The 93,808-nt window shown below is 68.3% G+C and carries 84 protein-coding genes and 1 other annotated feature (1 of these 85 running past the window's edge); of the genes, 51 read left to right on the top strand and 33 right to left on the bottom strand.

Translation table 11 applies throughout. The features are described from left to right. Positions 1-337 precede the first annotated feature (337 nt). Positions 338-390: a sequence feature (sul1 is cis-regulatory element that is thought to sense ions involved in sulfur or methionine metabolism; They are found in Alphaproteobacteria), on the top strand. A gap of 90 nt (positions 391-480) precedes the next feature. From KYC_RS20495 to KYC_RS20485, 5 genes are all read left to right on the top strand, one after another. After that, entirely contained in the window at positions 481-1,947 is a 1,467-nt protein-coding gene (locus tag KYC_RS20495; protein WP_043519012.1) for a SulP family inorganic anion transporter, read from the top strand. Between the two features lie 379 nt (positions 1,948-2,326). Next, a complete protein-coding gene (gene tssD, locus KYC_RS30080) occupies positions 2,327-2,746 on the top strand; it encodes a type VI secretion system tube protein TssD (protein WP_008165918.1) in 420 nt (139 codons plus the stop codon). A gap of 1 nt (position 2,747) precedes the next feature. Continuing rightward, positions 2,748-3,272, top strand: coding sequence for a DUF3304 domain-containing protein (locus KYC_RS29025; RefSeq protein WP_238531974.1), 525 nt, complete (start codon positions 2,748-2,750; stop codon positions 3,270-3,272). Between the two features lie 187 nt (positions 3,273-3,459). After that, positions 3,460-3,981, top strand: a complete 522-nt coding sequence (locus KYC_RS29020; protein ID WP_238531973.1) for a DUF3304 domain-containing protein — start codon at positions 3,460-3,462, stop codon at positions 3,979-3,981. Beyond that, positions 3,978-5,879 (top strand): T6SS phospholipase effector Tle1-like catalytic domain-containing protein, encoded by a 1,902-nt coding sequence (locus tag KYC_RS20485; RefSeq protein ID WP_008165911.1) that lies wholly within the window; start codon positions 3,978-3,980, stop codon positions 5,877-5,879. The genes KYC_RS29020 and KYC_RS20485 overlap by 4 nt, the downstream gene beginning before the upstream one ends. Before the next feature lie 15 nt (positions 5,880-5,894). Here the strand turns inward: KYC_RS20485 and KYC_RS20480 are convergent, their stop codons facing one another. After that, on the bottom strand, positions 5,895-7,532 hold the full coding sequence (locus KYC_RS20480) for an ABC transporter ATP-binding protein (protein ID WP_008165909.1): 1,638 nt from the start codon (positions 7,530-7,532) through the stop codon (positions 5,895-5,897). Between the two features lie 258 nt (positions 7,533-7,790). Between KYC_RS20480 and KYC_RS20475 the strand changes: the two genes are divergently transcribed. The 5 genes from KYC_RS20475 to KYC_RS20455 are packed head-to-tail and all read left to right on the top strand — an operon-like array spanning position 7,791 to position 12,630. Continuing rightward, entirely contained in the window at positions 7,791-8,558 is a 768-nt protein-coding gene (locus KYC_RS20475) for an endonuclease/exonuclease/phosphatase family protein (protein WP_008165907.1), read from the top strand. After that, positions 8,555-9,748 carry a cardiolipin synthase ClsB gene (gene clsB, locus KYC_RS20470; protein WP_008165905.1) on the top strand — a complete coding sequence of 398 codons (1,194 nt, stop codon included), beginning with the start codon at positions 8,555-8,557 and terminating at the stop codon, positions 9,746-9,748. The genes KYC_RS20475 and clsB overlap by 4 nt, the downstream gene beginning before the upstream one ends. Further along, positions 9,745-10,746, top strand: coding sequence for a lysylphosphatidylglycerol synthase domain-containing protein (locus tag KYC_RS20465; RefSeq protein WP_008165904.1), 1,002 nt, complete (start codon positions 9,745-9,747; stop codon positions 10,744-10,746). Before clsB ends, KYC_RS20465 begins: the two co-directional genes overlap by 4 nt. A gap of 8 nt (positions 10,747-10,754) precedes the next feature. Then, complete coding sequence (locus tag KYC_RS20460) at positions 10,755-11,885, top strand: DUF3182 family protein (RefSeq protein WP_008165901.1); 1,131 nt, start codon at positions 10,755-10,757, stop codon at positions 11,883-11,885. Further along, positions 11,872-12,630 carry an alpha/beta hydrolase family protein gene (locus tag KYC_RS20455; RefSeq protein WP_008165899.1) on the top strand — a complete coding sequence of 253 codons (759 nt, stop codon included), beginning with the start codon at positions 11,872-11,874 and terminating at the stop codon, positions 12,628-12,630. The genes KYC_RS20460 and KYC_RS20455 overlap by 14 nt, the downstream gene beginning before the upstream one ends. Before the next feature lie 27 nt (positions 12,631-12,657). Here the strand turns inward: KYC_RS20455 and KYC_RS20450 are convergent, their stop codons facing one another. From KYC_RS20450 to KYC_RS20430, 6 genes are all read right to left on the bottom strand, one after another. Beyond that, positions 12,658-13,770, bottom strand: coding sequence for a DUF748 domain-containing protein (locus KYC_RS20450; protein WP_008165898.1), 1,113 nt, complete (start codon positions 13,768-13,770; stop codon positions 12,658-12,660). 176 nt (positions 13,771-13,946) lie between these two features. Continuing rightward, positions 13,947-14,639, bottom strand: a complete 693-nt coding sequence (locus KYC_RS20445; RefSeq protein WP_008165897.1) for a hypothetical protein — start codon at positions 14,637-14,639, stop codon at positions 13,947-13,949. Positions 14,640-14,657: 18 nt separating this feature from the next. Then, on the bottom strand, positions 14,658-15,086 hold the full coding sequence (locus tag KYC_RS20440) for a PRC-barrel domain-containing protein (RefSeq protein WP_008165896.1): 429 nt from the start codon (positions 15,084-15,086) through the stop codon (positions 14,658-14,660). A 139-nt stretch (positions 15,087-15,225) separates the two neighbouring features. Then, positions 15,226-15,567, bottom strand: a complete 342-nt coding sequence (locus KYC_RS20435; protein WP_008165895.1) for an ElaB/YgaM/YqjD family protein — start codon at positions 15,565-15,567, stop codon at positions 15,226-15,228. Further along, on the bottom strand, positions 15,551-15,847 hold the full coding sequence (locus KYC_RS29015; RefSeq protein WP_238531972.1) for a hypothetical protein: 297 nt from the start codon (positions 15,845-15,847) through the stop codon (positions 15,551-15,553). Before KYC_RS29015 ends, KYC_RS20435 begins: the two co-directional genes overlap by 17 nt. Before the next feature lie 39 nt (positions 15,848-15,886). After that, on the bottom strand, positions 15,887-17,659 hold the full coding sequence (locus tag KYC_RS20430) for a thiamine pyrophosphate-requiring protein (protein ID WP_008165894.1): 1,773 nt from the start codon (positions 17,657-17,659) through the stop codon (positions 15,887-15,889). 302 nt (positions 17,660-17,961) lie between these two features. Here KYC_RS20430 and glgA point away from each other — a divergent pair, with 302 nt between their 5' ends. From glgA to treY, 8 genes are read left to right on the top strand one after another with little or no spacing between them, the layout of a single operon-like run. Then, positions 17,962-19,527 carry a glycogen synthase GlgA gene (gene glgA, locus KYC_RS20425; protein ID WP_008165892.1) on the top strand — a complete coding sequence of 522 codons (1,566 nt, stop codon included), beginning with the start codon at positions 17,962-17,964 and terminating at the stop codon, positions 19,525-19,527. Between the two features lie 12 nt (positions 19,528-19,539). After that, on the top strand, positions 19,540-22,734 hold the full coding sequence (locus tag KYC_RS20420) for an alpha-1,4-glucan--maltose-1-phosphate maltosyltransferase (RefSeq protein WP_008165891.1): 3,195 nt from the start codon (positions 19,540-19,542) through the stop codon (positions 22,732-22,734). A gap of 20 nt (positions 22,735-22,754) precedes the next feature. Continuing rightward, positions 22,755-26,111 (top strand): maltose alpha-D-glucosyltransferase, encoded by a 3,357-nt coding sequence (treS, locus tag KYC_RS20415; RefSeq protein WP_008165890.1) that lies wholly within the window; start codon positions 22,755-22,757, stop codon positions 26,109-26,111. Further along, the gene (glgB, locus tag KYC_RS20410) at positions 26,108-28,312 is read left to right on the top strand and encodes a 1,4-alpha-glucan branching protein GlgB (RefSeq protein ID WP_008165889.1); all 2,205 of its coding nucleotides are present in this window, start codon (positions 26,108-26,110) and stop codon (positions 28,310-28,312) included. Before treS ends, glgB begins: the two co-directional genes overlap by 4 nt. 4 nt (positions 28,313-28,316) lie before the next feature. After that, entirely contained in the window at positions 28,317-30,428 is a 2,112-nt protein-coding gene (gene glgX / locus KYC_RS20405) for a glycogen debranching protein GlgX (protein WP_008165887.1), read from the top strand. Next, entirely contained in the window at positions 30,425-32,215 is a 1,791-nt protein-coding gene (gene treZ / locus KYC_RS20400; protein ID WP_008165883.1) for a malto-oligosyltrehalose trehalohydrolase, read from the top strand. Before glgX ends, treZ begins: the two co-directional genes overlap by 4 nt. After that, positions 32,212-34,332 (top strand): 4-alpha-glucanotransferase, encoded by a 2,121-nt coding sequence (gene malQ / locus KYC_RS20395; RefSeq protein ID WP_008165879.1) that lies wholly within the window; start codon positions 32,212-32,214, stop codon positions 34,330-34,332. The genes treZ and malQ overlap by 4 nt, the downstream gene beginning before the upstream one ends. Then, entirely contained in the window at positions 34,329-36,962 is a 2,634-nt protein-coding gene (gene treY / locus KYC_RS20390; RefSeq protein WP_008165878.1) for a malto-oligosyltrehalose synthase, read from the top strand. The genes malQ and treY overlap by 4 nt, the downstream gene beginning before the upstream one ends. A gap of 136 nt (positions 36,963-37,098) precedes the next feature. Here treY and KYC_RS20385 read toward each other — a convergent pair whose 3' ends face one another. Both KYC_RS20385 and KYC_RS20380 read right to left on the bottom strand, forming a co-directional pair. Beyond that, positions 37,099-37,278 carry a hypothetical protein gene (locus KYC_RS20385; protein ID WP_008165876.1) on the bottom strand — a complete coding sequence of 60 codons (180 nt, stop codon included), beginning with the start codon at positions 37,276-37,278 and terminating at the stop codon, positions 37,099-37,101. Between the two features lie 159 nt (positions 37,279-37,437). Beyond that, positions 37,438-38,352 (bottom strand): EAL domain-containing protein, encoded by a 915-nt coding sequence (locus KYC_RS20380; protein WP_008165874.1) that lies wholly within the window; start codon positions 38,350-38,352, stop codon positions 37,438-37,440. A gap of 253 nt (positions 38,353-38,605) precedes the next feature. On the opposite strand from KYC_RS20380, the gene KYC_RS20375 reads away from it, so the two are divergent. Then, the gene (locus KYC_RS20375; protein WP_043519011.1) at positions 38,606-40,732 is read left to right on the top strand and encodes an FUSC family protein; all 2,127 of its coding nucleotides are present in this window, start codon (positions 38,606-38,608) and stop codon (positions 40,730-40,732) included. Positions 40,733-40,845: 113 nt separating this feature from the next. After that, entirely contained in the window at positions 40,846-41,682 is an 837-nt protein-coding gene (locus KYC_RS20370; RefSeq protein ID WP_008165869.1) for a universal stress protein, read from the top strand. Between the two features lie 55 nt (positions 41,683-41,737). Here the strand turns inward: KYC_RS20370 and KYC_RS20365 are convergent, their stop codons facing one another. The 3 genes from KYC_RS20365 to KYC_RS29715 all read right to left on the bottom strand — a co-directional run bounded on the left by KYC_RS20365 (position 41,738) and on the right by KYC_RS29715 (position 43,213). After that, positions 41,738-42,694 (bottom strand): 2-hydroxyacid dehydrogenase, encoded by a 957-nt coding sequence (locus KYC_RS20365; protein WP_008165867.1) that lies wholly within the window; start codon positions 42,692-42,694, stop codon positions 41,738-41,740. 152 nt (positions 42,695-42,846) lie between these two features. Further along, positions 42,847-42,999: a DUF3309 family protein gene (locus KYC_RS29010; protein WP_008165865.1), complete on the bottom strand. Its 153-nt coding sequence runs from the start codon at positions 42,997-42,999 to the stop codon at positions 42,847-42,849. Between the two features lie 49 nt (positions 43,000-43,048). Further along, a complete protein-coding gene (locus KYC_RS29715; protein ID WP_008165864.1) occupies positions 43,049-43,213 on the bottom strand; it encodes a hypothetical protein in 165 nt (54 codons plus the stop codon). A 195-nt stretch (positions 43,214-43,408) separates the two neighbouring features. Between KYC_RS29715 and KYC_RS20355 the strand changes: the two genes are divergently transcribed. Continuing rightward, the gene (locus tag KYC_RS20355) at positions 43,409-44,464 is read left to right on the top strand and encodes a DNA topoisomerase IB (RefSeq protein WP_008165863.1); all 1,056 of its coding nucleotides are present in this window, start codon (positions 43,409-43,411) and stop codon (positions 44,462-44,464) included. On the opposite strand, the gene KYC_RS20350 is transcribed toward KYC_RS20355, so the two are convergent. Continuing rightward, complete coding sequence (locus KYC_RS20350) at positions 44,450-44,704, bottom strand: hypothetical protein (RefSeq protein WP_008165862.1); 255 nt, start codon at positions 44,702-44,704, stop codon at positions 44,450-44,452. The genes KYC_RS20355 and KYC_RS20350 overlap by 15 nt on opposite strands. 149 nt (positions 44,705-44,853) lie before the next feature. Between KYC_RS20350 and KYC_RS20345 the strand changes: the two genes are divergently transcribed. From KYC_RS20345 to KYC_RS20335, 3 genes are all read left to right on the top strand, one after another. Beyond that, entirely contained in the window at positions 44,854-45,183 is a 330-nt protein-coding gene (locus KYC_RS20345) for a four-helix bundle copper-binding protein (RefSeq protein WP_043519010.1), read from the top strand. Positions 45,184-45,258: 75 nt separating this feature from the next. After that, on the top strand, positions 45,259-45,600 hold the full coding sequence (locus KYC_RS20340) for an ElaB/YgaM/YqjD family protein (protein ID WP_008165860.1): 342 nt from the start codon (positions 45,259-45,261) through the stop codon (positions 45,598-45,600). A gap of 81 nt (positions 45,601-45,681) precedes the next feature. Further along, positions 45,682-46,569: an SDR family oxidoreductase gene (locus tag KYC_RS20335; protein WP_008165858.1), complete on the top strand. Its 888-nt coding sequence runs from the start codon at positions 45,682-45,684 to the stop codon at positions 46,567-46,569. A gap of 28 nt (positions 46,570-46,597) precedes the next feature. On the opposite strand, the gene KYC_RS20330 is transcribed toward KYC_RS20335, so the two are convergent. Further along, positions 46,598-47,221, bottom strand: coding sequence for a DUF4142 domain-containing protein (locus KYC_RS20330; RefSeq protein ID WP_100148352.1), 624 nt, complete (start codon positions 47,219-47,221; stop codon positions 46,598-46,600). 32 nt (positions 47,222-47,253) lie between these two features. Further along, positions 47,254-47,847, bottom strand: coding sequence for a hypothetical protein (locus KYC_RS20325; RefSeq protein ID WP_008165855.1), 594 nt, complete (start codon positions 47,845-47,847; stop codon positions 47,254-47,256). A 141-nt stretch (positions 47,848-47,988) separates the two neighbouring features. Between KYC_RS20325 and KYC_RS20320 the strand changes: the two genes are divergently transcribed. Together KYC_RS20320 and KYC_RS20315 are read left to right on the top strand one after the other, a co-directional pair. Next, on the top strand, positions 47,989-48,255 hold the full coding sequence (locus tag KYC_RS20320) for a hypothetical protein (protein ID WP_043519021.1): 267 nt from the start codon (positions 47,989-47,991) through the stop codon (positions 48,253-48,255). Then, entirely contained in the window at positions 48,252-48,620 is a 369-nt protein-coding gene (locus KYC_RS20315; RefSeq protein ID WP_238531971.1) for a DUF378 domain-containing protein, read from the top strand. The genes KYC_RS20320 and KYC_RS20315 overlap by 4 nt, the downstream gene beginning before the upstream one ends. An 8-nt stretch (positions 48,621-48,628) precedes the next feature. Here the strand turns inward: KYC_RS20315 and KYC_RS20310 are convergent, their stop codons facing one another. Then, the gene (locus KYC_RS20310) at positions 48,629-48,844 is read right to left on the bottom strand and encodes a hypothetical protein (protein WP_008165852.1); all 216 of its coding nucleotides are present in this window, start codon (positions 48,842-48,844) and stop codon (positions 48,629-48,631) included. A 149-nt stretch (positions 48,845-48,993) separates the two neighbouring features. On the opposite strand from KYC_RS20310, the gene KYC_RS20305 reads away from it, so the two are divergent. Next, positions 48,994-49,368: a hypothetical protein gene (locus tag KYC_RS20305; protein WP_008165851.1), complete on the top strand. Its 375-nt coding sequence runs from the start codon at positions 48,994-48,996 to the stop codon at positions 49,366-49,368. 12 nt (positions 49,369-49,380) lie between these two features. Here the strand turns inward: KYC_RS20305 and KYC_RS20300 are convergent, their stop codons facing one another. Further along, positions 49,381-50,766, bottom strand: coding sequence for a sigma-54-dependent transcriptional regulator (locus tag KYC_RS20300; protein ID WP_008165850.1), 1,386 nt, complete (start codon positions 50,764-50,766; stop codon positions 49,381-49,383). A 258-nt stretch (positions 50,767-51,024) separates the two neighbouring features. Between KYC_RS20300 and KYC_RS20295 the strand changes: the two genes are divergently transcribed. Together KYC_RS20295 and KYC_RS20290 are read left to right on the top strand one after the other, a co-directional pair. After that, the gene (locus KYC_RS20295) at positions 51,025-51,945 is read left to right on the top strand and encodes a sigma-54 interaction domain-containing protein (protein WP_043519020.1); all 921 of its coding nucleotides are present in this window, start codon (positions 51,025-51,027) and stop codon (positions 51,943-51,945) included. 152 nt (positions 51,946-52,097) lie between these two features. Next, positions 52,098-53,537 carry an RNA polymerase factor sigma-54 gene (locus tag KYC_RS20290; RefSeq protein ID WP_008165848.1) on the top strand — a complete coding sequence of 480 codons (1,440 nt, stop codon included), beginning with the start codon at positions 52,098-52,100 and terminating at the stop codon, positions 53,535-53,537. A gap of 69 nt (positions 53,538-53,606) precedes the next feature. Here the strand turns inward: KYC_RS20290 and KYC_RS20285 are convergent, their stop codons facing one another. The 4 genes from KYC_RS20285 to KYC_RS20270 form a co-directional block, all read right to left on the bottom strand. Further along, on the bottom strand, positions 53,607-53,972 hold the full coding sequence (locus KYC_RS20285; RefSeq protein ID WP_008165847.1) for a hypothetical protein: 366 nt from the start codon (positions 53,970-53,972) through the stop codon (positions 53,607-53,609). A gap of 130 nt (positions 53,973-54,102) precedes the next feature. After that, positions 54,103-57,096: a PAS domain-containing protein gene (locus KYC_RS20280; protein ID WP_043519009.1), complete on the bottom strand. Its 2,994-nt coding sequence runs from the start codon at positions 57,094-57,096 to the stop codon at positions 54,103-54,105. A gap of 97 nt (positions 57,097-57,193) precedes the next feature. Continuing rightward, positions 57,194-57,907 (bottom strand): DUF2325 domain-containing protein, encoded by a 714-nt coding sequence (locus KYC_RS20275; protein ID WP_008165845.1) that lies wholly within the window; start codon positions 57,905-57,907, stop codon positions 57,194-57,196. A gap of 140 nt (positions 57,908-58,047) precedes the next feature. Beyond that, entirely contained in the window at positions 58,048-59,349 is a 1,302-nt protein-coding gene (locus KYC_RS20270) for an MFS transporter (protein ID WP_008165844.1), read from the bottom strand. Between the two features lie 105 nt (positions 59,350-59,454). Between KYC_RS20270 and KYC_RS20265 the strand changes: the two genes are divergently transcribed. Both KYC_RS20265 and KYC_RS20260 read left to right on the top strand, forming a co-directional pair. Beyond that, positions 59,455-60,354: a LysR family transcriptional regulator gene (locus KYC_RS20265; RefSeq protein ID WP_008165843.1), complete on the top strand. Its 900-nt coding sequence runs from the start codon at positions 59,455-59,457 to the stop codon at positions 60,352-60,354. A 154-nt stretch (positions 60,355-60,508) separates the two neighbouring features. Further along, positions 60,509-62,164, top strand: coding sequence for a mucoidy inhibitor MuiA family protein (locus tag KYC_RS20260; protein WP_043519008.1), 1,656 nt, complete (start codon positions 60,509-60,511; stop codon positions 62,162-62,164). Positions 62,165-62,181: 17 nt separating this feature from the next. On the opposite strand, the gene KYC_RS20255 is transcribed toward KYC_RS20260, so the two are convergent. Next, positions 62,182-63,492, bottom strand: coding sequence for a ferredoxin reductase family protein (locus tag KYC_RS20255; RefSeq protein ID WP_008165839.1), 1,311 nt, complete (start codon positions 63,490-63,492; stop codon positions 62,182-62,184). Between the two features lie 155 nt (positions 63,493-63,647). Beyond that, positions 63,648-64,874 (bottom strand): EAL domain-containing response regulator, encoded by a 1,227-nt coding sequence (locus tag KYC_RS20250; protein ID WP_008165837.1) that lies wholly within the window; start codon positions 64,872-64,874, stop codon positions 63,648-63,650. A 317-nt stretch (positions 64,875-65,191) separates the two neighbouring features. Here KYC_RS20250 and KYC_RS20245 point away from each other — a divergent pair, with 317 nt between their 5' ends. Then, entirely contained in the window at positions 65,192-66,325 is a 1,134-nt protein-coding gene (locus KYC_RS20245; protein WP_008165835.1) for a 3-deoxy-7-phosphoheptulonate synthase, read from the top strand. 26 nt (positions 66,326-66,351) lie between these two features. On the opposite strand, the gene KYC_RS20240 is transcribed toward KYC_RS20245, so the two are convergent. Then, complete coding sequence (locus KYC_RS20240; protein ID WP_008165834.1) at positions 66,352-67,587, bottom strand: NAD(P)/FAD-dependent oxidoreductase; 1,236 nt, start codon at positions 67,585-67,587, stop codon at positions 66,352-66,354. 84 nt (positions 67,588-67,671) lie between these two features. Between KYC_RS20240 and KYC_RS20235 the strand changes: the two genes are divergently transcribed. Together KYC_RS20235 and KYC_RS20230 are read left to right on the top strand one after the other, a co-directional pair. After that, positions 67,672-68,271, top strand: coding sequence for a GNAT family N-acetyltransferase (locus KYC_RS20235; RefSeq protein WP_008165832.1), 600 nt, complete (start codon positions 67,672-67,674; stop codon positions 68,269-68,271). Between the two features lie 69 nt (positions 68,272-68,340). Next, complete coding sequence (locus tag KYC_RS20230) at positions 68,341-68,835, top strand: hypothetical protein (RefSeq protein ID WP_008165830.1); 495 nt, start codon at positions 68,341-68,343, stop codon at positions 68,833-68,835. Here KYC_RS20230 and KYC_RS29530 read toward each other — a convergent pair. After that, a complete protein-coding gene (locus KYC_RS29530) occupies positions 68,832-69,194 on the bottom strand; it encodes a hypothetical protein (RefSeq protein ID WP_139026533.1) in 363 nt (120 codons plus the stop codon). The genes KYC_RS20230 and KYC_RS29530 overlap by 4 nt on opposite strands. On the opposite strand from KYC_RS29530, the gene KYC_RS20225 reads away from it, so the two are divergent. The 6 genes from KYC_RS20225 (at position 69,168) to KYC_RS20200 (ending at position 76,257) form a co-directional block, all read left to right on the top strand. After that, on the top strand, positions 69,168-69,890 hold the full coding sequence (locus tag KYC_RS20225) for a response regulator transcription factor (protein WP_008165828.1): 723 nt from the start codon (positions 69,168-69,170) through the stop codon (positions 69,888-69,890). The genes KYC_RS29530 and KYC_RS20225 overlap by 27 nt on opposite strands. A 9-nt stretch (positions 69,891-69,899) precedes the next feature. Further along, a complete protein-coding gene (locus KYC_RS20220; RefSeq protein ID WP_008165827.1) occupies positions 69,900-70,769 on the top strand; it encodes an HpcH/HpaI aldolase/citrate lyase family protein in 870 nt (289 codons plus the stop codon). 223 nt (positions 70,770-70,992) lie between these two features. Continuing rightward, the gene (locus tag KYC_RS20215) at positions 70,993-72,624 is read left to right on the top strand and encodes an ATP-binding cassette domain-containing protein (protein WP_043519007.1); all 1,632 of its coding nucleotides are present in this window, start codon (positions 70,993-70,995) and stop codon (positions 72,622-72,624) included. A gap of 135 nt (positions 72,625-72,759) precedes the next feature. Then, a complete protein-coding gene (gene asd, locus KYC_RS20210) occupies positions 72,760-73,629 on the top strand; it encodes an archaetidylserine decarboxylase (protein WP_008165822.1) in 870 nt (289 codons plus the stop codon). Positions 73,630-73,764: 135 nt separating this feature from the next. Beyond that, entirely contained in the window at positions 73,765-74,985 is a 1,221-nt protein-coding gene (locus KYC_RS20205; RefSeq protein WP_008165820.1) for an alpha-hydroxy acid oxidase, read from the top strand. Between the two features lie 102 nt (positions 74,986-75,087). Further along, on the top strand, positions 75,088-76,257 hold the full coding sequence (locus KYC_RS20200) for a metallophosphoesterase (RefSeq protein ID WP_008165818.1): 1,170 nt from the start codon (positions 75,088-75,090) through the stop codon (positions 76,255-76,257). A gap of 12 nt (positions 76,258-76,269) precedes the next feature. Here KYC_RS20200 and KYC_RS20195 read toward each other — a convergent pair whose 3' ends face one another. Then, positions 76,270-76,725, bottom strand: a complete 456-nt coding sequence (locus tag KYC_RS20195; RefSeq protein ID WP_008165816.1) for an Lrp/AsnC family transcriptional regulator — start codon at positions 76,723-76,725, stop codon at positions 76,270-76,272. Between the two features lie 91 nt (positions 76,726-76,816). Between KYC_RS20195 and KYC_RS20190 the strand changes: the two genes are divergently transcribed. After that, positions 76,817-78,004, top strand: a complete 1,188-nt coding sequence (locus KYC_RS20190; RefSeq protein WP_043519006.1) for an MFS transporter — start codon at positions 76,817-76,819, stop codon at positions 78,002-78,004. Positions 78,005-78,015: 11 nt separating this feature from the next. Here the strand turns inward: KYC_RS20190 and KYC_RS20185 are convergent, their stop codons facing one another. Then, positions 78,016-78,837: a MetQ/NlpA family ABC transporter substrate-binding protein gene (locus KYC_RS20185; RefSeq protein ID WP_008165814.1), complete on the bottom strand. Its 822-nt coding sequence runs from the start codon at positions 78,835-78,837 to the stop codon at positions 78,016-78,018. A 161-nt stretch (positions 78,838-78,998) separates the two neighbouring features. On the opposite strand from KYC_RS20185, the gene rocD reads away from it, so the two are divergent. Together rocD and rocF are read left to right on the top strand one after the other, a co-directional pair. Next, on the top strand, positions 78,999-80,234 hold the full coding sequence (rocD, locus tag KYC_RS20180) for an ornithine--oxo-acid transaminase (protein WP_008165813.1): 1,236 nt from the start codon (positions 78,999-79,001) through the stop codon (positions 80,232-80,234). A 59-nt stretch (positions 80,235-80,293) separates the two neighbouring features. Continuing rightward, positions 80,294-81,232, top strand: coding sequence for an arginase (gene rocF, locus KYC_RS20175; protein WP_008165812.1), 939 nt, complete (start codon positions 80,294-80,296; stop codon positions 81,230-81,232). Positions 81,233-81,256: 24 nt separating this feature from the next. On the opposite strand, the gene KYC_RS20170 is transcribed toward rocF, so the two are convergent. Further along, positions 81,257-81,997 (bottom strand): IclR family transcriptional regulator, encoded by a 741-nt coding sequence (locus KYC_RS20170; protein ID WP_008165811.1) that lies wholly within the window; start codon positions 81,995-81,997, stop codon positions 81,257-81,259. Between the two features lie 231 nt (positions 81,998-82,228). Here KYC_RS20170 and KYC_RS20165 point away from each other — a divergent pair, with 231 nt between their 5' ends. After that, complete coding sequence (locus tag KYC_RS20165; RefSeq protein ID WP_008165810.1) at positions 82,229-83,437, top strand: ABC transporter substrate-binding protein; 1,209 nt, start codon at positions 82,229-82,231, stop codon at positions 83,435-83,437. A 64-nt stretch (positions 83,438-83,501) separates the two neighbouring features. Continuing rightward, positions 83,502-84,563 (top strand): alcohol dehydrogenase, encoded by a 1,062-nt coding sequence (locus KYC_RS20160; protein WP_008165809.1) that lies wholly within the window; start codon positions 83,502-83,504, stop codon positions 84,561-84,563. Positions 84,564-84,589: 26 nt separating this feature from the next. Here KYC_RS20160 and KYC_RS20155 read toward each other — a convergent pair whose 3' ends face one another. Together KYC_RS20155 and parS are read right to left on the bottom strand one after the other, a co-directional pair. Continuing rightward, positions 84,590-85,102 carry an RES family NAD+ phosphorylase gene (locus KYC_RS20155; RefSeq protein WP_008165808.1) on the bottom strand — a complete coding sequence of 171 codons (513 nt, stop codon included), beginning with the start codon at positions 85,100-85,102 and terminating at the stop codon, positions 84,590-84,592. Then, positions 85,099-85,584 carry a type II RES/Xre toxin-antitoxin system antitoxin gene (parS, locus tag KYC_RS20150; protein ID WP_008165807.1) on the bottom strand — a complete coding sequence of 162 codons (486 nt, stop codon included), beginning with the start codon at positions 85,582-85,584 and terminating at the stop codon, positions 85,099-85,101. The genes KYC_RS20155 and parS overlap by 4 nt, the downstream gene beginning before the upstream one ends. A gap of 197 nt (positions 85,585-85,781) precedes the next feature. Between parS and KYC_RS20145 the strand changes: the two genes are divergently transcribed. Further along, the gene (locus KYC_RS20145) at positions 85,782-86,159 is read left to right on the top strand and encodes a DUF423 domain-containing protein (RefSeq protein ID WP_008165805.1); all 378 of its coding nucleotides are present in this window, start codon (positions 85,782-85,784) and stop codon (positions 86,157-86,159) included. A 53-nt stretch (positions 86,160-86,212) separates the two neighbouring features. Continuing rightward, positions 86,213-87,121 carry a DMT family transporter gene (locus tag KYC_RS20140; RefSeq protein ID WP_008165803.1) on the top strand — a complete coding sequence of 303 codons (909 nt, stop codon included), beginning with the start codon at positions 86,213-86,215 and terminating at the stop codon, positions 87,119-87,121. Positions 87,122-87,175: 54 nt separating this feature from the next. Here KYC_RS20140 and KYC_RS20135 read toward each other — a convergent pair whose 3' ends face one another. Both KYC_RS20135 and KYC_RS20130 read right to left on the bottom strand, forming a co-directional pair. After that, a complete protein-coding gene (locus tag KYC_RS20135) occupies positions 87,176-87,814 on the bottom strand; it encodes a glutathione S-transferase family protein (protein WP_008165802.1) in 639 nt (212 codons plus the stop codon). Between the two features lie 5 nt (positions 87,815-87,819). Then, the gene (locus tag KYC_RS20130) at positions 87,820-88,983 is read right to left on the bottom strand and encodes a PQQ-dependent sugar dehydrogenase (RefSeq protein WP_008165799.1); all 1,164 of its coding nucleotides are present in this window, start codon (positions 88,981-88,983) and stop codon (positions 87,820-87,822) included. 150 nt (positions 88,984-89,133) lie between these two features. On the opposite strand from KYC_RS20130, the gene KYC_RS20125 reads away from it, so the two are divergent. Next, the gene (locus tag KYC_RS20125) at positions 89,134-89,745 is read left to right on the top strand and encodes a glutathione S-transferase family protein (RefSeq protein WP_008165797.1); all 612 of its coding nucleotides are present in this window, start codon (positions 89,134-89,136) and stop codon (positions 89,743-89,745) included. A gap of 39 nt (positions 89,746-89,784) precedes the next feature. Here KYC_RS20125 and KYC_RS20120 read toward each other — a convergent pair whose 3' ends face one another. Then, positions 89,785-90,753, bottom strand: coding sequence for a LysR family transcriptional regulator (locus tag KYC_RS20120; RefSeq protein WP_008165795.1), 969 nt, complete (start codon positions 90,751-90,753; stop codon positions 89,785-89,787). A 119-nt stretch (positions 90,754-90,872) separates the two neighbouring features. Between KYC_RS20120 and KYC_RS20115 the strand changes: the two genes are divergently transcribed. The 3 genes in view from KYC_RS20115 to cuyB are tightly spaced (at most 16 nt apart) and all read left to right on the top strand, a layout consistent with a single transcriptional unit that may run on beyond the window. Then, positions 90,873-91,850, top strand: coding sequence for a Bug family tripartite tricarboxylate transporter substrate binding protein (locus KYC_RS20115; protein WP_008165793.1), 978 nt, complete (start codon positions 90,873-90,875; stop codon positions 91,848-91,850). Between the two features lie 9 nt (positions 91,851-91,859). Continuing rightward, positions 91,860-93,311: an N-acyl-D-amino-acid deacylase family protein gene (locus KYC_RS20110; RefSeq protein ID WP_008165791.1), complete on the top strand. Its 1,452-nt coding sequence runs from the start codon at positions 91,860-91,862 to the stop codon at positions 93,309-93,311. A 16-nt stretch (positions 93,312-93,327) separates the two neighbouring features. After that, positions 93,328-93,808, top strand: the 5' portion of a protein-coding gene (cuyB, locus tag KYC_RS20105; protein ID WP_043519004.1) for a cysteate racemase. The gene runs 263 nt beyond the window's last position; the window shows 481 of its 744 coding nt (coding positions 1-481); it begins with the start codon at positions 93,328-93,330; the stop codon falls past the right edge of the window.

Raw genomic sequence — 93,808 nt, 5'->3', positions numbered from 1 at the left:
CGATGGCGCTGAGGGTGGCGGCGCGCAGCAGGACTGCCGGCGTCGCTGAGAGACTGGGAGGGGGCATCGGGCGCCGGCGCATGCGCGGCGCCCTGCTAGGAGGAGGGTCTTCGGTCATAGATGGCGGATGGCTCGCGGGGCTGCCGGGGCAGCGAGGGGCCGGAAAATCCGCCGGGCTCTCTTTCTTACAGGATCCTGAATAATACCTGAAACGCGCGGGCGCGCGATTGGGGCTGACCCGCAGTCGGCGCAGGCACCGCGCGTGCAAGCGGGTACAATTCGGTCCGCCGCGCCTGCAAGGGGCGCGCATGTTCGTCGCGACGCTGTCGCGATCCCAGATGGACCCGGCTTGCCGGGTGGCTCGGCCGGGCGCCTATCCCTCGGACAACCTCAAGCGAATCGGGCGCTCGCCCATCTCTGCCGCTTCTTTGCTGGCAGCGCGAACCGTCCACGCTTGCTCAAATCAAGCTTAGCCAATCAATGTCAGTTCTTTCCCAGCTTCGCCGCAACTGGATGGCCAATCCACGCGCGGACATTCTTGCGGGCGTGCTCGTCGCGCTTGCGCTCATCCCGGAGGCCATTGGTTTTTCCATCATCGCCGGCGTGGACCCCAGCGTGGGCTTGTACGCGTCGTTCTCCATTGCGCTGATCATCGCGTTCACGGGCGGGCGCCCCGGCATGATCTCGGCGGCGACCGCCGCCGTGGCCGTGCTGGTGGCGCCGCTGGTGCGCGACCACGGCATCGGCTATCTGTTTGCCGCGTCCATCCTGATGGGCGTCATCCAGGTCATCGCCGGCTTCCTGCGGCTGGACCTGCTGATGCAGTACGTGTCCCGCTCGGTGGTCACGGGCTTCGTCAATGCGTTGGCCATCCTGATTTTCATGGCGCAGCTGCCGCAACTGATCGGGGTGACCTGGGTGGCCTACGCCATGATCGCGGCGTCGCTGGCCATCATCTACCTGCTGCCGCGCGTGACCACCGTGGTGCCTTCGCCGCTGGTCGCCATCATCGCGATGACTGCCGTGTCGATCTACGGCGGGCTGCAAGTCAACACGGTGGGCGACATGGGCGCGCTGCCGTCCGCCCTGCCCTCGTTCATGATTCCCGACGTGCCCTTCACGCTGGAGACGCTGCGCATCATCCTGCCCTACTCGGCGACGATGGCGGCGGTGGGCCTGCTGGAATCCATGATGACGGCGCAGATCGTGGACGACATGACCGACACGCCCAGCGACAAGCGCCGCGAATGCAAGGGCCAGGGCATCGCCAACATCGTGACGGGGTTCCTGGGCGGCATGGGCGGATGCGCCATGATCGGCCAGTCGGTGATCAACGTACGTTCCGGCGGCCGCACCCGCCTGTCCACGCTCGTCGCCGGCACGTTCCTGCTGTTCCTGATCGTCGTCCTGGGGCCGCTGGTGGCCCGGATTCCCATGCCCGCGCTGGTGGCCGTCATGATCATGGTGTCGATCGGCACGTTCAGCTGGCGCTCATTGCGGAATCTGGGTTCGCACCCGTGGCAATCCTCGGTGGTCATGTTGTCCACGGTGGTGGTGGTGGTCTGGACGCATGACCTTGCCAGGGGTGTGCTCGTGGGCGTGGTGCTCAGCGGCCTGTTCTTCGCCGGCAAGGTGAAGGGGCTGCTGAATGTGGAGTCGGCGCTGTTCGAGGACGGACGCACGCGGATCTACCGCTATAGCGGCCAGATCTTCTTCGCATCCTCTTCGCGGTTTTCCGCCGCGATAGACTTTCACGAGCCCGTCGAGCGCGTCGTGATCGACCTGTCGGCCGCGCACTTCTGGGATATTTCGGCGGTCGGGGAACTGGACAAGGCCACGTTCAGGTTGCGCCGTGCCGGACGGCAGGTAGAGGTTGTGGGGCTGAACGAGGCCAGCGCCACGCTGATCGGCCGCTATGCGCAGCGCGACGCGCCGGCGGGGCACTAGCGGCCTGCCCCGTAAATTCACCAATAGGATTGCAGCGCTCACTGTAGGACCAAGCGGGCCAATATTGGCCCGATCGGGCCATTTTTGGCCCGTTTTTTATCCCGCGTTTTCAAAGGCTTATAAAAAATCGAGCCAACATTGGCCCGAAAACCCCGGAAAAAAATCACTTTTCGCCGTTTCGCAAAACGCGGGGCGTGCACGGCACACCCGGATGCGCACCCAAGCAACTGATAAATAAAGAGAAACCGGCGGCACGACAAGAGTTGGCACGGCTTTTGCATTTAGGCCCATGTCATCCCCGATGGCATCGCGGCCCAAGCGGCCATTTCGTCAACGACCCAAAGGAAGCTGCCAATGCCGACTCCCCGCCACGCCGCTGATGTACCAGGCGCTGGCCTCCGGCGAGATGCTGCCGGAAGTGGAAGTGAAGTGGCACCGCACCTCCATCGAGGGCAAGCAAGAGCACTTCTTCACCACCAAGCTCGAAGACGCCACCATCGTCAACATCAACACCGTTCTGCCGCACGCGCAGGACCCGAGCAAGGCCGAATACACCCAGCTGGTCAAGGTCGCCATGGCCTACCGCAAGATCACCTGGACCCATGCCATCGCCGGCACCGAGGCCTCGGAGCCTGCCATGCCCAAACAATTCTATTTGCGCTTCCCCTTCGACCTCATCGGCAGTGGGGCGCGCGGCGTATTCGAGGTCATCGAGTCCGAAACTGCACGAAGCGCTGGTTTGGCGCAAACCATAGGTCGTCTCGACATTGCACCATGTCACACGACGACGAGGATTTGAAATGATGCGCCTCCTGAAACTAGGCATCCCTTTGCTATTCGCTCTACTGACGGCTTGCGATAGCGGATCTGCCAAGGAAGATATGGTGCCCGTATCACTTACGGGCATTGACCATTTGGCCGACCACCTGAGCGTGCAGGATTTTGGGGTGAACGGCACGGGCGGATTTCAGGCCGGCAAAGGCGGACGCATCGTTTGCTGCGTCAGCCTGCCTAGGAAATGGCGTCCGGACCTGTCTGTCGTGGTGCGCTGGCACATAACCAATTGGCAAGGGTGCGACTGGGAAAGCTATGAGCGCCGAGTACCGGTGGACCGCTATGACAAAGTTGGCAGCCTATATATCCACTTCATGGCAGACGGAAGCGTACGTGCGGTCTCATCCAATATCAATCCAGCCTACGCGAATCCCGACTACCCAGGGCCTCATGATCGGATTCCGCAGAAGAAACCATGGGCGGTCTACGAACCACAACCCGGCCGATGCCCTCCCCAGGACAGTCCGACAGTGATGGAGCGGGCCAAATGAGTGAACTCCCTAAAACGCATCCCGTCGGTCCGATCCCTGGCATTCATCCTGTCTTTCCTCCATGCATACCCGCCTCGGAAGCGTGCGAAGTCGATGTCCAGATCGGCATCTTCTTTGATGGCACAGGAAACAACCAAGACCGGGATGCGTATTCAACCACTTAGCACACCAACGAGGACTTGAATTGATGCGCCTCCTGAAACTAGGCATCCCTTTGCTATTCGCTCTACTGACGGCTTGCGATAGCAGATCTGCCAAGGAAGATATGGTGCCTGCATCACTTACGGGCATCGACCATTTGGCCGACCACTTGAGCGTGCAGGACTTTTGGGTAAACCGAACGAGCGGATTCCAGGCGGGTAAAGGCGGACGCATCGTTTGCTGCGTCAGCCTGCCTAGGAAATGGCGTCCGGACCTGACTGTCGTGGTCGGATGGAGCATCACCAATTGGCGGGACTGCGGCTGGGAAGATTATGAGCGCCGGGTTCCGGTGGATCGCTATGACAAGGTTGGCAGTCTATATGTCCACTTCATGGCTGACGGGAGCGTACGTGCAGTCTCATCCGATATCAATCCAGCCTACGCGAATCCCGACTATCCGGGGCCCCAGGATCGGATTCCGCAGAAACAACCCTGGGATGTCTACGGCAAACGACACCGGCAGTGCCCCCCGCAGGATGGTCCCGTCATCATGGAGCGAGCAGAGTGAGCGAGATCTTTCAAACCCATCCCATCGGCCCCACTCCTGACATCCTTCCGGTCCTTCCGCAGTGCTTCCTCGCTACGGAAAAGTGCGAAATAGATTTGCAGATCGGCATCTTCTTTGATGGCACAGGAAACAATCAGGACTGGGACGAGGCGGACGGCTGTAACGTCGGACTCGGAAAGACGCAACGTGAGGCACGCAAGGACAGCAATGTAGCCAGGCTGTTCAGGGCGTATCCGGAACAGCCAGAATGGGGCATATCGGGGATATACGTCCCTGGCGTCGGAACGCCATTTCCAGAAATCGGCGAAAACGCCTATGCGACCTTTGGCCCGTCGATGGGCCGGGGAGGAGATGCGCGCATTAATTTCGCACTCCTCAAGCTTTTGGATTTTATTCACAAGGCCGTTGGGCGAAGTATCTCCCCATTGGTAAACGAGGTGATTCTGGCCTTGTGCCGCAATGCCAAGCGAAGACTGATCGCGCGTACCGGCACCTACTCCCCCGTTGCCGGAGGCACTCAGGATATTCAGGCCCTGGATGCGGTCGGGATGCGCACGGAAGGCGGACTGCTGTGTGATTTCTTCGGTGCGCGTCCACAGGCCGAAGCATTCTACCGGCGCCAAACCCAGGCGCTGGCCGAGAAGATCGCGAACACGTCCAAGCCCAAGCTGGTGGACATCACCATTGATGTCTTCGGCTTTTCCCGCGGAGCAACCCAGGCGCGCGTCTTCTGCAACTGGCTCAAGGCCATGATGGACGGAAATCGCCTGTGCGGCGTGCCTGCAAGGATCCGCTTTCTGGGAATCTTCGATACCGTGGCGTCGGTGGGGTTGCCCAGCAGCGCCGGAGGAGACGGTCATTTCTCATGGGCGACGCCCGACGCGCTGCGTGTCCCGCCAAGTATCCAGTGCGTTCACTACGTCGCCATGCACGAGAACCGCACGTCCTTTCCGCTCGATAGCCTGCGTGGTCCCGATGGCGCGCTGCCAGAGAACCACAAGCAGTTCGCCCTGCCCGGCATGCACTCCGATGTGGGCGGCGGCTACCTGCCTGGCAGCCAGGGCCGCAGCCCCAGCGGGCAACACGACGACATGCTCTCGCAAATACCGTTGGAACTCATGTATCAGGCGGCGCGGACTGCACAGGTGCCCTTGAATCGCGACTTGGCGATTATCGGTAAATACGACCCCTTTGCCGTTCATCCCGACTTGCGTCAGGCCCATGCGGCCTTCATGCAGGCCGAGCGCCCTCAAGCCACCACCGCGCGATGGTTGCTTAGCTACCTAGCCTGGCGCTACCAAGTCCGCGACGTTTATGCGACCGAGCTTTCTTGGGTCACGCGAGCTCGCGCGAGCACCCTCAACGATTTCAACGACTTGGCTGGCGCAAATCAAACGCTAATGGCGGACATTGCTGTGCTGGAAGGCGAATCCGATAAAGCGATGAAATTTTTGCGTGCAGCCATTCGTCTCAACCCCTCCGCGCTGGCGGGGCTCGAAGCGGCAAGCACCGTCCGGCGCGCTGCGCTGGCAAGCGAAGCCCAGGACGTGCTGACGCATATCAAGACCCATCCGATTCTTGGCACACCTGAGAATCCCGAGCACCTGACCCCTCAGGCTTACCTGTTTGCAAACTATATGCACGACTCGTATGCGGGCTTTCGGCCATTCGACCAACCCCTGTACTGGGCTGCGTGCATAGATCCGGTGCCCACCAGTTGGGAGAGCCAGGGGTATCTGCGTTTTCGCCGGGTATACCAGGGTACGGGCAAGCCCGTGACCCATGCGCCACCGACCGAGCAGCAGTTGCTAGAGGCTGAACAGCGCGAGCGCGAGGCTCAACTGCAAACGATTCAGAGCACCATCGACATGGGGAAGTTCATCAATGGTCCTTGGTGAGTAATCTATGAGCCCTCAGGCCGCAAGCCGGGTCGCGACGGCCGCGGGATCCCAGCGCCGGCCGGGCACCGCGGCCAGCAAGGCCCGCGTATAGGGATGGACCGGATTGCCGAAGACCTCGGCGCACGCGCCCTCTTCCACCACGCGGCCTTGCTTCATGACGGCGATGTGGTCGCAGACCTGCGCCGCGACGCGCAGGTCGTGCGTGATGAACACGATGGACAGGCCGAGCTGTTCGCGCAGTCGGCCAAGCAGCGCCAGCACCTGGGCCTGCACCGACACATCCAGCGCCGAAACCGGCTCGTCCGCGATCAGGACCTGCGGATTCATCGCCAGCGCCCGCGCCAGGCCGACGCGCTGGCGCTGCCCGCCGGAGAATTCGTGCGGATATCGGCGCACGGCGTCGGGCGACAGGCCCACCAGTTCGAACAGTTCCTGCGCGCGCGCCCAGGCGGCGCGGCGCGGCGTGCCATGCACGATGGGCCCCTGGGCCACGATCTCGCCCACGCGCTGGCGGGGGTTTAGCGATCCGTACGGATCCTGGAACACCATCTGCACGCGGCGCGCATGCGTGCGCCGGGCCGCCGCGCCCTTGAAGGCTAGCGGCGCGCCGGCCAGCGTGATGCTGCCGTTGTCGGGCGGCAGCAGGCCCAGCAGCGTGCGCGCCAGGGTGGATTTGCCCGAGCCGCTTTCGCCCACGATGCCCAGCGTGCCGCCCTGCGGCAGCGCCAGCGTCACGCCGTCCACGGCGTGCGTGACCCGTCCGGGCCGGCCGAGCCAGCCGCGTTTTCGGTAGGTCTTGGACAGGCCCTGCGTCGTCAGGATGGCCGGCGCGGCCGCATCCAGGGACGCGCGCGCTGCGGCGGGCGCCAGCGGCGGCACGGCCGCGATCAGGGCGCGCGTATAGGGATGGCGAGGGTGTTCCAGCACCTGGCCGGCCGTTCCGCTTTCGACCAACTCGCCGCGCTGCATGACGGCCACGCGATCGGCGATCTCGGCCACGACGCCGAAGTCGTGCGTGATGAAAAGCACGGCCGTACCCTTGCGCCGCTGCAGGTCATGAATCAGGTGCAGGATCTGCGCCTGCGTCGTCACGTCCAACGCCGTCGTGGGCTCGTCGGCGATCAGCAGCGCGGGCTCCAGCGCCAGCGCCATCGCGATCATCGCGCGCTGGCGCTGTCCGCCTGATAGTTCGTGCGGATAGGCCTCCACCGCCTGCGCGGGATCCGGTATCCGCACCGATTCCAGCAAGTCCAGCGTGCGGCGCCGGATCTCGGCGCGCGACAGGCGCGTGTGGGTGCGGAACACTTCCGCGATCTGGTCGCCGATGGTGCGCAAGGGGTTCAGCGCGGTCATCGGTTCCTGGAAGATCATGCCGATGCGCTGCCCGCGCAGGCGCCGCAGCGCCTCGGGCGCGAGCGTGAGCAGGTCCTGCCCTTCCCACAGCACCCGGCCGCCGCTCGCGCGCACGCCCTGCGGCAGCAGGCCCAGTATCGTGCCCGCGGTCAGCGACTTGCCCGAGCCGCTCTCGCCGACGACGCAGACGATCTCGCCCGCGTGCACTGCCAGCGACACGTCCTTCAGGGCGTGCGGCCGGTCGGCGCCGGGCGGCAGGTCGACGGTAAGGTTTTCGATGCGGAGCAGTTCGGTCATGAGCGTTCGGGCCTGGGTTGGGTCAGCGTCGTCCAGCACGCCGCCGTGGCGCGGCGCCCTGCGCGTACGGCATCTGGCAAGTAGCGGATCTTAGGCTGCCCCTTGCGGGCTGAGAAATGCCGATTGCTCATTTGCTCATGCGTCCCCCGGTTCGCCGCCCTGCTCTGGGCGGGCGGTTTTCCCCGGCCGGCTGACGTTCCGTTACGCGGCGGGAACGGCGCTTGCTCCGAGCGGCAGATCGCACCCGCGGGAGATTTCATGCCTGGCTCGCATTACATCGACGCGACAACGCTTACCGTCCTGACGGTGAACACGCACAAGGGCTTTACCAGCTTCAACCGCCGGTTCATGCTGCACGACCTGCGCGAGGCGCTGCGCACTGCGGCGCCGGACGTGGTGTTCCTGCAGGAGGTGCTGGGCGAGCATCAGGTGCACGCCGGGCGTCACGATGCGTGGCCGGCGCAGTCGCAATACGAATTCCTTGCGGACACCCTGTGGACGGACTACGCGTATGGGCGCAATGCCGTCTATCCGGAGGGCCACCACGGCAACGCGATCCTGTCGCGCTATCCGATCGAGCGCCACGACAACCACGACGTCAGCGTGGACGGCCATGAAGGCCGCGGCCTGCTGCACTGCGTGCTGCGACCGCCGTCGCTGCGTGCCCCCGTACACGCGATCTGTGTGCATCTGGGCTTGCTGGAGCATCACCGCGGCCAGCAGTTGCGCCGGCTGTGCGAACTGGTGACGCACGCGGTCCCGGCCAACGAGCCGCTGCTCATCGCGGGCGACTTCAACGATTGGCGGCTGCGCGCCGACAGGCTGATGGGCGGCTGCGGGACGCGCGAAGTGTTCACGTCCCGGCTTGGGCGGCCTGCAAGGACCTTCCCCGCCCGCTGGCCGCTCCTGCGCCTGGATCGGATTTACGTGCGCAGCGTGCGCGATTGGCAGCCGGTGCCGCTGGCGTCGCGGGTCTGGTCGCGCCTGTCCGACCACGTGCCGATCTGCGCGGAGATCGCGCTATGAACCCGGGATGGCGCGAGCACAACCGCTACACCTTGCTTGAGAACGGCACGGAGTATTTCCCCGCCGTGATCGAGGCGATCGGCGCGGCCCGCAGCGAGGTGCTGGTGGAGACATTCATCCTGTTCGACGACGCGGTGGGCCGGGATATCCAGCGCGCGCTGATCGACGCCGCCCGGCGCGGCGTCAGCGTGGACCTGACGGTCGACGGCTACGGGTCCGACGAACTGAGCGATGAATTCGTGGGCGCGATGACCGAAAGCGGGATCCGCTTTCATGTGTTCGACCCCCGGCCGCGCTTTTTAGGGGTGCGCACGAACGTGTTCCGGCGCATGCACCGCAAGATTGTTGCCGTGGACCGCGAGCGCGCCTTCATCGGCGGCATCAATTTTTCCGCGGACCACCTGCCGGACTTCGGGCCCGAGGCCAAGCAGGACTACGCGGCGCTGGTGGAGGGGCCGCTGGCGGCCGATATCGCGGACTATGCGCGCGCCGCCCTGGGCAATGGCCGGCCGCGCCGCCAGCGCCGCCGCCCGGCGCGCCTGGACCCCCTGCCCGACGGCGATGGCGGCGGCCGGCTGGTGGTGCGCGACAACATCAGCCACCAGAGCGACATCGAACGCTATTACCGGGCCGGCGTGCGGTCGGCTCGCACGGACGTGCTGATCGCCAACGCCTATTTCTTTCCCGGCTACCACCTGCTGCGCGACCTGGCCAACGCGGCCCGGCGCGGCGTGCGCGTCCGCCTGCTGCTGCAGGGCGAGCCGGACGTGCTGGTCGCCCGGCTGGCGGCGACGATGCTTTACGACTACCTGATCGACGCGGGCGTGCAGATCTACGAATATTGCAAGCGCCCGCTGCACGGCAAGGTGGCCTGCGTGGACGCGGACTGGTCGACGATCGGCTCCAGCAATCTGGATCCCCTGAGCCTGGCTCTGAACCTGGAGGCCAACGTGGTCGCGCGCGACTCGTCGCTGAACGCCGCGCTGCGCCAGAGCCTGGACCGGCTCATCGAGCAGGACTGCCGCCCGGTGGAAATGGCCAAAAATTCCCGGCGCCGGCTTCGGCGCCTGTGGATCGGGGTGATCGTGTTCCACTTCCTGCGGCGCTTCCCGGCCTGGGCCGGCAGCCTCCCCGCCCACAAGCCGCGCCTGCATTCCGTCACGCCCGACACCCGCAGGGAAACGGCATGAAGTTCCTGCACACGTCGCCGATGCGGGCGTTGCGCCACCGCTGGCCCCGGGTCAAGCGCGTGCTGCCCGTGCTCATCCTGCTGGTGGTGGCCGGGCTGCTGTACTACTTCGGCCGCTCGGTGGACTGGCCGCAGGTCTGGGCCAGCATGCGCAAGATCCCGCCGCAGACGATAGGCATTGCCGCGAGCCTCGTCGTGGCGGGGTATCTGGCCTATGGCTGCCTGGATCTGCTGGGCAAAAGATACGCGCGCCATACCCTGCCCGCGCCTAAGGCGCTGGGCGTGGCGATGGTGAGCTACGCCCTGAACCTGAACCTGGGCGTGCTGGTGGGCGGACTGGGCGCGCGGCTGCGCCTCTACACGCGGCTGGGTTGCCGCAAATCCGTCGCGACCCGCGTGGCTTTGTTCTCCGCCTTATCGAACTGGATCGGCTACGCCTGGCTCGCGGGCGCGCTGTTCGCGTGGGGCGTGGTGCCCGTGCCCGCCGGCTGGGAAATCGGCGCGGGAATGCTGCGCCTGCTGGGCGTGGCGCTGCTGGCGCTGGGCGCCGCCTACGTGGCGGCCTGCGCCACGTCGACGCGGCGCAGCGCGACCTGGATGGGCCACCACATCACCCTGCCCGGCGTGGGCATGGCGGCGGCCCAATGCGCCGTCGCCGCGCTGTCGTGGGCCATCATGGGCGGCATCATCTATGTGCTGCTGCAGGGCAAGGCGGCTTATCCGGCGGTTCTCGGCATTCTGCTGTGCACCAGCTTCGCGGCCGTCATCACCCGCGTCCCGGGCGGCCTGGGCACCACCGAGGCCATCTTCGTGGCCGCGCTGGCGCCTGAGATTCCCGCCACGCAAGTCCTGGGCGCAGCCCTGGCCTACCGCGCCCTGTACGCGCTTGCGCCGCTCTGCCTAGCGCTGGCCGCCTATCCTCTGATTGAGCTGCGGCTGGGGCTGCGGCGGCGCAAGACGCAGGCGCCGCCCGCGGGCCCGGCACGGCGCTTGCTGTGAGGCCCGCCATGAACCGTCCCCTACCCCCTGCATCCGGCACGGTCGCCGCCTATCCCAGGCGCGCCGGCGCGTCCGAACATGAGATCGCATCGCAGGAGGCGCTGGCCCTGCGCCTGGCCGCCCTGTTGGGCCGGCGCTTCGTGCCGGACTTCCGGCCCACCCGGCATCGCGGCGAACCTGCCCCCTACTACGTGCCGGACCGCAGCATCACCAGTCTGGCGCGGGCCGCGAAGCTGGGCATCACGCGCGCCGCCGACTTGTACGGCGGCGTGACGCCTCACGCTTTCGTGGCGACCAAATCAATCACTCACGGCGTGCTGGACGCCCAGTCCCGGACGCCGCAGGGCTGGGTGCGCCGGCTGGCGGGCGATCTGCGCGAGGTCGTGCTGCGCGGCTTTTCCGCCTTTGCGCTGGACGACGCGCAGCGGGCCGGCGAGCTCATGCTCAAAGACGGGCCGCTGCGCCTCAAGCCGGCCGACGCCAATGCCGGCCGCGGCCAGATCGTGGCGCGCACGCCCCAGGAACTGCGCGCGGCGCTTGCCAGCCAGGATCCCGCCCTGGTGCGCCGCCTGGGCCTGGTGCTGGAAGAAGATCTGACGGAAATCGCCACCTACAGCGTCGGCTGGGTGCGGGTGGGCAAGCTCGAAGCCTCCTACGTCGGCACGCAAGGGCTCACCCCCGACAACGACGGCGTCTCTGTCTACGGCGGCTCTACCCTGCGGTTCGCCCGTGGGGGCTTTGACCATTTGCGCGCGCTGGAGCTGTCGGACGACGAACGGCGGGCCGTCGACCTGGCGTGCCGCTACGACACGGCCGTGTCTACCGCCTATCCGGATTTTTTTGCGTCGCGCCGCAATTACGATGTCGCGATAGGCCGCAACGACCGGGGCGATGCCAGGTCGGGCGTGCTGGAGCAGTCCTGGCGCGCTGGCGGCGCCAGCATCGCGGAACTGTCGGCGCTGCAGGCGTTCATGCTGTCTCCCTCGCTCAAGACGGTAACGGCGGCCACCCGCGAGCGCTATGGCAAGGACGAGCCCGTGCCCACCCCGCAGCGCTATGTGTATCGCGGCGAAGACTCCGCCGTGGGCATGATCACGAAGTCCGGCGGCGTGCTGGAGGAAAGCAATGGCCGCATATAGCGATCCGATCCATATCGAAGTGGCGGACCAGCGCCTTGCAGGCACCTTTCTCACTCCCGAAAGCAAGGTGCCGGGCGTGCTGTTCATCCACGGCTGGGGCGGCGATCAGGCGTTCGACCTGTCGCGCGCCAAGGGCATCGCCGCGCTGGGCTGCGTCTGCCTGACGTTCGATCTGCGCGGCCACGCCGCGACGCAGGCGCAGCAGAAGGAGGTATCACGCGACGACAACCTGCGCGACGTGATGGCGGCCTATGACCGGCTGGCTTCCCATCCGTCGCTGGACAGCGGATCGGTCGCCGTGGTGGGCAGCAGTTATGGCGGATACCTGGCCGCGCTTCTGAGCGGGCTGCGGCGCGTGCGCTGGCTGGCGCTGCACGTGCCTGCGCTGTACCGCGACGACGAGTGGATGCTGCCCAAGAACCAGCTCAACCGCGAGACGCTACGGGCCTATCGCAACAGCCACGTCGAACCCGAGGCCAACCGCGCTCTGTCGGCCTGCGCCGCGTTCGCGGGCGACGTGCTGATCGTCGAGGCCGAGCACGACCTCTACATTCCGCATTCCACGATCATGAGCTACCGGTCGGCGTTCCGCCGCTCGCACTCCCTGACGCACCGCATCCTGGACGGGGCGGACCATGCGCTGACCGACAAGGCCTCGCAGCAGGCCTATACGTCCATTCTGGTGAACTGGGTGACCGAAATGGTCATGGGCGCCCGGGTGGGCCGGGCCAGGCCCACGCCCTGAAGCGGATTCGCAAGCGGGCGGCGCTGTTCAAGGCTTGGCGGGGCTAAGCAGGTCCGACAGCGCATTCCCCAGCTCTTTGACCGCGCCCGTGACGCCTTCGGCCGCGCCCTCGGCGCCCACCCCGATCGCGTGCCCGAAGCCTTGCGCCACCTGGGCCGAAAAGCCGCGCGTGACCGAGAACTTCGGATTGTCCAGCCTGCCGGACAGCGCGAATTCAAACCGCACGACGCCGCGCTTATCTTCAAGCGCCGCCAGCACCGCCTTGCGCGGCAGCGAGAACAGGCTCCCCTCCCCGCCGAATTTCAGGCCGCGCAGCGCCACCGTCCCGGAGGCGCGCAAGGCGTGCTTTTCGATGACGGTCTTCATGTCCAGGTCCATCGCGCCGCCTGTCAGGGATCCAGCGCCGTTTTCCGCAAGATACGGGGCGGCATAGCGAATGTCCATGTTGCGCACGGCGACCGTCATGTCGGCGTCGGTGCCGCCCACCACAACCTTGCCCTGGGCCCGCACCGTTGACTCGCCATTGCGGTTGTCCTCGACCTTGCCGCTGAACTCCATGTCGCTGGCGGCGCCGTCATTGGGCAGCGTCATGGGCCGCAGATGCGCCTGCACGTCCGTGAACGGGATGCGGTGCGGCGGCTTCGCGATCTGGCCGTCAAGGTAGTCCAGGCGGCCATCGCGCAGGATCAGGTCGGCGACGCGAATGGGACCCGTGCGGCGCGACTTGCCTTCCCCGCCGTCGCCGGCCCGCAGCGCGGCCTGCACGGCCGGCGCGATCTGCATGCCGCCGTCCGGGCCGCGCACCACGGCGAAGTCGAAGCCTTCTACCGTGACCTGCTTGAAGACGGCCTCGTGCCGCAGGAAAGAGGACCACTCGGGCTCAAGTTCGATGTGCTTGGCCCGCGCGCCCGCCTGGCCCGAGGCCCCGGGCACGACTACGTCGGTCAGCACCACCCGCCGGAACCCGACCTGCACGTCGCCCACCTGGCTGCGCGGGCCCAGCATGCTTGCGATGCGCTGTTCCGCGATGCGCGTCGCGGCCAGCGCCAGCACCGCCAGCAGCGCTGCGATCAGAAGCAGGATGGCCAGGGCGCTGCCCCAGCGGGACCGGCCGCGCGCGGCGGCTGCGTTCGAACTCATTGTCGTTCCCGAATTAAGCATTGCGGCGGCGCCAAGCGCCGGGTGCGTTCACCATAGCGATGCCCGGCGCGCTGCGCAACCCACGCATCGTCCGGGAAGCGCGGCCTTTCATCAATGGTCGAAAAGGATGAGGGCGCAGGGCTGTTGTGCTTGAACACCAGGCTTCCACGTCCGGCTCACGCGATCTTGTCCCGCTTCCACGACAGGCGCCAGTAGCGTTCGGGGTGGCGCCCCGGCGCGGTCGCGCTGGCGGATACGTTCTGATCCGCCAGGCTGGCCCTTGCGGCGATGGCGCGCTGCCTGGCGCCTCCGGCGTCCCCTTCCGGCGCCAGGCCTGCGGGCGTGGCTGTGATGCGGCGGTCCAGCAGAAGCGCCAGCCTTTCCTGCACCGCGCCCGGCGGCGTGCCGTCTGACGCTTCTTCATAAGCGAACCAGACCACATGCGGGAATAAGGCGCGGATCGTCAAACCCGCGTCGCAGACCCGGATATGGCCCGGGCGGAACAGACCGAGCGGAATGAGGATGACGCGCGGCCGCAGAGCGGTCAGCGCGACCGCCAGCGCGCCCGTCAGGCGGCCGCCCTCGCCGTTCTCCAGATATTGTTCGTCCAGCAGGTCCATCTGAGCGCCTTGCACGCCCAGCAGCGATAGCGCGCGGTCGCTCTGGGCATGGCGCGCAAGCAATGCTTCGCGTGCGTCCTTGAACCCGCTGCGGCGGTCTGTGTCGGCCAAGCTGGCGGCGCCCAGCGGCATGCCCGAGAACACGGTAAGGACGGCGCTGCCCGCGCGCGCGGCGAGCAGGCCGGCGCAGCTGACGACCGCGTCGTTGAAATAGGAAGACACCGCGACCAGTCTGCCGTCTTCGAGCATGCCGTCCTTGCCTCCTCTTTACCAATACGGAGGTTGGTTGTAGTACTGATGGATGCCGCGCGCCCAGGTTTCGTCCGCCATGCTCGGCCAATTGTCCTTGTCGAAGCCTTCGGCGTTCTTGAGGACTTCCTTGTCCACATTCAGCACAAAGCACTTGCGGTCGGTATCCAGGGTCAGCGCGCTCCACGGAATGGCGTACAGCTTGTCGCCGATGCCCAGGATGCCGCCGCGCGACAGCACTGCGTAAGCGACGCGGCCGCGAGGCACGTCCAGCATGATGTCCTGGATGCTGCCCAGCGATTCGCCGGCAGGGTTGTAGACGTCATTGCCTTCCAGCGTGCCGGCGGCCATGACCTGGGGTCCCGGGCCGCCGGGACTGCTCTTGGGGCCGCCAACAATGTTGGTCTGGCCCTGCGCCTCTGGGGCGCTTGTGTAGGGTTGGTTCATCGTTTGTCTCCAGGAAGGTACAGGCGCTTCTGGCAAGGTGCCGCCCGCGCCATCAGCCCTACGCAAGCGGTGTGCCAGGCGGAGCCGGCCTCGCGCGATGCGCGAACCGGCTCCGTCGGCATGCCTTCGTGATGGCGGATCAGCGCCGACGGCTGTGATCCGACATCATGCACATGCCCGCCAGCACCCCGACCAGCGCCGCCGCGGCGACGCTCTTCCAGGCGTTCTCGTGCACATATTCGTCGGTAGCGTGGGACACCTCGCGGGCGCGATCCCAGGCGGCGCGTTCCCACCCCCTGGCCTGTTCGCGGGCGGCGTCAAGCTGCTGCTTGAGCTTGTCGCGCGCGGCTTCGATCTCGGACCCGCCGTAGCTGGCGGTGCTGCGCAGCAAATCCTCGGTGCCTGAAATCAGGTCCCGCATGGTGCGCGTGGACGAGTCCGACGGATGAAACATGTCGTGCAGCCTACCTTGCTTCTTCATATTTGCTCCTTGAGTAAACGGGAACCATGCCCCGCGGCATGGCGAACGCGCGGCCTGCGCCGCAAGCGCCATGCCGGCCGCTCAGCCGGTCGATCCCCGGCGTCTGCTGCGGGTCCACGCCCGGCATGGGATTGGGAATGCTGTCGGGCGGCCACCGTCCCTTCTCGTCCTTCTGCGGGGAGGACGGATCCGGCCTGGGTTGTTCGGCGGGCGACTGTTCGGGCGCGGGACGCCCGCCCTGCCCGGGCTGGGGGGAATTCGTTGCGCCGGCATTTGCCATGATGAACTCCTGAAGTGAAAAAACCGGAGGACGCGCGGCTCAGCCCGCCCACCATTGCTTGATGGTCGCGCGCAGGGCCGCGCCGCCGGCCGCGGCTTCTTCCTTGCGCAGCGATTTGAAATAGGCGGCGATCTGTTTGGCCGGGATGTGCGGCGGCAGGGGCGGCATCTCCGGGTCGGTCACCATCTCCAGCACCACGGGGCGCGTCGCCGACAGCGCCCGGTCCCATGCGGGACCGACCTCGTCCGGGCTGTCGACGCGTATGCCTTCCAGGCCCAGCAGACGGCCATAGTCCGCATACGAAAACTTGGGCAGCCACTGCGAGTCCGCAAAGCGGGGATCGCCGCCCATCACGCGTTGCTCCCAGGTGACCAGGTTCAGGTCGCCATTGTTCAGCACCAGCACGACCAGGGTCGGATTGCGCCAGTCCTTCCAGCGGTGAGCAATGGTGATCAGTTCATTGATGCCCAGCATCTGCATGGCGCCGTCGCCCACCAGCGCGATCACCGGGCGGTCCGGATACGCCAGCTTGGCCGCGACGGCATAGGGGACGCCGCAGCCCATCGTGGCCAGTCCGCCGGACACCGACCCCATCATCCCCTCCCGCAGGTCGATGTCGCGCGCATACCAGTTCGCGGCGGACCCGGAATCGCAGGTCACGATCGCATGAGACGGCAGGCGCTTGGAGAGTTCCAGGAATGGCCGCTGCGGATTCAGGGGCGCGGCGTCCACCATGGCGCGCGCATGCACGGTTTCGCGCCAGCCCGCCACCTGCTTTTCGATCCGCTCTCGCCAGCGGCGCGACTTCTTGGGTTCCAGCAGCGGGATCAGCGCCTGCAGCGTCAGCCGGCTGTCGCCGACCAGCCCGACCTCGACCGGGTAGCGCAGGCTGAGCTTGCGTCCGTCGCGGTCGATCTGCACCGCGCGCGCCTGCCCTTCCTGCGGCAGGAATTCCGCGTAGGGGAACGATGTGCCCACCATCAGCAGCGTGTCGCATTCGTTCATCATGTCCCAGCTTGGCTGGGTGCCCAGCAGGCCGATCGCGCCAGTGACGTACGGCAGGCTGTCGGGCAAGACCGCCTTGCCGAGCAAGGCCTTGGCCACGCCCGCTCCCAGCAATCCGGCGACCTCCGCTAGCGGCTGGCCCGCATCGAGCGCGCCCGCGCCCGCAAGGATCGAAACCCGCTCGCCGGCATTGAGGATGTCGGCCGCGTTGCGCAGCGCGGCCGGCTCCGGCACGGCCGCGTGCGAGGTAACGCCGATGCCCGTGTGCACGGTGCCATGCGCCCGCGGCGGCGCGTCGACCGCGGGCAGGTCCTGCACGTCGTTCGGAAATATCACGCATGTGACGCTGCGCCGCTCCATGGCGATGCGCATCGCGCGGTCCACCATATGGCGCGCCTGTTCCGCGGTCGTGACCATCTGCACGAAATCGTGCGCCACATCTTTGAACAGGCTGACCAGATCGACCTCCTGCTGATAGTCGCCGCCCAGGGCGCTGCGGGCCTGCTGGCCCACCAGGGCGACCACGGGCTGATGATCCAGCTTGGCGTCGTACAGGCCATTGAGCAGATGGATCGCCCCTGGGCCGGAGGTGGCAAGGCACACCCCCACCTGTCCGGTGAATTTGGCGTGCGCGCAAGCCATGAACGCAGCGCTCTCTTCGTGGCGGGCCTGGATGAATTCCAGCGGTTCCCGCGTGCGGCCGAAGGCCCCGATCAGCCCGTTGATACCGTCGCCCGGATAACCGAACACGCGTTGCACGCCCCATTGCGACAGCCGCTTCAACACGAAGTCCGACACTGTTTCCATGCTTTTCTCCCGCCGATGGTCGTCGAAGGCGACACAGGGCAGCAACCGCCGTGCCCGCTGTCCACGGCAGTTCAGGCATCGCCGGCGGCTAGAAATTACAAAGCGGACCGGCAAGGCGGGCATACGCCTTCCGGCTGCGCCGTCCTTTTGGGCGACCCGAACATGGCAGGTTTCTGCTGCGGCGCCGCATTTTTTCCCCCGGCGGTTGCGGTTTGGGCACACGGCTTGCTTCTCCGAAGGTCTCGGCGCGATTGCGATCGACCTTTGCGCGTTTCGCGATCGGCCTGTCACCTGGAGCAAGCATGGCGAAGACTAGAACCCTGATCGTGGCGGGAGAGGCCTTTCCCCTGGCCAAAACGGGCGGCCTCGGCGACGCTATAACGGGCATGGCGCGCGCGCTGACCGAGGCGCACATGCCGCTGAATGTGCTGCTCCCCGCATATCGCGGCGTGCGGGGCAAATTGAACCGGGTCCGAACCGTGGCGGCGCTGCCCGGCCTTCCCGGCGGCGACGCCGCGCTGCTGGAAGGCAGGTGTCCGCAATCCGGACTGGATTACCTGCTGCTGGAAAATGACGCGCTGTACGACCGGGCCGGCCTCTATGCCGACGAAAATGGCAAGGAACATCCGGACAACGGCGTGCGCTACGCCGCGCTGGCCCATGCGGCCGTGCGCGTCGCGGCTGGACTGCCTGGCCTGGTCCGCCCCACCCTGGTGCATGCGCATGACTGGCACGCGGGCCTCACGCCATTGCTGCTGCGCGCGGCGGGCCTGGACGATGTCAAAAGCGTCATGACCATTCACAATCTGGCGTTCCAGGGACTCTTCCCGATGGAATGCGCCGACGCATTCGGGATACCGGAATGGGCGCGCGGCGATGACGGAGCCCAGTCCTGGGGCCGCCTGAATTTTCTGAAGGCAGGCATCCGCTACGCGGACCGCGTAACGACCGTCAGCCGCACGTACGCACGGGAAATCATGACCCCGGCGTTTGGCTGCGGCCTTGATGACCTGCTGCGGGAGCGCGCCGGCGATCTGCTGCCGATACCGAACGGCATCGACGACGTGCTGTGGAATCCCGCGCGCGACCCCTATCTGCGCAGCCACCGCTATGGCCCGCGCGACCTGTCGAACAAGATCCACTGCAAGGCGGCTTTGCAGCGCGAATTCGGCCTGCGGCCCGACCCCGGCGCCACGCTGATAGGCATGGGCAACCGCCTCACTGAACAGAAAATGGCGGACGTCGCCATCCAGTCGCTGCCTGATGCGCTGGACCGGCACCCCGGGTTGCAGGTGGTGATTCTGGGCCAGGGCGAGCAACGGTTCGAGCAGGCGCTGAAGGATATCGCCGCCCGGTATCCGGGACGGTGCGCCGTCCATATCGGTTATGACGAAGGCATCGCCCACCGGCTGCACGCGGGGTCCGACATCCTGCTGCACGCCAGCCGCTTCGAACCCTTCGGCCTGACGCCGCTCTATGCGATGCGCTACGGCTCGCTGCCGATCGGGTCGCGCGTGGGCGGCATGGCCGACACCATCGAGGATCCCGGGCCGCGCGCCCCGCTATCCATGATGGCCTCGGCGAACGGCCTGCTGTTCGAAGGCGACAGCCCCGCCGCCATGACCGCGGCGATCGACCGCGCCCTGAACCTGCGCGGCCACGGAATCCTGTGGCGACTCATGCAGCGCAATGCCATGACGGCCGACTTCGGCTGGCGCTCCGCCGTCAGCCTGTACGCCAGCCTGTACCGCTCGCTGGTCGAGCCCGACTACCGCGACGCCGAGCCCGCGCCCGCCGAGCACCCGGCAAGCGTGGCGGCGATGGGCAGGCGCACGCGTTCGGGCGGCGCCATGCCGGCGGCCATCTAAGGAGGAAGCCCGGTGCCCACCCCCAGCGCCCCGCCCCACTCCCGCGCCCCGTTGCGCATCTACCATGCCCGCGCCGGCCTGGACGGCTCCGCGGCCGCACCGGCCCTGTACGCCCGGCTGGCGCAACGGGGCTTCAATAGCGTTCTGATTCCGGCCCCTTGGCTGCTGGCTTCCCCATCCGACAGCCGCGCGGCGCTGGACGCCGACACGGCGCTGCTGGACGGACTGCAGGTGCCCATCGCCCACTGGTACGCGCAGGCCGCCGCGCCGCTGTCCGCGCACCGCCTGGGACTGTACGTGGATGTGATCCTGGACCGGTGCGCGCGGGACGCCGTGCCGAGCACCGCGGCCCCGGGCTGGTATCAGTCGCGCCATGAAGACCCTGCGCGCGACCCGCGCCTGTCGGCCGAGGCGCGCAGTGTCCTGCACCTGCACGACGGTCCCTTGCCGCCCGGATTCCTGGCCGCCTGGACCGAACGCCTGCTGCGCTGGACCGCCAACGGCGTGGACGGCCTGGTGTTCCAGGCGCCGCAGCGCCTGCCCGCGGCCGCCTGGCGTGAACTGGGGGCCGCCCTGCGCGCGCAGCGGCCCGATGTGCAATTGCTGGCTTGGACGCCCGGCCTGTCGCCGGCGGAACTGGCGGCCCTGCGCGATGCGGGCTTCGATGCGGCGTTCTCGTCCCTGCCGTGGTGGGATTTCAAATCGTCCTGGCTGGCCGAGGAAGACGCCAGGCTGCGCGCGATCGGCAGCGTGATCGCCGCGCCGCCCCGATCGGGAACCGCGCGGCCCGAGACCGACGGCCTGCGAGCACTTTGGAGCGCCGCGATGAGCGGCGACGGGATCATGCTGGACGACGAGGCGGAACGCCGCCTGCCGGGCGTGGAGTCCGCGCTGCGCTGGCTTGCCGAATCGCGCCCGCACGGCCCGCTACGGATGCTGGGCGGCCGCGACGGCGGCGGCACGGCGCTGCTGCGCGACACCGGCCAGGGCGCGACCGCCGCGCTGGCGATCAACCCGTCGGATACGCGTGCAGCCGCGCTGGACTGGGACGCGCTGGCGCCGCTGCTGCCCGCGGCGGATCTCGTGCCGTACACCCCGCCCGACGGCCTGCTGGCCCAGGGGCACGACCTGCCGCCCGGCGGCTGCGCCATGCTGATGCTTGAGCCCACGCAGCCGGTGCGCGACGCGGCGAGCCGGCACCGGACGCGCGCGGACGACGCGGCGAACCAGCGCATCGCGCTGGAAAACGTCAGCCCGGCGGTCGATGGCGGCGCTTTTCCCGTCAAGAGCATCCCGCATGCGCGCATCGTGGTGCAGGCGGACATCTTCATGGACGGCCACGACCAGATCGCCGCCGAACTGCGCTGGCGCGCCAAGGACGAATCGCGCTGGCGCACGACGCCGATGACGCGCGGCATGAATGACCGCTGGGAGGCGGCCTTCCGGCCGCGCCGCGTCGGCGCGCACGAGTTCGTGGTCGCCGCGTGGTTCGACGCGTGGCATACCTTCAGCCACGACATCGAACTGAAGCATCAGGCCGGCCGCGATCTGACGCTGGAAGTGCACGAAGGCCTGGCGCTGTTGCGCGAGGCCCTGGCGCGCGCGCAGACGGGCACGCCCGCCGGCGCGGATGCGGAGCCGGTGCAGCAGGCGCTGGCAGCCTTCGCCGACGCCGATCTGGCCGCGCCCGTGCCGCCCACGCTGGAACAGGTGGCCGCCCTGCTGGACCCCGCCCTTGCGAAAGCCATGCGCGACCTGGACGACCGACCGTTCGAAGCGGTCAGTCCCGCCGCCTACCCCGTGTGGGTGGACAGAAGCGAGGCTTGCCATTCAAGCTGGTACGAACTGTTCCCGCGGTCGCAGGCGGCCGAGCCCGGCCGCCACGGCACGTTCGACGATGTGATCGACCGGCTGCCGGACGTGCGCGAGATGGGCTTCGACGTGCTCTACCTGCCGCCCATCCATCCCATCGGACAACGCAATCGCAAGGGCCGCAACAACAGCCTGCGCGCCGAGCCGGGCGACGTCGGCAGCCCCTACGCCATCGGTGCGGCGAGCGGCGGGCACGACGCCATCGAGCCCCAGCTAGGCACGCTGCCGGATTTCCTGAAGCTGGTGGACGCGGCCGCCCGCCACGGCATGGAGATCGCCCTGGATTTCGCCATCCAGTGTTCCCCCGACCACCCGTGGCTGGCGCGGCATCCCGAATGGTTCTCGTGGCGCCCGGACGGATCGCTGCGCTATGCCGAGAATCCGCCGAAGAAGTACGAGGACATCGTCAACGTCGCCTTCTATGGCGCGCAGGCGCGGCGCGGGCGCAAGCTCGGCCTGTGGCGCGCACTGCGGGATGTGGTGCTGTTCTGGGTCAGCCACGGGGTGCGCATCTTCCGCGTGGACAATCCACACACCAAGCCGCTGCCCTTCTGGCAATGGCTGATCGGCGAGGTCCACGCGCAGCACCCGGACGTCATCTTCCTGTCCGAAGCCTTCACGCGGCCGAAGATGATGTACCGGCTGGCGAAGATCGGCTTCACGCAGTCCTACACCTACTTCACCTGGCGCAACGAAAAGGCGGAGCTGCAGGCCTACCTGGAAGAGATCTCGTCGCCGCCGGCGGCCGATTTCTTCCGCCCGCACTTCTTTGTGAACACGCCGGACATCAACCCCTTCTTCCTGCAGACCTCGGGACGGCCGGGCTTCCTGATACGGGCGGCGCTGGCCGCCCTGGGTTCCGGGCTGTGGGGCATGTACAGCGGCTTCGAGCTGTGCGAGGGCGCGCCCCTGCCCGGCAAAGAGGAGTACCTGGACTCCGAAAAGTACGAACTGCGCCAGCGCGACTGGCATGCTCCCGGCAACATACGCGCCGAGATCACCCGCCTGAACCAGATCCGACGCGCCAATCCCGCGCTGCAGACGCATCGCGGCCTGACCCTGGCCGACAGCGGCAACGACCGCGTGCTGGCCTTCTACAAATCGACGCCCGGGCACGGCAACGTGGTGCTCGCGGCCATCAGCCTGGACCCGTTCCAGCCCCAGCCCGCCCGCATCGAGGCGCCCTTCTGGCTGTTCGGCCAGGCCGACGCCGGCGAGCTGGCCGCCGAAGATCTCCTGACCGAAAGCCGCGAGACCTGGCATGAGAAGACCCGCGCGCTGACGCTGTCGCCCGATCAACCCTATCGCGTGTGGCGCCTGTCGCTGCATGGATGAAGCCCCGCGCGCCCCTTGCCATGATCAGTGAAACCCAACCCCTGCAGGACGATGCGCTCTGGTACAAGGATGCCGTCATCTACCAGTTGCATGTAAAGTCCTTCTTCGACTCGAACGGCGACGGCGTGGGCGACCTGCCCGGGCTCATTTCCAAGCTGGACTACATCGCCAGCCTGGGGGTCAACACGATCTGGCTGCTGCCGTTCTATCCTTCGCCCCGTCGCGATGACGGCTACGACATCGCGGACTACCGGGGCGTGCATGCCGACTACGGCTCCATCGCCGACGTGCGCAAGCTGATCCGGGCTGCGCACGCCCGCGGCCTGCGCATCATCACAGAGCTGGTGGTGAACCACACGTCGGACCAGCACCCGTGGTTCCAGCGGGCCCGCGCCGCCAAGCCCGGCTCCGCCGCCCGCAATTTCTATGTCTGGTCCGACAACGACAAGGCCTACGCCGGCACGCGCATCATCTTCTGCGACACCGAAAAATCGAACTGGACCTGGGATCCGGTGGCCAATGCCTACTTCTGGCACCGCTTCTATTCGCACCAGCCCGACCTGAATTACGACAATCCGCAGGTGCTCAAGGAAGTGCTGTCCGTGATGCGCTACTGGCTGGACATGGGCGTGGACGGCCTGCGGCTGGACGCCGTGCCCTACCTGGTGGAACGCGAGGGCACCAACAACGAGAACCTGCCCGAAACCCACCAGGTGCTCAAGCAGATCCGCGCCGTGATCGAATCGGAGTATCCGGGCCGCCTGCTGCTGGCCGAGGCCAACCAGTGGCCCGAGGACGCCCAGGAATACTTCGGCGCCGGCGACGAATGCCACATGTCGTTCCACTTCCCGCTGATGCCCCGCATGTACATGGCGATCGCGCAGGAGGACCGCTTTCCCATCACGGACATCATCCGGCAGACCCCGGACATTCCCGCCACCTGCCAATGGGCGATCTTCCTGCGCAACCACGATGAGCTGACGCTGGAAATGGTGACCAGCCGCGAACGCGACTACCTGTGGAACGTCTATGCGGCCGAGCCGCGCGCCCGCATCAACCTGGGCATCCGGCGCCGCCTGGCGCCACTACTGGAGCGGGACCGGCGTCGCGTCGAACTCATGAACAGCCTGTTGCTGTCGATGCCGGGCACGCCGGTGCTGTACTACGGCGACGAACTGGGCATGGGCGACAACGTCCACCTGGGCGACCGCGACGGCGTGCGCACGCCGATGCAGTGGTCGCCGGACCGCAATGGCGGCTTCTCGCGGGCGGACCCCGAACGCCTGCCGCTGCCGGTGCTGATGGGGCCGCTGTACGGCTACGAGGCGGTCAACGTCGAAGCGCAGCAGCGCGACCCGCATTCGCTGTTGAACTGGACCCGCCGCCTGCTGGCCCAGCGGCGCCAGAGCCACGCCTTCGGACGCGGCGCGCTGCGCTTCATCCTGGCCGGCAACCGCAAAATCCTGGCCTACCTGCGCCAATGGCAGGACACGACGATCCTGTGCGTGGCCAACCTGTCGAACGCCGCGCAGCCGGTCGAACTGCAAATGCAGGAATTCGCTGGCCGCGTACCGGTGGAAATGCTGGGCGGCACGCCGTTTCCCGCCATCGGCGAACTGCCGTATCTGCTGACGCTGCCGCCTTACGCGTTTTACTGGATGGACCTGAGCCAGGATGCCGCCCCGCCCGGGTGGCATGCCACCGCGCCCGTCCAGATGCCGGAACTGATTACGCTGGTGCTCAAGTCGCGCGGCGGCGCCGCGTTGACGGACGCCTCGCGCAACACCCTGGAAAGCGAAATCCTGCCGCAATACCTGGCGCGCCAGCGCTGGTATCCGGGCTCGGAGCCGCCGTCGCGCGCGCGGCTGGCCTACGCCACGCCGTTCGCGTCGGCCGACGGCGAATACTACTGGGCCGAGATCGAACCGCAGGACGGCGTGAGCGGCATGCGCGCCCAGGCGCCGTTCGTGCTGGTCTGGGACGAAACCGCCACCATCCAGTACGCCATCGCCCGCGTGCGGCGAGGCGCGGAGGTCGGCGTCCTGGCGGACGCCTTCCTGCAGCCGGGGTTCGTGCGCAGCATACTGAACGCCCTGCAGGCCGGCGCCGAACTGGACGGCCGCAGCGCCGGCAAGCCCGGCGACAAGCCTGGCGTCATCCGCTTCCTGCCCGAAGCCGGGATGCGCGAACTCGCGCTCGACGCTGATCCGGCCTTGCAGTGGCTCACGGGCGAACAGTCGAACAGTTCCGTCATCGTGGGCGGCCAGCTCATCCTGAAGCTCATTCGCAGCGTGCAGCCGGGCGTATCGCCCGAAGCCGAGATGACCCGTTACCTGACCCGCGCCGGCTACGGCAACATCCCCGCCCTGCTGGGCGAGGTGCAGCGCGTGGACGCGGACGGCGTGGTCCACACGCTGGCCATCGCGCACCGCTACGTGCCCAACGAAGGCGATGCCTGGAGCTGGACGCTGGACTACCTGAAGCGCACGTTGGCCAACGCGCTGCTGGTGGGCAGCAGCCCCGAGGAATTCGAGGAAAGCCTGCAGGGCTACGCGGTGATGGCCGCCACCATCGGCGAGCGCCTGGGCCAGATGCACGCCGTGCTGGCCGCGTCCACGGACGACGCGGACTTCCAGCCGCATCCCGCCAGCCAGGCCGATTCGGACGCGCGGGCCGAGCATGTGCGCGGCCTGCTGGATCGCGCCGAAAAGGACCTGCGCGCGCAGCTGGACAGGCTTGAGGAGCCGTCGCGGGCCTGCGCCGAATGGTTCTTCGACCATCATGCCCGCCTGGCCGAGCGCGTGGGCGCCATGGCGCAGGCCGAAACGGGCTTGCCTAACCTGCGCGCGCATGGCGACTTCCACCTGGGCCAGGTGCTGGTTGCGCAGACCGACGCCTATCTGATTGATTTCGAAGGCGAACCCATCAGCAGCCTGCAGGCGCGGCGCTCGCTCGCCTCGCCCTACAAGGACGTGGCCGGCATGCTGCGCTCGTTCGACTACGCGGCGGCAGCGATCGCCCGCAGCGACCTGATCGGCGGCGCGCACATGGACGCCAATGCCGGCGCGGACGAAACCCCGGCGCCGCCCGTGGCGCCCGCGGAACAGCGCGACGCGCTGCTGGCGCGCTTCCGGCGGCAGGCGTCGGAGGCCTTCCTGCAGGGCTATCGGGCGACGCGCGGCGATGCGCTGACGCCGGCGGCGGACCAGGAAGGCACGCTGCTGGCGCTGGCGCAGCTGGAAAAGGCCGCCTACGAAGTCAGCTACGAAGCCGCGCACCGGCCCGACTGGATCTCGATTCCGCTGTGCGCGCTAACCGAGCTGGCCCGCAACGTCCTGCTGTCCGCGGCCATCGACGCCGAAGGGAAAACGCCATGAGCGATGCGCTTGCCTCCCCCGCAACCGGCGCCGCGCCCGAGGGCCGGATCGACGCCTTGGAACTGACCGCCCTGGCCTGCGGCCTGCACGATGATCCCTTCGCGGTGCTGGGTCCGCACGACGGCTGGCTGCGCGTCTACGTGCCGGGCGCGCAGGCCGTGGACGTGCTGGACCCGGACGGCGCCCGCACGTCGCTGCACGAACAGGGACAAGGGCTTTACGTGGGCCGGGCGCCCTACGCCCAGCCGGGCGACGGCGCATCGTACCGCCTGGCCATCCGCTGGCCCGCCGCCGAACAGGTTACGGCGGACCCGTACGCCTTCGGCGCCCTGCTGGACGAAGCCACGCTGCAGCGCCTGGCCCAAGGATCCTGGCGTGAAGCTGGCGAGGCGCTGGGCGCGCACCTGACCGAGGTGGACGGCGTGGCGGGCCTGCGCTGTGCGGTCTGGGCGCCGAACGCGCGCCGCGTCGCCGTGGCCGGCGACTTCAACGGCTGGGACGCCCGGCGCCATGGCATGCGGCTGCGCCATGCCGCCGGCGTGTGGGAGATCTTCATCCCCGGCCTGCAGCCCGGCGACCGCTACAAGTTCGCCATCACCGACCGCGCGGGACGCCAGTTCATGAAGGCGGACCCCATGGCGCGCCGCTGCGAAGAGGCGCCCGCCACGGCGTCGGTGGTGGACGACCCCGCGCCCTATGCCTGGAACGACGCGGCCTGGATGCGCGAGCGCGGCGCGCGGCAGTCGCCCGCCGCCCCGCTGTCCATCTACGAACTCCATGCGGGGTCCTGGGCCGTGCGCGATCCGGCGCGCTGCCTCTGGGACCAGCTGGCCGACAAGCTGCCGCCCTACGTGCGCGCCCTGGGCTTCACGCATATCGAGCTGATGCCCATCATGGAGCATCCTTTCGGCGGCTCCTGGGGCTACCAGCCCCTGGGCATGTTCGCGCCCACCGCGCGGCATGGCCCGCCGGAGGCGTTCGCCCGCTTCATAGACCGCTGCCACGCGGCCGGTATCGGCGTGATCCTGGACTGGGTGCCGGCCCACTTTCCGGACGACCCGCACGGCCTGGCGGCCTTTGACGGCACCTCGCTGTACGAATACGAGGATCCGCGCGAGGGCTATCACCCCGACTGGCACACCATGGTCTACAACCTGGGCCGCAACGAGGTGAAGGCCTTCATGATCGCCAGCGCGATCCATTGGCTGCGCCGCTTCCACATCGACGGCCTGCGCGTGGACGCCGTGGCCTCGATGCTGTACCGGGACTACAGCCGCCAGCCGGGCGAATGGATCCCCAACCGCTACGGCGGCCGCGAGAACCTGGAGGCCGTGCAGTTCCTGCAGGAGCTCAACGGCACGGTGCGCGCGGAGTGCCCCGACGCCATCATGGTGGCCGAGGAATCGACCGCGTGGCCCGGCGTGACGGCCCCCGTGCAGGAAGGCGGCCTGGGCTTCCACTACAAGTGGAACATGGGCTGGATGCACGACACGCTGCGCTATCTGGCGCAGGATCCCATCCACCGGCGCTACCACCATCACGACATCACCTTCGGCATGGTGTATGCGTACAGCGAACGCTTCATCCTGCCGCTGTCGCACGACGAAGTGGTGCACGGCAAGGGATCGCTGCTGGGCAAGATGCCGGGCGACGCGCCGGCCAGGCTGGCGAACCTGCGCGCCTACCTGGGTTTCATGTGGGCGCATCCCGGCAAGAAGCTGCTGTTCATGGGCGGAGAACTTGCCCAGCCCGCAGAATGGAACCACGACGCGACGCTGGACTGGAATCTGCTGGACCACCCGGGCCACCTGGGCATGCAGCGGCTGGTTGCCGACCTGAACCGCCTGTACGCCCGGGAGCCGGCGCTGCACGCGCTGGACGCCGACCCCGCCGGCTTCGCCTGGACGATCCTGGACGACTCGCAGAACAGCGTGGTGGCGTTCGTGCGCACCGACGGCCAAAGGCATATGCTGGCGGTATCCAATTTCACGCCCGTCGCCCGCCACGACTACCGCATCGGCGTGCCGCTAGCCGGTCGCTGGACCGAACTGCTGAACACCGACGCCTCGCATTACGGCGGCTCCGGCCAAGGCAACCAGGGCGGCGCCGCCACTGGCGACATGGCCGCCCACGGCCAGCCCCAGGCCCTGTCCCTGACCCTGCCGCCCCTGTCCACCCTTTATCTGATGCATGAAGGCTGAATCCATGGACCCGTCCCAACTGACCCGCATCACCGGCGGCCAGCCCCATCCGATGGGCGCCACCAGCGACGGCCTGGGCGTGAACTTCGCCGTGTTTTCCGCGAACGCCACGCGCATCGAACTGTGCCTGTTCGACGCCAAGGGCCGCAAGGAGCTGCGCCGCTTCGATCTGCCCGAATGCACCGACGAGATCTGGCACGGCTATCTGCCGGACGCCCAGCCCGGCCTGGTATACGGCTACCGCGCCCATGGCCCGTACGATCCCCAGAATGGCCACCGGTTCAACCCGCACAAGCTGCTGCTGGACCCCTACGCCCGCCAGTTGAACGGCCAGGTGCACTGGAGCAATGCCCTCTTTGGCTACCGCATGAACCACTCGCGGCTGGACCTGAGCTTCGACCGCCGCGACAGCGCGCCGGCGATGCCCAAGGCCATCGTCGCCGACGAAACCCCGTTCAACTGGGGCAACAGCAAGCCGCCGGCCACATCCTGGAACGACACCACGATCTACGAGGTTCATGTCCGCGGCGTATCCATGCAGCGCGAGGACCTGCGCCAGCCCCTGCGCGGCACCTGCGCCGCGCTGGCCGACCCGCGCTTCATCGAGCACCTGCAGCGGCTGGGCGTCACCGCGGTCGAACTGCTGCCGGTCTACGCCTTCCTGCAGGATCACTTCCTGACCGAGCGCGGACTGCGCAACTACTGGGGCTACAGCACGCTGTCCTACTTCGCGCCGGAACCGGCCTACCTGATGCAGCATCCCAACGAACTGCGCCAGGCCATCCGGCGCCTGCACGCCGCGGGCATCGAGGTCATCCTGGACGTGGTCTACAACCACACCTGCGAAGGCAATGAAATGGGGCCGACGCTGTCCTGGCGCGGCCTGGACAACGCCAGCTACTACCGCCTGATTCCGGGCGACGAACGCTACTACATCAACGATACGGGCTGCGGCAACACGGTGAACATGTCGCATCCGCGCGTGCTGCAGATGGTGACCGATTCCCTGCGCTATTGGGCCGCGTCGTACGGCGTGGACGGCTTCCGCTTCGACCTGGGCGTAACGCTGGGCCGCGAGGGCAACGGCTACGATCCGGGCGCGGGATTCTTCGACGTCATCCTGCAGGATCCGGTGCTGTCGCGGCTCAAGCTCATCTCCGAGCCCTGGGACATTGGCCCCGACGGCTACCAGCTTGGCAATCATCCGCCCGGGTTTTCGGAATGGAACGACAAGTTCCGCGACACCACGCGGCGCTACTGGCGCGGCGACGAAGGCATGCGCGGCGACATGGCGGCGCGCCTGTGCGGGTCGCGCGACATCTTCGACCGGCGCCATCGCCGCCCCTGGTCCAGCGTCAACTACGTGGCCTCGCATGATGGCTTTACGCTGGCGGACATCGTCAGCTATGACGGCAGCCACAACGAGGCCAACGGCGAAGGCGGCAACGACGGCCATTCCGAAAACTACAGCCATAACTGGGGCGAGGAAGGCCCGACACAGGACGCGCAAGTGCTGGAAACACGCGGCCGCGTCCAGCGCGCCCTGCTGGCGAGCGCGCTGCTGTCCGACGGCACGCCGATGCTGCTGGCAGGCGATGAATTCGGCAACAGCCAGGATGGCAACAACAACGCCTATTGCCAGGACAATCCCCTGTCCTGGCTGGACTGGACGCAGGCCCAGAGCGACCAGGGGCGCGCCCTGAGCCGCTACGTCGGACGGCTGATCGCGCTGCGCCGCGCCCACGCCAGCGTGCGCAGCGCCCGCTATGGCGACGCCGGCAAAGAGCTGGCGCCGGGTATCGCGGCCATCGCGTGGTTCGACGCCGCCGGCGCGCATCTGGACGCCCCAGCCTGGGAGTCGGCGCAAGAACGCGTCATGGGCCTGCGCCGCGCCGCCCAGCGGCCCGACGGCGAAGTCGACGTCACCCTGCTGCTGATGAACCCCACCCATGAACCCGTCGCGTTCGACCTGCCCGAGCCCGCGCTGTCCTGGAGCGTTGAACTGGACTCCGCCACCCTGGCCCCCGCCGCGCCGCTGCAGGAGGGCCCGATCGAGGTCGCCGCCCACAGCCTGGTTCTGCTGGCCCGGTCCGAGCCGACCGGAGACGCGCCATGACGACGTCCTGGTCCTTCGGCGCGACGCCGCTGGACAGCGGCGTGACGCGATTCCGCATCTGGGCGCCCAGCGCCCCGCCCGGGCTGGCGCTGGAGGTCCAGGGCCACCCGCCGATCCCGCTGCATCCCGACCCCGACGGCTACGCGCAGGCCGATGTGGACTGCCCGCCTGGCGCCCGTTACCACTACCGGCTCGATGCGGATACCGTGATCCCCGATCCGGCCTCGCGCCTGCAGGACGGCGACGTCCACGGCGACAGCATCGTACCCGCGCCGCCCGGCGCGTACCGCTGGCGCCATCCGGAATGGGCCGGCCGGCCCTGGGAAGATACCGTGCTGTACGAAGTCCATGCCGGCCTGGCCGGCGGCTTCAAGGGCCTGCTGGCGCGCCTGCCTGCGCTTGCGGCCATGGGCGTCACCATGGTCGAACTCATGCCCATCGCCGACTTTCCGGGTGAGCGCAACTGGGGCTACGACGGCGTCCTGCCGTACGCGCCCGACACCGCCTACGGCACGCCCGATGACCTGAAGCGCCTGATCGACGGCGCGCACGCGCTGGGCATGGGCGTCATGCTGGACGTGGTCTACAACCATTTCGGTCCGGACGGCAATTATCTTGCGCGCTACGCCGCCCCGTTTTTCCGGTCCGACGTGGACACGCCGTGGGGCGACGCCATCGACTTCCGCCTGCCCGCCGTCAGCGCGTTCTTCAAGGAAAACGCCCTGTACTGGCTGACCGAGTACCGCTTCGACGGCCTGCGGCTGGACGCGGTGCACGCGATCGCCGGGCACGAATGGCTGCACGAGCTGGCGCGCTACGTGCGCGACCGCGTGTCGGCCGAACGCCACGTGCATCTGGTGGTCGAGAACGACGACAACCGCGCCAGCCTGCTCCAGGGGGATTTCGATGCGCAGTGGAACGACGACGCGCACCACGTGCTGCATCACCTGCTGACGGGCGAGACGCGCGGGTACTACGCCGACTATTGCACGGAGCCCGCGCAGGCGCTCGCGCGCTGTCTGGCCGAAGGCTGGCTGTACCAGGGCCAGCCCTCACCCTATCGCGGCGGCCAACCGCGTGGCGAACCCAGCGCGGCATTGCCCCCCACCGCCTTCGTGCTGTTCCTGCAGAATCACGACCAGACCGGCAACCGCGCCCGGGGCGAACGGCTGACCAGCCTGGTCGACAGCGGTCCGCGGCTGCGGGCTGCCGTGGCGCTGCAACTGCTGGCGCCGCAGATTCCCCTGATCTTCATGGGCGAAGAACTGGGCGCCCATTCGCCGTTCCTGTACTTCACCAGCCACACGGATCCCGCGCTGGCGCAGGCCGTGCGCGACGGCCGGCAGCGAGAATTCGCGGCGTTTCCGGAGTTTTCGGGCGATACGCCGGCCGCGCCGCTGCCCGACCCGAACGATCCCGCCACCTATCTCGCCAGCGCCCCCTGGGACGAACACGCCGAGAGCGCGGACTGGCTGCGCGATTACACCGCGTTGCTGCAACTGCGCGCGCGCCTGATCGCGCCGCGCCTGGCGGGCGCCGCCAGCCTCGGCGCCGCGGCGGTGGGCGATCGCGCCGTCTATGCCCGATGGGAACTGGCCGATGGCGCGCGCCTGACGCTCTACGCCAATCTGGGACCCGAGCCGCAGCCCGTGCCCGCAGCCCTGATGCCCGGGCCGGATGTTTACGCCACCTTGCTGTTCGAGTCCCTGGCCGGCGGCCGCGACGCCCTGGCGCGGGGTGAACTGTGTCCCGACTGCACCGTCTGGCTGCTTGAGGAGCCCGCATGAATGGCGCCAGCGCCGAGGACGCCGCCCTGTCGGCGCTGGCCCTGGAGGCGGGCATCGCCGAGCATTGGACGGATGCCCGCCAGCAGCCGCGGCGGGTGGCGCCCGACACGCTGCGCGCGCTGTTGACCGCGCTGGGCCTGCCGGCGGCCGGCGCGCAAGACATCCGCGACAGCCGCCAGCGCCTGGCCGCGCAGGCGGCCGACGCGCTGCCGCCCCTGCTGATCGCCCGCGTCAACGGCAAGGCCGCGCTGCCGCGCGAGGCCGGCGGCCCCTACCGCATCGCCTGCGAATCCGGGGATGTCATCGACGGCGACATCCGCGCCGGCGCGGATGGCCAGCCCTACCTGGTCGCGCCGGACGAACCCGGCTATCACCGCCTGTCCCTGGCGTCGGGCGACACGCTGCTGGCGGTCGCCCCCCAGCGCGCGCCCAGTCTCGCGGAACTGACCGGCGCGGGCGACCCGCGTTGCTGGGGCATCGGCGCCCAGGTGTACAGCCTGCGGCAGGACGCCAACGGGGCGCTGCCGCGCACGCACGGATTCGGCGACTTCGCCGCGCTGCGCGAACTGGCGGTGGCCGCGGCCGGGCAAGGCGCGGACATGTTGGCCATCAGTCCGGTGCACGCCATGTTCGCCGCCCAGCCCGGGCGCTGCAGTCCCTACTCGCCGTCCAGCCGCCTGTTCCTCAATATCCTTTACGCCGCGCCGGCCGCGGTGCTGGGCCATGACGCGATGACGCGGGCGCTGGCGGACGCCGATCCGGATACGCTGAATGCGCTGGACAGCCGGGACCTGATCGACTGGCCGGCAGCCGCCGAGATACGCCTGCGGCTGTTGCGCGCCCTGCACCGGCAGTTCGCCGGCGGCGCGCCGCCCGCGCTGCGCCAGCGCTACGCGCGCTTCTGCGCGGCGCAGGGGCAGGCGCTGCGCGACCACGCGGTGTTCGAAGCCCTGCACGCGGCGCACCAGGCGCCCGGCGGCGCGGTGCAACCCTGGCCGCAGTGGCCCGCAAGCCTGCGCGACCCGGCGTCGGCCGACGTCAAGCGCTACGCCCAGGCGCACGCCCAGGAGGTCGACTTCCACCAGTTCGCCCAATGGCTGGCCGCCGAAAGCCTGGCGGCGGCCCATGCCGCGGGGCGCGAGGCCGGCATGCGGCTGGGGCTGCTTGCGGACCTGGCTGTCGGCGACAGCCCGGACGGCAGCCATGCCTGGAGCCGGCAGGCTGACCTGATGCCGCGCATGTCGGTCGGTGCGCCGCCCGACATCTACAACCCGCAGGGCCAGAACTGGGGCCTGACGGCGTTTTCGCCGCGCGCGCTGCAGTTGAACGGCTACCGCGCTTTCATCGACATGCTGCGCGCCAGCCTTGCGCACACCGGCGGCGTGCGCATTGATCACATCCTGGGCATGGCCCGGCTCTGGCTGGTGCCGGACCGCGCATCGTCTGCCGACGGCGCCTACCTGCGCTATCCGCTAGACGCGCTGCTGGCCCTTGCCGCACTGGAATCCTGGCGGCACCGCGCCTGCGCCATCGGCGAGAACCTGGGCACGGTGCCCGAGGGCTTCGACCAGCGCCTGAAGGACAACGGCGTGCTGGGCATGAACGTGCTGTGGTTCATGCGCCAGGCGCCCGACGCCAGGCCCGGGCCGGACGCGCCCGCCGGATTCACGGACCCGGCCCGCTGGCCGCCCGATGCGGCCGCCATGACCACCACGCACGATCTGCCGACGCTGCGCGGCTGGTGGGAAGCGCGCGACATCGACTGGCGCGTCAAACTGGGCCTGCTGGGCGCGGACGAAGACGAGCAGACCCTGCGGCGCGGCCGGGACCTCGACCGGACGCTGCTGGCACGGGCGCTGGACCCCGACGCGGCCGCCCCGCCCCGCCAGGCGCCCCTGCCGGCGCTGCTGCGTTTCGTGTCGTCCAGTCCCTGCCCGCTGCTGCTCGTGCCCATGGAGGACGTAGCCGGCGTGCTGGACCAGCCCAATCTGCCGGGCACGATCGACACCCATCCCAACTGGCGCCAGCGCCTGCCGCGCAGCATACGCGCCACCTTCGCGGACCCCGCGGCCCAGGCGCGCCTGGACGCCGCGCGCACCGGCAGGAGACGGCCTTGAGCACTCTGCGCGCCACCGCCCGGCTGCAGCTGCATGCGGGCTACACGCTGGACGACGCATGCGCCCAGGTCGACTACTACGCGGACCTGGGCGTCAGCCACCTGTACCTGTCGCCAGTGACGCGCGCGCGCGCCGGATCCACGCACGGCTATGACGTGATCGACCATGCCGTCGTCAATCCCGAACTGGGGGGCGAGCCCGCCCTGCTGCGCCTGGCGGCCGCAGGCCGCGCGCGCGGCCTGGGACTGATCGCCGATATCGTGCCCAACCACATGGCGGCGCACCCGTCCAACGCCTGGTGGCGCGACGTACTTGCCCAGGGCCAGGCCAGCGCGTGGTCGCGGCATTTCGACATCGACTGGGAACCGCCCGCCCCCACGCTGCAGGGCAAGGTGCTGCTGCCGGTGCTGGCCGATCCCTATGGCGCGGCGCTGGAACACGGCGTCATCAGGCCGTGCTGGGATGCCGGCGCGGCGCAGCCGGAACTGGACGTCGGCGGGCAGCGCTACCCGCTGGCCGCCTCGTCCGCGCCGCGCGGCGCCGACCCGCGGGCCTGGCTGCGCGAGCACGATCCCGCCGACCCGGACGCACGCCAGCGCCTGCATGCGCTGCTAGAGCGCCAGCACTACCGCCTGGCCTGGTGGCGGACGGCGCCGGACCTGATCAACTGGCGGCGCTTCTTCGAGATCAGCGAACTTGTGGGGGTAAGGGTCGAAGACGAAGCCGTGTTCGACGATGCGCATGCGCTCGTCCTGCGCCTGTACGCGCAGGGCATTCTGGACGGCGTGCGCATCGACCACATCGACGGGCTGGTCTCGCCCGGCGCTTACCTGCGGCGGCTGTCGACCCGCCTGGGCGAAGCCGGCGCAAGCCGTCCCGCGCCGTTCCGCCAAGACAGGCCGTATCTGGTGGTCGAAAAAATCCTGGCCTACGACGAAACGCTGGACCCGCGCTGGTCCACGGACGGCACGACCGGCTACGACTTCATGGACCAGGCCGGAGCTCTGCTGCATGACCCCGATGCGCAAGCGCCCCTGCGCGCGTTCTGGGCAACCCTGGCGGACGACCCGCGCGAACCCGGCGAACAACTGCGCGCCGCCCGGATGCGGATGCTGGCCCGGCACTTTCCTGCGGAACGCCAGGCCCTGGTCCGCAGCCTGACGCGCATTGCTGCGCAAGACCTGCGCACCCGGGACTGGACCGCCACCGCCATCGACCGCGCGCTGACGGCGTGGCTCGCGGCCTTTCCGGTCTACCGGACCTACGCCGAAGACAGCGGCGGCAGCCCCGCCGACGCGCACTGGCGCGCCGCCGCGACGCGCGGAGCGGCTGCCGCGCTGGCCGCGCGTGAAGGCAATGCGGATGCCACGCTGCTGGCCCAGCTGAACGAATGGCTGGGCGGCGCCTGCCCCGCGGCCGCGCATGAGGCGCTGCGCCGCTTTCAGCAGCTGACCCCGCCGCTGGCCGCCAAGGCGCTTGAAGACACGCTCTTCTACCGATACGGCCCTCTGCTCTCGCGCAACGAGGTGGGCGCGTCGCCCGACGTTTTCTCTCTGTCCGCCGACGACTTTCATGACTGCTGCGCCAGCCGCGCGCGCGCACATCCCCGAGCCATGCTGGCCACGGCCACGCACGACCACAAGCGCGGCGAGGACACGCGGGCCCGCCTGGCCGCGCTGACCGAAATGCCCGCGCGCTGGATGCGGCTTGCGCAGGACTGGATCGACGCGCTGCCGCCTGGCCTGACCCGCGCCGACCGCTACATGCTGATTCAGACGTTTGTCGGGGCCTGGCCCGCGGAATGGGACGCGGATCGACTCGCGCGGGATCCGGCCCTCACCCTGACCTGGCTGGAACGCATCGGCCAGTGGCAGCTCAAGGCCTTGCGCGAGGCAAAGCTGCATACGAGCTGGACGGATCCAGACCCCACCTACGAAGCGGCCGCGCAAGCGTGCCTGGATTTCCTGGCGCAGGCCCCTGACGGCCGCGAGCTGCTGGCCGCGATCGCGGGCTTTGCCATGGAGCTGGCCCCTGCGGGCATGGTCAACAGTTTCACCCAGACCCTGCTGCGCAACACGCTGCCGGGCGTACCCGACCTGTACCAGGGCGCCGACTTGTGGGACCTGAGCCTGGTCGATCCGGACAACCGCCGTCCCGTCGACTACACACTGCGCGCCGCCCTGCTGGCCGAGTCCGCGCGCGACCCGGCGATGCCCCTGTCCGCGGCCGCCTGGCGCGACGGCGCCGTGAAGCAGGCGCTCATCCACCGGCTGCTGATGGCGCGCCAGCGTCTGCCCGGACCATTCATGGGCGGGGATTTCCTGCGCGTACAGGCCGAGGGCAGCCATGCGCGCCATGTCTTGGCTTTCCTGCGCCGGCAGGACGGCCAGAATGCGCTGATCGTGGCGTGCCGGCATTGCGCGCTGCAGGTGGCGGACTATGCCCGTGGAGACGCCGCCGCCGCCCGCGGCTTCTGGAACGATACGGCCTTGCGGTTGCCCGGCGGAATTTCCGGACTGTCGCTGCATGACGCCCTGACCGGCCGGCGCGTGCGCGCCAGCGCCGGCGGGCTGCTGCCGCTGGTCGAGATTCTGCGCGACGGCCCAGCCGCGCTCTGCCTGTCGGCATAGCAGGCCGCACCGCCGCACAAGACGATCCTGGACGCAAAAACGGCCCCGGTCGCGCCGCCAAGCGGACGCGGCCGGGGCCGCCAAGGATTGCGCACGGGACACGCGCTCGGGGCGCGCATCCCTTGCCGTCAGCGCATCAGCGCTGGGTCTTGTTTTGCTGGCCAGGCGTCTGGCCCGGCTGATTGCGGTCCTTCTCCATTTGCTGCCCGGACTGGCCAGGCTGCTGGCCCGGCGACTGCCCGCGGTCCTTCGGGTTTTCCTGGGACTGTTGTTTTTGCGGCTGCTTTTGTTGGTCGGGTTGGTTTTGATTGGCCATTGCAAGTCTCCTAAATGGCGGAATGATTCCGCCCGGACAGGAGAGCAACTGGCGTGCCCGCCAGCGTGGCCGGGGCGCACGGGCCGGGTCAATTTCCGGGGACGGGCCAGGGCGCGGCAATGCCCGCGCCATCGGTAAAAACTGCGCTCGTTCGCGCCGCTACAGGATCGCCGTATGGCGCAATGAACGCCCCGGTTCGGCGCCATCCTGCGATCCGCCATCGAAGGCGTCCAGCCAGGACGAAGCGTAGGCGGCCGGCGCCGCCAGGGGTTCGCCGCCATCGCGTTGCGTGCGCAGGCGGATCATGATCTCGTCCAGCGGCATCGGGCGGCCCAGCGAAAAGCCCTGGCCATACCGGCAGCCCGCGGCGCGCAGCGCCGGAATGTCCGCCACGTTCTCCACCCCTTCGGCCACGACGCGCCAGCCCAGCCGCGTGGCCAGCTCCGCGGCCGAACGCAGGACCTCGAAGGCCACCGCGCTGCGCCGCATGCGCGCGACGAAGTACTGGTCGATCTTTACTTCAGACAGGGGGATGGCGGACAGCAGCTTCAAGGACGCATGGCCGGTGCCAAAATCGTCCAGGCTGACTTCGCAGCCGGCGTCTTCAAGCCGCAGCAGCGACGCCCGCAGCACGTCCAGATCGCGGATCGGCTGGTCCTCGGTCAGTTCCACCCGCACCAGCGACGGCGGCAGTTCGGCCGCACGGACGCGCTCAAGCAGGAAGTCGACCGACTTGGCTTCCGATAGCGTGGTGGCGGGCGCGTTGATCGCCAGGGGCACCGCGACGCCCGCGCGACGCAGCGTGAGCAGCGCGTCGATGACACGCACGCAGACGCGTTCGAAGAGGATGCCGTCCAGGCCCAGGCGGTTCACCGCCGGAACGAATTCGGACGGCATGACGATTCCCAGGCGCGGATGCTGCCACCGGGCCAGCGCTTCGGCGGAAACGATCCTGCCCGTAAGCAGGTCCACCTGAGGCTGCAAGAGCACCCGCAGGCCATCGCGCCCGGTGACCATTGCGGCGATTTCCGCGTCGCTCACGACGGGATTGCGGCAAGTCTCTGAAGTGGTCATGGCTTGCTCCTGGAGCGCCTCGAAGTCGTGTCCGCGCTGCCGGGGTGCGGTTCGAGGGGCAATTAATTCGTGCATTCTGCGCCCTCCCCGCCGTAAAGTCACACACATGTAACCATAGGTATTAAGGTGCGCGAATTCATAATAGGCGGGCGTTTCCGCGCCCTGCGCACAACCCCGCCTTGACGTCTTGTCGACATGGTAGGGTTTGCGTCTTTCGCCCCTGCCCGATCCACCCGCTGCTTTTTCCATCCGCGTGACAAATCTGCTCTCCCGTTGGCGCGCATCCCTGCGCAATGTGCTGTGGCTCGACGCCCTGCAAGCCGCCGCCATCAGCGCGGCGCCCGTGATCCTGGCCGTGCTGGCGCACGAACCCCGCCTGGGCTGGACCGCCATCGCGGCGTTCTGGGCCTGCTTCGGCGATCCCGGCGGTCCGCTGCGCCAGCGGGCGGGCTCCATGCTGGCGCTGGGCCTGATCGGCGCGCTGTTCTGCTTCCTGGCCAGCGCCAGCGCCACGCATCTCTGGCTGCTGCTGCCGCTGACGTTCGTCTGCTGCACCTTCGGCGGACTGCTGCGCGTGCTAGGTCCGGCTGCCGCCATTGTCGGCACGCTGCTGTCGGCGGGCTTCGTCGTCGCCGCCGAACTGCCGGCCCCGACCCTGACCGACAGCCTCTCCTACACCCTGTTCTTCCTGGCCGGCGCAGTGTGGGCGATCCTGATGACCGCCCTGGTCTGGCGCCGCCGCCCCTGGAAGGACGCAACCCACGCCGTGGCCCACTGCTACCGCGGGCTCGCCGACTTTGCCGACGCGCTGGCCCGCATGTACTCGGGCCTGGCGCCCGCGGGCGGGCCACAGGCCTGGACCGCCGTCACCCGGGCCCAGCGCGGCGCGCAGCGCGCGGCCCTGGAAGCGGCCCGCGTCCGCATCCGCGAGGTCCAGGACGCGCGCCCCTCGCGCCGGGCCCGCGCCCATCAACTGCTCTATCTGCTGGACAGCGCCGAGGACAGCTTCATCGCCCTGGTGGCCGCCGCCGACCTGCTGGAATCGAACGCGCCGCGCTGGCTCGGCCGCAGCGCCGGCGCGCACCTGTCGCACGCCATGCACCGCTACGCAAGCGTCTGCAACGCCATCGCCAGCACTTCCGACGTCGGCGACCCCAAACAGGCGGAATGCCTGCGCGACCGGCTGGCGCACTACAGCGCGGGCCTGCACGACCTGCGCGGCGGCGCCCTGGCGTACGCGCCGGACCTGGCGACCGTGATCCCGGTGCTGGACCGCCTGCTGCATACCGCCCAGGCGGTCATGCAAGCCCTGTTCGACCAAGGCGCCGCGCCCGCCGCGCCCGCCCGCAACGCCGGCGAACCCAGCGGCGCGCGGCAGGCCTGGCGCACGCTGCGCCAGAATCTGCGCTTCGAATCCGACGCCTTTCGCCACGCCCTGCGCGTGGGCGTAGGCGCCACCATCGCGGTCGCGCTGTCCAAGACCTTTGCCGTCAACCACGGCTACTGGATGTCGCTGACCCTGGTCTTCATCCTGCAGCCCTATTTCGCCACGACCTGGCAGCGCACCTTCGAGCGTGTCATCGGCAGCGTGGCGGGCGCCATCGGCGCGTCCCTGCTGGGCCTGCTGCTGAGCACGCCGCTGTCCGTGGCGCTGGCCGTGCTGCCCATCGCGCTGGGCACTTTCGCCGCCCGCACCATCCATTACGCGCTGTTCACCTTTTTCCTGACGTCCCAGTTCGTGCTGGTCAGCCACATCCAGCAGCCCGAGATCTACGAACCCATGCTGGCCGCGCTGCGCGCCTTCAACAGCGTGCTGGGCGGCATCCTGGCGCTGCTGGTGGGCTTTCTGGTCTGGCCGGAAAAAGAGCCCCGGCAACTGGCTGGCGCCCTGGCGCGCGCGCTGTCCCGCCACGCCGACTATGCGCTGGCGCTGACCCGGGAAAAGAGCGGCGGCGGCGACGCGCCGCAGGACATCGTCGCATTGCGCCGGCTGGCCTGCCTGTCGGCGGACAATGCCGAGGCTTCGCTGCAGCGGCTACAGCAGAACCCCGTGCACCGCGACCGCAACGTCGATACGGCGGTCAACCTGCTCAATGCCATGCGCCGCATCACCGCGGCGGGCACCGTGCTGGAAATCCAGCCGGTCCTGCCGGCGGCGTCGCCGGCCGCGTCCGCGCTGCGCGACTACGGCGCGGTGCTGGCGCATGCGCTGCATCCGCAGGACGAAGCGCCCGCCGCCGACGCGCGGGCGCTGGGCGTTCCCGCCGCGATCAGCGCGGCCGAGCCGGCGCTGGCCGCGCCACTGGAACGCATTGCGCAGCAGACGCGCAATATCCGGCAACTGCGCGAACGCGTGCAAAAGGACGGTTCGGCGACCTAGCGCCGCTTTGCGCCGCGTCGGCGGAACTGGGGCCGGCTTGACGCGCGTCAAGAGGCCTGGCCGGGTAAACGGCAACCATACGGCCATGGAACGCTTTTACCAAGGAGGCCACTATGTACCGCCGCATTTCCGTCCACCTGGACCACGGATTCGACTGCAAGCGCCGCACTGAACTGGCGCTGGGACTGGCCAGGCGCCACCACGCCGAACTGGTGGGCATCTACGCCAGCTCCGCGCCGCCGCAGCACTACTATGGCGAATCGGTGATGATGTCCCGCTCGCTCAACGTCTTGAAAGAAATCCAGGCGCAGAACCGCGGCGCCGTGCAGAACGCGTTCCTGGAAGCGGCCGCCGCCGCCGATGTGCCTGCGGTCGTGCGGGCGGGCGCATCCTCGCCCAGCGCCAGCGTCGCCCTGTACGGCCGCGCCAGCGACATGATCATCGTCAGCCAGCGCAACCGCGACGACGTCGAGGCTGCCCACGAAAACGAATTCGTCGAACAGACCCTGCTGTCCGCGGGCCGCCCCGTCATGGTGCTGCCTTCCAGCGGCAACTTCCCGGTCGTGGGCGAACGCGTGCTGCTGTGCTGGGACGGAAGCCGCGAGGCCGCCCGCGCGCTGACGGACGCCGCCCCGCTATTGCGTGGCGCGTCGCAACTGGTGGTGCTGACCATGGATGAAGGCGCCGCCACGCGCAGTATCGAATCCATTCCGTTCGAGGACCTGGCCGCCTACTGCGCGGCGTTGGGCACGCCGGCGCCCGAGCACGTGCACCGCGACATCAAGGGCGTGGGGGTCGGCAGCACCATCCTCAACGCCGCGGCCGACTACAGCGCGGACCTGATCGTCATGGGCGCCTACGGCCACAGCAAGTTCCGCGAATGGGCGATGGGCGGCGCCACCGCCTCCATCCTGAAGAGCATGACCGTGCCGATCATGTTCTCGCACTAACGCAGACGCACCAGGCGCGCATCGCCGCCACGGCATGCGCGCCGCGCCAGCAGACTCAGGCGGCTTCGGGCTGAGCGTCGCGCACCGGCGTCAGCACCGGCTTGCCGTCGAAATGCGCGGTGGCGTTATCCAGGAACAACGCCACCGTCGCGGCCACCGCCTCGGGCGACCTGCCCGCGCTGTGCGGCGTCAACACCACGTTGTCCAGTGCCTTCAGCGCATCCGGAATGACCGGCTCGCCATCCACCACATCCAGTCCCGCCCCGGCAATCTTCCGCTCCGCCAGCGCCGCGATCAGGGCCTGCGTGTCGACAACACTGCCGCGCGCGATGTTGATCAGGTACCCCTGCGGCCCCAGCGCCTCCAGCACGGCGGCATCCACCAAATGCCGCGTACCCGCGCCGCCCGGCGTGGCGATCACCAGGAAATCGGACTCGGCCGCCAGCGCGCGCGGGCTGTCGAAATAGGCGTATCCGGATTCCGGACGGGCGCGCCGGTTGTAATAGCCCACGCGCATGCCAAAGCCCAGCGCGCCGCGCCGGGCGATTTCCAGTCCGATGGTGCCCAGGCCCAGGATGCCCAGCCGCTTGCCGCTGACCTGCGGCCCCATGAAACCGCTCCAGTGGCCCTGCCGCACCCAGGCGTCGGCCTGCGGCAACTGGCGGGCCGCCCCCAGCAGCAAAGCCATGGCATGGTCGGCCACCGACACCGCATTCGCGCCGGGGCCGTTGGTGACCACGATGCCGCGCGCCTGCGCCGCGGCCAGATCAATGTTTTCATACCCCACACCCAGCGAGCAGATGATGCTCAGCTTCGGCAACGCGGCCATTTCATCGGCCTGGAAGCCCGTCGCGCCGCGCGTCAGCACCGCGCGTATCTCGTGGCCGTGGTCTTGGATGGCAAGCGCGCGCGCCTGCGCGGTGGGTGCATAGATGGGACGAAAACCGCGGGCTTCGATTGCGAGCAGATATTCATGCACGCTGTCGATCAGAATCAGTAAGGGGATGCTCATGTCGGGGCTGCGGGTGTGAAGGCTGCAAAAAACCCGCAGATCTTACGCCTGACCGCCGGCACGCACCATGGCCCCGGCCATGGCGCGATCACCCGGGGCGCGGCGCGGCCGCCCGGACGCCGCTCGGCGTTCAGGCGGCCGTCAGACGGGCGCTACAGGCGTCCCATCAGCAGCAACACGATAAGCACGATCACGACAATGCCCAGAAGGCCGCTGGGGTAGTAGCCCCAGCCCTTGCTGTGCGGCCAGGCAGGCACGGCGCCGATAAGCAGCAGGATCAGGATGATCAGCAGGATGGTCGACATGGTGACTCCTCGTCTTTATTCGTTCGAGTTATTCGGCGGCAAACATCCATCAATGGTCTTTGGGCGGCACGATTTCCTTGACCGGCGGAGACAGCGGAGGCAGGTCCACGTCGGGTTCGTCCGTGTCCGGATCGACCGGCAGGTCTCCGGGCGGCGAGCCAGGCGGTATCGGATCCGGTTTGGGCGGCACATGTAATTGCAGGACGGTTTGCATTGCACTCTCCTTCGAAGATTCTCGCCAGGGCGGCGAAGCCGGCCCGCGAGGACCGTTCCGACGGCGTTGCCGCCTCCAGCATGCTCAGCAAGCCGCGTTCCCGCCATTGCAGCGCCCCCGCATTCCGGCCGGCGGGAACGCCGCGTGCTGACTGCCGCGGCGCCGCGCGCGCATGGCTGAAGAGACGGAAACCGAATGGACACCCGCACGCACACGGCGCCGGAGCCGACCGCAAAACTGGAGGCCGCACTGGTCTACGTGGACGACACGCAGGCCGGCTACCGGCGGGTGCGCGTCAATGGCAGCGGCTTCCATTACCTGGACGCGCGTGGCAAACGCATCCGCGACGAAGCCGAAATCCAGCGCATCAACGCGCTGGCGATTCCCCCCGCCTATCAGGACGTGTGGATCTGCCCGTCGCCGCTGGGGCACCTGCAGGCCACCGGACGCGATGCGCGCGGACGCAAGCAGTATCGCTATCACGCGGCCTGGACGGCGGTGCGCGACGCCTCCAAATACCAGAACCTGCTGGCCTTCGGCCTGGCCCTGCCCCGCATCCGCAGGCAGGCCGAACGGCACATGGCCGCGCCTGGCCTGGCGCAGGAAAAAGTGATCGCCGTACTGGTGCGCCTGCTGGAGACCACGCTGATCCGCATTGGCGCGCGCGAATATGCCCGCGCCAACAAGTCCTACGGGCTGACCACGCTCAAGCGCCGGCACACCACGCTGGCGGGCAGCCGCCTGCGCTTCCGGTTCCTGGGCAAGAGCGGCGTCCCCCACGACGTCACCGTGAACGATCGCCGCGTGGCGCGCATCATCCGGCGTTGCCTGGACATCCCGGGCCAGCAGCTTTTCCAGTACCTGGATGAGGACGGCGAGAAGCACCCCGTGGACTCCGGCGCGGTCAACGCCTACCTGCGCGCGGCTGGCGGCGGCGAGTTCACCGCCAAGCACTACCGCACCTGGGCCGGCTCCGTCCTGGCCTACGCCGCGCTGCAGGCGCATCCCGCCGCGGATGAGCGCCAGGCCAGGCAGACAGCGGCCGACGTCATCAAGCAGGTGGCGCAGCGCCTGGCAAACACGCCCGCGGTCTGCCGCGCGTGCTACGTGCATCCCGCCATCCTCGACGCCTATCTGGCAGGCACGCTGCCCGCCCGGACGGCGGCGCCGGCCAGCCCCAGGGGCCTGAGCGCCGACGAGCGCCGGCTACTGGCGTTCCTTAAATGCCAGGAGCAATCAGAGGATGGATGAGCGCGCGTTCTTTGCGCGCGGTTGCGGGGCGGAGCCGTCCGCCCAGTTGGATTCGGTCTTGTTGTCGACCACCGCGCGCTTGTCCCGGCGCGCTTCGTCGGGCGTGCCGGCATCGGGTTTATCCGGTTGCGCGGGAACATCGACGGGACCGCGCGGCGGCAGTATCTTAGCGTTGTCCGGCGCCTGTTCTCCGCCGCCTTTTGACGACGCGCCTGCCTTGGATGCGGATGACGGTTTCATGGGTATCTCCTGCCCGGTGTGAACCTTCATCCTACGGGGGCTTGCCGCCCGATAAAAGAAGCCAACTCTTCAAGTTGCAAGCGGATGTGCCCGCGATGCGCGCCCCAGCCCGGCGGGCCGGCGGCATCGGCCGCTCACAAGGAGATGCAATGCGAGACCCAAACTTCGAGCAATGTGTGCAAGCCTGCTACGAATGCGCCGTGGCTTGCGACCAGTGCGCTGCCGCCTGCCTGCAGGAAAACGCATCGCGCATGAAGCACTGCATCGCCTTGTGTACCGACTGCGCCGCTGTGTGCCGCCTGTGCGCCGCCCTGCTGGCCCGCGACGGCGAATTCGCAAACGCGCTATGTACGTTGTGCGCTCAGGTCTGCGACGCCTGCGCGCGTCTTTGCTCTACGCACGACGCTGAACATTGCCAGGTCTGCGCGGGCGCCTGCCTGGGCTGCACGCTGGCATGCCGCGATATGGTCGAGGCCTGAAGGCCCGGCCCGCCAGGCGGCCGACCGGGCCGGCCCGCCCTGGCGCTCTTTCCGCCCGATAGTCAGGAGCTTTCGATGGCCACGACGAATACCCCTCTGCCTTCCGATTTCCCCGAGAACGGCCCCGACAATCGTGGCGCCTACCGGCGCTCGCGTCATCCGGAAAGCTGGATCGACGAACTGGAAGCCACCCTGCGGGACACGTCGGCGACGGACCTGGACGCCTTGAAGGCGCGCCTGTCCGACCAGCTGCACGCCACGCGCCAGAGCCTGCGCGAGGCCTCAGACAACGCCAGCGATCTGATGCGCGAAACCCTGGACTGCACCGAGGAATACATCCACGCGCGTCCGTGGCAGGCGGTGGGCCTGGTCGCGGGCGCCGCCTTCCTGCTGGGCGTCATCGTCGGACGCCAGTAGGCGCTGCCGGTGCCGGGAACGGCGATTGCGTGCTCCTGCTGCACAAGGCGCATCCCGCGCCTGCGTCAACCGGAGACACGCATGAGCAACCCCAAGAGCGCCCAGACCGGCGACCGTCCGCACCCGACTCCGCCCATGCCGGCGCAACACCTGGAAAAGCCGGGCAACGAAGCCGACATGGTGCTCAAGCCTCAGTACCAGGCGCCCGGGTACAACGGCAGCGGCAAACTGGAGGGCATGACCGCCATCGTCACGGGCGGGGACTCCGGCATCGGCCGGGCGGTCGCCGTCCTGTTCGCCCGCGAGGGCGCCGACGTCGCGGTCATTTACCTGGACGAACATGAGGACGCCAAAGAGACCAGCCGCGCGGTGCAGGCCGAGGGCCGCCAGTGCCTGCTGATACCGGGCGACGTACAGGACGCCGCCTTCTGCAACGAGGCCGTCGAACAGACGGTCAAGCACTTCGGCCGGCTCGATATCCTGGTCAACAACGCCGCCTACCAGCAGCACACGGATACGCTGCCCGAGATCAGCGACGACAAGTGGGACAAGACCCTGCGCACCAACATCACCGCCTATTTCTACATGGCGCGGGCGGCGCTTGCGCACTTGAAGGCCGGTTCGTCCATCATCAATACGGGATCGGTGACGGGCCTGCGGGGCAGCGCCAAGCTGCTGGACTATTCCTCCACCAAGGGCGCGATCCACGCCTTCACGCGGTCGCTCGCAGCCAATCTGGCCGAGCAAGGCATACGCGTCAACGCGGTCGCGCCGGGGCCCGTATGGACGCCGCTGAACCCGGCGGACCGGAGCGCCCAGGCCATCCAGTCCTTCGGCGAAAAGACCGATCTGGGCCGCCCGGCCCAACCCGAGGAAATATCGCCCGCCTACGTGTTCCTGGCCTCGCCGGCCTCCGCCAGCTACATCACGGGGATCGTGCTACCGATCACGGGCAGCGCGGGGGACTGAGCGCCCTGCCCGCCTGCTTCCGGGCCGATCATTGTTTCGGGGGAACCACGGACGCCGGCGCCTCGCGCGACGCGGGCGACACGGCGGGCGCCTCGCCCTTCGGCGCCGGCTGGATCCTGTCGCCATTCGCGGGCGGCTGGCCCATGAGCGTGCGGCTCATCGAATAATGCTCCGCCAGCATGGGCAAAGTGCGCGAAGCGAATTCACGGACCTGCGGGTCGGCCGACTCCTTGGCTGCGGTCTGAAACAGCCTGTTGGCGATCGCGTGGGCGTCCACCGCCGCCTTTTCCACATAAAGCTCGTCGAACGCCGTGCCGGTTTTGGCGCGAAGCTGCTCGAGGGTCGCACGATCGGGCTCGCCCGGCTCTCCGGGTAGCCGCAGCTGTTTGGCCGCCGCCAACGCCTTCAACTCGTCATTCACCTTGCGGTGCTGCGCCAGCATTTTCGCGGCGTAGGCGCGGACCTGCGCATCCTGGGCGCGCTTGCCCGCCAGTTCGGCGGCTTGCACCTCGAACAGGCCGGCCCCCGCAGCCGCCTGCAGGAACCGCGCGTCGGACGCGGCCAGGTCCGCCGCATGGATCGCCGGCGGCGCACCCGCGAACAGGGCCATCGCGGCCAGCGCGGCCGCCATCAGTCTTGGCGTCTTTTTCATTGTTCTGTCTCCTTGCGAGCCCGCGGCGGGCCTCAATTGAGCGACGTGCGCGCCTCCACGGGACGGGGCGGCGTCAGGGGGTCGAAATCCTGCCATTTGCCGTCCTGCCAGCGCCCACTGGCGCGCTCGATGTCGGTGCCGCCCGCCTGCCGCAAGATCTGCCTTGCCTGCGGCTCCCTGCCCGCTTCCACGTGCAAGGCCAGCAGTACCCCGGCCTGGCGCACGGGCGGATGCGTCTGGACCGGCTCGCCTGGCGCGGTGCGCACGGCGCGCTTCTTGCGGCCGATGACCCACAGCGCGCCCGCCAGCGCGCCGACATACGCGCCGACACCCGCCGCGGCGATCGTGATGAGCACCGAGGCCGACAGGCGCGCGGCAATCAGCCCGCCCAGCATAGCGAACAGGAATCCCAGCAGCGACGCGCCGGCCACGGCGCCAAAATGCCCGCCCCTGGCGTCCGGATCGGCCAGACGATCTCCGCCCAGCGGATAGCGCCCGTGCTCTCCCGCCGGACTGACATAGAACGTATGGATGTCGTCCTCGGTGTAACCCTCGGCAGCCAGCATGCGCGCCGCCACGGAGGCCTCGTCAAATGTCTGGAACCGTGCAGCGACAATCAAGGACATGGCAGTCTCCCGGTTGAGAATCGCCGTTCGGACAGCAACTTCCATACCTGGCGGCGGCCGGCATGGCGCTTGCTGCATATCGGATCGCTGCGGGTCCGGCGCCGTTTCGCGCCGCCCGGCCAGCCACGCCCGGAGATCGCCATGACCCGCATTCCCGACCCCGACCTGCCCATCGACGACGGCGGCCGCCCTGACCTTGGTCCGAGCGACTCGTCGGATTCCGCCAGCGACCTGCCGCCCGGACGGGTGCACACCGACAGCGATTCCCAGGCCACTGGCGAACGCGAAAGCGTGGACCCGGACGAGCGCGACGACGATGGCGCGGACATCGCGCCCGACCGGATTACCGACGCAGACGAAGCTGGCCTGTCCCGCGACGATCCCGATCCCGTTCGCAACGGCGCATGAGCCCGATCCGCGTGAGCGCCGATCGGGACGTCGCCCGCAACGGCTCGCCTGCCGGTCAAGGAGGCACGAATATGGATATCTCCGGCAACCAGGACGAACTGTCCGACGCCTCCGAGGACGGGGCTGCGTCGGCCGCCGACCCGGACATGCCACGGCGCGGCCTGTCCGCACTGGATTGGACCGCCTTGATCGCGGTGGTGGCCGGCGGCTTGAACACCGGCCTCATCGCGGCGGTCAATCTGGATGTCTTTGCAAGAATTCTTCCGCACGCGGCCGCGGCCCGGGCCCTCTATGGCCTGATCGGGCTGGCCTCGCTGTACTGCGTGGTCCTGCTCTTCCGGCTGGGCCAAGAGCAGGACGATTGACGGCCCGACTACTTTCCTCCCGGCCGCTTGCCCGGGTACTGGCCGCCTTCCTCGTATTCAGGCCCCTTGCTATTCGGTTTCTTGTCCGATGCGCGTTCGGCCGCCGGTTCCTTGGCGTCCGGCTTGTCCGCGCCAAATTGTCCGCTCTGGCGAGCCGCTGCCGCATCGTCCTTGGGCGTATTCGCCTTCGACGTTGCCGTGTCCTGTCCGCGTCCGGTGCTCATGTGCGTCTCCTTGTTCCCTGTCGGCCGCACCCGCTGGCGCGCCGACCGCCTGCTGCGCAAGCGCCGTTCCCGGCCCGCGCAGGAACAGCGCTTGCTTGGGTATCCGCGGGTCTGCTCAAAGCCGGACCATCATCCCAAAGGAGTCAGTCATGAAGCTGTCCAAAACGATTTGCCCCGCGTTCGCCCTTTGCCTGTCCGTCCTGGCCTTTCAGGCCTATGCGCAATCCGGCGCCATGAGCGTGCGCAGCGATGAACAGATCGACAATCAGTACAAGATGGACAAGAAGCAATGTGACGGCATGAAGGGCAACGCCAAGGACGTATGCCAGCAACAGGCCGAAGCCAACCGCGACAAGGCCAAGGCGGACGCCAAGGCAGGCAAGGAAAAAGCCGAAGCCAACCGCGACGCGACCAAGGCGCGCAATGACGCCGACTACAAGGTCGGCAAGGAAAAATGCGACGCCATGTCCGGCAACGCCAAGGACGCCTGCATAGCGGACCTGAAGACGCGCTACGGCAAGTAAGCCGCGCCGCCGCTAGGCGGATCCCCGGGACGGGTTGCCCGCCTGGGGATCTTCCCCCGGCAGCACATACCCTGCCGCCGCATACTCTTCAAGCCGGTTGTAGAGGGTCTTCGGGCTGATGCCCAGCACGGCGGCGGTTTGCTTCTTGACGCCGTTGCAGCGTTCAAGCGTAGCCAGGATCAAGCGGCGGTCCGCTTCGGCCAGGGTTTCGCCGACCGGCACGCTGACCTGCCCGGCCGCCGGCGCGCCCGCGGGCGACAGGCGAGGCGCCAGCATTTCCAGGTCGAGCACGTCGCCGTCCGCCATGATGAACGCACGGCGCACGAAATTCTTGAGCTCCCGCACGTTGCCGGGCCAATCGTACTGTTCCAGCGCCACCTGCGCCTGCGGCGCAAATGCCTTGTTCCGGCCCGCTTCCTGGTTCAGCGTCTGCAGAAACCGCTGCGCCAGGAACAGGATGTCGTTGCCCCGCTCGCGCAAAGGCGGCAATTCGATGGGAAAAACGCTGAGCCGGTAAAACAGGTCTTCGCGCAGCTTTCCTTCCTGGACGGCCTGTTCAGGATTGCGGTTGGTGGCCGCGACGATCCGAATGTCGCACGCGACCTCGCGGTTGGTGCCAACCCGCATGAAGCGGCCGGTCTCCAGCACCCGCAGCAGCTTGACCTGCAGGTCCAGCGGCATCTCCGTGACTTCGTCCAGGAACAGCGTGCCGCCATCCGCGCGCTCGAAGTAGCCCTTGTGCTGACGATCGGCGCCAGTGAAGCTGCCTCGTTCGTGGCCGAACATCTCGCTTTCGATCAGATTCGGTGAAATCGCGCCGCAATTGACCGCGATGAAGGGACGCTGCCGCCGCGGGCTGAGTTCGTGGACGGCATGCGCGGCCAGTTCTTTGCCTGTGCCGCTTTCGCCGATCAGCAAGGTGGTGACGTTGGTTGGCGCCACGCGCCCGATCTGCCGGTAAAGTTCCAGCATGCGTTCGGACTGGCCATACAGCTTGCCGAAGCGTCCGGGTTCTTCGAAGGGCGTGCCGGGCGCGTCGCCGCCGGCGTTCGTGACGATGCGCGCCAGGATTTCGGCCAGCCGTTCCATGCAGATGGGCTTGACCAGGTAATCGGTCGCGCCCAGGCGCAAGGCCTGCACCGCGTTGTCGACCGAACCGTGGCCGGTCATCACCACGACCTCGGCGCTGCTGATGGCGACGTTCTTGAAAATATCCATGCCGCTGCCGCCCGGCAGGCGCACGTCGGTCAGCACCAGGTCGGGCGCCTGGCGTTCCAGCTGTATGAACGCGTCCTTGACGCTGGCGGCCACCGCCACCGTAAACCCGCTCTCACGGCCGATCTCGGCCAGCGTCTCGCGTATCGCGTCGTCGTCGTCAACGATAAGCAGATGAGGCATGCTAGCTCCGTGTCCTTTTTTCATCCTCAGAATAGCCACTATGGGGGCGGCCCGCGCAAATATTCGACAGATTCGATGAAGGTTTTCCATTGCTTGCAACTGGTCGCAATCGGATAGCCAGCGCCCATCTACGATGGCTTCATCACAGGCTAGATCCAGGGATCAAGACTTCGTATGGCCACTCGCAATTCCGCCGCGCGCGACAGCGCGCCCGCGACGCCCGCCGCCTTCGCCGACATCGACGCCCTGTCCCCGCAAATGCGCAAACTGGGCGCCCAGATTTCCCTGGCCGCCGCGACCGACGCCAGCGTGTTCATCATCGGGGAAAGCGGCGCAGGCAAGGAAATCGTGGCGCGGGCCATCCACGACGCCAGCGATCGCCGCAACCAGCCCTTCGTGGCCGTCAACTGCGGGGCCATCAGCGGCACGCTGGCGCACGCCGAACTGTTCGGCCACGAGAAAGGCAGCTTCACAGGCGCCGTGGCCCAGAACGCCGGCTACTTCGAATACGCCAGCGGCGGCACGCTGTTCCTGGACGAAGTGACGGAAATGCCGCCCGACATGCAGGTGCACTTCCTGCGCGTACTAGAGGCCGGCACCTACCAGCGCGTCGGCGGCACGGATCTGCTGCGCGCCAACGCCCGCATCATCTGCGCAAGCAACCGCGATCCGGCCGCGTCGGTGGCCGATGGCCGGCTGCGGCAGGATTTCCTGCATCGCCTGCTGGTGATACCGCTGCGGGTTCCGCCCCTGCGGGAACGCGGCGACGACGCCCTGGTGCTGGCGCACCAGTTCCTGGACACGCTCAACGCGCAGCACGGCACGAAAAAGACCTTCGCGCCGCGCATGCTTGAAGCCATCGGACGCTATGACTGGCCGGGCAACGTGCGCGAATTGCGCAACGTCGTGCAGCGCGCGTACATCCTGGCCGACGCCCTGCTCGATGCCGAGCTGCATGTCCGTGCGCGCGGCCCGCAGCAGGCCGAATTGCGCGACGGGTCCCTGAGCTTTCCCGTTGGCATGCCCCTGGACCGCGCGCAGCGCGAGTTCATCCTGGCCACGCTTGCCCATCATGGCGGCGACAAGCGGCTGGCGGCCGAGACCCTGGGCGTCAGTCTGAAGACGCTGTACAACCGCCTGGATCTCTACGAAAAGGCCGAATCCGGCCCGGCGTCTTGAGCAGTTCTTACCGTCTCTTGTAATACTCGGCGCGCACGCCGCGCGCCCGGCGCCATTCCTCCTCCTGGCCGAACCTGGCACGATCTTTGCATTCACTGAAAGAAGAGCCGCCTGCCGGCGGCCCCCTTCAGGAGACTCGATTGGGCCACCCGATGCAAGAACTGCGAATGCGCCAGCAAATGACCCTGGCGCCTCGACTGCAGCAATCCGTCAAGCTGCTTCAGATGTCCGCGCTGGAGTTCACCACTGCGGTGCAGCAGGCGCTTGCCTCCAATCCTTTTCTTGAAGACCCGGACGAGCAGGAGCCCGAAGCGCCGCTGGCGGCGCCGGGCGCCCGCAGCGAAGGGGAAAGCGAAATCGGCGAACCCGCGCCCGAAGCGCCTTCATCGGAATCGCCGGATGCCGATGATCCGCCGCCTGACGCCCCGGCCTATTCTGGCGACTACCCCATCCACGGCGGCGGCGACGGCGACAGCGACCTGGGCCAATGGGCCTGCGCCAGTGTATCCATGCGCGAACGCCTGTCCGCCGAACTGGGCAACTACCATCTGGCGCAGCGCGATCGCCTGCTGGCCGAATTCATCATTGACGCGCTCGACGACGACGGCTATCTGCGGGTGCCCCTGGAAGGCTTGTGCAGCGCCGCCAGCAGCGATTTCAGTCCCACTCCGGACGAAGGCGAGTGGATGACCGCGCTGCGCCTGGTCCAGCAACTGGACGCGCCCGGCCTGGCCGCGCGCGACCTGCGCGAATGCCTGTCGCTGCAGTTGGCGGCCGGCCAGGATGCCGACGACGATACCCACGCGCTGGCCCTGCGCATCGTGCACGAACATCTGGACCGCCTGGCCAAGAACGACTACCTGGGACTGCGGCGCGTGCTGGGTTGTTCGGACGATGCGCTGCGCGATGCCTGCGCGCTGATCCGCGGCCTGGATCCCAAGCCGGGCAGCCGGTACAGCGGCGACGCGCCGGTGTATGTGGTGCCGGACGTCTTCGTGGATAAATGGCGCGGCCGCTGGCGCGTGCTGCCCAACCGCAGCGCCATGCCCCGGGCGCGGTTGCACAGCGCGTACGCGGATCTGTTCCGCCGCGCGCGGCTGGACGACCGCAGTCCGATGGCGCAGGAACTGCAGGAAGCCCGTTGGCTGGTGCGCAACGTCGAGCAGCGCTATACGACCATCCAGCGCGTAGCCGAAGCCATCGTCAAGCGCCAGCAGACCTTTTTCGAGTACGGCGAGGTGGCGTTGCGTCCGCTGATGCTGCGCGAAGTCGCGGACGATTTGAACATGCACGAATCCACGGTGTCGCGCGCAACGGTCAGCAAATACATGACCACGCCGCGGGGCGTGTTCGAGTTCCGGCATTTCTTTTCGCGCGAATTGGCCACCGAATCCGGCGGGTCCTGCTCTGCCGCGGCCGTGCGCGCGCTCATCAAGGAAATGGTCGACGCCGAAGATCCCGCCATGCCGCTCTCCGATGTCGCCCTGACCCAGCAGCTGGCCTCCAGCGGCATCTTGCTGGCGCGCCGCACGGTGTCGAAGTACCGGGGCCAATTGCGGGTTCCGCCGGCGGAGCTGCGGCGGCAGCACTAGGCCGCCGGACCTGTCCGACGGCCTTATATCGCGCAAGAGGCTTCCCGGCGGAAGCCTCTTTCATTTGCATTACTTGCTGCCGCCGGAGTTCGGATAGCCCGGCGCCGGCGTGGCGCCGCCGGCCGGCGTGCGCGGCACATTGTCATTGGCCTCGCGCTGGCGCTTCGGCATGTCGGACTCATGCTTGCCCGACTTCATGTGATTGCTCTTGTCCAGATTGGGCGGCGTGGTCTGCGTATTCGGCGCCGCGTTGGGCGCGGGCGGCATCGTGCCGGCGGGCACCGGCGTATTCGGCGGCACGGCAGTCGAGTCGTTCGGCGTGGTGGAGGGAGAGGTGGAGGGCGTGGAGCGGCCCGACGACTGGGCCATCGCCCCGCCGGCGGTCGCCATCCCGGCGATCAGTACAAGCGCACAAGTCATGGCACGATTCTTCATAGCGTAGCTCCTAGGTTGAAGTGCCCCAACCTACCCGCAAGCTGCGTGCCCGGATCCGGCCCCAAAGCCCGCCGCCCCCAGTGCTGTGTGAGGGGCATTTTTTACCTGCCTTTGCAACACTTGAACCTCGCTACGTCCGCAGCGGTCCCACGCTGGACTCCAGCATGCGCTGCACCCGCGTCTCCAGCGCGTCAAGCGAAAACGGCTTGACGATCAGCTCCATGCCCTCTTCCAGAAAGCCCCCCGACTTGGCGGCGCTTTCGGCATAACCCGTCATCAGCAGCACGCGCAGTCCGGGATGCGCAGCGCGCGCGGCATCGGCCAATTGGCGGCCGTTCAGCCCGGGCAGACCCACGTCCGTAATCAGCAGGCTCATGCTCGGCGTCGCGGTGACGAGCTCCAGTCCGGCCTGGCCGTCCGCCGCCGTCAGCACCTGCATTCCCATTTCAAGCAGGCTTTCGCGCACCATCTCGCGCACGTTGGTGTCGTCTTCGACCACAATGACCACCGACTGGCTGGCTGCGGCCGCCTGCGGTTCGGCCGCCGGCTTGAGCTCCTGGGAAAGCGCATCCTCGCCTTCGTAGCGCGGCAGATAGAGCTTGACTGCGGTGCCGACGCCGGCCGCGCTTTCAATCGCCGCGGCGCCGCCCGCCTGCCTGGCGAAGCCGTAGGTCATCGACAGCCCCAGGCCTGTGCCCTCGCCCAGCGGCTTCGTGGTGAAGAACGGATCGAAGGCGTGCGCCAGCACGTCGGGCGTCATGCCCACGCCTACGTCCGCCACCGTCACTTCGACGAATGCGCCCGGCCCGACGCCGGGAATCTGGCGCTGCAGGGATCCGTCCAGTGCGGCGTTGGCGGCGGCGACCGTCAACACCCCGCCGTTCGGCATCGCGTCGCACGCATTGATGACCAGATTGAGCATGGCGTTCTCGAACTGGTTCTTGTCGCACTTGACCGGCCACAGCTCCGGTTCGATATCCATCACCAGCACGACCCGCTCTCCCGTGTACCGGTGGAACAGGTCGGTCATGGATTGCAGCACGGCCTGGATGCTGAACGGCTTGGGGTCGATGGGCTGGCGCCGGGAAAAGGTCAGCAGCCGCTGCGTCAGGTGCGCCGCGCGGTTGGCTGATTCCATCGCCACGTTGATGAAGCGCTGGGCCTGGTCGGCCTTTCCGCTATCCAGCTTGCGCTGGATCAGGTACAGCGCGCCGGTGATTCCCTGGAGCATGTTGTTGAAATCGTGCGCAATACCGCCGGTCAAGCGCCCCACGGCCTCCATCTTCTGCGATTGCCGCAACGCGTTCTCGGTGTCGAGCAGCGCCTCGGCCTGCGCTTTCAGATCCGTGTCGTCGCGGCCCGCGACGTACAGGCGGTCCTGCGACCACGACATGCTCCACGTGATCCAGCTGTAGCCGCCCTCGCGCCTGAGCACGCGGTTCTCCAGATGCCGCACGGACTGCGCGGCGCCGGACTGCGTGCCGGCCGACCAAGCGGCGCGGGTCTTATCCAGATCTTCGGGATGGATCAGCTCGGCCAGCCGCAACGACAGGAACTGGTCCGGACTCCATCCCAGAATCGACCGCACCGCGGGATTCACGCTGACGAAGCGCCCTTGCGCGTCGAGGACGGCAAGCAGCTCCGGAGACAGGCGCCAGATCCGGTCCCGCTCGGCGATGGCGTTCTCGACGCGCTGCTCCAGCATGCGCGAATACTGCGAGCGCTCGACGGCGTCGCACATCCGCTCGGCGACTTCTTCGATAAAGGCAAGGTCGGCGGCCCTCAGCCGGCTGGTCGCCAAGGGCCGGACGACCATCGCGCTAGCCTGCCGCGCCCAGCGCCGCAAGGGCACCACGATCGCCGACGGGCGGATTTCGCCGCCCTCCTGCGCCAGCAGCGGTTGCAGATAGGCGGTGCGCCCGTCGCGCAACGCGGTATAGAACTCGTCGCCGAACTGGTCTGCGGACAAGGCTTGCTGCCGGGCAAGGTCGGCCTCGGACCGCCAGCAAGTCGACACCGTCGGCGTCGCGCCGTCCCCCGCCCAATCCAGCACGGCGACCAGCCCCAGGGACAACTGCTGCCCGAGCCCTTCGCAGGCGGTCTGTTCAATGGCGGACTGCAGGTGCAGCTCGCGCATGCGGTCGCCCAGCGCAAGCAGGAAATTCTTGCGGTGCTGGCCTTCCCACAGCTCAGTTTCGGCCGCCTTGCGCGCCGTGACGTCCAGGAACAGCGCCATAAGGCGGTCGCCGCTGTCCTTGCGCGCGCGCGCCTCGAACCACGCGTCCTTGGGCGCGGGCACGGCGAACTCGAACTGCGCGGCCTCGCCCGTCTCGACGACCTGGGCGAAGGTGTCCAGGATCTGGCCCGGCACGCCCGGAATCATTTCGCGCAGCGTGTGGCCCAGGGTGTCGCCCTGCTTCATGCCGCTTTGGCGCTCGAACGCCGGGTTCACCTCTAGAAAGCGGAAATCGACGATACGGCCGTCTTCGCCGCGCAGCGCCTCGGCCAGGAAGAACGCCTCCTGCATGCCGTCGAACATGGCGCGCCAGCGCTCGCCGCTGCGCCTCAGCTCGGCATCCAGAAAGTGCCGCTCGATCGCGAGCGCGGCGCTGCGCGTCACCAGCGCGATGGCGTCGATGTCATGGCCTGACGGCAGGCGGCTCGTGCCGTAGTAGTTCGAAAACACGCCCAGCAGCTTGCCGTCCGGCCGCTTGATGGGCGTAGACCAGCACGCGCGCAGGCCATGGGCCAGCGCCAGGTCGCGCCAGGGCGCCCAGCGGGAATCCTCGGCGATGTCCTCGACATAAACGGGCTTGCCCGCATGCGCCGCAGCCCCCCACGACGCCGACGCGGGGCCGATGAGCGCACGGTCGACGGCCGCGTTGAAGGCGTCTGGCAGGCTGGGCGCCGCGCCATGCCGCAGCACGGTGCCCGTGTCGTCCACCAGCGCGATCGACGTGCGCAGTTCCACGCTGGACTGGGCCTCGATTGCGTACAGCACGTGTTCAAGCGCTTGCTGGAGCGGCACACCCGCCGCGATCCGCTCCAACATGATGCGTTCATCCTCCAGCCGGGCCAACGTGTCGGTCCATGGCAGGGACACTCGGTCTCGCTTCTTGAGCATGATTTCCCCTCTTCCAGTACGGGACTGTATTGCGGGGGAATCGCGCAAGCCGAAACCCTAGGTAACGCGACGCTACGCTTGATCCCTTCGGGCGGCCTCAGTCCGCGCTGTCCGCCGTGTGCCGCTCCAGCCGCAGGGCGGCCAGCGCCTCGGGCTTGTCCACCAGCACGCACTGCTTGCCCGTGCGGGTGCAGTGGTCCTTCACGCGCCAATAGGCGCCGTGGCTGACGCAGCCGGTCTGGCAGATCACCAGGTCCGCGGCGACCAGGCTGGCCTCCAGCGCGTCGCCATTGGCCTCTTCCGCGCCGCTGTGGCCCAGATAGCGGCCGCCCGCCATCTCCACCATCTTGCGCGTCAGCATCAGCGCCATGGCGTCCTCGCCCACGCACAGCACTGATTTTTCGCGCAGCGCGATCGCCGCAACGGCGGGCCGCAGGGCCGGCGCCTCCGACACGCGCTCCACGGGGCGCTCGCGCGCCGATGCCGCCCTGTCCTGCCAGGCCAGCCGCTCGCGCATCAGCACCTGCACGCGCTCCATCAACTGCGTGACTCGCCGCGCCAGCGCGACCCGCCGGGGCAGGCCAGGAATGGCGCCTTCCAGCGCTTTGCGGTCATCGCGTTCCCAGGCCAGCGCCGTATCGCGCTGGATCACCGCCGCCCGCAGCCGCATGGCCTCGCCTTCCAGGTGAGCGATGCGCAGCGCCTGCGCGCTGAGCAGCCTGCTGCAGTGGGATTGGGCCTGCCCATAGGCGGCCAGCAGCGCCGCATGTTCGCGCTGCAGCGATTGGCGGTCAGGGGACTCTGGATTCATCGCGGACCTCGGCATCAAGTGGGACGGGCCGGCACAAGCCGGCGCCGCGGAGGATCCGACGAAGTATAAATGAGAATCTTTATCTTTTAAGTAAAACAAAAGGGGGAGCGCTTGCTCCCCCCATCGCCACGCCGGCGCCCTTACCCGCCGCGCACCGCCGTGCCGCCCGGCGCTGCCTCGGCCGCTGTCCGATGGCGGCGGCCCGTGCGCCAGGCCAGGCCCGCGCTGATGGACAGCGCGCCGAGCAGCAGTCCGCCCGCCATGGCCGCGACGCCATGCCACGCGCCCACCGTCCAGAAGTGCCCGCCCAGGGAGCCAAGCACGCTGGAGCCGACGTAGTAGACCAGCAGGTACAGCGACGCCGCCAGGGCCTTGTAGCCGCGCGCCATCTGACCCACCCAGCCGCTCGCCACGGCGTGGGCGGCGAAAAAGCCGAAGGTGAACACGACGATGCCCGCAATCAGGATAGGCAGCGAGTCCGACAGGGTCAGCAGCAGGCCGGCCAGCGCCAGGCCCGTGGCCGCGGACAGCATCGCGCCGCGCCCGTGGCGATCGGCCAGGCGCCCGAAGAAGGTCGACGCGAAGATGCCAACCAGATAGACGACGAAGATGAAGCCGATGAAGGTCTGGCTGAGCGAAAACGGCGGCAGCAGCAAGCGGAATCCCACATAGTTGTAGACGGCCACGAACGCGCCCATGAGCAGGCCGCCCATCGCGAACAGGCCGCACAGCGGGCCGTTCTTCAGGTGGGCGCCCACGCCCGCCCGCACGTCGCCCCACACGCCGGCCCATCCCTGCCCGCGCCGGGGCGCGAAGCGGCGTGAGGCCGGCAGCAGCCACACGAACAGCAAGGCGGCCACGATGCCCAGCAGCCCCAGCGTGCCCATCGCCGCCCGCCATCCGAAATGGTCGGACACCAGGCCGGTGATGACCCGGCCGGACAGGCCGCCGAACGCGCTGCCGCTGATGTACAGCCCCATGGCGAACCCCAGCGTGCCCGGCTCGACTTCTTCGGCCAGGTAGGCCATGGCGACGGCCGGCACGCCGCCCATCGCCACGCCTTGCAGCGCGCGCAGCGCCAGCAGGCTGTGCCAGTCGGGCGCCACGGCAGCGATCGTGCCCAGCACGGCGGACGCGAACAGCGAGAACGCCATGACGCGCTTGCGCGGCAAGGCCTGCGAAAACAGGCCCACGAAGAAGATAGCGATCGCCAGCAGGCCCGTGCACAAGGACAGCACCAGGCTGCTCTGCGCGGGCGACACGTTGAATGCGTGCGTGAACAGCGGCATCAGCGGCTGCACGCAATACAGGAGGGAAAAGGTGGAAAAGCCGGCGGCGAACAGGGCCCATTGGGCGCGGCGCAGCCCGGGCGTGCCGCGCGTCAGGTACTCGGACGGCGCGGCGCCGGAAGCTGGGGCGGGACTTGCAGTGGGGGTAGACATCAGGATTCTCGAAAAGCAACGGGCATTCAGCCCGTCCATGCACGGTAGACTTTTCCCCTGCATATGTCCAATATATGAAACTACACACCTCCATATTTAATAACAATGGAACTGCGCCACCTGCGATATTTCACGGCCGTCGCTGAAGAACTCCACTTCACCCGGGCGGCCGCCCGCCTGGGCATCGGCCAGCCGCCCCTCAGCCAGCAGATCCAGCAGCTGGAACGGGAAATCGGCACGCCGCTGTTCCTGCGCCTGCCGCGCGGCATCGCGCTGACCGAGGCCGGGGCCCAGTTTCTTGAAGATGCGCGCGCCATCCTGGCCAGCGCCGACCGCGCCATCGACCTGGCGCGGCGCCTGGGACGCGGAGAACGCGGCGCGGTCACCGTGGGCTTCACCGCGTCGGCCGTGTTCCATCCCTATCTGCCGCGCGCCATCCGCGCTTTCCGCGACCGCTACCCCGACGTGCGCGTCACCCTGACCGAAAGCAACACCGTGTCCCTGCTGCGCGGACTGCGCGTTGGCGAGGTCGACGTGGCCTTTGTGCGCCCGCCGTACGTACTGGACCCCGAATTCGAATCCGAACGCGTGCTGGACGAACCCATGCTGGTCGCCCTGCCCCCCGACCATCCGCTCAGCCGCAAGCGCGGCGTGCCCATCGCGGCCCTGGCCGACGAGGACTTCGTGCTATACCCCCGGCCCATCGGCGCAGGCCTGTACGACGCGATCCAGTCCGCCTGCCAGCGGGCGGGCTTTGCGCCGCGCGTCATCCAGGAAGCGCCGCAGATGGCGTCGATCGTCAGCCTGGTCGCCGCGGGCGTCGGCATTTCCATCGTCCCCGCCGCGATGCGCCACATGGGGGCGCAAGGCATCGAGTACCGTCCCATCAAGGGCGACGCCCCGCACGCCCTGCTGGACATGGCCTACCGGCGGCACGACCGCTCGGTCGCGGCGGAAAACGCCGTCGACATGCTGCGCCGCCTGGCCCACCCGGAGCGCGCCTGAACGCCGCCCGCGCATGGTCCGGTAGCTCCCTGTCGCGTTTGTCATCTTCTGTAAACCCGGTGCCGCAGCCAGGGAATAGACTCTCGCGCTGCCGGCGATGCGTCCCCATCCCCCACGCGACCCCGGCAGCCATCAATCATCCAGAGGTGCCCCCGTGAGACGTACTCTCCTGGCCTTGGCCATCGCAGTAATCCCCGGTTTCGGCGCCGCCGCCGGACTTCCCTCGTCCATCGGCGCCGTCACCGTCTACCAGGACCGCGCCGTTGTGACCCGCGCAGCCAGCAGCGAACTCGCCGCCGGCGAACATGAACTCGTCCTGGACAAGCTGCCCGCCACGCTGCAGGAAAACTCGCTGCAGGTATCGGCCAAGAGCACCGGCCAGGCCACCCTGTTGGACGTGAAGGTCCGGGACGCCTACCAGGCCGACACCCCCAACGACCGGCTGCGCCAGCTTGAAGAACAGATGCGCAAGCTCGAAGCGCGGCAGGCGGCGCTGGACGACGAGGCCGCGGTGCTGGACAACCAGCGCGAACTGGTGTTGATGATGCAGCGCGGCGCCACCGAGCCGTCCAAGGACGGCGCGCGCCTCACGCTGGACGAACTCAAGGCGATCCAGGCGCTCAGCGCGGATTCGCTCGCCGGGGCGCTGGCCGGCCTGCGCAAGGTCGCTGAACAGAAGGCGGCGCTGGAGCGCGAAGTGCTGGCCCTGCAAATGCAGCTCGGTCAGGTCCGCGGCGAACTCGGCCGGCGCACCAAGACGGTCACGCTGCGCGTGAACATGGCCCGGCCCGGCAAGCTGGACCTGGCCGTGTCCTACGCGGTAGCGGGCGCCCGCTGGACGCCGTCGTACGACGCGCGGCTGCGCCCCGCCGACCGCAATGTCTACCTGGGCTACTTCGGTGTCATCCGCCAGAACACGGGCGAAGACTGGAACAACGTCAAGCTCACGCTATCCACCGCCCGGCCTTCGCAGGGCGGCGGCGCGCCGCAGCTGCGCCCCTGGTTCATCGACGTGGCCGCGCCGCCGGCCCCGCCTCCGGCGCTGGCCGCCCCCGCGCCTGCGCCGATCGCCGCGGCGGCCGAAATGCAGGCCAAGCGCGCGCCGCGCGCCCGCGCCATGGAAGATGCAGGTGCGCCGGTGCCTGAGCCGGTAGCCGAAGCCATCGACGTCTCCACCGCCCAGATCCAGAACGCCGCCACCAGCGCGTCGTTCCAGATCCAGAATCCGGCCACCCTGCTGTCCGACAACACCAGCCAGCGCGTCGCCATCGCCACCGCCAGGCTGCCCGCCACGCTGCAGTACCAGTCCACGCCGGGCCTGCGCGAAGCGGCGTACCTGACTGCGCAAGCCAGCAACAACACCGACTTCCCGTTCCTGGCCGGCCCGCTGAACACCTTCCTGGACGACGCGTTCGTGGCGTCCAGCGCGATGAAGGCGGTGATGCCCGGCGAAAAGCTTGAACTGGCGCTGGGCGCGGACGACGCCATTTCCATCAAGCGCCAGCTCGTCAACCGCTACACCGAAAGCACTGGTTTTTCGGGCAGCGGCAAGCGCGTGACCTACGAGTACAAGATCACCGTCAAGAACAACAAGGCCACCAAGGAACAGCTGTCGTTCAAGGAACGCCTGCCCATTTCCCGCAACGAGAAAATCGTGGTCAAGCTGATCTCGCCCGCCGACCGCGACATCAAGCGCGAAGAAGACGGCAAGCTGGTTTGGGACTGGGAGCTGGAGCCCGGCAAGTCGCGCGAGACCGTGCTGAAATTCTCGGTCGACTATCCCGGCGATATCGACGTCGCCGGGCTCTGAGGTTTTTTCCAGGCGCCCTAGCGCATCTGGAACGCCTCCTGGTGGAACAGCTGGCGCACCGGCATGCCCCGCCGGTGCAGCCCGTCCTTCAGCGCATCGGCAAAGCCCGTGGGTCCGCAGAACCACACGCTGGGCCAGGGCGCGCCCGCCGGGCGGTCCTGGGCGAGTTCGGCGGCCGTCAGCGGCCGCTCCCGGTCGCTGTAGCGCACATGCAGCGTCACGTTGGGGATGCGTTCGCACAGTTCGCGCAGGCGCTGCGCGAACGGCGCATCGGCCGCGTTGCGGGCGCAGTAGTACAACTCGGCCTTGGGCGCGTCCGCCGGCCGGGCCTGCAGGGATTCCAGCCACGAGATAAAGGGCGTGACGCCTATCCCCGCGCCCACCCAGATCTGCGCGCGCCCGTCGTCGCGCTGGAAGTCGAAACAGCCGTAAGGCCCCTCCACCGTCACCGCTTGTCCCACGACAAGGCTGCCCTGCAGGCGCCGCGTGTAATCGCCCAGCGCCTTGATGGAAAACTGCACTCGGCCCGTGCCGTCATCGGCGCCCGACACCGTGAACGGATGGGCGCCCTCGCGCCGGTCGGCGGTCAGGAACGCGAACTGGCCGGCGCGATGGTGCCAGTCGCCCTCCACTTTGCACGTCACGGTAAGAATGTCGTCCGACAGGTGCTGGACATCCAGCACCTTCCCCTTGTAGCGCCGCGCCCGGCCGATGTTGCCGGTCAGCGCCAGCACGGCGCAGACGGTGCCGACCGCGGTCGCCGCGCCCACCAGCCAGCCGGCCGGCAGCCACCACCATGCCGCCGGCGTCAGGACCACGCCGTGGAACGCCGCCACCAGGAAGATGACCGCGGCAATGCGGTGCACCTGCCGCCAGACGTGATAGGGAAAGCGCCGCCACAGCGTCAGCGCCACCATCGCCAGCAATATCCACAGCGCCCATTCGCCGATGTCCTTGGCCGAACCGCGGAAGACGTCGAGCCAGGCCGCCTCGCGCGGCGTCTTGGCGACCGGATCGAACACCGCCAACAGCAGCGGCTTGGCCAGCTTGATGAGGTAGTGCGCCGCGACCAGCGCCGTGGCCGCGATGCCGCTCCACTTGTGCAGCCGGTAGAGCTTGTCCAGGCCGCCCAGCCTGCGCTCCAGCCACATGGGCCGCACCGCCAGCAGCATGATCAGCGCCATCAGCATGTAGGCTGACAGCCCCGTCAGCAGGATGAGCTGGTCGCGCGCGGTCCAGACGTTGATCTGGGCCGGCGGGTGCAGCCAACAGGCGCCGGCCCAGGCCAGCAGGGAAATGAGCAGGACGGCGGGAAGAACACGGCGCATCGGCATCACTCCATCGGATATCAGCAGCCGCGCCACGCGTGAGCGGCTCGCTTGAATCAATGGTAGTTTCGCCGCGCGCCGCATTTTCCGCCACGCCGGCGTGTTCTTGACCCGTGTCAAACCCGCCCGGCAGAAAAACGGGCTGGCCCGCAGCCTCAGCGCGAGCGGCAGAACGCGATGAAGGCCGCGGGATCGAGCGGCACCGAGATGCCGTAACCCTGAGCCACGTCGCAGCCGAGTTCGCGCAGCAGTTGCACGTCGCGTTCCTGTTCAACGCCTTCGGCGACCACGCGCCGGCCCAGCACCCGTCCCATTTCGATCGCAGCCGCCACGACCGCGCGCGAGGCCGCTTCGCGATGCATGTGCAGGATGAAATCGCGGTCGATCTTCAGTTCGGTGAACGGCATCGCCGAAAACAGCCGCATCGACGCGATGCCCGCGCCAAAATCGTCCATCGCCAACTCAAAGCCGCGCACGCGCAGCAGGTTCAGGGTGGACGACAGCGCCAGCCAATCCGTCACGGGCTCATCCTCGGTCAACTCAACCTTGAGCAGCCGGGCCGGCAGGCCCGCCTGTCCCACGCGCTGTTCCAGCATGCCGGGCAGGTCCCGCGAGCACAGGGTTGACGCGGACGCATTGATGGCGATGGGCACCGCGATGTCCTCGGACTGCATCTGGCTCAGCACGTCGAGGACGCTGTCGGTGACGCGGCTAAAGAGCATCCGGTCCAGCCCCAGCCGGTGCGCCGCCGGCACGAAGTCGGCCGGAGGCACCGCGCCCCAGTCCTGATGCGTCCAGCGCGACAGGGCCTCCGCCGCCACCACGCGCCCGGTCGACAGGCTGATCTGCGGCTGCAACACCACGGACAGGCCCTTGCCCGAGACCAGGGCCTGCCCCAGCGCGGCCTCCATCAGGTCGCGCCGCACCGCCTTGGGCTGGTGCGGCGACGCCGTATCGCCATCCATGCTGTGCAGCGCGACTTTGATGGCCTGCTGCATGGCCCCGCGCGAAACCGGCTTGGCCAGCGCCTGGGCCGACGGGCAGCCCGCCTGCAGGGCCAGCCTTACGTGCGATTGCAGCAGTTCTTCGCTAAGGCTGCTGATCCAGATGATGGGGGGCATGCTCTTGAGCCGCCCCGCATCCACCAGCCGGCGCAGATCATTGGGCAGCCGCGTGCCGTCGCCTTCGCCCATGACGATGTCGCTGATCAGCACGTCATAGTATTGGCGCGTCAGCGCGCCGACCGCCTCGATACTGCTGCCCAGGCCCGCCACGCGGCGGTAGCCCAACGCCAGAAGCATGTTCTGCAGGTAGGCGCGTTCGACCGGGTGGTCTTCCACCAGAAGGATCCGTCGGGTCGCGCCGGCTTCGGATTTAGGCATCGCTGACCGTCCTGGGGCCTGTTCACACTGAATGGATCCTCGCACAGGCCCTACTCAGCATAGGGCGGGCCTTTTCAGGCGGCCGCTTGGATAACTTGGATCAATGCTACGGCATCCGTTGCGTACGTGTCTTTATCGCTAACGGGTTAATTCACCCCCTATCGCCGATAGTCGTAGGCGCAGGGGAATCCGCCTTGCGAACGCAATCCCCGGATGTTGCAGGCGCGGGTCGGGGCCTTGTCCGGCCCTGCCTGCGCCGGGTCCGCCGCGAATGCGATAATGATGGTCTTTCCCGCATCTATGGCACGGAGCTTCCCTTGACCCGCATTGACGACCCCCTGCACGACCGCGAGGTCGGCGCGGCCGACGCCACCCAGGACAACACGCGCACTGACGACACCCGCATCAGCGCGGTGCGTCCGCTGATTTCCCCAGCCCTCCTGCAGGACGAATTGCCGGTTTCCGCCGCCATCCAGACGCTGGTCGAGCGCAGCCGCGCCGACATCGCCGACGTGCTGCACGGCCGCGACGACCGCCTGCTGCTGGTGGTGGGCCCCTGCTCCATCCACGATCACGGGCAGGCCATGGAATATGCGCACAAGCTGCGCGACGCCGCCGAACAGCACAAGCAAGACCTGCTGATCATCATGCGCGTGTACTTCGAAAAGCCCCGCACCACCGTCGGCTGGAAGGGCTACATCAATGACCCGCGCCTGGACGGCAGCTTCCGCATCAACGAAGGCCTGCGCCGCGCCCGCGAACTGCTGCTGGACATCAGCGGCCTGGGCCTGCCCATCGCCACCGAGTTCCTGGACCTGCTCAGCCCGCAATACATCGCGGACCTCATCGCCTGGGGCGCCATCGGCGCACGCACCACTGAAAGCCCCAGCCACCGCCAGCTGAGCTCCGGCCTGAGCTGCCCGCTGGGCTTCAAGAACGGCACCGACGGCGGCGTGCAGATCGCGGCCGACGCCATGGTCGCCGCCAGCGCCAAGCATGCCTTCATGGGCATGACCAAGATGGGCATGGCCGCCATCTTCGAAACCCGCGGCAACCAGGACACCCACGTCATCCTGCGCGGCGGCAAGCAAGGCCCCAACTACGACGCCGCCAGCGTGGACGCCTGTTGCGCCGCGCTGCGCGCCGCCGGCCAGCGCGAACAGGTCATGATCGACTGCTCGCACGCCAATTCCAACAAGTCGCACCTGCGCCAGGTCGACGTGGCCAACGACATCGCCGCCCAGCTCGCCCAGGGCGACGCCCGCATTACGGGCGTCATGATCGAAAGCCATCTGGAAGAAGGCCGCCAGGACCTCAAGCCCGGCCAGCCGCTGCGCCGCGGCGTGTCCATCACCGACGCCTGCCTGGGCTGGACCCAGACCGAGCCCGTGCTCGACGCATTGGCCCTGGCCGTGCGCCAGCGCCGCGAAAAGCTCGCCGCCCGAGGCTAAGGCGCATCAAGACGCCGGGCCACGCCTCAACGCGTCAAGCCATAAGGCGCCGGATCGAACTCCGGCGCCTGCCGAGTGATCAGGCTGGCCAGCAGCTTGCCGGTCACCGGCCCCAGCGTAAAGCCGTGGTGGGCGTGGCCGAACGCCATCCACAGCCCCGGATGGCGCGGCGCGGGGCCAATGACCGGCCGCATGTCCGGCATGCAGGGCCGGCATCCCATCCACGGCTCGCGTTCCACCGCTGCTCCCAGCGGCAGCAGCTCGCCCGCCAGTGCGCGGGTCCGCTGTATCTGCACGGGCGACGGCGCCGCATCGCGCGGCGCGAACTCGGCTCCCGTCGTCAGCCGTACGCCCAGCGTCATGGGCGTCACCAGGAAACCGCTTTCGATGTCCGCCACCGGATGCGACAGGCTCGCGCCCTGGTCCAGCGCAAAGTGCTGGTGATAGCCGCGCTTGACCGCCATCGGAATGCGGTACCCCAGCGGGCGCAGAACGTCCAGGGACCACGGCCCCAGCGCCACCACCACGTCGCGGGCCTCGATGGGGCCTTGCTCGCCCTGGACGCGCCAGCCATCGCCCGCCGCCTGCAGGCTGCGCGCATCGCCCCGCGCCATCTTGCCGCCCCGCCGTTCGAACAGGGCGGCGTAGCCCCGCGTGACCGCCCCCGGGTCCGACACATTGACCGGGTCCAGCCAATGCACCGCGCCCGACATGCGCGCCGATAGCGAAGGCTCCAGCGCCGCCAGGGCCGCGCGGTCCAGCACGCGGTAGCTCAGACCATAAGGCGCCAGCGCCTCGGCCTCGGCGGCGGCGCGGGCAAGTCCCGCCTCGGAGCGCACGCCGTCGATCCAGCCGTTGCGGCGGAACAGGTGCGAAATGCCCGCGTCGTGCATCAAGGCGTCATGCTCCGCGACGCTGCGCTCGATCAGCGGCAGCATCGCCTGCGCCGCCCGCGCCAGCCGCTGGGGCGACGAATGCCACCAATAGCGCAGCAGCCACGGCGCGATGCGCGGCAGGAACGCCGGGTGGTAGCGCACGTCGGGCGTGTTGTTGCGCGCATAGCGCCACAGGCTGCGCCAGTCCCGCGGGAAGGCGTAAGGGATGACGCTTGCGCGCTCGATCAGGCCGGCGTTGCCGTAGCTGGTTTCCTCGCCGGGCCCGCGCCGGTCCAGCAGCACCACTGAACGGCCAGCCGCCAGCAGATGCAGGGCCGCGCTAACGCCCACGATGCCCGCGCCAAGAACCACGACGTCTGTTTTCATGCGCCGCATTCTGCGCTCGCGCGGGATATTCGGCAAGAATGCCGCGGCGTAGAATCCAAGCCTCGCGCCGACCGAGGATCCGCCATGGCACCGCCCGACCTGCAGCCCGTCACACTCAGCGGCGACATCGTGCGCCTCGAACCGATGGCCGCCGCCCACGCCGAAGAACTGGCCCGGATCGGCCTGCATCCGGAACTCTGGCGCCTGCAGCCCGAACCGGTGGCCACGCCCGACGACATGCGGCGCTATGTCGAGCGCGCGCTTGCGGGCCAGCGCGCCGGCGCCTGCCTGCCCTTTGTCATCGTGCAGCAAGGCACCGGCCGCATCATCGGCGCCACGCGTTATATGGATATCGCCCTGGCCCACAAGCGGCTTGAGATCGGCGGCACCTGGCTCACCCCCGCCAGCCAGCGGTCCGGCGCCAATACCGAAGCCAAATTCCTGCTGCTACAGCACGCTTTTGAAACAATTGGTATCATGCGGGTCGTGTTCAAGACGGAGTTGAGCAATACGCAGTCGCGGCAAGCCATACTCCGCATCGGCGGCGTTGAAGAAGGTGTCTTTCGCAAGCACCTGATCGCGCAGTCGGGACGCGCGCGCGACATGGTCTATTTCGCCATCCTCGACGAGGACTGGCCGTCGGTGAAAGCCCGCCTGCTGGCGCGCTTGCGCCATCCCCGGTAGGCCTTCGCTTCTCGTTCTTTGCATCAGTCCCCCGGGCCTCGCGCCCTTCCCGCACTTTTCCAGTCAGGTATGGAACGTTCTCGCCTCGTCCCGGCCAATCCGGCCCCCGCGCCCCGCGCACGCTACACCGTTTTCATCTACACCGAAGAACAACGCGGCAACCAGATGGTCGAATCGCGGGTGCTGGGCATGATGTCCGATATATCGGGGTCGGAAAAGCTGATCGTCGTACAGGACCCGTTCAACGGCTTCAAGTTCATCTACCGCGTCGACCACGAAAGCAACAACCTCGATGCGGCCGCCATCACCGAGCAGGACGAGTCGAACTTCAACGGCAAGACGTCCCTGGAAATCAACGCCATGACGTACCGGCTGGGCACGCCCGAGAACGCCATGAAGCTGCTGCGGGGCAAGACCCACTGGATTCAGGACAAGGGCTCGGTGCTGTCCGTGCTGCTGCAAAATGCTGCTGCGCGCAAAACGCGCTTCGCGCCGCCCCGCATCGAACGCGACCGGATGCGCAAGGTGCCCGAGGGCGTGCCCGTCGAGCTGCTGCCTTCCTAAAACGGACGGTATCCGGCAGCGTTTTTCTTATCCACAGAATTTGTGGATAAAAAAAAGGCAAACGCCCGGCTGATGGCCTTTCGGGCGATGCGGACCGGGCTGCTCACTTTTTGACCACCCATCCGCTCATCAATCCTCTGGATGGCATCCTGGATCCATGCCGCGCCGCCGCATTGGCGATGATGATATTCTGCGCTGACGCCTGCCATGCAACCCGTATCGGCCACGGCCGTCCGCGTGTCCGCGCGGACGAAGTTTCCTCCTAAAAGAACCCGTAGCATGACAAGAGCGGAACGCATGTTTTCCCACGGAGCGCCGGAGCGCGCGGCGCCGTGACGATCATCGTCGTCGATGACCACGGGGACTGGCGCGACACCATCGCGGAGTACATCCACAGCCTGGGCCTGGACAAAGCCATCCTCACCGCGGGTTCGCTGGCCGAACTGGATCAACTGCTGCTGACGGTGACGCCGGGCATCCTCGTCCTGGACGCCATGCTTCCCGACGGCGACGGCCTCGCGCGCGTCTCGCACCTGCGCACCACCTATCCCTCCATGGGCATCATCATGCTCACGGGGCGCCTGCTGAGCGAAGACAAAGTCTCGGGCCTGAGCCTGGGCGCGGACCATTACCTCACCAAGCCGGTCAACCTGGCGGAACTGGGCGCCACCCTGGTCGCGCTGTCGCGCCGCCTGCGCGTGGTGCCCGCGGCCGACGCCGACGACGCCGACTCCGGCGCATGGCGCTTCGACCCGGCGCGGCGAACGCTGACGTCGCCCGCGCAGGTGTGCGTGGACATCACCGACACCGAAAGCCGCCTCATCGGCGCACTGATCCAGGCCGCGCCACTGCCGCTGTCGCGCAACCGCCTCGTCGAAGCGCTGGGCGCCAGCGCCGAAGCCTACGATACGCACCGGCTGGACGCGCACATGCACAGGCTGCGCCGCAAGCTGCGCGCGCAGGCTGGCGGCGACATGGGCATACGCACCGTGTACGGTGTGGGCTATGTGTGCACCACGCCCGTCGCCATCGTTGGCAAAATCACCAATCGCTGAGCCCTCGCCATGACCACTGCCATCCGCCCCCGCCGCTCCGTCCTCTACATGCCCGGCGCCAACGCCCGCGCGCTGGAAAAGGCGCGCCATCTCGACGCGGACGCCCTGATCCTGGACCTGGAAGACGCGGTGGCGCCCGACGCCAAGCCCCAGGCCCGCGAGCAGGTCGCCGCCGCCCTGCGCGAAGGCGGATACGGTCACCGCGAGTGCATCGTGCGCATCAATGCGCTGGACACCGCCTGGGGCGCGCAGGACGTGCGCGCCATTGCGCGCGCCGGCGCGCACGCAGTGCTGCTGCCCAAAGTGGAGTCGCCCGCCCAGCTTGCCGCGCTGGCGCACGCGCTGGACGAGGCCGGCGCTCCGGCCGACCTGCCGCTCTGGGCCATGGCCGAAACGCCCTTGGGGTTCCTGCGCCTGGACGCGATCGCGGGCGGGCATCCCCGCCTGGCCGCCATCGTCGTCGGCACCTCGGACCTGGTGAAGGATCTGCACGCGCGCCACACGCCCTCGCGCAATGAAACGCTGCTGGCCCGTTCGCTGGCTGTCATGGCGGCGCGCGCGCACGGCCTGGCCGCGCTGGACGGCGTGCACCTGGACCTGAACGACGACACGGGTCTTGCCGACGCATGCCGCCAGGGCCGCGACCAGGGCTTCGACGGCAAGACGCTCATCCACCCGCGACAGATCGCCGCCGCCAACGCCGCCTTTGCGCCCGCGCCCGAAGAACTGGACGCCGCGCGCAAGCGCCTGGACGCCTGGCGCGCCGCCCAGGCCGCGGGCCAGGGCGTAGCCGTGGTCGACGGCGCGCTGGTGGAAAACCTGCATGCCCAAGAGGCGGAACGCGTGCTGGCGCTGGCTGCCGCCATCGCCGCGCGATAGCGCGGCGCTCCCCTGCGCCGCAGCCTGCTGGCCGGCCGCGCCGCACAAGCCCCCGTAGCCCGGTACAATACGGCCCGCAACCCGGCGGCATGGCCGCCGGACCCGTCTTTCGCGCCAGCCGTCCCATCACGCACGCGCGATCCCGCCCCGGTTCCCTTTTTTGCGCCGCACCCTGTGGCGGGAGCCCAGCCGCGCGCATGCCGCGCCACCCTGCCCTACATTCATGATCCGCTTCCAACAAGTTTCACTCATGCGCGGCGTCAAGCCCTTGTTCGACAAGGTCGACCTGCTCCTGAACCCCGGCGACAAGATCGGCCTGATCGGCGCCAACGGCGCCGGCAAGTCCAGCCTGTTCGGCCTCCTGCGCGGCACGCTGCACGCGGACCAGGGCGACCTTGACTATCCGGCAAGCTGGCGCATGGCCTACGTGGCGCAAGAGACCCCCGCGCTGGACCGCCCCGCCATCGAATACGCCATCGACGGCGATGTCACGCTGCGCAAGCTGGAAGCGGAACTCGCAGCGCTGGAAGCCGAGCCCGAAAGCGCCGAGAACGGCCTGCGCATGGGCGACATCTACGCCGCGCTGGCCGACGCCGACGCCTACACCGTGCATTCCCGCGCCGAACAGCTGCTGACCGGCCTGGGCTTCACGCAGGAACAGATGCGCCTGCCGCTCACCAGCTTTTCCGGCGGCTGGCGCATGCGCCTGAACCTGGCGCAGGCGCTGATGTGCCCGTCCGACCTGCTGCTGCTGGACGAGCCCACCAACCACCTGGACCTGGACGCGATCATCTGGCTGGAGGATTGGCTCAAGCGCTATCCGGGCACGCTCATCGTCATCTCGCACGACCGCGACTTCCTGGACGGCGTGGTCAACGTCATCGTCCACATCGACGAACGCAAGCTCAAGCGCTACTCGGGCAATTACTCGTCCTTCGAGCGCCAGCGCTCGGCGCAGCTCGAACTGGCGCAGGGCATGATCGAAAAGCAGATGCGCCAGCGCTCGCACCTGCAGTCGTTCATCGACCGCTTCAAGGCGCAGGCCAGCAAGGCCCGCCAGGCCCAGAGCCGCATCAAGGCGCTGGCCCGCATGGAAGAAGTGGCCCCGCTGCGCGCCGCCGCCGAGTTCTCATTCGAATTCCGCGAGCCGCTGCGCGCGCCCAATCCGCTGCTGACGATGGACAAGGTCAGCGCCGGCTACCGCATCGAGGACGAAGCCACGGAAGCCGTGTCCGACAAGATCATTGTGTCCGGCATCAACTTTTCGCTGCAGGCGGGCCAGCGCATCGGCCTGTTGGGCATTAACGGCGCGGGCAAGTCCACGTTCATCAAGACCATCGCCGGCGAACTGGACACGCTGGCCGGCGAGACCCAATTCAACAAGGGCCTGTCGATCGGGTACTTTGCCCAGCACCAGGTCGAGATGCTGCGCCACGACGAATCGCCGCTGTGGCACATGACGAAGATCGCGCCCACGGTGCGCGAGCAGGAGCTGCGCAACTTCCTGGGCAGCTTCAACTTCAACGGCAACATGGCGACGAGCTCCATCGCCCCGTTCTCCGGCGGCGAAAAGGCGCGGCTGGCGCTGGCGCTCATCGTCTGGCAGCGCCCCAATCTGCTGCTGCTGGACGAACCCACCAACCACCTGGATCTGGAAACGCGCGAAGCCCTGACCACGGCGCTGGCGCAGTTCGACGGCACGCTCGTGCTGGTGTCGCACGACCGCCACCTGCTGCGCGCCACCACCGACCAGTTCATCATCGTGGCCGACGGCAGCGTAAGCCCGTTCGACGGCGACCTGGACGACTACAAGGACTGGCTCTACAAGACCAAGCTGGCGGCCAAGGCGGCCTGAGCGTTTTTACGCGCCAGTTCCAGACAGGACGCGTTACAATCCCGCGAATTGCACGCAGCCGGGGTCATCCGGGCCTGCGCGGCAACCTCCAACCACGTCCCGCTGCACGCGGGACGCGTTTTTTAGCGCTCGTAGATGCCGATCAAAGACCAACTATTTCTTGCCAGCCAGTATCTTGCGCCCCACCACCTGGTGTCGCGGTTCTTCGGATACGCATCCGACTGCCGCGAACCCGCGGTCAAGAACTGGATGATCTCGCGCTTCGTGCGCAAGTACGGCGTCGACATGAGCGAGGCCCTGCAGGAAGATCCGCTGGCCTACGACTGTTTCAATGACTTCTTCACCCGCGCGCTGAAAGACGGCGCGCGTCCGCTGGACGACGAGCCCAGCTCGGTCCTGTGCCCCGCCGACGGCGCCATCAGCCAGATGGGCGCGATCGAACAGGGCCGCATCTTCCAGGCCAAGGGCCACAGCTATGGCCTGGTCGACCTGCTGGGCGGCGACACCGAACGCGCCGCGCCCTTCCAGAACGGCCAGTTCGCCACTGTCTACCTGTCGCCCAAGGACTATCACCGCGTCCACATGCCCGCCGCCGGCACGCTGCGCGAAATGATCCACGTGCCCGGCCGCCTGTTCTCGGTCAACCCCCTGACCGCGCGCAACGTGCCGCGCCTGTTCGCCCGCAACGAACGCGTGGTCTGCATCTTCGACACCGAACACGGCCCCATGGCCGTCGTGCTGGTCGGCGCCATGATCGTGGCCTCGATCGAAACCATCTGGGCCGGCCTGGTAACGCCGTACAAGCGCCGCGTGAAATCGGTCCGCTACGACACGGCCGCGCGCGCGCCCATCCATCTGGAAAAAGGCGCGGAAATGGGCCGCTTCAAGCTGGGTTCCACCGCCATCGTGCTGTTCGGCCCGGACAGCATCCGCTGGGCCGACACGCCGTCCGTGCGCGGCCCGGTGCGCATGGGCGAGCTGCTGGCGCTGCCCGTCCAGCGCTGAAAGCTCGGCGGGGCGGGCGGCTGAGATTTCAAGACCGTCTGCCCTCCTTCGCCAAAAGCGAAGAACCCATTCTCCATTTATTCGCTTTATGCGTTAAATCGGCGTTGCTAGATTACGGGCTTTTTCCGGCCCGCCATGACATCCACCGCCCTGCCCGCCGCCAGCGCCCGCGCCGCCGCTTGCCCCACGCCGCGCTCGCTCGCGCGCATGCTGTCCCTGGACGACTTCGAAGCCGCGGCGCAGCGGCGCCTGCCGCGTCCGATCTTCGGCTACATCGCCGGCGCGGCGGAGGACAACCAGTCCTTGCGCGGCAACCGCGAAGCCTTTGCCCAGTACGCATTCACGCCGCGGGTGCTGGTGGACGTCTCCGGCCGCACGCAGCAGACCGAAATCTTCGGCCGCGCCTACGCGTCGCCCTTTGGCATCGCGCCGATGGGCATCAGCGCGCTGTCGGCCTACCGCGGCGATATCGTGCAGGCCCGCGCCGCGCGCGCGCAGAACATTCCCGCCATCCTCAGCGGCACCTCGCTGATCCCGCTTGAAGAGGTCATCGCCGAGGCGCCCGGCACCTGGTTCCAGGCCTACCTGCCCGGCGACCCCGCCAAGATCGACGCCCTGGTCGAGCGCGCCCGCCGCGCCGGCTACGAGACCCTGGTGCTGACCGTCGACATCCCCGTGTCCGCCAACCGCGAGAACAACGTGCGCACCGGCTTTTCCACGCCGCTCAAGCCCAGCCTGCGCCTGGCCCTGGACGGACTGGCGCGCCCGCGCTGGCTGGCCGGCACGTTCCTGCGCACGCTGCTGGCCCACGGCATGCCGCACTTCGAGAACTCCTTCGCCACGCGCGGCGCGCCCATCGTGTCGGCCTCCGTGCTGCGCGACTTCACGGCCCGCGACCACCTGAGCTGGGAACACGTGGCGCGGATCCGCCGTCAATGGCCCGGCAACCTGGTGATCAAGGGCATCCTGCATCCGCGCGACGCGGCGCTGGCGCGCCAGCACGGCGCCGACGGCGTCATCGTCTCCAACCACGGCGCGCGCCAGCTCGACGGCGCCATCTCGCCGCTGCGCGCATTGCCTGGCGTCGTCGCGCAGGCCGGCGACATGACGGTGATGATGGACAGCGGCGTGCGGCGCGGCGGCGACGTGCTCAAGGCCCTGGCGCTGGGCGCGCGCTGCGTCTTCGTGGGACGCCCGTTCAACTATGCGGCGGCGGTAGGCGGCCAGGCCGGCGTCGAACACGCCATTGGCCTCTTGCGCGCCGAAGTGGACCGCAACATGGCGATGCTGGGCATCAACCGGCTGCGCGAGATGGACGCCAGCCTGATCTGCCGCGCGGGCGATCTGCCGGCCTGACCCGGCGTCCTGCGCGCCGCGCGGGCCGAGGGCCGCATAGAATGGCGGTTCCCTTGCTACCCGCGCGCCTGGCCTCGCGGCCACGCGCGTCCCCGCCCGACCGTGTCCCTACGCCAATCTTCTTTCTTCCTGCGCTTCCTGACCCTGGGCGCTCTGGCCCACGTCTATGTGGGCGCCCGCCTGATTCCCGACCTGCTGCTTGGCGGCGAAGGCACGGCCGCCGCCATTCTTGCGCTGGTGCTGTCCTGCGTGCTGATTCCGCTGGGCATGCTGGCGCGCTCGTCCGTCCACCCGCCGTGGGGCGACCGCATCGCCTGGGTCGGCCTGCTGGCGATGGGGCTGTTCTCTTCCCTGTTCGTGCTGACCGCGCTGCGCGACGCGCTGCTGCTCGCGGTGTGGCTGGCCAATCTCGCCATCGGCGCGGCGCTGCCATGGACCATGCTGCGCAACGTCAGCGCATGGGCTGTCGCGGGCTTGTCCCTGGCGGGATCGCTGGCCGGGTTCTACAACGCCAGGCGCCTTGCGCGGGTGGTGGATGTGGACGTGCCGATCGCCGGGCTGCCGAAGGATCTGGATGGCTTCACCATCGTGCAGATCAGCGACATCCACGTCGGCCCGACAATCAAGAAACGGTATGTGCAGGCCATCGTGGACGCCGTGAATGAACAGCTTCCCGACATGGTGGCCATCACCGGCGATGTGGTGGACGGCAGCGTCGAGCAGCTTGCCGCGCAGGCCAGCCCGCTGGGCCAGTTGCGCGCGCCCTACGGCGTGTACCTCGTCACCGGCAACCATGAATATTATTCGGGCGCCGCGCCCTGGGTGGCCGAGTTCCGGCGCATGGGGCTGCGCGTGCTGATGAACGAGCATGCGCTCATCCACCCCTCGGGCCTGCCCATGGTCGTGGCGGGCGTCACCGACTACAGCGCCGGATCGTTCGATCCGCAGCAGCGCAGCAACCCCAAGGCCGCACTGTCCGGCGCCCCTGCCGATGCATTCCCCCGCATCCTGCTGGCCCACCAGCCGCGCAGCGCGGCCGCTGCGGAGCCGCTGGGCTACACCCTGCAGCTGTCCGGCCATACGCACGGCGGGCAGTTCTTCCCGTGGGGCTTCTTCGTGCGCTTCCAGCAGCCCTTCACTGCCGGGCTGCATCGGCTGGGCAGGATGTGGGTCTACACCAGCCGCGGCACCGGCTACTGGGGGCCGCCCAAGCGCCTGTGGGCGCCATCCGAGATCACGCGCCTGCGGCTGCGCGCCGCCCCCGCGCGCTGAACCCTCAGGGGTTCAGGCGTCCTCGGGCAGCGGCCCGCGCTCAAGGTAGCTGGTCAGGGCGATGTCGCTGGTGGTGTTGGTGATGCCTTCGATCTGATGGATGCGGGCCAGCAGCAGTTCCAGCGCCTGCGTGTCGCGCACGCGCACCTTGAGCAGCATCGCGCTCTTGCCCGTGATGGTGTGGATTTCTTCGACTTCGGTCAGTTCGGCCAGCCCGAGCACCTGCTGCGTGATGGTCCAGTTGTTGGTGTCCACGTGCACGAAGGCCAGCAGCGGCCGGCCGATCTTTGCGCCGTCCAGCTTGGCCGCGATGCCCTTGATCAGGCCGTCGCGCTTGAGGCGTTTGACCCGTTCATGCACTGCGGGGGCCGACAGGTTCAGCAGCTTGCCCAGTTCCGCATAGCTGGGCGATGCATCGTCGGCCAGCAGCGTTAATAATTTTCGGTCGCGGTCGTCCAGGTCTGACATTGGAATCATGTTCTGCCTAATGGCATTCGAACTTTTATGGAATAAGGAATTATCGGCGTAAACCCTTATTTTATTCCAATAAAATTCGCGGATGTCGCACCGCAGCACCCCAAAATCCTCGCCAGTCCCCGCCCTGATGTTCGCCGTGAGCGTCGTCGGCTCGAACGGGCTGGCCCTCAGCCCCATCCTGAGCGACGTCGCCCATTCGTTTTCGACGTCGCCCCTGACCATCAGCACCGCCATCTCGGCCTACGGCGCCGCCACGGCCGCCAGCGCGTTCTTCCTGGCGGCGCGGATCGACCGCATCGGCATCCGCCGTTCTTTGCTGGGCGCGATGGCCGCTCTGATCGCCGCGCTGATCCTGTCGGCCTGCGCACCGCACTGGATCGTGCTGACGCTGGCGCAAGGCCTGGCCGGCGCCGCCGCCGGCGTCATCCTGCCGGCCGCCTACGGTTCCGCCTCGCTCATCGCCGCCCCCGGCCAGGAGGCCCGCACGCTGGGCCGCGTCATCGCCGGCTGGTCCGTGTCGCTGGTCGCCGGCGTGCCGCTGTCGGCACTGATCTCCGATGCCGTGGGCTGGCGCGCCACCTATGGCGCGCTGGCGCTGTGCGCGCTGATCGCCGTGCTGGGCCTGCGCAAACTGCCTGAACGCCGCGCCGCCAATCCCCAGCCGCTGCGCCTGTCGCGCCTGCTGGCGCCGCTGTCGTATCGCGACGTGCCCGCGCTGCTGCTGGGCTGCCTGGCCTTCTCATCGGCCTTCTACGGCGTCTACGCATTCCTGGCCGACCATGTCCGCACCCTGCTGGCGCTGTCGGCCGGCAAGGTGGGCTTCATCGCATTCGCCTATGGCGCGGGCTTTCTGCTGGCGGGATTGCTGGGCGCGCCGCTGGTCGAACGGCTGGGTCCGCGCCGCGCGCTGCCGCTGGCGCTGGGCGTGATCGCGCTGGTCTATCTGGGATTGCTGCCGGCCGCGCATGCGCTGGCGGCGGTGCTGGGTATTGCGGTCGTCTGGGGCGCAGCGTCGCAGTTAAGCCTGAACCTGCTCGTCCTGCTGCTGTCGCGCGCGCGTCCCGAGGAACGCGGCGCCGTGCTGGGCCTGAACACCTGCACCACCTACCTGGGCGCCAGCCTGGGCACCGCAATCGCCGGCACGCTGTACACGCACGCAGGCTTCGAGGCGCTGGGACTGTGCGCCGCGGCGCTGCTTGCCGCGGCCGCGCTGGGGCTGCAATGGCGCCTGAACGGCGCCCGCAAGGCGGCCGCGCGCGCAACCGCCTGATCAAGCCCGATCTACCAGGGGAAGGAGATCAGGTCGCCGTAGAGCCGCTTGAGCGTGCTCTTCACTTCCGGCGAGTTCTGGTAGATGGAAATGAACTTCAACAGGCGCGGATCCTGCGCGTTCTCGGGCTTGGCCACCCAGCGGATGGCGTAGCGGCGGATGCTGTCCGGATCGGTATTGTCGAACGCCAGCCCGTCCTTTTCGTTCAAGCCCGCCTGCTTGGCGAAGGTCGTATACGTCACCGACGCCGTCACGTCGTCGAACGTGCGCGCCGACTGCGAGCCTTCGATCTGCACGAACTTCAGATTCTTGGGATTGGCCACCACGTCCTGCAGGGTCGCCTGGTGCGCCACGCCCGGCTTGAGCTTGATCAGCCCCATGGACTCCAGCAACAGCAGGGCCCGGCCGGTGTTCACCGGATCATTCGGCACGGCGATGGTGGCGCCGTCCGGCACCGCATCGCCCTTCTTCAGTTTCTTCGAGAACAAGCCGATGGTCGTGGAATAGCCATAGGCAATGGGCTTGAGGTTGGCCCCGCGGCGCTGGTTGAACAGCTCCAGAAAGGGTTCGTGCTGGAAGAAGTTGGCGTCCACCGAACCGTCGGCCACGGCGATGTTGGGCAGCACCCAATCGTTGAACTCCACCAGTTTGACGTCCAGCCCTTCTTTCTTCGCCTGGGCGATTGCCAGTTCGGTGGCCTCGTTGGCGACGCTGGGAATCACGCCGATCCGCAGCGGCTTGTCCTGCGCAACCGCATTGGCGCTGGCGGCCAGCCCCAGCGCGACCACGGCCGCGCCGCGCGTCAGTTTCAAAAGCAATTGGTGCAAAAGCATGAGGCCATCCAGAAGGTCGGGACGCCGGGCGACCGCCCGGCACAGGCGCTATTGTGCCGCAGCCCGGCAGGCCGGCCCCGAAAGGCCTTTGTCACGCAATGGCAATGCCAATGCCCGCCGGCGGCGCTAAGATGGCTGCAATACGCCCTAGGGAGACGCTCATGAGCGCGGTTCCGACCCTCCAGCCCGACGCGCAGTCCGCCGCCAGCCACCGCGACCAGGTCGAAGACCAGCTGGGCGCGCACAACTATCACCCGCTGGACGTGGTGATCGCCCGCGGCAGCGGCGCGTGGCTGTACGACGTGGACGGCCGCAAATACCTGGACTGCCTGTCGGCCTATTCCGCGGTCAACCAGGGACACTGCCATCCGCGCATCCTGGCCGCCATGACCGAACAGGCGCAAAAGCTCACGCTGACTTCACGCGCATTCCGCCATGACCAGATGGCGGGCTTCTATGAAGACCTGGCCCGCCTGACCGGGGCGCACAAGATCCTGCCCATGAACAGCGGCGCCGAAGCGGTGGAAACCGCCATCAAGGCGGTGCGCAAATGGGGCTACGAGGTGCGCGGCGTGCCTGTGAACCAGGCCGAAATCATCGTCTGCGCCAACAACTTCCACGGGCGCACGCTGGGCATTGTCGGCTTTTCCACCGACCCCGACGCCTACGGCCATTACGGCCCGTTCGCGCCCGGATTCAAGATTGTGCCCTTTGGCGACTACGATGCCTTCGACGCTGCCATCACCGACCGCACCGTCGCCTTCCTGGTCGAGCCCATCCAGGGCGAGGCCGGCGTGGTGCTGCCGCCGCCCGGCTATTTCACCCGGGTCCGCCAGCGCTGCACCGAGCGCGGCATTACCCTGATCCTGGACGAGATCCAGACCGGGCTGGGCCGCACGGGCAAGCTGCTGGCCGAAGAACACGAAGGCATCGAGGCGGACGTCACGCTTATCGGCAAGGCGCTCTCGGGCGGCTTCTATCCCGTGTCCGCCGTGCTGTCCAACGCGGACGTGCTTGGCGTGTTCCAGCCGGGGCAGCACGGCAGCACCTTCGGCGGCAATCCGCTGGCCTGCGCGGTCGCCCGCGCCGCGCTGCGCGTGCTGACCGAGGAAGGCATGATCGACAACGCGGCAACGCTGGGCGCCTACTTCCTGGAGCGCCTGCGCGCGCTGCCCGGTCCGGTGCGCGAGGCGCGCGGGCGCGGCCTGATGCTGGCGATCGAGCTTGAACCGGACGCGGGCGGCGCCCGTCTCTGGTGCGAACGCCTGCAGGCGCGCGGCTTGCTGGCCAAGGATACGCATGGCCACACAGTGCGTCTGTCTCCGCCGCTGGTCGTCACTCGCGACGAGGTGGACTGGGCCTGCGACCAACTGGCCGCGGTACTATCGGCCGCCTGAACCCGTCTGGCGCGGCCGGCGCCGCGCAGACCCTGTACCTGCACTCGGGAGCACGCCACTTGCAGAACAACGCCACCCTGCCCATCCACGTCACCCTGATCGGCGCCCCCACCGACATCGGCGCCGGCGCGCGCGGCGCGTCCATGGGTCCGGAAGCGCTGCGCGTCGCCGACCTGGGTCCCGTCATCGAAGCCCAGGGCTTCCAGGTGACGGACCGCGGCAACCTGTACGGCCCCGCCAATCCCTGGCTGCCGCCGGTGGACGGCTATCGCCATCTCGACGAAGTGGCCGCCTGGAACCAGGCGGTGCACGACGCCGTGTTCGAAGAACTCTCGCAGGACCGCCTGCCCGTCTTGCTGGGCGGCGACCACTGCCTGGGCATCGGGTCGATCAGCGCCGTGGCGCGCCATTGCCGCGCCGCCGGCAAGAAGCTGCGGGTGCTTTGGCTGGACGCGCACGCCGACTTCAACACCAACACGCTCACGCCCACCGGCAATATCCATGGCATGCCCGTGGCCTGCCTGTGCGGCAACGGACCCGCGCCGCTCATCGGCATGTCGGGCCAGACGCCGGACATTGATCCGGCCTGCATCCGCCAGATCGGCATCCGCAGCGTGGACCCCGGCGAGAAGCGCCTGGTCCACGAGGCCGGGCTGGAAGTCTTCGACATGCGCTATCTGGACGAGATGGGCATGCGCGCAACGATGCAGGCCGCGCTGGCCGGGCTGGACGCCGGCACCCACCTGCACGTGAGCTTCGACGTGGACTTCCTGGACCCGGAGATCGCCCCCGGCGTGGGCACAACCGTGCTCGGCGGCCCCACGTACCGCGAGGCGCAGCTCTGCATGGAAATGATCGCCGACACCGGCCTCATGCGCTCGCTGGACGTGGTGGAACTGAACCCCGCCTTCGATGTGCGCAACAAGACAGCCGAACTGGCCGTGGACCTGATCGAAAGCCTGTTCGGTAAGTCCACGCTGGTGCGCCGCGGCCCCTGAACGCCTGGTTGCGCCGCGGCTCGTCTACCCCTCGCGGTCCCGCCGGATAGCCTCGGCGGCTTCGCGCAGGCGGGCCAGGTTGGATTCGCGCTGTTCCCACACGCGATGCGTCGGGCCCGCCATGCATAGCGCGTACCATTCGCCGCCCAGGTCCAGCGCCACCGCCAGCCCCGTCAGGTCCGCCACGCTCTCTCCCACGTTCGACGCCCAACCCTGCGCGGCGACCCGTTCCACATCGGCCAGCAGCGCCTCACGCGTGGTCAGCGTGCGGTCCGTGTAGCGCGTGTACTGCGCATCGGCCAGCATGTGGTCGCGATCGGCGGCCGCCAGGCGCGCCAGGATCGCCTTGGCGACCGAACTCGTGTGCAGCGGCCGGCGCTCGCCCGGCCGCGCCGCGTAATGCACCGGCTGGTTGGCCTGGACCACGTCCAGGAACAGCACGCCGCCGTCCTGGATCTTGCCGAGCATCACGGTTTCATTGACCGCATCGCGCAGCGCTGCCAGCCGCGGCCGCACCAGGTCCAGCCAGGGATCGCCCGCCAGGATCAGCGCGGCAAGACTGTGCAGCCTGGCCGTGGGGTAATACCCGGCGCGGCGCCGCACCTCGTACAGGTAGCCCCTGGCCACCAGCGTGCGCACCAGCGCCAGGCAACTGGACATGGGCGCGCCCAGGCCCTGGGCCAGCTCGGTCAGCGGCATCGGCCGGCGCGTCTGCGCAAACAGTTCGATCAGATCCAGTGTGCGTGCGACTAGCTTCACTTCCACGGCGTCGGCCCTCCTTGCGTGGCGTATCCCCGCCCCGTTTCCCGCAATCGAAGTAGGTATTCCACCCTGTTGACTTTTCATGTGGCGGTACATAAATTCTTGCACAGGAATTTACATTCACCAATAAGAAATAAATTTCAGCCGGCTGGAGAACCGGCGCCCCCGGCAAGTGGTATCGCGTCATCAATAACGTTCAATAATCGGCCCGCAAACGGGCTGGGAGAGAGACAGATGCGTATCAAACCCGTGTTGGCGGCCCTGGCCGCCGCCCTGGCCGCCTGCGCGGCCCAAGCCCAGTCCGATGTCGTGCGCCTGGGCGTTTCCAACGACCGCTCGGGCATCTATTCCGACCTGGGCGGGCTGGGCTCCGAGATGGCCGTGCGCATGGCCGTGGAAGATTTCGGCGGCAAGGTGGCCGGCAAGACCGTCGAAGTCGTCGGCGCCGACAACCAGAACAAGGCCGACGTCGCCTCGGCGCTGGTGCGGCGCTGGTTCGACACCCAAAGCCTGGTGGCGGTGGTGGACGGCGGCGCCAGCTCTGCCGGCCTGGCCGCGCAGGGCGTGGCGCGCGAAAAAGGCGGCACCGCCCTGATCAGCGGCGGCTTCGCCGGCGATTTCAGCGGCAAGCAATGCAGCAACCTCAGCACGCAATGGGCGCCGGATACCTACGCGCTGGCCAATGCCGTGGTCAAGAGCGTCGTGGAAAGCGGCGGCAAGTCCTGGTACTTCATCACCACGGATTACGTGTTCGGCAAATCCCTGGAAGGCAACGCCAGCCGCTTTGTGCAGGGCGCCGGCGGCAAGGTCGTGGGCAGCACGCGCCATCCGCTGGGCGCGCTGGATTTCGCGTCGTTCCTGGTCCAGGCGCAATCCTCCAAGGCCGACGTGGTCGGCCTGGCCAGCGCCGGCGGCGACCTGGTCAACCTGATCAAGCAGGCGCAGGAGTTCGGACTGGCGGGCGGCAAACAGCGCATGCTGACCTTTCTGACCTTCATCAACGACGTGCAGGCGATGGGCCTGCCCGTGGCCCAGGGGCTGACCTTCCCCACCGGCTTCTACTGGGACGCCGACGAAGACACGCGCGCCTGGACACAGCGCTGGCAAAAGAAAATGGGCGTCACGCGCGCGCCGTCCATCGTGCAGGCATTGAGCTACGTGGCCACCACCCACTACCTGCAGGCCGCGCAAGCGGCAGGCAGCTTCGACGGGGCGGCGGTCAACCAGAAAATGCGCGAATTGCCCATCACCACCAAGCTGATCAAAAATGCCCGGGTGCGTCCCGAAGATGGCCGCATCATCATGGACCTGTATCTGGTCGAAGTGAAAAAGCCCGCCGAATCCAAGTACCCGGGCGACTTCTACCGCATCCTGTCCACGGTGCCTGGCGAAAAGGTCTTCGTGTCGCTGGCCGACAGCGAATGCCCCCTGGTCAAGAAGTAGATTCCTCCGCGGCGCCGGGCTCCCGCCCGGCCGCCGCGCGAAGTACACACAAAGGAGACATCCCATGAAGTGCTATTGCGTCGTCAATTTCCGCGAACCCCTGCAGGAAATGGACCAGCCCACGCCCACGCCGCAAGGGTCGCAGGTGCTGCTGAAGGTCCGGGCGGCCGGCGTCTGCCACAGCGATATCCACTTGTGGGAAGGCGGCTATGACCTCGGCCAGGGCCGCACGCTCTCGCTGAAGGACCGGGGCGTGTCGCTGCCCCTGACCATGGGCCACGAAACGGTGGGCGCCGTCGCCGCAGCCGGGCCCGAGGCCCAGGGGCTCTCGGCCGACCGCAACTATCTGGTCTATCCCTGGATCGGCTGCGGCAAGTGCTCCTCGTGCGCGGCCGGCATGGAAAACCACTGCACCGCCCCTGCCTGCCTGGGCGTACACCGCGCCGGCGGCTACGCCGACCACATCCTGGTGCCGCACCCGCGCTACCTCATCGACATCGGCGACCTTGAACCGGCTCAGATCGCGCCCTATGCGTGCTCGGGCCTGACCACCTACTCCGCGCTCAAGAAGATCGGCGCCGACATCTACCGCGAGCATCCCGTCGTCATCTTCGGCGCGGGCGGCCTGGGCCTGATGAGCCTCACCCTGATCAAGGCGCTGGGCGGCGCGGGCGCCATCGTGGTCGACATTGATCCGGCCAAGCGCCAGGCCGCACTGGATGCCGGCGCGCTGGCCGCGATCGACGGCGCCGCGCCCGACGCCGCGCAGCAGATCATCAAGGCGGCGGGCGGCAAGCCGGTGCAGGCCGCCATCGACCTGGTCGGCGCGCCCGCCACCACGTCGCTGGCGTTCGACTTCCTCACCAAGGGCGGCAAGCTGGTCATCGTCGGCCTGTTCGGCGGCGCGTCGTCGTGGCCCATCGCGCTGATCCCGATGAAGGCGCTGTCGATTATCGGCAGCTACGTCGGCAACCTGGCCGAATTGAAGGAACTGATGGAACTGGTGCGCGCCGGCAAGGTGCCGCCGATGCCGGTGCATCGCCATGCCCTGGCCGAGGCCGACAGCGTGCTGGCGTCGCTGCGGGCCGGCAAGGTGGTCGGGCGGGCTGTGCTGACGGTGGCGTGACAGGTACGCGGCTGCGCCGGCGGCGCCTAGGCCGGCCGCAGCCGCGGATCGTAGATGAAGCGCTCGCGCCGCACGACCACGATGTTCTCCGCGTCGGGATGCGCGGGATTGATCAGGAAATTGCAGTCCGGCACCCCGCGGTGCGGCACGATGGCGCTGGGCAGTTCCAGCAGCGCCGACACGCCCGATTCGACCCAGTTGTCGCCCACGGCCTGCGAGGCTTCGGCAAAGGGCACGGCTTCCCAGAACGGATAGTCTTCCTGCAGCTGGGTCAGGGTCAGCGACTGGCGCGCTTCATAAACGGCCTGGGGCACGGCCACTTCGATCAGGTAACGGTTAGCCTGCTCGGACGCGCGGGCGGCGAAATGCACCACGGTTTCCAGGACCGCCAGGGCCACGCTGGACGATGCGTAGACCACCGGCGTGCCCGGGCTGTTGTAGCGCCCGCCCACGGCGGCGGCCCCTGCTCCGCTCAGGTCGTCAGCCCGGTATGTGCCCGCCGTCGTGCCGATGCGCCACAACGAGACGAAATCCGTCATGCGTAGACGCCGGCGGCGGCCCGGGCCAGCGTGTCTTCGACAATGCGGCTGCTGGCGTCGGAGGTCAGCAGGGAAAGCGGCTTGACGTTGCCCAGCGCGGGCACCGGCGTATTCAGCCACAGCACCGCTTCCTCGTCGCTGCCCAACACCTGACGCGCCACGCGGGCAACCCGCGCGACGCGGGCCAGGCGGTCGGATTCGCCCAGCGGCAGCGCCTGGCCCTCGCGCGTCCAGCGCGACAGCGACGCCGCCTTGACCTCGGTGATGGCCATGATTTCGGATTTGGGGACCTGCAGGTAGTCGGCGGCGTCGTCGACCATCTGGGCCGGCAGGCCGCGCCGCACGTCGCGCGCGATGTCCGTCAGGGGGCTATCGACCAGCCCGCGGAACAGCTGCTTGGCCCGCGCGGCCCCATGGCGCGGCGGCCGCTTGGCGCTTGCGCCGCGCTTGGCGGGGGATTTGTCGGCTAAGGCGATGGTCATGGTGCGCTCCTGGCGCCGCGGCCCTTGGGCGATGCGGCTGGAATTACCAAATTGAATTTATAATATCCCATTTGGAAATTCGCACGCAAGGCCGCCGGCGGCCCGAGCGTTGACGCTCCGGCGCCCCGCCATGCACCAAGTTTGGGCCTATCATAGGCGGCGGCAAATTCCCCATCGGCAACTTACAAGGACTGGCAATGACGGACCGGCAGCTCACGATACTCGCGGCATTGAATCTGATGGTGGCGGTGGGCGCCGGGGCATTCGGCGCCCATGGTCTCAAGCGCATGCTGACGCCCGAACTCCTGGCCGTCTGGCAGACCGGCGTGATGTATCACCTGATCCACGCGCTGGGCCTGTTCATCATCGCGCTGCTGGGCGCGCGCTTGGGGTCGCCCCTGTTGTCCGCGGCCGGCGTGGTCATGTTCGTCGGCATCGTGCTGTTTTCGGGCAGCCTGTACGTGCTGTCGCTGACCGGCACGCACTGGCTGGGGGCCGTCACGCCATTCGGCGGCACCGCCTTCCTGGCCGCGTGGGCCATGGTCGCGCTGGCCGCGTACCGCGCCCAACCCTGAATCGTCCTTTCCCTAGTCCCGGCGGCAGGAACCGCCGCCCCTGCAGGTTTCAGATGTCCTCCTCCACCGCATTACCCGCCGCCCGTGAATCTTCCGCCGCCGCAGGCATCGCCTGCGTGGCGGGCGGCATTTTCTTCCTGACGCTCAGCGACGCCAACGCCAAATGGCTGGGCGCGCACTACAACCCGCTGCAGATCCTGTTCCTGCGCGCGCTGATCGCGCTGCCCTTTGTGACCGCGCTGGCGCTCTGGCTGAGCGGACGCCGCGTGCTGCGCACCACCCATATCGGCCTGCACCTGACGCGCGGCGCCATCAATGTCGTGTCCGCCTGTTGCTTCTACCTGGGCCTGCGCGCGCTGCCGCTGGCCGAAGCCACTGCCATCGCCTTCGCCGCCCCGCTGTTCGTCACGGCGCTGTCCGTGCTGATCCTGAAGGAACGCGTGGACGGCAAGCGCTGGCTCGCCGTTTTGGCCGGTTTCATCGGCGTATTGATCGTGGTGCGCCCGGGCACGGAAACGTTCCAGGCCGCCACCCTGCTGCCTCTGACCACCGCCCTGCTCTATGCGGTCATGATGATCACGGCACGCGGCATCAACCGGGCCGAAGGCATGCTCACCACCACGTTCTACATCGTGGTCGGGCAAGTGGTCTGCAGCGCGGTCGCCTTGCCCTGGGTCTGGCGCGAGCCCGCGCTTGAGCACCTGCCCTACTTCGGCGCGATCGCGCTGTTCAGCACCCTGGGCCTGGCGCTGATCACCCAGGGATTCCGCATCGGCCCCGCGTCCGTGGTCGCGCCGTTCGACTACACGGGCCTGATCTGGGCAACGATCCTGGGCTGGCTCATCTGGCGCGAAGCGCCCGACGCCTACGCCTACCTGGGCGCCGTGTTCATCGCCGGCAGCGGCGTCTACATCGCGGTGCGCGAAGCACGCGGCAAATCGCGCCGGCGCGCCGCAAGCTAGGGAAGATCTGAACCAGCCGCCGCGCCGCCCGCATCTGCAGCCCCCGGCGCCGCGCTATTCACTGGGCGGCGGAAAGTGCCGCTGCAGCACGCGCGCCACGTTGGGTTCTTGCGCCGCTTCGCGCGCCACGGCCGTCAGGCCCGGGCACATCGTGCCGAACCACGATGGCCCCGGGCGCCAATGCGTCATGACAGTCACATACAGGTCCAGCGCGGAAAAGCGCCGGCCCAGCATGTGCGGGGCGCCCGCCTGGCGCTCCAGTTCCTGCCAAAGCTCGGCGCGGCGCGTATGCACCCGTTCGCGCAGCAGGTCGGCCGGCGCGCCCTCGGTCGTCCACTGGGGCGGATCGTCCCCGTACGTGAACGTGGGGTAGACCGCAGCCACCAGCCGCACCAGCAGATTGAGAAAGCGCGCCCGCTCCGGCTTGTCCGGCGGCGGAACCAGGCCCGCCTGCGGCGCCACGTCGTGCAGGTGCAGGATCATCGCCGCGCTTTCCGTCATGACCTCGCCATCGGGCAGGACCAGCGTGGGCACCTGCCCCAGCGGATTCAGGTGCAGCAGGCGGTCGCGTTCGGGACCTGGCTTCAGGTACGGCACGTCCGTCAGGGTGTGCGGCACATTCGCCAGCACCAGCGCCATCTCGACAATGGCTGAGCCGCAACCCGCGGATCCGATCAATTCGTAGGAACTCATGGCAGTCACCCTCCCGATTCCGCCGGGGCCAGCCGCAGCAGCTCGCCCGGCGAGGCGTCCGTCAACACGTACAAATAGCCGTCCGGCCCCTGCCGCACATCGCGGATGCGGCTCTTGCGGTCGACCAGCAGCGTTTCCTGCCCCACTACGCGATTGCCGTCCAGCGTCAGGCGGATCAGGTTGCGGTTCGCCAGCGCGCCGATGAACACCGACTTGTTCCAGGCGGGAAAGCGGTCCGCGTTGTAGAAGGCCATGCCGCTGATCGCCGGCGACTTCGGCCACCAATACAGCGGCGGCTCCGTCCCGGCCAGGGTTTCGCCCTTGGCCTCCGGAATGGCCAGGCCCGAATAATTGATGCCGTATGTGGCCAGCGGCCAGCCGTAGTTCTTGCCCGGCTGCACCAGGTTGATCTCGTCGCCGCCGCGCGGCCCGTGTTCGTTTTCCCAGAGCTCGCCAGACCAGGGGTTCAGCGCCATGCCCTGCGGGTTGCGGTGGCCATACGACCAGATTTCCGGCCGGGCCCCGGCCTTGCCGACGAAGGGATTGTCGGCGGGCACGGAGCCGTCGACGTTGAGCCGCACGACCTTGCCTTGCAGCTTGTCCAGGTCTTGCGCGGTGGGACGCTGGTTGTTTTCGCCCAGGGCGATGTACAGATGGCCCTTGCCGTCGAACACCAGGCGCGACCCGAAGTGCAGGCCCGACGACAGTTTGGGTTCCTGGCGGAACAGGACGCGGAAGTCCTGCAGCCCGCTCGCGTCGTCGGCCAGCCGGCCGCGGCCCACCGCGGTGCCGCTCTTGGAGCCGTCCGATTCGGCGTACGACAGATACACATAGCGGTCGTTGGCGAAATCGGGCGACAGCGCCACGTCCAGCAAACCGCCCTGGCCGCTTGCGGCCACCTTGGGCACGCCGGCGAGCGGCTTGGAAAGGCCGCCCGGTGTGCGCAGCAGGCGCAAATTGCCCGGACGCTCGGTAATCAGAATGCCGCCGTCCGGCAGGAACGCCATCGACCACGGATGATCCAGTCCGCCGACGATGGGCGTGACCCGTGCGGCCACCGATGGCGGCTCCTGCGCTGTGCGCGCGGCGGCGGGCGCCATTGCGCACGACAGGGCCAAGGACAGGATCAAGGGGATTGCGCGCGTGCTCGCGGCGGTGCGTGACTGCATGGACATCTCCGGCGGCGACAGGTTGGAAGGCGGGCGGGGAAGGCATGACAGGGAGGCGCATTGCGCCCCGCGGCAGGCATACCGCGTTGGCGTACCATAGCGCCCTGGGACGGGGGGTCTCCCGTCCTAACTCTCAGGAGCCCACATCTCATGAAACTGTACTACATGCCCGGCGCGTGCTCGCTCGCTTCCCACATCGTCCTCGAATGGATCGGCAAGCCTTACGAAGCGCACAAGCTCAGCCGCGACGAGCTCAAGGCTCCGGAGTTCCTGAAGGTCAACCCGCTGGGCGCCGTGCCCGCACTGACCGATGGCGATTGGGCCATCACGCAGAACGTCGCCATCCTGGAGCACCTGGCGGAACTGGCGCCGCAAAGCCCCCTGCTGGGCGACGGCACCGCGCGTTCGCGCGCCGAAGTGCGCCGCTGGCTCGGATTCATCAATTCCGACATCCACAAGACCTTCTCCATGATCTTCGGCGCGCAGCGCTACTTGAGGGACGAAGCCGCGCAAAAGGAGTTAGCCGCCTCCGCCTCCGCGCTGCTGACCAAGCTGTTCGCGCAACTGGATGCGCAACTGGCCGGCAAATCCTATCTGGCCGGCGGCGCGCCGTCGATCGCCGACGCCTACCTCTACGTCGTGCTGCGCTGGGCGCGCGCCAAGGAAGTGGACCTGTCGGGCCAGGACAATCTGGCCGCCTTCTTCAAGCGCATGGAAGAAAACGCCGGCGTGAAGGCCGCGCTGCAGGCCGAAGGGCTGTAACGCAAGACCAGGGCGCCCGTCCGACTTCGGCAAGGCGCCCTATTCCAGTTGCCCCGACGCGGCCACGCCGGGCAGCGCCTGCCCCTCCAGCGTCTTCTTCACCGCCGCCAGAAAGCGCCGCGCCAACAGGGGCGGCGCGCTCAGGTTGGAATGCGTGGCCCAAATCTCCACGCTGGCCTCGGGCGCGATCGGACGCAACGTCATGTGCGCCGCCTGGTCCGGCGTGACGCACCACGCGTCCACCAGCGCCGGCCCCAGCCCCTGCTGCACGAACGAACAGGCGGTCACGGGGGAATGCACCTCTACCGCCGCCGCGCAGCGCGGCCCCTCGCCGAAGAACGGCCCGAGGGCCCGGCCCAGCGGGGTGTCGCGCGGATACCCGATCCACGCCGCGGACGAGAAATCCTCGGGCAGCACCACGTCGTGGCTGGCCAGCGGATGGCCCGGCGGCAGCACGCACACGACGGGCACCCGCGCCAGCCTGACCGAGGTCAGGTTCGGGTGGTCGGGCGGCTGCATTGATATGCCAATGTCCGCCTGACCGGACAGGAAGTACGCCGCCAGTTCGTCGAAGGTCACGCTGCGGTAATCGACCCGCGCATCCGCATTGCGCCCGCGAAAGCGCTCCAGCGCCATGGGAATCAGGCGCTGGCCGAAACTGGCGCTGGCCACGATCTTCAGCATCCCCGCGCCCGACTGTCCCAGGCTGGCGGCCAGGTCGTTGACCCGCTGGATGCCGCCATACACCTGCTCGACTTCGGCATACAGGCGCCGCGCCTCGGCGGTGGGCGACAGCCGGCTCTTGACCCGCTCGAACAGCCGATAGCCCAGGCGGCTCTCGGTCAGGGCCAGCACCCGGCTCACCGCCGGTTGCGACACGTGCAGCATGCGTCCCGCGCCGCTGATCGAACCCGCCATCATGATGGCCCGGAACACTTCGATCTGGCGCAGGTTCAACGGCCGTCCGGCGCTGGGGCCGACCTCGTCGGCATAGGCGTCCGCATTCATTTTTTTCCCCTCTGGCAATAACGCGGGATTATAGGTTTTGGATATTTTTCGATGACGCAGTGCCGCAAAGCCGGGTGTAACCTGCCCTCCTCGACAAAACAACACCGGGGAAATCCACCATGCGCAGCAAACTCTTCCACACATTTTCCGTGGCGGCGCTCAGCGTCGCCCTCGTCGGCACGGCCGCGGCCGCCGGCTACCCCGACAAGCCCATCACCTTCGTGGTGCCGTCCGCCGCCGGCGGCTCGCCCGACGTGCTGTCGCGCCTGATCACCACGCAGATCGCCCGCGACACGGGCGCCACGATGGTCATCGAAAACCGCCCCGGCGCCGCCGGCAACATCGGCATCGCGCTGATCAAGCGCGCCGCGCCCGACGGCTACACCGTAGGCTACGGCAACATCAACACGCTGGCCGTGAACCGCTCCCTGTTCAAGCGCCTGCCCTACGACGTGGACCAGGACCTGAAGCCGGTCGCGCACATGTTCGACCTGTACAACGCCCTGATCGTCCCGGCGGATTCGCCCGTCAAGAGCGTGCAGGACCTGATCGACCGCGCCCGCAAGGAACCGGGCCGCCTGTCCTACGGCGCATCGGGCGTGGGCACCACCGGCCACATGGGCGGCGAGCTCTTCAAGAGCATGGCCAAGCTGGATGTGATGTTCATTCCGTACAACGGCGGCCCCGCCGCCATCCAGGACCTGCTGGGCGGCCGCCTGGACTACCTGTTCGTCAACACGTCCGAGGCCACGCCGCTGGTCAAGAGCGGCAAGGTCCGCGCCATCGGCGTCAGCAGCCTGAAGCGCCTGCCGACGATGCCCGACGTGCCTACGCTGGACGAATCCGGCCTGAAGGGCTACGAGACCGTCGCCTGGGGCGGCGTGGTCGCGCCCAAGGGCACGCCCGACGACGTGGTGGCCACGCTGAACGCCGCCATCCAGAAGGCCCTGCAGGCCCCCGAAGTGCGCCAGGGCCTGGCCACGCTGGGCGCCGAGCCCGCCTCGGGCTCGCCGGCCGAATTCAAGCAGCTGATTGATCGCGAAACCGCCAAGTGGAAGCAGATCATCGACAACGCCGGCATCGAAAAACTCGACTGAGCACGCTTCATGACGGCAGACACCTTGCAGGCTGACTTCATCGTGGCGGGCGCCACGCTCATCGACGGATCGGGCGGCCCTGCCCGCCAGGGCGACCTGGCGGTGCGGGACGGGCGCATCGCGGCGGTCGGGGATTTCGCCCATCCCGCCGGCGTGCCGGTGATCGACGGCCGGGGCCAAGCCCTCGCGCCCGGCTTCATCGACTCGCACACCCACGACGACGGCTACCTGCTGGCGCATCCCGACATGCTGCCCAAGGTGTCGCAAGGCATCACCACGGTCGTCACCGGCAACTGCGGGATCAGCCTGGCGCCCCTGGCGCGCACGCAGATCCCGCAGCCCTTAGACCTGCTGGGCCCCGCAGAGCTGTTCCGCTTCGGCACGTTCCGGGCCTGGATGGACGCGCTGCGCGCCACCCCGGCCGCGGTCAACGTGATACCGCTGGTGGGGCACACCACCCTGCGCGTGGCCGTCATGGACGACACATCGCGCGCAGCCAGCGAACCGGAACGCGCCGCCATGCGCGGCCTGATGCAGGAAGCGCTGGACGCGGGCGCGTTCGGCGTATCGACCGGCACCTTCTATCCTCCGGCCAGCGCGGCCCCCACCGACGAGATCATCGACGTGTGCCGGCCGCTGCGCGGCCGCGCCGGCATCTACGCCACGCACCTGCGCGACGAAGCCGACCACATCGTGCCGGCCATGGAAGAGGCGCTGCTGATCGGCCGCGAACTCGACTGCCGCGTGGTGTTCTCGCACCACAAGCTGGCCGGCGAACGCAATCACGGCCGCACCCGCGAAACACTGGACATCATCAGCCGCGCGGCGGCGTCGCAGCCCGTCTGCCTGGACTGCCACCCCTACCCCGCGACGTCGACCATGCTGCGGCTCGACCGCGCGCGGCTTGCCAGCCGCACGATGATCACCTGGTCCAAGGGCTACCCGGAAGCCACCGGCCGCGACTTCAGCGAGGTCATGGCGGAACTGGGCCTGGACGACGAGGCCGCCGTGGCCCGGCTGGCTCCCGCCGGCGCCATCTATTTCCTGATGGACACCGCGGACGTCAACCGCATCTTCGCCCACCCCCTGACCATGGTCGGATCCGACGGGCTGCCCTTCGATCCGCATCCGCACCCGCGCCAGTGGGGCACCTTCACCAACGTGCTGCGCACGATGGTGCGTGAGCAGAACCTGCTGACGCTGGAATCCGCCATCCACAAGATGACCGGCCTGGCGGCGGCCCAATACGGCGTGGCCGGGCGCGGGCTGCTGCAGGAGGGGTATCATGCTGATCTGGTGCTGTTCGATCCCGCCACCGTCACTGACGCGGCCACTTTTTCAGCTCCCATTCAGGCAAGCCAGGGCATCCACGCCGTGTGGGTCAATGGCAGGCAGGTCTGGGACGGGGAACGAACCGGCGCCGAACGCCCGGGCCAAGTCCTGACGCCCGGTGATGCATGACCACGGAGTACATAAAGTGAAGACGTTTTCCCAGGGCTGCTACCTGGGTGTATTGGGCGGAATGGGGCCCATGGCCGGCGCGGCCTTCGCCCTCCGCCTGGCGGCGCTGACGCCCGCCTCGATCGACCAGCACCACATTCCCACGCTGCTGCGCAATGATCCCCGCATTCCCGACCGTTCCAGCGCCTACATGGCCGGCGGCGAGAATCCGCTGCCCTACATGGTCGAAGGCGTGCGCTTCCTGGAACAGGCCGGCGCGCAGCTCATCGCCATTCCGTGCAACACCGCGCATCTCTGGTTCGACGAGATCGCGGCGTCCACGCGCCTGCCCGTCCTGCACATCATCCAGGCTGTCATCGAAGACCTGCGCCGCCTGGGCCTGCCCCGCGGCCGCATCGGCCTGATGGGCACCGCCGCCACGCTGAAACTGGGGCTCTACCAGCGCCATCTGGAAGCCCAGGGCTACGAGTGCATCGTGCCCGACGACGACGAAGTCG

The organism is Achromobacter arsenitoxydans SY8 (genome assembly GCF_000236785.1).
GTDB lineage: Bacteria > Pseudomonadota > Gammaproteobacteria > Burkholderiales > Burkholderiaceae_B > Achromobacter > Achromobacter arsenitoxydans.
The sequence above is the reverse complement of the archived record's forward strand: the minus strand, read 5'-3'. Positions and strand labels throughout refer to the sequence as shown.

What these genes read in the sequence shown, in the direction of transcription:
- KYC_RS20495 (WP_043519012.1), top strand. Translation starts at nt 481, where the DNA reads ATGTCAGTTCTTTCCCAGCTTCGCCGCAACTGGATGGCCAATCCACGC.
- tssD (WP_008165918.1), top strand. Translation starts at nt 2,327, where the DNA reads ATGTACCAGGCGCTGGCCTCCGGCGAGATGCTGCCGGAAGTGGAAGTG.
- KYC_RS29025 (WP_238531974.1), top strand. Translation starts at nt 2,748, where the DNA reads ATGATGCGCCTCCTGAAACTAGGCATCCCTTTGCTATTCGCTCTACTG.
- KYC_RS29020 (WP_238531973.1), top strand. Translation starts at nt 3,460, where the DNA reads ATGCGCCTCCTGAAACTAGGCATCCCTTTGCTATTCGCTCTACTGACG.
- KYC_RS20480 (WP_008165909.1), bottom strand. Translation starts at nt 7,532, where the DNA reads ATGACCGAACTGCTCCGCATCGAAAACCTTACCGTCGACCTGCCGCCC.
- KYC_RS20475 (WP_008165907.1), top strand. Translation starts at nt 7,791, where the DNA reads ATGCCTGGCTCGCATTACATCGACGCGACAACGCTTACCGTCCTGACG.
- clsB (WP_008165905.1), top strand. Translation starts at nt 8,555, where the DNA reads ATGAACCCGGGATGGCGCGAGCACAACCGCTACACCTTGCTTGAGAAC.
- KYC_RS20465 (WP_008165904.1), top strand. Translation starts at nt 9,745, where the DNA reads ATGAAGTTCCTGCACACGTCGCCGATGCGGGCGTTGCGCCACCGCTGG.
- KYC_RS20460 (WP_008165901.1), top strand. Translation starts at nt 10,755, where the DNA reads ATGAACCGTCCCCTACCCCCTGCATCCGGCACGGTCGCCGCCTATCCC.
- KYC_RS20455 (WP_008165899.1), top strand. Translation starts at nt 11,872, where the DNA reads ATGGCCGCATATAGCGATCCGATCCATATCGAAGTGGCGGACCAGCGC.
- KYC_RS20450 (WP_008165898.1), bottom strand. Translation starts at nt 13,770, where the DNA reads ATGAGTTCGAACGCAGCCGCCGCGCGCGGCCGGTCCCGCTGGGGCAGC.
- KYC_RS20445 (WP_008165897.1), bottom strand. Translation starts at nt 14,639, where the DNA reads ATGCTCGAAGACGGCAGACTGGTCGCGGTGTCTTCCTATTTCAACGAC.
- KYC_RS20440 (WP_008165896.1), bottom strand. Translation starts at nt 15,086, where the DNA reads ATGAACCAACCCTACACAAGCGCCCCAGAGGCGCAGGGCCAGACCAAC.
- KYC_RS20435 (WP_008165895.1), bottom strand. Translation starts at nt 15,567, where the DNA reads ATGAAGAAGCAAGGTAGGCTGCACGACATGTTTCATCCGTCGGACTCG.
- KYC_RS29015 (WP_238531972.1), bottom strand. Translation starts at nt 15,847, where the DNA reads ATGGCAAATGCCGGCGCAACGAATTCCCCCCAGCCCGGGCAGGGCGGG.
- KYC_RS20430 (WP_008165894.1), bottom strand. Translation starts at nt 17,659, where the DNA reads ATGGAAACAGTGTCGGACTTCGTGTTGAAGCGGCTGTCGCAATGGGGC.
- glgA (WP_008165892.1), top strand. Translation starts at nt 17,962, where the DNA reads ATGGCGAAGACTAGAACCCTGATCGTGGCGGGAGAGGCCTTTCCCCTG.
- treS (WP_008165890.1), top strand. Translation starts at nt 22,755, where the DNA reads ATGATCAGTGAAACCCAACCCCTGCAGGACGATGCGCTCTGGTACAAG.
- glgB (WP_008165889.1), top strand. Translation starts at nt 26,108, where the DNA reads ATGAGCGATGCGCTTGCCTCCCCCGCAACCGGCGCCGCGCCCGAGGGC.
- glgX (WP_008165887.1), top strand. Translation starts at nt 28,317, where the DNA reads ATGGACCCGTCCCAACTGACCCGCATCACCGGCGGCCAGCCCCATCCG.
- treZ (WP_008165883.1), top strand. Translation starts at nt 30,425, where the DNA reads ATGACGACGTCCTGGTCCTTCGGCGCGACGCCGCTGGACAGCGGCGTG.
- malQ (WP_008165879.1), top strand. Translation starts at nt 32,212, where the DNA reads ATGAATGGCGCCAGCGCCGAGGACGCCGCCCTGTCGGCGCTGGCCCTG.
- KYC_RS20385 (WP_008165876.1), bottom strand. Translation starts at nt 37,278, where the DNA reads ATGGCCAATCAAAACCAACCCGACCAACAAAAGCAGCCGCAAAAACAA.
- KYC_RS20380 (WP_008165874.1), bottom strand. Translation starts at nt 38,352, where the DNA reads ATGACCACTTCAGAGACTTGCCGCAATCCCGTCGTGAGCGACGCGGAA.
- KYC_RS20370 (WP_008165869.1), top strand. Translation starts at nt 40,846, where the DNA reads ATGTACCGCCGCATTTCCGTCCACCTGGACCACGGATTCGACTGCAAG.
- KYC_RS20365 (WP_008165867.1), bottom strand. Translation starts at nt 42,694, where the DNA reads ATGAGCATCCCCTTACTGATTCTGATCGACAGCGTGCATGAATATCTG.
- KYC_RS29010 (WP_008165865.1), bottom strand. Translation starts at nt 42,999, where the DNA reads ATGTCGACCATCCTGCTGATCATCCTGATCCTGCTGCTTATCGGCGCC.
- KYC_RS29715 (WP_008165864.1), bottom strand. Translation starts at nt 43,213, where the DNA reads ATGCAAACCGTCCTGCAATTACATGTGCCGCCCAAACCGGATCCGATA.
- KYC_RS20355 (WP_008165863.1), top strand. Translation starts at nt 43,409, where the DNA reads ATGGACACCCGCACGCACACGGCGCCGGAGCCGACCGCAAAACTGGAG.
- KYC_RS20350 (WP_008165862.1), bottom strand. Translation starts at nt 44,704, where the DNA reads ATGAAACCGTCATCCGCATCCAAGGCAGGCGCGTCGTCAAAAGGCGGC.
- KYC_RS20345 (WP_043519010.1), top strand. Translation starts at nt 44,854, where the DNA reads ATGCGAGACCCAAACTTCGAGCAATGTGTGCAAGCCTGCTACGAATGC.
- KYC_RS20340 (WP_008165860.1), top strand. Translation starts at nt 45,259, where the DNA reads ATGGCCACGACGAATACCCCTCTGCCTTCCGATTTCCCCGAGAACGGC.
- KYC_RS20335 (WP_008165858.1), top strand. Translation starts at nt 45,682, where the DNA reads ATGAGCAACCCCAAGAGCGCCCAGACCGGCGACCGTCCGCACCCGACT.
- KYC_RS20330 (WP_100148352.1), bottom strand. Translation starts at nt 47,221, where the DNA reads ATGAAAAAGACGCCAAGACTGATGGCGGCCGCGCTGGCCGCGATGGCC.
- KYC_RS20325 (WP_008165855.1), bottom strand. Translation starts at nt 47,847, where the DNA reads ATGTCCTTGATTGTCGCTGCACGGTTCCAGACATTTGACGAGGCCTCC.
- KYC_RS20320 (WP_043519021.1), top strand. Translation starts at nt 47,989, where the DNA reads ATGACCCGCATTCCCGACCCCGACCTGCCCATCGACGACGGCGGCCGC.
- KYC_RS20315 (WP_238531971.1), top strand. Translation starts at nt 48,252, where the DNA reads ATGAGCCCGATCCGCGTGAGCGCCGATCGGGACGTCGCCCGCAACGGC.
- KYC_RS20310 (WP_008165852.1), bottom strand. Translation starts at nt 48,844, where the DNA reads ATGAGCACCGGACGCGGACAGGACACGGCAACGTCGAAGGCGAATACG.
- KYC_RS20305 (WP_008165851.1), top strand. Translation starts at nt 48,994, where the DNA reads ATGAAGCTGTCCAAAACGATTTGCCCCGCGTTCGCCCTTTGCCTGTCC.
- KYC_RS20300 (WP_008165850.1), bottom strand. Translation starts at nt 50,766, where the DNA reads ATGCCTCATCTGCTTATCGTTGACGACGACGACGCGATACGCGAGACG.
- KYC_RS20295 (WP_043519020.1), top strand. Translation starts at nt 51,025, where the DNA reads ATGCGCAAACTGGGCGCCCAGATTTCCCTGGCCGCCGCGACCGACGCC.
- KYC_RS20290 (WP_008165848.1), top strand. Translation starts at nt 52,098, where the DNA reads ATGCAAGAACTGCGAATGCGCCAGCAAATGACCCTGGCGCCTCGACTG.
- KYC_RS20285 (WP_008165847.1), bottom strand. Translation starts at nt 53,972, where the DNA reads ATGAAGAATCGTGCCATGACTTGTGCGCTTGTACTGATCGCCGGGATG.
- KYC_RS20280 (WP_043519009.1), bottom strand. Translation starts at nt 57,096, where the DNA reads ATGCTCAAGAAGCGAGACCGAGTGTCCCTGCCATGGACCGACACGTTG.
- KYC_RS20275 (WP_008165845.1), bottom strand. Translation starts at nt 57,907, where the DNA reads ATGAATCCAGAGTCCCCTGACCGCCAATCGCTGCAGCGCGAACATGCG.
- KYC_RS20270 (WP_008165844.1), bottom strand. Translation starts at nt 59,349, where the DNA reads ATGTCTACCCCCACTGCAAGTCCCGCCCCAGCTTCCGGCGCCGCGCCG.
- KYC_RS20265 (WP_008165843.1), top strand. Translation starts at nt 59,455, where the DNA reads ATGGAACTGCGCCACCTGCGATATTTCACGGCCGTCGCTGAAGAACTC.
- KYC_RS20255 (WP_008165839.1), bottom strand. Translation starts at nt 63,492, where the DNA reads ATGCGCCGTGTTCTTCCCGCCGTCCTGCTCATTTCCCTGCTGGCCTGG.
- KYC_RS20250 (WP_008165837.1), bottom strand. Translation starts at nt 64,874, where the DNA reads ATGCCTAAATCCGAAGCCGGCGCGACCCGACGGATCCTTCTGGTGGAA.
- KYC_RS20240 (WP_008165834.1), bottom strand. Translation starts at nt 67,587, where the DNA reads ATGAAAACAGACGTCGTGGTTCTTGGCGCGGGCATCGTGGGCGTTAGC.
- KYC_RS20235 (WP_008165832.1), top strand. Translation starts at nt 67,672, where the DNA reads ATGGCACCGCCCGACCTGCAGCCCGTCACACTCAGCGGCGACATCGTG.
- KYC_RS20230 (WP_008165830.1), top strand. Translation starts at nt 68,341, where the DNA reads ATGGAACGTTCTCGCCTCGTCCCGGCCAATCCGGCCCCCGCGCCCCGC.
- KYC_RS20220 (WP_008165827.1), top strand. Translation starts at nt 69,900, where the DNA reads ATGACCACTGCCATCCGCCCCCGCCGCTCCGTCCTCTACATGCCCGGC.
- KYC_RS20215 (WP_043519007.1), top strand. Translation starts at nt 70,993, where the DNA reads ATGATCCGCTTCCAACAAGTTTCACTCATGCGCGGCGTCAAGCCCTTG.
- asd (WP_008165822.1), top strand. Translation starts at nt 72,760, where the DNA reads ATGCCGATCAAAGACCAACTATTTCTTGCCAGCCAGTATCTTGCGCCC.
- KYC_RS20205 (WP_008165820.1), top strand. Translation starts at nt 73,765, where the DNA reads ATGACATCCACCGCCCTGCCCGCCGCCAGCGCCCGCGCCGCCGCTTGC.
- KYC_RS20195 (WP_008165816.1), bottom strand. Translation starts at nt 76,725, where the DNA reads ATGTCAGACCTGGACGACCGCGACCGAAAATTATTAACGCTGCTGGCC.
- KYC_RS20190 (WP_043519006.1), top strand. Translation starts at nt 76,817, where the DNA reads ATGTCGCACCGCAGCACCCCAAAATCCTCGCCAGTCCCCGCCCTGATG.
- KYC_RS20185 (WP_008165814.1), bottom strand. Translation starts at nt 78,837, where the DNA reads ATGCTTTTGCACCAATTGCTTTTGAAACTGACGCGCGGCGCGGCCGTG.
- rocD (WP_008165813.1), top strand. Translation starts at nt 78,999, where the DNA reads ATGAGCGCGGTTCCGACCCTCCAGCCCGACGCGCAGTCCGCCGCCAGC.
- KYC_RS20165 (WP_008165810.1), top strand. Translation starts at nt 82,229, where the DNA reads ATGCGTATCAAACCCGTGTTGGCGGCCCTGGCCGCCGCCCTGGCCGCC.
- KYC_RS20160 (WP_008165809.1), top strand. Translation starts at nt 83,502, where the DNA reads ATGAAGTGCTATTGCGTCGTCAATTTCCGCGAACCCCTGCAGGAAATG.
- KYC_RS20155 (WP_008165808.1), bottom strand. Translation starts at nt 85,102, where the DNA reads ATGACGGATTTCGTCTCGTTGTGGCGCATCGGCACGACGGCGGGCACA.
- parS (WP_008165807.1), bottom strand. Translation starts at nt 85,584, where the DNA reads ATGACCATCGCCTTAGCCGACAAATCCCCCGCCAAGCGCGGCGCAAGC.
- KYC_RS20145 (WP_008165805.1), top strand. Translation starts at nt 85,782, where the DNA reads ATGACGGACCGGCAGCTCACGATACTCGCGGCATTGAATCTGATGGTG.
- KYC_RS20140 (WP_008165803.1), top strand. Translation starts at nt 86,213, where the DNA reads ATGTCCTCCTCCACCGCATTACCCGCCGCCCGTGAATCTTCCGCCGCC.
- KYC_RS20135 (WP_008165802.1), bottom strand. Translation starts at nt 87,814, where the DNA reads ATGAGTTCCTACGAATTGATCGGATCCGCGGGTTGCGGCTCAGCCATT.
- KYC_RS20130 (WP_008165799.1), bottom strand. Translation starts at nt 88,983, where the DNA reads ATGCAGTCACGCACCGCCGCGAGCACGCGCGCAATCCCCTTGATCCTG.
- KYC_RS20125 (WP_008165797.1), top strand. Translation starts at nt 89,134, where the DNA reads ATGAAACTGTACTACATGCCCGGCGCGTGCTCGCTCGCTTCCCACATC.
- KYC_RS20120 (WP_008165795.1), bottom strand. Translation starts at nt 90,753, where the DNA reads ATGAATGCGGACGCCTATGCCGACGAGGTCGGCCCCAGCGCCGGACGG.
- KYC_RS20115 (WP_008165793.1), top strand. Translation starts at nt 90,873, where the DNA reads ATGCGCAGCAAACTCTTCCACACATTTTCCGTGGCGGCGCTCAGCGTC.
- KYC_RS20110 (WP_008165791.1), top strand. Translation starts at nt 91,860, where the DNA reads ATGACGGCAGACACCTTGCAGGCTGACTTCATCGTGGCGGGCGCCACG.